The sequence below is a fragment of the Oleomonas cavernae genome, from assembly GCF_003590945.1.
Taxonomy (GTDB): domain Bacteria; phylum Pseudomonadota; class Alphaproteobacteria; order Zavarziniales; family Zavarziniaceae; genus Zavarzinia; species Zavarzinia cavernae.
In genome coordinates, this window is sequence record NZ_QYUK01000008.1 from 55,786 (window position 1) to 164,097 (window position 108,312).

Here is a 108,312-nt window from a genome sequence, read left to right on the forward strand (position 1 = left end):
CCCCGCCTGCTCCTGCGCGGCAGGCTGGACGAAGGCGGCATAGATTTCGCTGAAGTCCTGCACCCGGGCGCCAGCCTCCCGCTTGGGCGGGGTCTTCTGCTCGACCGACACGAACTTCAGCATCTTGTTCTCAGCCATGGCCTACTCCATCACGGCCGGTAGCACGCAGGGACAGGTCATCCCTTTCCTGTCGCGGCGCGTCAGGTTGATTTTTTAGATACGCGCAATTTTTCTGATCGCAAAGCAAAAAAACGCCGATAGGGCAATTTTACTGACCTAATTTAACAGGCAAATCAGGCGCGGCGCCTCAAGCGCTTAATATTTAGGCAAAAATAGGTCCGGTTTGATATGCATCTCGCAGCGCGAAGGCTGGGATGCGGCACCGCAAGACGGGTCGAGGCAATTGATTTGAAACGATTTTCGCAGGTCCGTCGAGGTGGATTCCGCCAAAAGCCTTCGCAACCGCACATTTGCGGCGCCATCAGGCTTCTACCGGCAGGCCTTCCTGCTCGATCAGGGCGATCAACCCGGGAAAGCGCTGCTCCAGTTCAGCCCGGCGCAGGCGATTGGTCCGGCTGTTGCCCCGGTCGGTCTGATGGATCAGGCCGGCTTCGCGCAGCACCTTGAAGTGATGGGTGCGGGTCGCCTTGGTGACCGGCAGGCCGAAGGAGCCGCAAGGCCGCTCGCCCCCCTCGGGCTCGGCCGCCAGCAGAACGACGATCCGCCGCCGCAAGGGATCGGCCAGCGCCGCCAGCACGCGGCCCAGGTCCATTTCCGCCAGGGTGGGATGTCCTTCAGCATCTGCCATGATCGATTTCTATCATACCTATGGATTTGATCATACCTAGGGTGTAAGACGGCCAAGGTAAGATTAATGTCATACCTTCACGGAAGGAAGCCGCCATGACGCAAGCCCGAGCCATCCGCCTCGCCGAATTCGGCGCGCCCACGGTGATGAAGCTGGAAACCGTCTCGCTGCCCGATCCCGGCCCGGGCGAGGTGCGCCTGCGCCAGACTGCCATCGGCTTCAACTATATCGACGTCTATCAGCGCAGCGGCGTCTATCCCCTGCCCCTGCCCACCGGCCTGGGCCACGAGGCGGCCGGCGTGGTCGAGGCGGTCGGCCCCGGCGTTACCGACTTCAAGGCGGGTGACCGGGCCGCCTATATGCATGCCGGCATCGGCGCCTATGCCGACCGGCGCAATGTCGCCGCCGATCGCCTGGTGCCCCTGCCGGTCGAGGTCGGCGACGAGCAGGCCGCCGCCGTGCTGTTCAAGGGCTTGACCGCACAGTACCTGATCAAGAAGACCTATGCGGTCCAGCCGGGCGACATCGTGCTGGTCCATGCCGCGGCGGGCGGCGTCGGCCAGATCCTGTGCCGCTGGGCCAAGGGCCTGGGCGCCACGGTCATCGGCACGGCCTCGCGGCCCAAGCTGGACGTCGCCCTGGCCGCCGGCTGCGACGCCGCGATCGATTATACAAAGGCCGACTGGCCCGATGCCGTCATCAAGGCGACCGGTGGCCGCAAGGCCCGCGTGGTCTATGATTCCGTGGGCGCCGACACCCTGCTCAAATCGATGGACTGCACCGCCCCGTTCGGTTTCGTCGTCAGCTACGGCGCGGCCTCCGGCCCGGCCCCGGCGGTCTCACCCGATCTGTTGAACAAGAAGGGCTGCCTCTACCTGACCCGCCCCTCGGTCTTCCCGCACAATGCCGATGCCAGAAGCTTCCGCGCCAACGCCGCCGACCTCTTCGCCGCGCTCGAGGCCGGCATCGTCAGCCTCGACATCGGCCTGCGCGTACCCCTCGAAGAGGCACCAAAGGCCCACGAGGCAGCCGAGGCGCGCGCCACGACAGGGGCGATCCTGCTGATCCCCTAATTTGCAAGGCTTGTTACCGCCCCTTCCGTCATGACCGGGCTTGTCCCGGTCATCCACGTCGAGACGAGCCACATCTGTTGACGGCATAGGCAGCTTGGCGACGTGGATGGCCGGGACAAGCCCGGCCATGACGATTGAGGATAGGATGACGGCAGAGGTTGGGGCCTTGCCGTCACCGGGACCCGGATTCAGCTCTCGGCCTGGCTCGCCGTGCTGAACTGGCCGCGCTTGCGGAAGCGCTGGAGATAGGCGGGGACGACCGCCTCGACCGAGGTCGGGGTGATGCCGAAGGCGGCGAGGCCCGGGGCGCCGTCGCCGACCACATTGTCATGGGCCAGCATCTTGACCTGGTCGGCGGTGATCGGCGCCCCGGGCAGCCAGCCGATGGCGGCGGCCTGCAGCCTGGCAATCGCCCAGGGAATCGGCAGCAGGACCGCCTTGCGCCCGGTCGTGGCCAGCACGAATGCCATCAATTCCTTGAAGCTGTAGACCTTGGGGCCGCCCAGTTCGAACGGGGCATCGGCGGCCAGGGTCGCATCGCCGGTCGCGGCGACGATCGCGTCCGCGACATCGCCAACATAGACGGGCTGGAACCGGGTCTCGCCGCCGCCGATCAGGGGCAGCACCGGCGAGAGGCGCGCCATGGCGGCGAAGCGGTTGAAGAACTGGTCCTCGGGCCCGAAGACGATCGAGGGGCGCAGGATCACCGCGCCGGGGAAGGCCGCCTTCACCGCCACCTCGCCCGCCGCCTTGCTGCGGGCATAGTCGGCCGCCGACTCGGCGCTGGCGCCGATCGCGGAAAGCTGGACGAACCGGCCAACCCCGGCCGCCTTGGCCGCGGTCGCCACCCGGCGGGCGCCCTCGGCCTGCACGGCGTGAAATTTCTGCTGGCCGCCCTCGGCCAGGATGCCGACCAGGTTGATCACCGCATCGGCGCCGGCAACGGCCTGGGTGACCGACGGGGTATGGCGGACGTTCGCCTGGACGATGGCGACTTGGCCGACATCGCCCATGGGCCGCAGAAAGCCCGCTTCCTGCGGGCGACGCACGGCGACGCGCACGCGCCAGCCCTGCTTGGCCAGCCGCTTGACGACATAGCGCCCGATGAAGCCCGAACCACCGAATACCGTGACCAGCCGATCGGCCATGAAAACCCCCGATACCAAGGCAGCGCCGCCCTGCGGCAGAAACCCGCCCTCGATCCAAAAACAATAGCCGCACCTTATTCAATCGGCGCCGCCGCGCCAACTGCTGCGCGGCGAAAAGCGCCGACTGTGACGCCATACCACCGGCGGAAGGCGTGCTGAAAGGCCGCCGGCTCGGAATAGCCCATCATATAGGCCGCCTGGGTGGCGGACATGCCCTGCCCGATCAACTCGCCCGCCAGGTCGCGGCGCACGCCGTCGGCAAAAGCGCGCCAGGTGGTGTCCTGGGCGGCCAGGAAGGCGCGCACGTCGGCCGGGGTCATCACCGCGGCGGCGGCCACCTCGTCGAGGCCCAGCAGGTCGCCGCGCAGAATGCCGGCGCGCAGCGCCGCGGCCAGGCCGTGGGCTGGGCTGCGATCGGCGGCCACCGCCTTCAGCCGCGCTTCGCCGGCCAATTCCAGGAAGCCGCGCAGATAGGGATCGGGGCTGCGCAGGCGCCGGCCGATATCGGCGGCCGGGAAGATCAGCGCGTTGCGCGCCGCGCCATAGCGCACCGGGGCGGGAAACAGCGCTGCGCAGACCGCCGCATAGGGCGGGGTTTCATGCTCGAACGCGACGGCATCAAGGCTCAGCGGTCCCTCGGCATGCTCGATGGCGAAGGCGCAGGCCATGGTGAAGTAGTGCTCGACCATGAAGCGGGCCGCCTGGGGCGCCAGGGGATTGCGATAGGTCAGCACCGCCTGCGCGCCTTCGAAGGTCAGGGCGACCGAATCGCCGTCGCACAGCAAGGGCGCAAAGCGGGCCCACAGTTCGAAGCCGGCCCGCAGGGTGTCGGCGTGCGCGTTCAGGTGGTTGATGAAGTGGACGTCCGCCGGCCCGAAGCGGCGGTGCAGCAGCAGGCCGATCGCCGGCTCGACGCTCGCCGCCGCCTGCCACAAGGCGGTCAACTGGCCAACCGTCATCCGCGCATCGACCGAGGCGAAATCGTGATCGGCAAGCTTGATCCGGGCCAGCAGGCCCTCGACCTGCGCCGGTGGCCAGTGCTCGCGCAGGAAGCGCAGCAACACCGCCCCGGCCCGCGATCCTGTGGTTATCCGCCCCGCCCCATCAGCCATTTGCGATCACGATTTTGCCGATTGCGATCATAGCGACAGCCTCACTGCCGCGGGCATGGTGTCAAGACCAAGCATCGGGAGAGAGCCTTCATGGAAGAACTTGCGCAGATCGCCGCCATCCTTGGCGTCTACGCCGCCTTTGTCGTGGTCGAGTACCTGGCCGGCCGCTTCACCCAGCCCAAGGCGCGGCCGGGCGACGGCTTGATCGAACTGATCTCGACCCTGACCATCCTGCTCGTCACCATCCCGGCCATCTATGTCGCCGGTGCAGCGCTGACCGAATATCTGGCGCCAGGCTCCCACGACGCCCTGGCGGCACTCAACCCGCTGCTGATGTTCGCGATCCTGCTGGTCGCCGACGACATGAGCCAGTACTGGTGGCACCGCACGGCCCATCGCGTGCCCTGGCTCTACCAGTTCCACCGCGCCCATCACGAGGCGCAGTACATGAGCATCCGCATCACTTACCGCAACAACCTGCTCTATTACCTGTTCATGCCGGGCCTGTGGGCCTCGGCCGTGCTGGTCTACCTGGGTTTCGGCGAGGTCTATGCGATCTATGGCGGGCTCAAGATGCTGGTCATCTTCGGCGCCCATTCCAGCGTGCGCTGGGACGAGCCCCTGTATCGCCATCGCTGGCTGCACCCGGTCGCCTGGGTCGTGGAGCGGGTGATCTCGACGCCGGCGACCCACGCCGCCCATCACGGCCTGACCACGGCGGATGGGGTTACCAACTACAAGGGCAACTACGGCAACCTGCTGTTCTTCTGGGATGTGCTGTTTCGCACGGCCAAGATCACCCGCCGCTATCCGACGGCCTATGGAATCGAGAATCTGGCGCCGGTCGATCCCTGGCAGCAGATCTTCTATCCCTTCGTCCGGCGCAAGGCATCGCACCCCGCACAGGCGATCCAGCCGGCGGAATGAGAGGACCTGAGGGCGCGCGGCGGGTACCGAATTTTCGTGCGACGGGCGTTGACAACCGTCGCACGCAGCGGTATCAACCGCGCCTCGCACCTGCCCAGGTGGCGGAATTGGTAGACGCGCTAGTTTCAGGTACTAGTGCCCGTAAGGGCGTGAAAGTTCGAGTCTTTTCCTGGGCACCACCGCGAGCCTTCCCACTGATCGAGGCCGCGCCATGACCGTGACGCTCCACAAGGGCGATCTGCCGGCAGATCTCGATCTCGGCCCCGTGGTCGCGATCGATACCGAGACCATGGGTCTCAACCCCCAGCGCGACCGGCTTTGCCTGGTGCAGCTCTCCTCGGGCGACGGCAATGCCCACCTGGTGCAGATCGGGCTGGGCCAGACGAGCGCGCCGAACCTGGCGGCCATGCTGATCGACCCCAAGGTCGAGAAACTGTTCCATTTCGCCCGCTTCGACATCGCCGCCCTGTACCAGGGCCTGGGCGCGCTGACGGCCCCGGTCTATTGCACCAAGATCGCCTCGCGGCTGGTGCGGACCTTCACCGACCGCCATGGCCTGAAGGATCTGTGCCGCGACCTGCTGGGCGTGGAAATCTCCAAGCAGCAGCAATCCTCGGACTGGGGCGCTGCCGACCTGACCGAGGCCCAGATGGCCTACGCCGCCTCGGACGTGCTGTATCTGCACGGCCTGAAGGCGAAGTTCGACGTGCTGCTGGCCCGTGAAGGGCGCACTGGCCTCGCCCGCGCCTGCTTCGACTTCCTGCCCGCCCGCGCCCAGCTCGACCTGGCCGGCTGGCCCGAGATCGATATCTTCGCACACGCCTGAAGGCGCGCCGGAACCGATCGGGCGGGCAGCCGTTTCGATTGCGCGGGGGCGTTGCCGCTCCCATATTGCCCTCACCCAGGCCTTGCGCCGGATCGCCGGACCGATGGTCGCGGCGCCCAGGCGCCGCCCCACCAGCAAGCGATGATCGTGACCGAACAACCGACTGATCTTACCGAAGCCCGCCGCGTGCTCAGCCTGGAAGCGCGCGGCCTCGACGTCCTGGCGGAGTCGCTGAACGGCGATTTCACCGCGGCCGTCGGCCGAATCGCCCAGGCCAAGGGCCGGGTCATCGTTTCGGGCATGGGCAAGTCGGGGCTGGTCGGGCGCAAGATCACCGCTACCCTGGCCTCGACCGGCACCCCCGCCCTGTTCGTACACCCGGCGGAAGCCAGTCACGGCGACCTGGGCATGATCACCAAGGACGATGTCGTCCTGTGCCTGTCCAATTCGGGCGAGACCGGCGAACTGGTCGACATCATCGACTATACGCGGCGCCACGGCATCGCCCTGCTGGCCATCACCGCCGGCGCCGCCAGCACCCTGGCCGAGGCGGCCGACATCGTCCTGGTCCTGCCGGCCGCGGCCGAGGCCTGCCCGCTCGGCCTGGCGCCTACCACCTCGACCACCATGCAACTGGCCCTGGGCGATGCCATCGCGGTCGCCTTGATGGCGCGGCGCGGCTTCACCGCCGACCAGTTCAAATCCTTCCACCCGGGCGGCAAGCTGGGCCGCCACCTGGTGCGCGTCAGCGACCTCATGCACACCGGCGGCGAAATCCCCCTGGCCGGCCCCGGCGAGCGCATGGACAAGGTGCTGCTGACCATCACCTCCGGCCGCTTTGGCTGCGTCGGGGTGGTCGATTCGGCCCGGCACCTGGTCGGGGTCATCACCGACGGCGACTTGCGGCGTCACATGGGGCCGGACCTGCTGCGCCTGGCCGCCGGCGACGTCATGACGCGCACGCCGCGCACCATCCCGTCGCGGGCCCTGGCCTCCGAGGCGCTGCTGATCATGAACGAGCTGTCGATCACCACCCTGTTCGTGATGGACGATGCCCACCGCCCGGTCGGCATCCTGCACATCCACGATCTGCTGCGCGCCGGGGTCGTGTGACATGGCATCGCCGCCCAAATCAAGCAGCAGCAGCGTGAGCGCCCCGCGCTCCGGCGGTCTCTACAGCCGTTTCGTCGGATTGATGAAGATCGTGCTGCCGCTGGTTGCCGTCGGCCTGCTGGCCGCTGTTCTGGTCTGGCCCTCAATCGAAGGCAAGCGGGACTTTGCCCTGTCCTACAGCGACGTGGAAGTGCGGGCCGATGGCCTGGAGATGATCGCCCCGGTGCTGACCGGCGCCGACGACCAGGGCCGGCCCTATGTGATCAACGCCAAGCGCGCCACGGCCGACGGCCTGGAGCCGACCGCCGTCACGCTCTACGAGATTACCGCCGACCTGGCGCTGGAAGACGGCCGTCCGGTCAAGATCGTCGCCGCCACCGGGCTATATCGCCCGGCCGATAAAATCCTTACGCTCGACGGCGGTGTTACAGTGACTTTGGCCGACGGACACGTGGTGAAGCTGGAGACGGTCGCACTCGACCTTGCCAAAGGCACCGCTTCGAGCGACAAGCGGGTGGAAGGGGCAGGCCCGACCGGGCGCATCGAGGCCGATCGGCTGCGGGCGAGCGACAACGGCCACCTGCTTCGCTTCGAGGGTGACGTCAAGGCGGTGATCGTGCCGTCGCAAGGGCAAACCGGGGACGGGAAATGACGACAGCAATGAGGCCGGGCCGCGTATCAGTTCTGGGCTTTGCCGCGGCGCTTGCGTTGGGCTTGGCGGCGGCCGGAACGGCCTGGGCGCAAGGCAACGGCGGCGGCCCCACGGGCGGCCCGCCGCGCCTGAGCTTCGACTCCAAGGCGCCGATCGAGATCTCGGCGGATGCGCTCGAGGTGCAGGACCAGACCTCGCAGGCGGTGTTCACCGGCAATGTCAACGTGAAGCAGGCCGACATGCTGCTGCGGGCCGACCGGCTCGAAGTCTTCTATGCCGGCGGCAGCGTCACCGACGTGACCGGCGGCCCCTCGGGGATCAAGAAGATCGAGGCCAAGGGCAATGTCTTCGTCACCTCGAAGGAAGACAGCGCCCAGGGCGACAGCGCGGTCTACGAGCCCGAGAAGGGCATCGTGACCATGCGCGGCAACGTCATCCTGACCCGCGGCGAGAATGTCCTCAAAGGCACCGAGCTGGTGGTCAACCTCAATACCGGCCGCAGCGTCATGACGGCGGGCGGCGACGGTGGCCGGGTCAAGGGCCTGATCGTGCCCGAACAGCGTCCCGCCGCGCCTCCCGCACAGTGAACGCCTTGACCGCCATAGCCTCCCTCGCCGAGCCCCACCCGGCCGAGTCGACGGCCGAGGACGACAGCCCTTCGCCCGCCCCGGCCCTGGCGGGGCTGGTCGCGCGGTCGATCGGCAAGATCTATAACAAGCGCCCGGTCGTCCGCGGCGTCAGCCTGCAATTGCAGCGGGGCGAAGTTGTCGGTCTGCTAGGCCCCAACGGCGCCGGCAAGACCACCTGCTTCTACATGATCTCCGGCCTGGTCGCGCCCGATTACGGCACCATCCTGCTCGACGGGCGCGATGTCACCGCGCTGCCGATGTATCGCCGGGCACGCTTGGGGATCGGCTACCTGCCGCAGGAAGCCTCGATCTTCCGCGGCCTGACGGTCGAGGACAATATCCGCGCCGTGCTCGAGATCGTCGAGGCCGAGCGTGACCGCCGCGATGCCATCCTCGACGACCTGCTGGCCGAATTCTCGATCGCCCATCTGCGCAATACCTCGTCGGTCGCCCTGTCGGGCGGCGAACGGCGGCGCGTGGAAATCGCCCGGGCGCTGGCCACCGGCCCCAGCTTCATCCTGCTGGACGAGCCGCTGGCCGGCATCGACCCCATCGCCGTCGACGACATCCGCCATCTCATCGGGCACCTGAAGGATCGCGGCATCGGCGTGCTGATCACCGATCACAATGTCCGCGAAACGCTGGACATGATCGACCGGGCCTACATCATCCACGAGGGCCAGGTGCTGATGGAAGGCTCGCCCGACGAGGTCGTCGCTCACGAAGGTGTTCGCCGTGTGTATCTCGGCGATCGCTTCAGTCTCTGACGGATAGGACCGATGGCGATCACGCAACGGCTGGAGCTGAGACAAGGCCAGTCGCTGGTGATGACGCCGCAATTGCAGCAGGCGATCAAGCTGCTGCAATTGAGCCAGATCGAACTGGCCTCGTATATCGAGCAGGAGTTGGAACGCAACCCGCTCCTGTCGCGTGACGAGGGGGCCGGCGATACCGCCCCCGTCGAGGGCGAGTGGAACGAGGGCAGCGACAATGCCGATCCCGCCGCCGGCCGCATCGAGGCGGGTCCCGTCGGGCTGGACCGCGATATCCAGGACCAGAGCGGCCTGGGCGAACGCGCCGCGAGCCTCGAGGAGGCCTATGACAACGTCTTCGGCGACGATGCCACGATCGACAAGGCGGCGCACGAGTCGGCCGGTCCCGACGACCTGACGGCGACGAACTGGAGCGCGCTCGGCCCCGGCGGGCGCAGCGACTTCGACGATGGCGAGACCTCCGGCGATGCACGGCTGGCCTCGGTCACCTCGCTGCGCGACCACCTGATGGGGCAGATGGCCGAACTGGTGCTGGCCCCGGCCGAGCAACTGATTGCGGTCAGCCTGGTCGACAGCCTGGACGAGTCGGGTTACCTGACCGAGAGCGTCGAGGATATCGCCCAGCGCCTGGGGACCGAGGAATCCGAGCTCGAAGCCCTGCTGCAGTATCTGCAGTCGATGCTGGACCCGCCCGGCGTCTTTGCCCGCTCCCTGCAGGAATGCCTGACCATCCAGTGCCGCGAGGCCGATCGCCTGGATCCGTCGATGGCGGCGGTGCTGGGGCGCCTCGACCTGGTGGCCCGGCGGGATCTCGGCGCGCTCGCCCGCATCGCCAATGTGGACGAGGAGGAAATCCTCGAGATCATCAAGGAAATCCGCACCTTAAACCCCAAGCCCGGCCTGGCCTTCGACACCGCGCCGATCCAGACCGTGGTGCCCGACGTCTATATCAGGCAGGGCCAGGGCGGCGACTGGCTGATCGAACTCAACGCCGACACCATGCCCCGGGTGCTGATCGATCGGCGCTATGCCGCACGGCTGGGCGCCGGCGGCGCCGACAAGTCGGACAAGGCCTATCTGTCCGATTGCCTGGCCTCGGCGAACTGGCTGGTGAAGGCCCTGGACCAGCGCGCACGGACAATCCTGAAGGTAGCCACGTCGCTGGCGCGCCAGCAGGACGGCTTTCTGCGCCACGGCATCAGCCATCTGCGGCCCATGAACCTGAAGGCGATCGCCGAAGAGATCGCCATGCACGAATCGACGGTCAGCCGCGTCACCGCCAACAAGTGGATCTGGACGCCGCGCGGCCTGTTCGAGATGAAATTCTTCTTCACCGCGGCGATCGGCTCGACCGATGGCTCGGACGCCCATTCCGCCGAAGCCGTGCGCCACCGCATCCGCCAATTGATCGACGGCGAGGCGCCCAAGGCGATCCTGTCGGACGACAAGCTGGTCGAGTTGCTGAAGCGTGAAGGCATCGATATCGCCCGCCGCACCGTGGCCAAATACCGCGAAGCCATGGGCATCGGCTCGTCGACCGATCGGCGGCGCCAGAAGGCCCTGGGCAAGCGCTGATCGCCGGAAAAGCGCGACCGGCACCGGTCCCCTCTGGAATCCCCGGCCGTTAGCTCGTAGATATGAAGGGACGGGCAAACTGTCCGGACGACCAAGGGATCAGAAGCGCCCGCCGGGGCGTGGTCGCAACCGGGCCGATACCCGTCCAAGCGCCCCTTTCCTCAAGCGCAGATGGCACACATGAAGCTGATCATTTCCGGAAAACACATCGATGTCGGCGACGCCCTTCGCAGCCACGTGACCGAGCGGTTGGGGCTGGTCGTCGGCAAGTATTATGACCGGCCGATCGACGCGACCGTGACGTTTTCCCGCCAGGCTCACCTCTTCCGCACCGATTGCACGGTGCATTTCGGGGCGGGCCTGCTGGTCAATGCCCACAGCGACGGCACCGAAATCTACGCGAGCTTCGATGGCGCCGCTGAGCGCATCGAAAAACGCCTGCGGCGCTACAAGCGCCGGCTGAAGGATCACCACAACGGCGCCAAGCGCGCGGTCGAGCCGGCCTTCAACTACACGCTGGCGCCGCACGATGACGACGAGGCCGAGGAGCCGCACGTGGACGGCGCCAACGGCACCCCGCTGGTGATCGCCGAAAGCGATTCCCAGATCGAGACCCTGACCGTGTCGGAGGCGGTGATGCGCCTGGACCTGGGCGAGCATCCGGCGATGATGTTCCGAAATAGCGCCAACGGCGGCCTGAACGTGGTATATCGCCGCCCGGACGGCAACATCGGCTGGATCGAGCCCAATCAGCGGGCCGTCAATGGCGCTCGGGCGTGAGGCTTATCCCTTGGATTTGAGTTCGATCATCGGCCCAGAGGGCGTCATTGCCGGCCTCAAGACGGCCACCAAGAAGCAGGCGCTTCAGGAATTGGCCGCCCGTGCCGCCGAAATCACCGGCGTGCACGAGCGGACCATTTTCGACATCCTGCTGGAGCGCGAGCGCCTGGGGACGACCGGGGTCGGCCAGGGCATCGCTATCCCCCATGGCAAGCTGGCCGAGATCGATCGCCTGTTCGGCCTGTTTGCCCGCCTGGACCAGCCGATCGATTTCGAATCGATCGACGAACAGCCGGTCGACCTGATTTTCCTGCTGCTGGCCCCCAGGGCGCCGGTGCCGATCACCTCAAGGCCCTGGCCAAGGTCTCGCGCCTGCTGCGCGACCGCGACACCTGCGAAAAACTGCGCCACGGCGACTCGGTCGAAGCGATCTACTCGCTGCTCACCGAACCCAGCCAGCCGCACGCAGCTTAAAACACCGAGGGTCCCTCCTCACCCAACCCTCTCCTCCCAGGAGGAGAGGGCTCGGCACCGTGCCCTTAAGGGCCATTGAGGCCCCGCGAAGCTTCAGCGAAGCGAGCCAAGGCGGCGAAGGCCGCCGCCCGGCGTTTGAGGGCCAACCATCAATGCACGCTGAGCGGCTGCATCTCGTATTGGACGGCGGCGGCGAAGGCCAGTTCGCGGTTGGCGACCAGGGCCAGGGGCGAGCCGTCGGCGCCGTGGACCGCGACGACCTGCTTGCCGTCGACCTCGACCGGCTTGATGTAGACCAGGGCGCCACCGCCCAGCGCTGCCAGCGCTTCGGGCGTGATGTGCCGGATATTGGCGTCGTTGTTCTCGATGTTCACTTTACACCTCCAGTACGGCGACCGGATAGTCCGACGCACGCTCAACGGGCCTGCTCGGCCCCGTTACGCGGCTCGATGACGCCGTCTTCCAGGGAGGCGTCCGAGTCGATCGGGATGGTGCGCACCACGCTGGCCGGCACGGGCCGGCGCAGATCGATGTGCAGGAGCCCGTTGTCGAGCCCTGCCCGCACGATCTCGATTCCTTCCGCCAGCACGAAGCTCTTCTGGAACTGCCGTGCGGCGATACCCCGATGCAGATAGGTCCGCTTGTTGTCTTCGGCCTGACGGCCCCGGACGATGAGTTGATTCTCTTCGACCGTGACGCTCAGGTCTTCGCGGGCAAAACCGGCCACCGCCAGCGTGATGCGCAGCGCATTGGCACCCGTCTGCTCGATATTGTAGGGCGGATAGCCATCCGTGGCCGATTTGGCCACGCGGTCGAGCACCCGCTCCATGTGATCGAAGCCCAGCAACAAGGGGCTGTTGAATACCGACATCCGCGTCATCGCCTTGCAACTCCTCGAACCGAGCGAGCCGCCCTTGACCTGAAATTATCGGACCTGACGGTCCCGGAAGCGACGTGGCCCTGACGGCACCACACGCCTAGAGATCATCTGGCGATGGCTGACGGAAAATCAAGGGCGCTACCGCCGCAGGGCGGCCCCGCCTAGCCGGGATGGCCGTCGCGAATCGGCGGCTGGAACGACAGGCCCAGGTCCCAGGGAAAATAGATCCAGGTGTCCTGGCTCACCTCGGTGACGAAGGTGTCCACCAGCGGCCGGCCCATGGGCTTGGCATAGACGGTGGCGAAATGGGCCTTGGGCAGCATGTCGCGCACGAGGCGGGCGGTCTTGCCGGTGTCGACCAGGTCGTCGATCAGCAGGATGCGGGTGCCGCCGTCGGCCGTCAGGGCCGCCACCTCGGGCCCGACGCCCTTGAGGATCTGGGCGGCGCCCTGTTCCTTGTAGTCGTGGTAGGAGGCGATGCAGACCGTGTCGATCAGCCGGATGCCCAGTTCGCGGGCGATGATCAGCGCCGGCACCAGGCCGCCCCGGGTGATGCAGACGATGGCCTCGAAGCCGCGGTCGCCGGACAGGCGCCAGGACAGGGCACGGGCATCCCGGTGAAACTGCTCCCAGGAAACGGGAAAGGCTTTCTGGCTGCTGGGCTCGGACATGCGGCGGGAAATCCTGCTGGGCTGATTCGATTCCGGTACCCGCGCCGAGGCGGGCGTCGGACAGATTATCGATCTGCCTGCGCGCCGCCCACGCCTGAATCGGCGGCCGTGCGGGCGGGCAGCAGCCCTGCGACCGCAGCCCGCGCGGCTTGCAGAACCTCGGTGCGCCCCTCGGCGCTTGCCATGGCCCGGGCGATGAGAATGGCACCCGCCGCCTGGGTGATGAGCGCCCAGGCCGAAGCAGCGTTCCCGGTGACGGCCATCAGGTTCTCCTGGATGCGGCGGATCGTGCGTTCGAAGGTCTCGCGGGTTTCCCGGCTCGCCCGGCCCACTTCTGCCGCCAGGGTGGGCATCGGGCACCCCAACTCGGGATGGTCGACATGGAAGTCGCTGAGGTAACCGCTGGCGAAGGCCCGGATCCTGTCCACGTCGGGTGTTTCCACGGCCGGCAGCAGCTTGAGGAGTTCATGCTCGACGATCGCCTGCAGCAGTTCCGTCTTGGACGTGAACTGCGAATAGAAGGCGCCGGTGGTGACGCCTGCCGCCGACACCAGCGCACTCAACCCCGTCGCGCCGAAGCCCTCCTTCTTGGCCAGCGCCCCCGCCTTTTCCAGGAGGCGCGCCCGGCTGGTGGGTTTGTGGTGGGGTCCATAACGCATAGGCGGACATTCCTTTTTTGTCGGTCGACAAATTTGTCAGTTGACAAAGCATAGTATAACGATCGGTATTATAACGATCATTATCCTATGCGTTCAACACTGATAATCTTGGGAGGCATGACATGGCGACAGCGGTTCAGGCATCGACCGCGACTTGGGAGATCCGCGCCCGGCGGGTGGCCTTCGATTGGACAAATCCGCCGCTGCGCTGGCTGCCGGAGGATCCCTTCGGCGCCCATTGGGTCAACCAGTTCAGTTTCACCCTGGTGAAGGGCGAGGGGTTCTTCTGCCGGACCTTCACCCAGGCCCTGCCGCGGATCGGGGATGCGAAATTGCGCCAGGACGTGGAGACCTTCATCCGGCAGGAGGCGATTCATGCCGGCGCCCACAAGGTGTCGATCGAGGAATATCTCTCCCGCTATGGCACCGACATCGCGGACAACTACCGCCGGTCCGCCCGCCTGTTCGAGCGGACCCTGGCCGAAAAGCCCCTGGGCATCCGGCTGCCGGCCTTCATGCAGCGGCGGTGGCTGCTCGTCCGCGTCGGCCTGGTGGCGGCAGCCGAGCATTTCACCTGCGCCCTGGGCCAGTTCGCACTGAAGCAGGCCAATTGGAAGGCCGGGGGCGACCCGGTCGTCACCGACCTGTTTACCTGGCACTGCGCCGAAGAGGTCGAGCACCGGACCGTCGCCTATGATCTGTATCGCCACCTGGGCGGCGGCTATCTTCTGCGGGCCGCCCTGATGGCGATCACCGGCCCGGTCCTCGTCTATCTGATGGCGGCGGGGACGGCGCGTTTCGCCCGCACCGACGAGGGCTTGCCCCGGTCGCAGAAAAGCCTGTTCCGCCGGGGCTTCTGGCAAGCTTGGCGGCGCTCGGCGCGGCTGGACAACATCCCGTCCGTGGGATGGTTCGCGACCACGGCGCTGCGCTTCTTCAAGCCGGGCTACCACCCGCTGCACGAAGGATCGACGGAACTGGCCCTGGCCTACATCAACCAGTCACCCGGTGTCGCCGCCTATGAGGCAGCGACGGCGAGGCGCGCATCATGAGCAGCCCCAATGCAACTCGAGCCATGCCCGAGCCGCGCTTCGTGCGCAACGACGACGTCGACCTCGCCACCTACCAATGGGGCGGGCGCGACGGGGACGAGACCATCGTCTTCCTGCACGGCTATCCCGATGCGGCGGCTGTCTGGGCCGACATCGCCGCCCTGCTGGCCGACCGCTTCCGGGTCGTCGCCTTCGACATGCGCGGCACCGGCCAGTCGACGACCCCGTCCGGGCGTAATGCCTATGGTTTCGACAGGCTGATCGGCGATCTCGAGGCGGTCCTCGATGCCGTCAGCCCCGATCGGCCGGTCCACATCGTCGGCCATGACTGGGGCGCGCTGCAGGGATGGGAGGCCGTGCTGGGCGAGCAACTCAAAGGGCGAATCGCCTCCTTTTCCACGGCAGCCCCCAGTCTCGATCACGTCGGCCACTGGTTTCACGGGCAATTGCGGGCCAAGACGCTGGCCGGCCTCGGCCGCTTCGTTCGCCGGGCGCTGGCCTCGTCCTATATGCTCATGCTTCAGATTCCCGTCATTCCCGAGATGACCTGGCGCCTTGGCCTGGGACGGCTGTGGCCCCGGCTGGTCTCGCGGCTGGAAAGGCTTCCCGTCGCCGGGCGGCACGGTCAGGTCCGGGATGCGATCAGCGGCCTTGGCCTCTACCGGACCAATCTCCTGCCGACACTGCGCCGCCCCAGCAGCCGTTCGACCGACCTGCCGGTGCAGTTGCTGGTCATGACCCGGGATCCCTTCGTGCCTGCCTTCCTGTTCGACGGGATGGAACAGTGGGCGCCTAACCTGCGCCGTACCGCGATCGACAGCGGTCATTGGGGTATACTGGCCCGGCCCGCCGACTTCGCCGGCCATGTCGCGGATTTCGTAACGCAGCAGCGCAACTGACGGCCCAAAACAAGAAAGGCGACCCTTTCGGATCGCCTTTCTTGTTCAGTGGACGGTTGGTGGAGCCAATCGGAATCGAACCGACGACCTCTTGAATGCCATTCAAGCGCTCTCCCAACTGAGCTATGGCCCCGTACCGTCCCTGCCCGCCTGTTTCGCTGCGCCGTGGCAGCGTCCCCTGCGGAGCGCGGAACTTAGTGAGATCCCGCCCCCCGATCAAGAGGATTTTTAGCGATCTTTCTCATCGTCGAGATCGAGATCGGCATCGACCACGTCCTCGAGATCCTCGTCGTCGAGATCTTCGTCCTCTTCGAGCAGGACGTCATCCTCCTCGACTTCCTCTTCCTCGACCGCATCGTCGACATCGACCAGGGGCTCGCCCTCTTCGTCGGTCGCATCGGCGTCGGCGATGATGTCCTCCTCGTCGCCGCCCAACTCCTCGATGCCGGGATCTTCCTCTTCGTCCTCGTCATCGACGACGGCGCGGGGCTCGGCATCCTCGTCGACTTCCTCATCGTCGAGTTCGTCGACCACGGCGCCGGCCTTCAGCGCAGCGGCGGCCTTCAGTTTGGCCTTGGGGTCGGGCCGCACGCGGCGGGCCTTCAACGCGGCTTCGGGTTCAAAGACGGTCTCGCACTTGGGGCACACGATCGGATCGCGGCCCATGTCATAAAAGCGCGTCGCGCAGGCGAGGCACTGCCGCTTTGCGCCCCATTCAGGTTTCGCCAAAGTCGTCTCCCACGGGAAAAATCAGGGGGTGGCTTTGCCACGAAGCGCGCGGTCTGTCAAAGCGAATGGCGCCGTGCTAGTAGCACCCCTCGTCGATTCGGACTTTGAGGCTCCAAAGTGCCCGCCCTGACCGCCCAAAGCTGCCCCGCCCTTGCCGGCACCGTCACGGTGCCCGGCGACAAGTCGATCTCCCACCGCGCCCTGATTCTCGGCGGCCTGGCGATCGGCCGGACCGAGGTCACCGGCCTGCTGGAAGGCGACGACGTGCTGCGCACCGCCGAAGCCATGCGGCGCCTGGGCGCCACCGTCACGCGCGTCGGCCCCGGCCACTGGCAGGTCGACGGTGTCGGCGTCGGCGCCTTGTCCGAGCCCGGCGACATCCTGGACCTGGGCAATTCGGGCACCGGCGCACGGCTGCTGATGGGCCTGGTCGCCGGCCATCCGATCACCGCCGTGTTCACCGGCGACGCCTCGCTGAACAAGCGCCCCATGGCCCGGGTGACCGAGCCCCTGTCGCGCATGGGCGCCGGCTTCGTCGGCCGGGCCGGCAACCGCCTGCCGCTGGCCGTGGTCGGCGCCCGCGCGCCCATGCCCATCGAATACCGCCTGCCCGTCGCCTCGGCCCAGGTGAAATCGGCGATCCTGCTGGCCGGCCTGAATGCGCCGGGCGAGACCATCGTGATCGAGCCCGAACCCACGCGCGACCATTCCGAACGGCTGCTGGGCCATTTCGGCGCGGTGGTGAAGATCGTGGACCTGGCCGACGGCAGCCGCCGCGTCACCCTGCGGGGCCAGCCGGAACTGATTGCCGCCCCGGTGGTGGTCCCCGGCGACCCCTCGTCCGCCGCCTTCCCGCTGGTGGCCGGCCTGATCGTGCCGGGGTCCGACATCACGATCACCAATGTGGGCCTCAATCCCTTGCGGATCGGCCTGTTCGACACGCTGATCGAGATGGGCGCGCAGATCGAGTTCCTGAACAAGCGCAACGCCGGCGGCGAACCCGTTGCCGACCTGCGGGTGCGTCATTCGGTGTTGAAGGGTGTCGACGTGCCGGCCAGCCGGGCGCCGTCCATGATCGACGAATACCCGATCCTTTCGGTCGCCGCCGCCTTTGCCACGGGCACCACGCGCATGAACGGCCTGGCCGAGTTGCGGGTGAAGGAAAGCGACCGGCTGGCGGCGATTGCCGCCGGCCTGGCCGCCAACGGGGTCGCCCACGAGGCCGGCGCCGACACGCTGGTCGTGGCCGGCAAGGGCACGGTGGCCGGCGGCGGCACGGTCGCCACCCACCTGGACCATCGCATCGCCATGTCCTTCCTGGTCATGGGCCTGGCCGCCGCCCGGCCGGTGACGGTGGACGACGATCACATGATCGACACCTCCTTCCCCGGCTTCGCCGCCTTGATGACCGCGCTGGGCGCGGGCTTCTCGAGGGCGGGGTGAGCGCTTTCGTCGTCGCGATCGACGGCCCTGCGGCCGCGGGCAAGGGCACCCTGGCGCGCCGCCTGGCCGAAGCCTTCGATTTCGCCTATCTCGATACCGGCTCGCTCTACCGGGCCGTGGCGCTGGCCCTGTTGCGCGCCGGCAATCCCCAACCGACCGAAGCCCAGGCGGCAACTGCCGCCGCCGCCCTGGACCTGGGCCTGACCGGCGATGCCGCCCTGCGGGACGAGGCGACCGGCAACCTGGCCAGCGTGGTCGCCGCCATGCCGCGGGTGCGCACCGCCCTGCTGGGCCTGCAGCGCGACGTGGCGGTCAATCCGCCCGGCGGCAAGGCCGGGGTGATCCTGGACGGCCGCGACATCGGCACCGTGATTTACCCGGAAGCGCCGGTGAAGCTGTTCCTGACCGCCAGCGTCGACGCCCGGGCGGCGCGGCGCTACCTCGAACTGGTGGACAAGGGCGTGCGCGCCGATCTGGACCAGATTCGGGCGGAAATCGCCGCCCGCGACGCCCGCGACGCCGGCCGGGCGACCGCGCCGCTGAAGGCGGCCGACGACGCCTACTTGCTGGATACCTCGAATTTGGGTATTGAAGACGTCTTCGCCAAGGCGAAGACCATCATCGAGAAGGCGCGGGGGACGCAAGCCTAGGGCTTGCTGTTGGCCGTGCCGTTCGCCGTTTGAACCGCCCCTGGGAGGATTAGGGGAAGACCGTCGGAGACAACCGGCAGGCCAGGAATAGAGACTATAGGAGTTTACTGACCAATGGCATCTGCATCGACCGCGCTGGATTTCGGCGCCAAAGAAAGTTTCGCGGACCTGCTCGACGAGAGCTTCGGTTCCGCCAATTCCCTTGAAGGCAGCGTCATCGAAGGTCGCGTCGTCGCGATCGAAAACGATTTCGCGGTGATCGACGTCGGCCTGAAGGCCGAGGGCCGCGTGCTGCTCAAGGAATTCGCTGCGCCCGGCCAAAAGGCCGAGCTGAAGCCCGGCGACATTGTCGAGGTCTACCTCGAGCGCATGGAAAATGCGATGGGCGAAGCGGTGATCAGCCGCGAGAAGGCCCGCCGCGAAGAAGCCTGGACCATCCTGGAGCGGGCGTTCGAGAAGGGCCAGCGCGTCGAAGGCGTGATCTTCGGCCGCGTCAAGGGTGGCTTCACGGTCGACCTGTCGGGCGCCGTCGCCTTCCTGCCCGGCAGCCAGGTCGACGTCCGCCCCGTGCGCGACATCACCCCGCTGATGGGCGTGCCCCAGCCCTTCCAGATCCTCAAGATGGATCGCCGCCGCGGCAACATCGTCGTGTCGCGTCGCGCCGTGCTTGAAGAGACTCGCGCCGAAGCCCGTACCGAGCTGGTCGCGAACCTCAAGGAAGGCCAGATCCTCGAAGGCGTGGTCAAGAACATCACCGACTACGGTGCGTTCGTCGACCTGGGCGGCGTCGACGGCCTGCTGCATGTCACCGACATTGCCTGGCGCCGCGTCAACCACCCCTCCGAGGCGCTGACGATCGGCCAGACCGTGAAGGTTCAGGTCATCCGCGTGAACCCGGAAACCCAGCGCATTTCGCTGGGCATGAAGCAGCTCCTCGCCGATCCGTGGGACGGTGTCTCGGTCAAGTATCCGGTGGGCGTGAAGTTCCTCGGCCGCGTGACCAACATCACCGACTACGGCGCCTTCGTGGAACTGGAGCCGGGCGTCGAAGGCCTGGTCCACGTCTCCGAAATGAGCTGGACCAAGAAGAACGTCCATCCGGGCAAGATCGTCTCCACCTCCCAGGAAGTGGAAGTGATGGTGCTCGAGGTCGACGCCAACAAGCGTCGCATCTCGCTGGGTCTCAAGCAGTGCCTCGAGAACCCGTGGTCGGCCTTTGCCGGCCAGCATCCGCAGAACACGGAAATCGAGGGTGAGGTCAAGAACATCACCGAATTCGGTCTGTTCATCGGTCTCGACGGCGGCGTGGACGGCATGGTCCACCTCTCCGACCTCGACTGGAACCGTCCTGGCGAACAGGCGATCCAGGACTACAAGAAGGGCGACATGGTGCGTGCCATCGTTCTCGACGTCGATGTCGAGAAGGAGCGCATCTCGCTCGGCGTCAAGCAGCTCGGCCGCGATCCCCTTGCCAACAACAACGAAGTCCGCAAGGGCCAGGTTGTGACCGGCACGGTGACCGAGGTCAACGAGGGTGGCGTTGAAGTGGCGATCGGCGACGATGGCGTGCGCGGCTTCATCCGCCGGGCCGACCTCGCCCGTGACCGGCAGGACCAGCGCCCCGAGCGCTTTGCCGTCGGCGACAAGATCGACGCCAAGATCACCAACGTCGACCGTGCCACCCGCAAGCTCCAGCTCTCGATCAAGGCACGCGAGATCGAGGAAGAGAAGGAAGCGGTTGCGCAGTTCGGCTCGTCCGACTCGGGCGCCTCGCTCGGCGACATCCTGGGTGCCGCCATGTCCAAGGCCCGCGCCCGCGCGGAAGCCGAGAACAGCGACGACGAGTAATCTCGTCCATCACGCTTGAAGAAGTCGGGGCGCGCTGGCAACAGCGCGCCCCGATGCTTTTGGGGGCAGAGATCAATCGTATTGCTTGCCGGTCCAGACGAAGACGTGACGGCTGTCATCGAAGCTCAGGTCGTGCATCCCCTTATGCACAGCGTCGCGCACAGTCACCCTCTCACCGAAATTCGGAAATTCGATGGGCTTGCTAGAAAAGCCCTGCGTCGTCGCGAGAATAGCAAAGGCGGCGCAACCCGAAGACCCGCACCACTCGATGCCTTGCATATGGATGATCAAATCAGGGCGACCGTCGTCGTTTAGCTCCACAGTTCCAACAAGGAAATCCTCAACACTCGGCATGTCGGTATCTAACGCCTGCTCAATCACCTTCTCGACAGCCTTTTTTTGGGCGGGCGTCGGGACCTTATCCGGGGCGACCACCGTCTCCGCCGCAGCCGGCAGACAAACCCAAACAGCCAGGAAGGCCGCAGCCATTCTAAAGGTCTTCATCGCTTCCCCATCCCGGCAGGCGGCACGCGCGGTGAAATACCGGGCATCGCACGCATTGATTGAATCCACAAATGCCCCTCACCGGGCAAGCCCCTTGCGCCGCCGCCTGGGCTGGTTACGCTGCCTGCGTCAACTCCAGGGCGGGCTGTTTCATGAGCATTTCGGGTGGCGGCGAGGATCTGTTGCTGGACCGGCGGCTGCTGCGGCGGCGGTTGACGCGCTGGCGGCTGCTGGCGCTGGCGGCGCTGGCCGTCGTCGGGGCGCTGGTCTTTCCCGGTGTGTTCGATGGCACCAGCCGGCCGCACATCGCGCGGCTGCCGGTCGAGGGCCTGATCGTCGCCAATGAGGAGCAGGTGGCCCTGATCGATGCCCTGGCCAAGGACGATGACGTCAAGGCGGTGATCCTGTCGATCGACAGCCCGGGCGGCACCACGGTCGGGGGCGAGGCGATCTATGACGCCTTGCGCCGGCTGGCCGACAAGAAACCGGTGGTGGCCTCGATCGGCACGCTGGGGACCTCGGCCGCCTATCTGATCGCCCTGGGCACCGACCGTATCTTTGCCTACGAGACCTCGCTGACCGGGTCGATCGGCGTGCTGATCCAGTCGCCGGAGTTCTCCAAGCTGATGGCCGAGGTGGGGATTTCGGTGAACGAGATCAAATCGGCGCCGCTGAAGGCCTCGCCCTCGCCCTTCGAGGCGATCTCGCCCGATGCCCGCGCCGCCCTGCAAGGGGTGATCGACGACAGCTTCGCCTGGTTCAAGGACATCGTGGCCGAACGGCGCAAGCTCTCGCCCGCGGAACTGGCCGCCGTCACCGACGGCCGCATCTTCACCGGCCGGCAGGCCCTGGCCGCCAAGCTGGTCGACGAACTGGGCGCCGAACGCCAGATCAGGGCCTGGCTCGAGTCCGAAAAAGGGCTCGAGCCGGACCTGCCCATCCTCAAGGCCGATCCCGAGGGCGAAGTTGATGTTTCAGACATCCTGAGCGGAAAAGCCTTTGTGCCAAAATGGCTTACCCTTGACGGTTTGACGGCCGTTTGGCACCCTCGCCTCGACTGAGGGGCTATGGGCGGGGAGCCAACGGGCCGATGATCAAGTCTGAGCTGATCCTGCGCCTGGCTGCCGCCAACCCCCATTTGTATCAACGCGACGTCGAACGCATCGTCTCCACCATCTTCCAGGAAGTGGCCGACGCCCTGGCGCGCGGCGACCGGGTCGAAATCCGCGGCTTCGGCGCCTTCTCGGTGAAGAGCCGGCCCGCCCGCACCGGCCGCAACCCGCGCACCGGCGAGGCGGTGGACGTCTCGGAGAAATTCGTGCCTTTCTTCAAGACCGGCAAGGAATTGCGCGAGCGCCTGAACCCAGGTGGCGGCGACGACTCCGAGGGCTGAGTCCCCAGGAACATCATCGATGAAGCTGCGCACCCTGCTGATCACCCTGCCCGTCGTCATCGTCCTGGTGGCCCTGGCGCTCGCCAATCGCAGCCCGGTGCGCCTGTCGGTGGATCCGTTCAACACCACGGCCCCCGCCTGGGCGATCGAACTGCCGCTGTTCGTCGTGCTGTTCCTAGCGATCTTCGTCGGCATCCTGATCGGCGGCGGCGTCGCCTGGGTCGCGGGGATGCGGCGCCGGGTCGTGCTCAAGCGCGACAACAAGGGCCTGCAACGCGACCTGGCGGCGGCCCAGCAGTCCGCCCCGGCGCCCACTGCCCCGGCGCCCACCACCCCCGTACCGCACGGTGCCGCCAACCTGCCCGTTCCCCGTTGAGTGCAGCGCCTGCCTTCACCCACGTCGGGGCCGAAGCCGCCAGCAGCGCCCTGACCTACCCGGCCCTGATCGATGCCTTGGGCGAGGCTTTCGCCGCCGGCCGGATCGAGGCGCCCCTGCGCGGCCACCATCCCATCCCCGATGGCCAGGGCCACACCAACACCTTCCTGGTCATGCCGGCCTGGGAGCCGGGCGCCTTCACCGGGGTGAAGCTGGTCACCGTGGCGCCGGGCAACAATGCCCGCGGCCTGGACTCGGTGATCGGCCTCTATGTCCTGTTCGACGCCGTCACGGGCGCCCCGCTGCTCTCGGCCGACGGCAGCGCGATCACCGTGCGGCGCACCGCCGCCGCCTCGGCCCTGGCCGCGCGCTATCTGGCCCGGGGCGATGCCCGCACCTTGCTCATGGTAGGTGCCGGCAACCTCAGCCCCCATCTGGTCGAGGCGCACCGCGCCGTCCGCCCCAACATCGAGCGGGTTCTGGTGTGGAACCGCAATCGCGACAAGGCCGCGGCCGTTGCGGCGGCGGTGGGCGGCACGGTGGCGGACGACCTCGAGGCGGCGGTCGCCGGGGCGGACATCGTCACCTGCGCCACCATGAGCACCGCGCCCCTGATCAAGGGCGCCTGGCTCAGGCCCGGCACCCATGTCGACCTGGTGGGCGGCTTTACGCCCGCCATGCGCGAGGTCGACGATACGGCGGTGACCCGGGCGCGGCTGTTCGTCGATACCCGCGCCGGCGCCCTGCACGAAGCCGGCGACCTGGCCGACCCGCTGGGCCGCGGCGTCATCGCGACGAGCGACGTGGTCGCCGACCTGGCCGAATTGGCGAGCGGCCGTGATCCCGGCCGCCGCTCGGCCTCCGAAATCACCCTGTTCAAGTCCGTGGGCACGGCGCTGGAAGACCTGGCGGCCGCGGCCCTGCTGTACCGGAGTTTGCGTGGATGAAACTGGTCGTGGTCGGGGCGGGCCTCTACGGCCTGTCCGTGGCGCGGGCGGCGATCGCCGCCGGCCATGAGGTCACCGTTGTCGAACAGGGGCCGGTGCCCAACCCGCTGGGCAGTTCGGTCGACCGCCACCGCCTGATCCGCTACCCCTACGGCGACCGCGACGGCTATGCCCTGATGGTGCGTGACGCCTTCCCTGCCTGGGAACGGGTATGGGCGGACCTGGGCACACGGCATTTCGTCGAGACCGGCACCCTGGCCCATTGCTTCCGGCCCGGCGACTGGGGCGCCCTCTCCGCCGCCTCGCTCGACCGCCTCGGCATCGCCTGCGAGCGCCTGTCGACGACGGAACTGGACCGGCGCTATCTCATGCTGACGTCCGTCGGGGTCGAGTCGGCGCTGTACCTGCCCAGCGGCGGTGCCCTGCTGGCCGACCGGATCATCGAAGGCCTGGCCGACCTGGTAAGACGCAGGGGCACGCTGATTGCGCAGATGGCGGTCACCGCGATCGATCCCGCCCGGGGGGCGGCGACCCTGGCCGACGGCCGCATCCTCGAAGGCGACGCCCTGGTGGTGACCGCCGGCCCCTGGACGACCCGGCTGGTGCCGGGCCTCGCCCCCGTGCTCACCCCCGCCCGCCAGGTTCTGATCTATACCGCCGTGCCTGCGCAATACCGGGCGGACTGGGCCAAGGCGCCGATGCTGCTGGAAATCGACCGCGACGAGGGCTTCTACGCCGTGCCGCCGGTCGACGGCTATCACCTGAAGATCGGCGACCACCGCATCGACGGCCCCGGTGCCGACCCGGACCTGAACCGGGTGCCCGGCGAGGACGAGTCCGTTCGCATCCTCGCGGCCGCCAAGCGCCGCTTCGCCGCCTTCGACGATTACCGCATCGTCGAGGCCAAGACCTGCTTCTACACCGTCACCACCGACGAACGCTTCCGCATCGAGGCCGAGGACAAGGCCCTGATCCTGTCCTGCTGCTCGGGCCACGGCTTCAAGTTCGGCCCCCTGGTCGGCGAGCGGGTGGTCGAATGCCTCGACGGCAAGGCGCCCGTGTCGAAGCTGCAAAGCTGGGCGGCGGGCCACTCGATTGCGTAATCCGGTCCATCACCACGGCAAGGCCCGGTAGAGCGCCTCGACCTTCTTGAAACAGGCATCGAAATCCGGCAGCTTCGGCAATTCGGCCGCCAGCGTTCCCCATTCCGCTCGCGCCCTTGCGACGACAAGCGGATCGTTGATCGAATGGACGCCGGGTGTAATCCCACGCGCCCGGCACTTCAGTCTGAAGGATTGAAGAATGCTGTGCATTTCCCTGTCGTCGAGGGGGAAATGCGTGACGAGGTAGGCGATGTCGTAGACATCCTGACGGCGGTAGCGCGGCTGATCACGTTCGGTCTGTTGCAGCAGGGCCCTGAATTTCTCGGCAATCAGATCGGTGAGGGCATAGGCGAACAACGTCGACCCGCGATCGTCCAGTCGAACCAACTCGGTTGCATTGATCGATTCATTGAAGCTGATATCCAGGCTTACCACCCTGGGCGATTGTCCGGCTTCGATCCGCCATTCGGACCGGTCGCCACGCCGGGCGTAGGCAACCGTTATTTTGAGGGCGGGAAACGACACGTTTGCCCCGCCAAATGGCCGGGGCTTCTCCTTGATCGACTGCACCGTCAGCACCAGATCGGGATAGCCGAGGCGGGCAGCAATCCGCGGCAGCAGGCGATCCAAATCCCCGCGCAGTTTCTCCCTCAGTCCAGGGACCGGCTCCAAGTCTGTTGAAAAGTCGATATCGGCGGTCCCGCGCAGGCTGCCGTAGACCACGGCCATCAACATGCCGCCCTTGAGGAAAATGCGGCTGCCATAGTCCGACAGCGCACCGATCGTGGTGAGAACGATCTCCGTAGCCTGCCGCTCGGCATAGGCCGCCGGGTCGGGCCTTGCCCGCTCCACCCATCGGCTGATATCGGCGATCCGCCCGTCAGACATTGATGGAAAGCATCCATTTTTCGGAATGGGCCGTCGCGAAATCCTTCGCCGGATCGAGAACACGGGAGCCCCCGCGCGCCGCGAAGCGAAGCCAGCCATCGGTTCGCGCGTCGCCCGCACCGATGACCTCGTCCAGCAGATAGCCGGCCCGCACCTTCACGATGGCGGCGTCGCTCTCGTCGATGGCGGCAACGATGTCGTCGAGGTAGGTCGGTGCATGTTCCCGCCAGATGTCGATGACATGGGCCATGCCGCCGCATCGTTGCGGCGTGTCCAGCATATCGAAAAAGGTCTGGCCGATCGTGGCCAGGCGCTCGTGCGTGCCGCGCACCGCAAGCCAACGCCCCAGCCGCGCCTTGCCAATCACATCGATCGGCCGGCCGCGCACCATCGCAGGGGGACGGATAAACATCAGCTTCACGGCTGACCCGGCGGGCATTTCCGGGAAGGGTTGACCGTAGTCGGCCATCATCCGCGCGTCGACATAGGCCCGTGCCGCGCTCGGCGTCGGCATGGTCAGGTGCAGGGCCTCCGGCCGCCGCTCGGTAAGACCCCACCGCTGCATGGCCGACAGATGGGAAACATAACCGAAGGGGTTGACCAGCGCGCAGACAGCCTCGGCACTGCCGCCGCCGACACTCGGCACCCGGTAGACACCCCGGCCATAGTCGGGGTCGACATCGAGCCCGAGCGTCCCGATCAGATTGTCGATGACGCGCCGCAATTGGTCGGCGGGCGGCGTCGCCGGGCGAATATAAAGCTTTCGCCCGCTTTCCTCGGCCATCAGCCCCCGCATGAGATGAAAAAGGGCATAGGCTGTTGTGACCGGCAGGACTTCAGCCTCCAGTTCCGCAAGTACAGCCGCCACCAAACGCGTTCGTTTGGCGGGCATGGGCACAACCGGGCCTGAGACAAATCTTGCCATCAACCTGCGTCGAGAAAATTCAACCCAGTATGCGTTACCAAGCGTCCTGAGGACGCTTGGTAACGCATACTGCTGATTATATTGCGAGGGACACTTCTGTCAAGGCTTGCGGCGCGCCGAATAACGATCTGCTATAAACCCGCCCCATGTCCATTCGTGCCAAGATTTGCGGCCTGAGCACCCCCGAGGCGGTCGATGCCGCCGTTGCCGGCGGCGCCAGCCACGCGGGCTTTGTGTTCTATCCACCCTCGCCCCGCAACCTGACGCCGGCCGCCGCCGCCGGCCTGATCGCGCGCCTGCCCGGCCATGTCACGCCGGTTGCCCTGGTGGTCGATGCCGACGATGCGGCGATTGAGGCGATCCTGGCAGCGGCGCCGGTGAAGATCATCCAGGCCCATGGCCGCGAGACGCCGGAACGGGTGGCGGCGATCGGCAGCCGCTTCGGCCTACCCGTGATGAAGGCGGTCGGGATCGCCGGCCCGGAGGATGTGGCGATCGCGCACGCCCACGAGGTGGTGGCCGACCTGTTGCTCCTCGACGCCAAACCGCCTAAGAAAGGCCTTCCCGGGGGGAATGGCCTGGTTTTCGACTGGCAGCTTATTGCCGGCGAGGCCTGGAAAAAGCCCTGGTTCCTGGCTGGCGGCCTGACGCCCGACAATGTCACCCTGGCGATCCGCACGGCGGGCGCCCCGGCGGTGGACGTGTCGAGCGGCGTCGAGCGTGCCCCGGGGGTGAAGGATCTCGACCTGATCGCGGCATTCCTGGCCGCGGTCGCGTCCGTTGAAGGATGATTTGATGGCCAAGGCGCCCCTGACGACGCCCAATTCCTACCGTGAAGGCCCCGACGAGCAGGGTCACTTCGGCATCTATGGCGGCCGTTATGTCGCCGAGACCTTGATGCCGCTGATCCTGGACCTGGAGAAGGCCTACGAGACCGCGCGCCACGATCCCGCCTTCCGCAGCGAACTCGACTATTTCCTGGAACATTACGTCGGCCGGCCCAGCCCGCTCTATTTCGCACAGCGCCTGACGGAGCACTTCGGCGGCGCCAAGATCTACCTGAAGCGCGAAGAGCTGAACCATACCGGCGCGCACAAGATCAACAATTGCATGGGCCAGATCCTGCTGGCCCGGCGCATGGGCAAGACGCGCATCATCGCCGAGACCGGGGCCGGCCAGCACGGCGTCGCCACCGCCACCGTGGCCGCCCGCTTCGGCCTGCCCTGTACCATCTACATGGGCAAGACCGACATCGAGCGGCAAAGCCCCAATGTCTTCCGCATGAAGCTGCTGGGCGCCGAGGTGATCCCGGTGACCAGCGGTTCGCAGACCCTGAAGGACGCCATGAACGAGGCGTTGCGCGACTGGGTCACCCGCGTCGACGAGACCTTCTACATCATCGGCACGGTCGCCGGCCCTCACCCCTACCCGGCCATGGTGCGCGATTTCCAGGCGGTGATCGGCACCGAGGCCAAGGCCCAGATGTTCAAGGCGGAAGGCCGCCTGCCCGATACCCTGGTCGCCTGTGTCGGCGGCGGTTCCAATGCCATCGGCCTGTTCTATCCCTTCCTGGACGACAAGACGGTGGCAATCGATGCCGTCGAGGCCGCCGGCCACGGTATCGAGACCGGCAAGCACGCCGCCTCGCTGGCCGCCGGGCGGCCGGGCGTGCTGCACGGCAACCGCACCTATCTGCTGCAGGACGACGACGGCCAGATCATCGAGGCGCATTCGATCTCGGCCGGGCTCGACTATCCCGGCATCGGCCCGGAACATTCCTGGTTGCACGACATCGGCCGGGTGAATTTCGTCTCGGCCACCGACATGGAGGCGCTGGACGCCTTCCAGCTCTGCGCCAAGCTCGAAGGCATCATCCCGGCGCTGGAATCGGCCCATGCCCTGGCCCATGTCGGCCGCATCGCGCCCAAGCTGCCCAAGGACCACATCATCCTGGTCAACCTGAGCGGCCGGGGCGACAAGGACATCTTCACCGTCGCCAGCGCGCTTGGAGCGAAATTGTGACCGTCGCCCGTATCGATGCCCGTTTCGCTGCCCTGAAGGACGAAGGCCGCCCCGGCCTGGTGGTGTTCGTGACCGCCGGCGACCCGGACCTGGAAACCTCGCTGGAGGTGATCAAGGCCCTGCCCGCGGCAGGGGCCGACGTGATCGAGATCGGCATGCCCTTCACCGATCCCATGGCCGACGGCCCGGCGATCCAGGCCAGCGGCCTGCGGGCCCTGGGCGGCGGGCAGACCCTGCGCAAGACGCTGGACCTGGTGCGGCGTTTCCGCGAGGGCGACAAGGCCACGCCGATCATCCTGATGGGCTACTACAACCCGATCTATTCCTATGGCGTGCCGAAGTTCCTGGCCGATGCCAACGCCGCCGGCATCGACGGGCTGATCGTGGTCGACCTGCCGGCCGAGGAAGACGACGAGTTGTGCCTGCCGGCGCTGGCGGCAGAGATCGCCTTCATCCGCCTGGCGACGCCCACCACCGACGACAAGCGCCTGCCCACGGTGCTGACCAATACCAGCGGCTTCGTCTACTACGTCTCGATCACCGGCATCACCGGCGCGGCCAGCCCCGATGCCACCAAGGTGGGGGCCGCGGTCGCGCGCATCCGCCGCCATACCGACCTGCCGATCGCGGTGGGCTTTGGTATCAATTCGCCCGAGCAGGCGGCAGCGATCGTCGAATATGCCGACGCGGCGGTGGTCGGCAGTGCCGTGGTCTCGCTGATCGGCAAGGCCGCGGCGGAAGGTGTTTCGGGCGCGCCGGTGGCGGCCCGGGTCAGTGAATTCGTGGCGCGTCTGGCCGCCGGCGTGCGCGGCGTGAAGCGCAACGCCGCCTAACAGTTCGAGGATCCAAGCATGGCGAATTGGCTGAACGACGTCGTCCGTCCCAAGATCCGGGCCGCCTTCGTCAAGCGCGACACGCCCGACAACCTGTGGACCAAGTGCCCCGGTTGCGGCCAGATGCTGTTCCACCGCGAACTGGCCGAGAACCTGAACGTCTGCCACCATTGCGGTCACCACATGCGCTTTGGCCTGAGCGAGCGCATCGAGCTGATCCTCGACCCCGGCTTCACCCTGGTGCCGATCCCCGAGGTCCAGCTCGACCCGCTGAAATTCCGCGATGAGAAGCGTTACACCGACCGCCTGAAGGACGCCCGGGCCAAGACCGGGCAGAACGATGCCATGGCGGTGGCCTATGGCACGGTCAACGGCCTGGGTGCCGTCCTGGCGGTACAGAATTTCGCCTTCATGGGCGGCTCCATGGGTCTGGCGGTGGGCGAGGCCCTGATCGCCGCGGCCGAACGGGCCGTCGATCACGGCGTGCCCCTGATCGTGGTTACCGCGGCCGGCGGCGCCCGCATGCAGGAAGGCATTCTCTCCCTGATGCAGATGCCGCGGTCAACCGTCGCGGTCGAAATGCTGCGCGATGCGAAGCTGCCCTATATCGTGGTGCTCACCGATCCGACCACCGGCGGCGTGACAGCGTCGTTCGCCATGCTGGGCGACATCCAGATGGCCGAGCCGGGTGCCCTGATCGGCTTTGCCGGCCAGCGCGTGATCGAGCAGACCATTCGCGAGAAACTGCCCGAAGGCTTCCAGCGTGCCGAATACCTGCTGGAACACGGCATCATCGACATGGTGGTGCCGCGCAAGGAAATGAAGGAACGGCTGACCAAGGTGGTCTCGCTCCTGATGAACCGGCGGCCGCCGCCAGCGGTGAAGCTGCCGGCGCGGGCCTGACCAAAAAAGCCCTCTCCGCCCTTCAGGGGGGAGAGGGTTGGGTGAGGTGGGTCGACGGCGTAGAGCTCACTCGTTCCACCCACCACCTCACCCTTCCCATCGCCTACCGGCGATGGGCCCCTTCCCTCTCCCCCGCAAGCGGCGGAGAGGGATTTTACGGGTTACCATGACCTCCGACCTCGTCCTTGAACGCCTGACCCGGCTGCATCCCAAGAAGATCGACCTGTCGCTGGGGCGGATGGAGCGGCTGCTGGCGCGCCTGGGGCATCCCGAGCGCGACCTGCCGCCGGTGATTCATGTCGCCGGGACCAACGGCAAGGGCTCGACCGTCGCCTATCTGCGCGCGATCGGGGAGGCGGCGGGCCTGCGGGTCCATGCCTATACCTCGCCCCACCTGGTGCGCTTCCACGAGCGCATCCGGCTGGCCGGGCAGTTGATCGACGAGGCGGCGCTGATCGCCCTGCTGGAGGAATGCGAGCGGGCCAATGGCGAGGCGCCGATCACCTTCTTCGAGGTGACCACCGCCGCGGCCTTCCTGGCTTTCGCGCGCAATCCCGCCGACCTGCTGCTGCTCGAGGTCGGCCTGGGCGGGCGGCTGGATGCGACCAATGTGGTGGCGCGGCCGCACTTGAGCGTGATCACACCGGTCGACCTCGACCATCGGGAGTTCCTGGGCGACGACATCAAGGCAATCGCCGCCGAGAAGGCCGGCATCCTGAAGCCCGACGTGCCCGCCGTGATCGGCCCGCAGCCGGCCGAGGCCCTGGGCGTGATCGCGGCGCAGGCGGACCTGCTGGACGCGCCGCTGATCATTGCCGGCATCGATTTCCAATATGCCGCGACCGACGAGGGCTTCCGCTTCGCGCGGCCGGGACAGCCGGCCTGGCACCTGCCACGGCCCAGCCTGGCCGGGCCGCACCAGATCGCCAATGCCGCGACCGCCGCCGCCGCTGCCCTGCTGCTGGACCTGCCGGCGCCGGCGATCGAGGCCGGGATTGCCGGTGCGCAGTGGCCGGCCCGGCTGCAACGCCTGAAAACCGGGCCGCTGGTCGCGCTGATGCCGGCGGGCGGCGAGCTGTGGCTGGACGGCGGGCACAATCCCCATGCCGCCCGCGCCCTGGCCGCGGCACTGGCGGCCATGGATGCGCGGCCGCTGGTCCTGGTCACCGGCCTGCTCTCGACCAAGGATGCAGCGGGCTATTTCGGCGCGTTCCGCGACCTGGCGCCGAAGGTGGTGACCGTCACCATTCCCGGCGAAGCGGCGGCGCGCCCAGCCGAGGAGATCGCCGCGGCGGCGATCGAGGCGGGCCTGTCGGCGACGGCGGCACCGGACCTTGCCAGTGCCGTCGCCCAGGCGGCCCGATTGGGTACCCGGGTGATGATCTGCGGCTCGCTCTATCTCGCCGGCCGGGTCCTGGCCGACAACGGCTGACAACACCCCAATTCGTCATTCCGGCGAAGGCCGGAATCCATTGCGCCGGCAGGCGAGACCTTCCAGAAGTAATCTCCCTTGGCAGGCCCATAGATCCCGGCCTTCGCCGGGATGACGACAGAGGTTATATAGATCCCAGTTCCCGACGCACCACGCCGATCAGGGCATCGAGGACATTCAGGGCCATGCGCTCGGTCTCTTCGAGGCTGATGCCGGGGGTGGCGAGCCACCATTCGGCGCCGGATTCGGCGGCCCCCATCAGGGCATAGGCATAGGGCGTAACCCGCGCCCGGGCCGTGGCTGCAGCAAGACCCGGAGGGCGGAAGTCGGCGAAGGTCATCGCCGTGATGTCCAGCACCGCCCGGCGAAATCCCATGATCTGCTGGGCCAGTTCGCTTTCCCCTTTCATGGCGGAAAAGGCAATCTGCCACCTTGCTGTATCACGGTAGAGGAAGCCGACCAGCATGGTCACGGTCCGCGCCAGCCTGGTGCGCGGGTCAGGCTCGGTGCTCACCGCCATCAAGGCATTGATCAGGAAGGTGCCGGTGCGCTCGACAATCGCCGCGCGCAGGCCCGGCTTGGAGCCGAAATAGCTGTAGAGCATGGGCTTGGTGACACCGCAGGCGGCGGCGATGTCGTCCATGCTGGTGGCGTGGAAGCCCCTTTCGGCGAACATTTCCGCCGCGACGTCCAGCATCTGGACCTCACGCTCGGCCCGGGGCCGGCGCTTGGCGCGCGCCACAGTCTGTACGGTCACGGCCCCTCCTTTTGTCACTTGACATAATATTACGCATTGGTAACTTACTGGCAAGTAACAAACATAAGTCCGCCTCTCCCGGGAGGATAGTGGGTTTCGCCATGGCCATATCCGTCGATATCAAGCGCCAGAATCGGGAAACCGTCCCCGCCGCCTTCGAGCGGGTGGTGGCGCTCCTGGAAGATGTCGAGGCGACCCTGGCGCATTTCCCCAGCCTGCGCTCGTTCGAGCCGCTGGGCGACAGTGTCTATCACTGGCGCCTGGCGCCCTTGGGCCCGGTCACCCACAAGACCCGCATCGATTTCGCCACCCGCTTCAGCATCGACAAGGTGGCCGGCGTGGTCGAGTTCAAGCCGGTCCCGAAGATCGGCAATGCCAGCATCGGCGGCCGGATCGAGATCAAGGCGAAAGCCGCCAGCCACAGCGACATCGCCATCAATGTCGCGGGCAAGGTCGAGGTGCCGGTGTCGTGGCTGCTGAAGGCCGTGGCGACGCCGATCGTGATGCGTGAGTTCAACGGCCTGGTCGACGGCTTCGTCGCCAACCTCAAGAACAACTACCTCTGAGAGGATTTGCCTCGCATGACCGGAACCTTCCGCATCCCCTCGGGCGAGGTCGAACTCGCCGCCCGCGTCCGGGGCGAGGCCGGCCGGCCGACGGTCGTGCTGCTGCACGGCTATCCCGACGACAGCACGGTGTGGGACGGGGTGGCACAGGATCTGGCGCAGGATCACCGGGTCGTGACCTATGACGTTCGCGGCGCCGGGGCTTCCACCGCCCCCGCCTCGGGCCGGGACTATCGCCTGGACCAGTTGATGGGCGACCTGGCCGCCGTGCTCGACGCCACGGTGCCGGGGGCCAAGGTGCATCTGGTCGGCCACGACTGGGGCTCGATCCAGGGCTGGGAGGCGCTGGTCGACCTGCGCCTGAAGAACCGGATCCTGTCCTATACCTCGATGTCCGGCCCGTCCCTGGACCTCGCCGGCCTGTGGCTGCGCGACCGCTTGAAGGCGGGCGCCCTGCTGCCCCTGCTGGGGCAGTTGGTGCGGTCCTGGTACGTCATGCTGTTCCACCTGCCCTTCCTGGCGCCCTTGCTGTGGCGGATGGGCCTGGCCAAGGCCTGGCCGCGCCTGCTGCGGCGAAGCGAGGGCGTGAAGGTCGCGCCACGGCCGACCCAGCTTGCCGACAGCATCAACGGCATCAACCTCTACCGGGCCAATTTCCACCGCCACGTGGGGAAACCCGGCCGGTTCCAGATCGACCTGCCGGTACAGGTGCTGGTCGCCCTGCGCGACCGCTTCGTCAGCCCGCGATTGTACGAGGGCCTGGTGAAGTACGTGCCCAAACTCGCACGCCACGATCTGGCCATCAGCCATTGGGTGCCGCTGTCGCAGCCCGCCCTGGTCGCCGGCCACGTCCGCCGCATGGTCGCCGAGGTCGACAGCGGCATCGAGAGCGCCGTGACCCGCCGCGCCCGCCAGCGCGCCACCAACACTGGCAAGCGGCCCTTCGCCGGCCAGCAGATCCTGGTCACCGGGGCCGGTGGCGGCATCGGCCGGGCCACGGCGCTGGCCTTTGCGCAGAAGGGCGCCGACGTCATCGCCGTCGACATCAACGAGGCGGCGGCGGAACACACCGCCGTGCTGGCCCGCCAGGAAGGCTTGCAGGCCCAGGCCCGGCGCGCCGATGTGACCGATGCCGCGGCCATGGAAGCCCTGGCCCAATGGGTCGACGAGGCCTGCGGCCCGGTCGACATCGTGGTCAACAATGCCGGCATCGGCATGGCCGGCGGCTTCCTCGAGACCTCGGTCGCCGACTGGCAGAAGATCCTGGGCGTGAACCTGTGGGGTGTCATCCACGGCGCCCGCCTGTTCGGCCAGCGCATGGCGCAGGACAGGCGCCAGGGCCACATCGTCAATGTCGCCTCGGCCGCGGCCTTCATGCCCTCGCGCAGCTTCGCCGCCTATGCCACCACCAAGTCGGCCGTGCTGATGATGACCAATTGCCTGCGGGCCGAACTGGCCGGCAGCGGCATCGGCGTCACTGCCGTGTGCCCCGGCTTCGTCGAGACCGGCATTGCCCAGGCCACCGTCTATGTCGGCGTCAGCGCCGACGAGCAGGCCCGCCGCCGCGACAAGGCCGCCGTGATGTACCATCGCCGGGGCTTCACGCCGGAACAGGTCGCCAAGTCGATCGTCAAGGCCGTGGCCAGGGACCGGGCAGTGGCCCTGGTCGGCGCCGAGGCGGTGATCGGTTCGGCTCTGTCGCGCCTCTCGCCCGGCCTCGTGCGCCGGATCGCCCGCATCGAACTCGCGCCGAAGTGAGGTTCGCCATGACCAGCCTGCCGCAAGAAACCCATACCATTACGCCCCGCCGCGTGAAATTCGACTGGCAGGACACGCCCATCCAGTGGGTCGCCGGCGATCCCTTCACCTCGCATTTCTACAACGCCCTGCACCTGATCTTCCCGCCGATCGAGGCGTGGTTCTGCCAGGTCTTCAAGCAGGCCCTGCCCCTGGTGACCGACGAGAAGCTGCGCCAGGACGTGATCGGCTTCATGCGCCAGGAAGCCATTCATGGCGGCGCACACGGCTTGGTGCTGGAGCATTTCCAGGCCCATGGCATCGACAGCAACCGCTACATGGCCTTCCTGCGGCGCCAGATCGACCGCGCGCTGGGCGACCGGATCTTCGGGATTCCGGCCCGGCGCCTGGGACTGGAACGCTGGTGGCTGAACACCCGCATCGGCATCATCGCGGCCGGCGAACACTTCACCTGCATGTGGGGCAAGTTCGCGCTGGAGGCCACCAACATCGAATCCTGGAATGCCGACCCGACCATGCTGGACCTGTTCCGCTGGCACGCGGCCGAGGAGGTCGAGCATCGCACGGTGGCCTTCGACCTCTATCGCCACATCGCCCCGGCCGGCTTCTTCCACCGCCTGTTCCTGATGACCGGGGTGGTGCCGATCCTGGTGCTGCATTGGACCATGGCCATGCGCTTCCTGATGAGGCACGACCCCAACCTGGCCCGGCGGCCAAGCCTGTTCCGGGAATGGCCGCGTGCCGTCCGCGCCGGCCGCCTGCTGTCGCTGCGCAAGATCGCCGGGGCCAGTTGGCGCTTCCTGCTGCGCGGCTATGACCCGCGGACGGAAGCCGATACCTCGCTGGCGCTGGACTACATCGCCCGCTCGCCCGCGGCCAGCACCGCCCGCTAGTCCTTGCGGGCGAAGGCCAGGCCCACGGCGCCCAGGCAGAAGGCGGCCCCGGTCAGGCGGTTGGCGATGACCGCGGCTTTCAGGCTGGGGGCGGCGCGGCGGAACCAGGCGGCGGCGCTGCCATAGATGAAGGCGGCGAACCATTCCAGCACCAGGAAGGTCGCGCCGATCACCCACATCTGGGCATCATAGTCGCGCGCCGGGTCGATGAACTGCGGAAAGGCCGCGGTGAAGATCAGGATCGCCTTGGGATTGCCGATCGCCACCATCGCCTCGCGCCGCATCATCGCCTTGAGGCCGACGGCGGTGACGACCGGCGCCTGGGCGGCGGCGGTCGGCTTGGCCATCCAGGTCTGGATGCCCAGCCAGGCGAGATAGACAACGCCCAGCCACTTGATCACGGCGAACGCCACTTCGGACGCCGCCAGGATGGCACCCAGGCCCAGCGCCGTGATCAGGATCATGCCGGCAAAGGTGACGATCCGCCCGGCCACCGCCAGCAGGGCCGGGGTCAGCCCGAAACGCACCGAATGGCTGGCCACCAGCACATTGCTGGGGCCGGGCGCGACCGCCATGAGGAAAGCGGCGGGCAGGAAGATGAGCCAGGCGTCCAGGGTCATGGCGGGGTCCTCAGCGAGTGCCTGATACTGAAATACAGGCACCGACGGCTGGCAATACCCCGGCCTGCATAGCCATCCTGCGTCCTTCGAGACGGCCCTGCGGGCCTCCTCAGGATGAGGAGATTTGTTCTGGCATGAAGATTCTCCTCATCCTGAGGAGCCACCGAAGGTGGCGTCTCGAAGGACGCACAATGCCAGTCCAACGCACCTCACAAATGATCGAGGTACCAGGCGTGGTCGAGGGGGTTCACCTCGGCTTCGTAGCGCTCGAATTCGGCGCGGCGCAGGCGGCCGTAATGCTGGTGGTAACGCTCGCCGAAATAGCGCGGCAGGATCAGGCCGTCGTCGTAGGTGTCGAGCGCGTTCGACCAGTGGCGCGGCAGGCTGGGTGCCACCGCGTCATAGGCATTGCCTTCGATCGGCGGGCCGGGGTCGATTTCCTTGGTCAGGCCGTAATGCATGGCGCCCAGGATCGCCGCCACCGCCAGGTAAGGGTTGGCATCGGCGCCGCAGACCCGGTGCTCGATGCGCCTGGCCTGGCCGTCGCCGCCCGGCACGCGCAGCGACACGGTGCGGTTCTCGAAACCCCAGGTGGGTGCCACCGGGGCATAGGAGCCGAGCTGGAAGCGGCGATAGGAATTGGCATTGGGCGCGAACACGGCGATCGATTCCGGCATCGCCGCCATCAGCCCGCCCACCGCATGGCGCAGGCGCTGGTCGGCATGCGGATGGCCGGTCGCCAGGACGTTGCGGCCCTTCTCGTCCACGAGGCTGATATGGACATGCAGGCCCGAGCCCGAAATGTTGCCATAGGGCTTGGCCATGAAGGTGGCATCGTGGCCGTGATGGCGGGCGACCGCGCGCACCGCCCGCTTGAACAGGATGGCATGGTCGCAGGCGGCCTGGGCATCGGCGACATGATGCAGGTTGATCTCGAACTGGCCCGGCGCGTACTCGCTCAAGGCACCCGTGGCGGGCACGCCCTGGGCCTCCAGCGCCTCGGCGATTTCGGTCAAGAGGGCACGGTGCGCGTCCATGTCTTCCAGCGACAGGACCTGGGTGGTCCAGTCGCGCCGCCCGGTGAAGGGGGACGGCACGGGTTGCGGGCCGCCCTTGGCGTCGCGCGCATTGTCGATCAGGTAGAATTCCAGTTCGCAGGCCACCACCGGGGTCAGGCCCAGGGCCTTGAACTTGGCCAGGACATCGCCCAGCACCTGCCTTGGATCGGCGAAGAAGGGCGAGCCGTCCTCGTCCAGCAGGGTCAGGTGCATCTGGGCGGCATCAGGCCCGGCCCACAGCATGGGCAGGATGCGGCCGTCGATGGGCACACCGATCTGGTCGCGGTCGCCGGTCGCCATGCCAAGGCCCGTCTCCTCGACATTGTCGCCGTGGATGTCGAGGCCGAAGACCGAGCCGACCAGTTTCAGCCCATGCTCGATCACCTCCAGCGCCTCGCCCCGGGTCGCCCGCTTGCCGCGGCAGACCCCGTTGGTATCGGCGATGAAGAGGTCGATGAAGCGGATCTCGGGCCGCGTCTCCAGGAAGTGGCGGGCCGCCGCGACGGGATCGTGCGGATCACCCCCTGGCCCGCCGGGGCATAGAAATCGCCGGGCGAGACGTGGTTGTTGGAGGCCTCGGCCAGGCGGCGCATGGCCTCGGGACGGGGGATCTGCTGACCGCTGATATAGCGGCTCATGGCCGCGACGGAAACGCCGGCACGCCGGGCAAATTCGGTCAGGGTGAGGTGTTCTCGGGCAAGGTAATCAATGATTTTCACGATGCCCCAAGCCTAGGGGGCATCGTGAAATCGGGCAAGGGGGGTGGTTCCCCTCCCCCTGAGCGTTATGCGGCGACCGGCTCGGGGCGGATAAGGCGCTGGGCCAGGAAGCCGGCGATGGCACCGGGGATGACCCAGGCCAGGAACTGGACGACCAGCGAGGCCCCGGCGAATTCCGCCGCGACTTCGGCCGGCACGCGGCTTTCGGGATCGGGCGGCACCGGCGCGCCGATGATGTGCGGCAGCACGATCAGCACCAGGGCGGCGACGATCCACAGCGGGTTGCGGCTGAAGGCGATCAAGGCGATGCCGACGGCGGTCGCCAGGGCCGTACCGGCCCACCACAGTTGCCTTGCATCGAGATCCGCCGCGGCCGAGCCCGGCAGTTCCGGCGCCAGGCCCAGGGACGGGGCCAGCCCGGTGGCGACGAAGGCCGCGATCGCCCAGGGCAGGATGCTGCGCGCGGTGATCGCCGCACCCTTCAGGTACATGGCCGACAGCAGGATCCAGCCATAACCGATGGCGCAGACCACCGTCATGATCGAGGTCATGAACAGGCGCGTGGTGTCATAGCCGTCGGCATGGGCAACCGCATCACTGGCCGTGCCATGGGCGTGCGCGAGGATGATACCGGCGGCGTCCGCGACCTCGTGTACCTCGAACAGTTCGGCGTGGAGGATAAGGGGGGTGGTGGTTACCGCCTGGATGGCCGCCACAAGGCAGCCGCCGAGGATCCCGCCGGCAAGGCCGCAGGCCGCAAGACGTCCGAACATGGCAACCTCAGTGGCAGGGGAACGAGAGACCGTGGCGGGTGTCGTGCGCGGCATCGTGCAGCGACTGCGGGTGCGAGAACCCCACCAGGAAGACGAAGCCGACGCCCATCGCAAACAGGCTGGCGGCAACGGCCAGGCGCGAGCGCGGAACGGCAACGGTTTGGGGTAGGGAGGCAGCCTTGGTCGTCATGATCTCTTACTCTTTCTGCCGCTCCACCGGCGGCGCAGTTGGTGTTCCGGTCGGATCGGCAGGTCTCCTGGCTCGCGCCCTGCTCCGCCCTCCCCCTTCCCGGCAGAGGCCAGTGGGACTCGGAAGGCAGCGTCGGCGCCTACAGTTGCGGGGACAGCCGCGGTATTCGACCGCGTTCCCTCTTAGCCCTTGCGGGACCAATCCAGCGGCGACGCTAACGCAATTGCCACAAACAATCGAGCGTCATTTGACCGAAAGCCGGGTCGACAGCGGCGTGCGCCCCTGCCAGCCGTGGCGTTCCAGCTCCGGATCCTCGTGCTCCTCGACCGGGTAGCCGACGCACAAATAGGCCACCAGATGCCAGCCGGGCGGACAGTCCAGCAGGGTGTTGATCTCGTCGGGATCGAGGATCGAGACCCAGCCGACGCCGACGCCGAAGGCCCGCGCCGCCAACCAGAAAGTGTGCACCGCCGTGGTCGCGGAATGCTCGATGGTTTCGGGCATGGTCTGGCGGCCCAGGCCGAAACCTTGCGCCGGGTTGAGGTCGGCGAAGACCGCCAGGTGCACCGGGGCATCGTCGAGGCCTGAGAGCTTCAGGCTGGCATAGAGCCGCGCCCGCTCGCCCTGGTAGTTGTCCAGGGCGGCGGCATTGGCAGCCTGGAAATTGGCCCGCACGGCGGCGCGGACGCCTGAATCCTCGACCACCACGAAGCGCCAGGGCTGGCAATTGCCGACCGAGGGCGCCAGGTCCGCCAGTTCCAGCAACTGGTGCAGCAGGCCCGGCGCCAGCGGCTCGCGGCGGAAGCGGCGGACGTCGCGGCGCCAGCGCAGCAATTCCTCGAAATGGCGGCGGAAGTCCGCATCGAAGACAGGCGGGGCCTGGCCGGTCATCGCAGGGCCTCCTCGAGGCGCGCCCAGGATGCCTTGTCGCCGGGAAGCCCCAGGCGCAGCCAATCGGGCTGGTAGTCGAAGGGGCGCACCAGAATGCCGGCCTTGCCCAGTCGCTCGAACCATGCGGCCGCCTCGTCGTGGCGATAGAGGCGGAACAGCCTGGTCCCGCCCAGGGCGTCAAAGCCGGCCCGGCCATGAGCCGGTCCAGGTCCAGGGCATCGGCAGAACAGCGCGCCGCCGACGCTTCGAGCCAAAGCCGGTCGGCCAGGGCCGCCGTCCCCACGGCGATGGCGGGGCCCGAGACCGCCCAGGGCCCCAGGGCGGCGCGAATCTCGGCCGCGATATCGGCCGGGGCCAGGGCGAAGCCCAAGCGCAGGCCGGCCAGGCCATAGGTCTTGCCGAAGGAGCGGAGCACCACGATGCCCGGCCGCGGCAGGCGCGAACCCAGGCTGAACGTGCCCGCCTCCAGGTCGGCAAAGGCCTCGTCCACCACCAGCAGGCCGCCCCGGGCGTCGAGCGCCGCGCCCAGGGCCAGCAGGTCGGCCGCCGCCAGGATGCGGCCATCGGGGTTGTTGGGATTGACCACCACGGCAACCTTGGCCTGCCGCAAGTCGTGCAGGTAGCGGGCGCTGCGCAGCCGGTGGCCGGCCCGCAGCCAGCCAGGCCCATGCTCGCCGTAGGTCGGCCCAGCACGGCGACATCGGCCGGCGGCAACAGCCGGGGCAGCAGGTCGATCAGGATCTGCGTGCCGGGTGCCGCCACCACCAGCGACGGATCGGCGACGCCATAGGCCCTGGCCGCCGCGGCCTCCAGTGCCGCCAGGGCGGCCGGGTCCGGCAGAGCGGTGAAGACCGCCGGGGACAGGGCCGGGAGGGGATAGGCAATGGGTTGATCCCGGTCGACAGGTCGAGCCAGGGTTGGGGGGCGCCTGGAAAGCGGGCCTGCGCGGCCGAGCGATGGCCGCCGTGCGTCGACAAGGGATCTGCCCTGCCTGGCGCTTTCGTGCTAGCTGTGGCGCCCTCCATGAGCATCGAGCCCCCCCTCCTGATCTTATTGGCCGCCCTGGGCTGGAGGCCGCTTTCGGCTATCCGCAACGCCTGATCCCGCTGATCGGCCACCCGGTCATCTGGATCGGCGCGCTGATCAGCCGACTCGACCGCAGCCTCAACCGCGCGACCATGCCGGACAGTGCCCGCCGGCTCAATGGGGTCGCGGCCTTGGGCGCCCTGCTGGCCTTGACCATGCTACCCGCCTGGGGCCTGCAATACCTGATCCTGCTTTACCTGCCCTGGGGTGCCGGCATCGTCGTGCTGGCGATCCTGGCCTCGACCCTGATCGCCCAGCGCAGCCTCGATGCCCATGTCGTCGCCGTAGCCACGGCGCTGGAAACCCAGGGCCTGGCGGGCGGCCGCCGGGCCGTCGCCATGATCGTGGGCCGCAACACCAGCACCCTGGACGAGGCCGGCGTCGCCCGGGCGGCGATCGAGAGCCTGGGCGAGAATTTCTCCGACGGCATCGTGGCGCCGGCCTTCTGGTGCGCCCTGCTGGGCCTGCCCGGCATCGTCGGCTACAAGGCGATCAACACCGCCGACAGCATGATCGGCCACAAGACGGCGCGCCACCAGGCCTTCGGCTGGGCCGCCGCGCGCACCGACGATGTCGTGAACCTGCCCGCCTCGCGCCTCAGCGCCCTGTGGCTGGCCGCCGCCGCCCTGATCGCGCCCGGCGCCGACGCGAGGGCCGCGTTGCGGGCGGCCTGGCGGGATGCGCGGCAGCACAAGTCGCCCAATGCCGGCTGGCCGGAAGCAGCCATGGCCGGCGCCCTGGACTTGGCGCTGAACGGCCCCAAGGTCTACGGTGACACACTCAGCAGCGATGCCTGGATGGGCACCGGCCGGCCACAAGCGACCGCCAGGGACATCCGCCGGGCACTGGCGCTCTACCGCCGGGCCTGCGCGATCGAGATCGGCGTCGTGGCGGTGCTCGCCGGCATAGGCTGGATGCTCTGAGGGCCGGGACTAGCCCGCGGCCCGCAATGCCGGCTTGGCCTGGTGGCCGAGGATCTGCTCGGCGAGAAAGCCCGCGTCGCGGGCGACGCCGGAGAAGCGGCCGGAGCCCCAGGTGTAGAGCCAGGGCAGCCCCAGGAAATACAAGCCCGGAACGCTGCTCACCCCGCGCTTGTGGGTGGGGTAGCCGCGGCCGTCGAAGGCGGGGATTTCGACCCAGGTGAAGTTGGAGCGAAAACCGGTGGACCAGATCACCGTGGTGATGTTTTCCGCGATCAGGTCGATGGCGGCCGGCTCGCTCGCCGGCGTCCACAGCGGGACATAGGGCGCCTCGACCGGCGCCTCGATCCCGTTGGCCGCGATATGGGCGTCGATGCCGGCCTTGATCCGTTCCGCCGTGGCATCGGCGCCGTCGAGGTTGCGGACAAGGTCGGGCGCGAAGCGCAACTCGCTGCCCTGCGCCGCGCCCAGGCGGCCATAGAGCTTCATGCCCTCCAGGGCGAACTTGCGCAGGTCGATGTCGCGGCCGCCGTCACGGCCGGTGACATAGTGATTGGCCTTGCCGCGCACCTTCTCCTTCAGGGGATGCTGGTCGATCGGCATGTCGTAATGGCCCATGTCGTGCAGCCATTCGACCACATCCTTGCCCCGGTAGCGGCGGGTGACGCGGGGCGCGCTGCCGACGCACAGATGGGTCTGGCGCCCGGCCAGGTGCAGGTCCTCGGCGATCTGGCAGCCCGACTGGCCGGAACCGACCACGAGGACGGCACCGGGGGGCAAAGCCTCGGCGTTGCGGTATTCCGACGAATGGAGCTGGCGGATCGGGGTCGGCAGGCGTTCCGCGATGCGCGGGATCGAGGGGATGTGATAGCCCCCACGGCCAGCACCACCTGGTCCGCCGTATAGGTGCCGGTCTGGGTCTCGAGTTCGAAGCCCGCACCCAGGCGGCGCAGGGCTTTCACCTCGACACCTTCCAGCAGGGGCGGCTGGACCAGGTCCACATAGGCATCGATATAGGCCAGGATCTCGTTTTTCTTCATGAAACCCAAGGGGTCGCTGCCGTTGTAGGGGAAGCCCGGCAACTGGCATTGCCAGTTGGGCGTGACCAGGCAGAAGCTGTCCCAGCGTTCGCTGGACCAGATATGACCGCGGCGATGCTTCTCGAACACCAAGTGGTCGATGCCCTGCTGCTTCAGGCAATAGCTCATGGACAGGCCGGCCTGGCCTCCCCCGATGACGAGGACGGGATAGTGGCGGCGGGCGGGATCGATCTTGGTCATGGGCGGGGTCCTATATCTCGAAGCCTTCGACGACCACGGTGGCGTCGGGCCGATGGGCGAAAGTGGCGGCGGTTGCCTCGATGCGGGCGAGCTGGCCCAGGGCGCGGGAACAGGGGAAGCCGTATTTCTGGCGCACCCGCTCGCTGGCGGCGGCGAGTGCCGTGCGGCTGATCTCCAGGAATTGCGCCAGGGGATAGGGCGTGCCGGGATCCAGATGGTCGGCGATCACCGAGGATGGCGAATAGCAGGACTCGGTCGCGCCATCGGGCCAGCGGACGCGGAAGCGCAGTTCAGGCATGGCGGGCGAACTCCTCGCGCGGCGGGCCGCAGCCGATCAGCGGCGAGGCCGCGAAATCCCACAGGGGAACCGCACCGGTTGCGTCGCTGAGGCGGACCAGGCCGCTGGCGTTGGTGGTGCCGAAGGCGGCGCAGGCGATGCCCGCCTGGGCGAAGCGCGCCTCTACGGCAGCAACCTTGTTCGGCGCCACGCTGAAGATATAGCCGAAGCTGGGGAAGGAGATCAGCCAGCGCTCCAGCGCCACGCCCTCGGGCCGGGGAATCCGGGCCGGGTCGAGATCGGCGCCCAGGCCGGAACATTCGAGCAGCATCAGGGCGGTGCCGACCGCGCCGGCCATGCTGATATCCTTGGCGGCGCGGGCGAGGCCCGCCTCGGCGATCGCCGGCAGCAGTTCGATGTCGGCGCGCAGGCGGGCGCCGGGGGCGCCGCTGCTGGCATCCCAATAGGGGTGCGGCTCGCGGTAGCGGCCGCGCAGGTCGATCGCCGCCAGCAGTACCTCGCCGGGCCTCGCATCGAAGCTGGTGAGGAGAGACTTGGCCCGGCCCAGGATCGCCACCGACAATTGCTCGCCCGTATTGCGGGTGTTGCTGTGGCCGCCGACGATGGGCACGCCGTAGGCGGCGGCCCCGGCCGCCAGGCCCTCCATCAAGGGGCGGGCATGGGCGGCATCCCGGCTCCACAGGGCATCGACCACGGCGGTGGGGCGGCCGCCCATGGCGGCAATGTCGCTGACATTGACCATGACGCCGCAGTAACCGGCGAACCACGGCTCCGCCGCCACGAAGTCGTTGATGAAGCCTTCGATCGCCAGCAGCAGGAAGCCGTCGCCATCGGGGATGGCGGCGCAATCGTCGCCCACCGCGATGGCGCCGGCACCAAGACCAAGGCCCGACACGACCGCGTCGATATCGCGCTTGTGGGCCAGGCCGCGGCTGTCCTGGATATGGCGGGCGAGGTCGACGAGGCTCATGCCGCCCGCCGGATCATGGTAACGAAGCCGGTCTCGCCCGCGCCGAAGGGCGGGTAATGGTCGAGGTCGGCTTCCATGAAATGATGGGGCAGGCCGTGGAGGGTGATCTCCTCCAGGGTGCGCCAGTGCAGGCGGTGAAACAGCTCGGCATTGCGCGCCTGGACCTGGGCCAGGAAGCGGTGGCAGCCGCGGGCATGGGCGGAGGACACTGCCAGCCGGATCAGGCCGGTGCCGATGGCGCCCATGCGGCGATAGCTGAGATCGACCGCCAGGCGCGAACCGGCCCAGACGCCGGGTGCGTCTTCGTGAATGCGCACGGTCCCCACCACATGGTCGGGCACGCCGAAGATCGGGGCCAGCGCCACCAGGGTGATGGCGCGGGCGTCGGTCGCGTCGCGGTCGTCCCCCTCGAAGATGCGCTGTTCGCGGCAGAACACTTGGGCCCGCAGGGCCATGGCCCCTGCCCGCTCCCAATCCGCGGTGGCGAATTTCACCGTGCATTCGCCGGCGAGGTAGGGCAGGACCGGCTCGAACAGCATGGCCCTAATCCTCGAAGCTGGAGAGGGCGGAACAGGCCCCGCACTTGCCGCAGCCGGCCTTGATGTCGGCCGAGCGCAGCGCGGCGGATTTCAGCATGGCGCCCAGGGGCGCCAGGATCTCGCGCATGAAGGCCGGCGACGGGGCGGGATGATCTTCCAGCGGCGTGCCCGAGATCGGCACGAAGGGCACCACGAAGGGATAGACGCCCAGGCCGATCAAGGTTTGCGAGATTTCCAGGATCGCTTCCCTGGTATCGCCCAGGCCGGCCAGGATATAGGTCGAGACCTGGCCCCGGCCGAAGACGGGCACCGCCACCTTGAAGGCGTCCAGGTAACGGGAAATCGGCACGCTGGCCTTGCCCGGCATGATGCGCGCCCGCACCTCCGGCGTTACCGCTTCCAGGTGCATGCCCAGCGCATCGACGCCGGCCGCCTTCAACCGCTGGAACCAGATGTCGTCGTCGGGCGGCTCGCACTGGGCCTGGATCGGCAGGTCGACGGCGGCCTTCACGGCAAAGGCGCTGTCGCACAGGATCTTGGCGCCGCGGTCGGTGGCATTGGGCGTGCCCGTGGTCATCACCATGTGCTTGACCCCGTCCAGCAACACGGCGGCACGGGCGACTTCCGCCAGTTGCTCCGGCGACTTGTGGGCGATCGTCCGGCCGGCCGCCAGCGACTGCCCGATCGAGCAGAACTGGCAGGTCTTCTTGCGGCTGCCGTAGCGGATGCAGGTTTGCAGCACCGTGGTGGCCAGTACGTCACGGCCGTGCAGGACCGCGATCTTGGAATAGGGAATGCCGTCGAAGGTCTGCAGGGCATAGAAGCGCGGGGACAACGGGAACGACACCCGGCCGACATCGACACCGTCGCGCGCGATCGTGCTGTAACCCTCCGCGTCCGGGCGGCTGGCGACGTAGGGCGAGGCGAAGGCGCCGGCGGTATGCACCGGCACCATCACGGTGCGGCCCTCGACCGTCATCGCCTTGTGATCCGACGGCCCCGCGCCGCCGCGCCGGCTGGCGGCGCCGGCGCTGGGATCAGCCAGCCGAACCCCGAAGGACTGCAATTCGGTGATCAGGGATTGGGTCGCTGTCGGTTTCATGGACACACTCCTTAAAACGAACGGCCTTGGGCCTTGACCTCGGCAGGGCGGACACGATCTTCCTGACCGTCATCCCGGCGAAGGCCGGGATCCACTGTCGTGGAGTACTGGGACGGACCCGTATCGCCCCCGCCGTGGATCCCGGCCTTCGCCGGGATGACGGTGTTGTGAGTGGTGACGACCGGGCTGGTGGCACGGTTGTCGTGGTTGAGGCTGAGCAGTTCGGGCCGGGCGTAGTGGCCGACCGAATCCATCATGCGTTTGCGCTTGGTGATCAGGCGCATGTCGAGGTCGGCGACCAGGATGCCCTCGCCTGAGGTCAGCGGCGGCACCAGGTGGCTGCCCTCGGGCGAGACAATGGCGGTGTGACAGCCGCCGCGCAGGCCCTTCTGCAATTTGGGATCGGGTGTGATCGCGTCGATCTGCGCCTCGCTCAGCCAGCCGGTGGCATTGACCACGAAGCAGCCCGATTCCAGCGCGTGATGGCGGATCGTCACCTCCATCTGTTCGCCGAAAATCGGCCCGACCATCGAGCCGGGGAACTGGCTGGCGTGAATTTCCTCGTGCTGGGCCATCAGCGTGTAGCGGGCCAGCGGGTTGTAATGCTCCCAGCAGGCGAGCGCGCCGACCCGGCCCACGGCGGTCTCGACCACGGCCAGGCCTGAACCGTCGCCCTGGCCCCAGATCATCCGTTCGTGGAAGGTCGGCGTGATCTTGCGGCGCTTGAGGGCCAGCGTGCCGTCGGCATCGAAGATGAGCTGGGCATTGTAGAGCGAGCCGTAATCGCGCTCGTTCACCCCCAGCACCACGACGATGCCGTGGGCGCGGGCCGCGGCCGCCACCGCCTGGGTCACGGGACCCGGGACGGTGACGGCATGCTCGTACAGGCGCAGATGGTCCTGGCCTGTCGAGACCGGCGGATGGACGAAGGAGAAATAAGGGTAGTAGGGCACGAAGGTCTCGGGGAAGACCACGAATTGGGCGCCCTTCCCCGCCGCCTCCGCGATGGCATTGCAGACCCGTTCGAGCGTGCGCGCGGGCTGCTCGATATCGGGGGCGATCTGAACCGCCGCTGCCCTGACGACCCGTGACATCTCAAAGCGTCCAGGTGTTCAGGATGAAGGCGCCATCGGCCCGGTGCAGCAGGATCAGGTCCAGCACGTCGAGCGGGCTGATCGGGGTGATGCCCGGGATCAGCGAGGGCTCGCCGTGGCCGTAGAGCGCCTGGAGCGCGAAGCGGCAGGCGAAGACCTTGCCGCCCTCGCCCATGAACTTGACCACCTGGTTGTTCATCGCCAGGTGGCCGGGGAAGGCCTCGTCGCCCAGGGTGGGGAAGCCGCGTTGCACGCCAAGGGTCACACCCGGGCCATAGAGCAGGACCGAGGTCTCGAAGCCCTTGCGCAGCAGGCGGGTGGCCTGGAGCAGGTTGACGAGGCCGATCGAGCCTTCGAAGGCCACGGTGTGGAAGGTGACCAGGGCCTTTTCGCCCGGCTTGGCCTTCACGTCCTCGAACAGCTTCTGCTCGTAGTCGACGAAGAAGTCGCCCTTCTGGTGGGCTGGCTTGGTAACGGCAGGCATTGCATCTCTCCCAGGTTGTCAGGCGAGCACCGTAAGGGTGGTCGTCGGAGAAATTGCAAACGCCGTGCCAGTCAAGTTTCTGCACAATCGATAGTCAGAATCGAAAAAATGCGATCAATTTTTCCAGTCAATGACCGGATTCCGCCCGAAAAGCGCCGGATCACTTTTTGGGCACTGCGACTCATTTAGGCGGGCCGCAGTTCATTTTCTGTGCAGCGCCCCTCCTCCCGCAGAACCGCGAGAAAGCCCCGGAAAGCCGCCGGAAGGCCCCGGGAAAGCCTTTCGGGCTCTGGCGCGGCCGCCATTCCAAGTTTTCTTGCGCAGCGCAGCAATCGGGTGTTTCATAAAGTCATCCAACGGCGGTAATGCGGCCAAGCCTGGGCCGAGACGCAGGGTGCGACCGAGATCAAGATGCAGTCAATTGAACCTGAAATGATCAAATTGACTGCATTCAAGTTTGGGCATTGATCGATGGGGCGCAAACTGGTCGGCTGGATCCCGCAGATCGGCAAGAGCATCGGGCCGCACTACCAGGCCATCGCCGACGCGATCGAGGCCGACATCCGCATCGGCCGCCTGGCCCCGGCCGACCGCCTGCCGCCGCAGCGGGTCCTGGCCCAGCAACTGGGCCTGAACTTCACCACCGTCGCCCGCGCCTATGTCGAGGCGCAGCGCCGGGGCCTGATCGAGTCCCGCGTCGGCGCCGGCAGCTTCGTGCGCGGCGAGGCGACCGCCAGCCCCAAGCCCGCCCGCCGCCGCGACCTGGTCGACCTGACCATGAACCTGCCGCCCGAGCCCGAAGACCCGGTGCTGCTGGAGCGCATGCGCCTGGGGCTGGAGGAGATCGGCACCAACCTGACCGCGCTGCTGCGCTACCAGGGTTTCGGCGGCGCGCCGGCGGACAAGGACGCGGCGGTGACCTGGCTTGCCCGGCATCATCGCCTGGAGGTGCCGCGCGACCGGGTGCTGGTCTGCCCCGGCGCCCACAGCGCCCTGCTGGCAACCTTAAGCGTGCTTGCCAAGGCGGGCGACGTGGTCTGCTGCGAGGACCTGACCTATCCCGGCATCCGCGCGCTCACCGCGCAACTGGGGCTGCAACTGGTGGGCCTGGCCCAGGACGGCGAGGGCATCAGCGCCGATGCCTTCGAGGAGGCGTGCCGGCGCCATGCCCCCAAGGCGCTCTATTGTAACCCCACCCTGCTCAACCCGACCACGGCGACGATCTCGGCGCGCCGGCGCGCGGCGCTGATCGCGGTGGCCCGCCGGCATGGCGTGAAGATCATCGAGGACGATGCCTATGGCAGCGTGCCGGTGGCCCCGCCCCCGCCGTTCGCTGCCCTGGCCCCCGATATCACCTATTACGTGGCGGGCCTCGCCAAGTGCCTGGGTGCGGGCCTGCGCGTCGCCTATCTGGCGGCACCGGACAATCGCAGCGTCTGGCCCCTGGCCGCGTCCCTGCGCGCCGCCACCGTCATGGCCTCGCCGATCACGGTGGCGATCGCCAGCCACTGGATCATCGAAGGGATAGCCGAGGATGTGCTGGCCGCGATCCGCCAGGAGTCGCGCGCCCGCCAGGGCCTGGTGCGCGAGATCCTGCCGGCCGGCAGCTACCTGACCGACCCGGAAGCCTTCCACCTCTGGGTTTCCCTGCCCACACCCTGGAGCCGCTCGAGCTTTGCCGATCACATGCGCTCATCCGGCATGGGCGTGGTGGTGAGCGACGCCTTCGCCGTCTCCCGCCCGCCGCCCGAAGCCGTGCGCGTCTGCCTGGGCGGCGTCGTCGGCCGCCAGGAGACGAGGCACGCGCTGGAATTCCTGGCCGACGCGCTCGCCCACCCCTCGCCCGCGGTGGCGTCGGGGATTATTTGAAGGCTACTGTCTCGACGCCCGGATCCCCTTTCGCCGGGATGACGAATGGTGGAAATCGGATGAGCAGCGACCAGACCCAAGCCGTCGTCGATTGGCTCAAAAGCCAGGGCACCAAGGCCGCGCGCGACGGCATGGCGCGCTTTGCCATCCCGTCCGACAGGGCCTTCGGGGTTTCCGTCGGGACCATGCGGAAAGAGGCCAGGCGGCTGGGGCGCGATCACGATCTTGCCCAGGCGCTGTGGGGAACAGGCTGGTACGAGGCGCGCATGATGGCGATCTTCCTCGCCGAGCCGGCATGGGTCACACCGGCGCAGATGGAGCGCTGGGCCGGCGATTTCGACAATTGGGCGGTCTGCGACACCGCCTGCTTTCACCTGTGGGACCATACGGCCCATGCCTGGGCCAAGGCCGAGCAATGGGCGGACCGGCCCGAGGAATTCGTCAGGCGCGCGGCTTTCGCCCTGATCTGGGCATTGAGCGTGCACGACAGGAAGGCTGCCGACGCGCCCTTCGTCCAGGGCCTGGCCCGCATCGAGGCCGCAGCGACCGACGAGCGCAATTTCGTCAAGAAAGCCGTCAACATGGCCCTGCGCGCCATCGGCAAGCGCAACCCGGCACTCAATGCCGCGGCGGTGGCGTCGGCACGGCGGCTGGCAGCGTCGACGGATACCACGGCACGCTGGGTGGGCAAGGATGCCCTGCGGGAGTTGACCGGTGCCGCCGTGACCAAGCGGCTGGCGGCGCGCTAGGAGCGACTGGCTCTGGTGATGACCAGGGCGATTTCGTCGCCGTTGCGCTGCAGGCGCTTGGTCGCCATGGCGGGCAGCGGAATGCTGCGGTTGATGCAGTAGAAAACCAGGGCGGCGGCCAGGGTCTCGCTGGTCAGGGTGAAGTCGACCGGCTCCGCCTCGTCGTCGGGGCGGATCGACAGCGTGGTCTGGATATTGGGCGCCTCGGTGAAGGAAATGCCCAGGACCTTGCCCTTGGGGATCGGCAACTTGCGCCGGGCATGAAAATCGCCGATCGCCGCGACGATCTCGTGCGGGCGAAAGCTGATATGGCGGGTTTCCGTGGGCATGGTGGCACCAGCATGCCGCCCGCGACCTTAATTTTCTGCAAACAGCGCGGCCACCCGCTCGGGATCGAGCGCCGGCACCACCCGGCCGTCGCGGCCGGTCATGGTTTGCGCCGCCAGCATGGCGTTGACCACCGCCTCCTCGACGCTTTCGACCACCGCCAGGTAGAGCGCGTCGAGATCGTCGTTGGTGACGGCCTCCAAGCGCAGCAGCGGTGGCTCGGGCAAGGGACCGGGATCATTGGCGGTCGAAAAGGCCAGGAAGATGTCGCCGGATGAATTGCCCGAGGGCGTGCCGTTGCGGCCGATGCCGATGGCGGCACGGCGGGCCAGGCGCTCGAGCTGCGAGGGCAGCAAGGGCGCATCGGTGGCCAGGATCACGATGATCGAGCCGGTCTCGCGGGTCCAGATCGGCCGGGGCGGCAGCTTCTCGCCCACCCGCACCCCGCAGATCTCCAGCCAGGGGCCGCGGCCGTGGTTGGCCTGGACCAGGGCCCCCACGGTAAAGGTGCCGGCGCGCACGCTGGCCCGGCGCGAGGCGGTGCCGGTGCCACCCTTGTATTCATAGGCGATCATGCCGGTGCCGCCGCCGACATTGCCCTCCGCCACCGGGCCGCCCCTGGCCGCCTCGAGGGCGGCGATGACATCGCCCTCGGTCACATGCAGGCCTTCGATGTCGTTCAGCCAGCCGTCATAGGTCTCCCCCACCACGGGCAGGAGCCAGAGCGAGCGGGTGATCTCGTCGCGGAACCGCGACAGCATCCAGCGGATGGTGGCGTGATGGGCGACGCCCACCGACAGGGTGTTGGTGATGGTGATCGGCCCGGTGAACCAGCCGCCGTCACGCACCCAGTGCGAGCCCGTCAGTTCGCCATTGCCGTTCATCGAAAAGACGCCCGCCCAGACCGGGTGCAGCAGGTCGCCGGCCGGGCGCGGCAGGATCGCGGTGACGCCGGTGCGGATGGGCGCGTTCTCGTCGATCAGGGTGGTGAAGCCCACGGTCACGCCGGGCACATCGGTGATGGCATTGTCCGGCCCGGGGGTGCCGCGGAAGGGGATATTCAGGCCCCGGCCACGCTTGCGCCCGTTGGGACTGGTCAGGTGGCTGTCGGCGGTCATGGGGCGACCTTAGATGTGGTACATCAGGTTGTCGACGGTGGAGCCGCCGGTGCCGTCGCGCAGATCGGCCAGGGTGGTTTTGTCCAGCACGCTGGCGATGGCATCGCGCACCTGCAGCATCAGGGCGCGCACGCCGCAGGTATAGACGTCGGGGCAATCGTCGCAGGCCTTGAAGGACGATTTGCTGGCGCAGGCGATGGGGGCCAGCGGCCCGTCCAGCGTGCGCACCACGTCGCCTAAGCGGATCTGGTAGGCGGGCTGGCCCAGGGAGTAGCCGCCGCGCGGGCCCTTCTTGCTGTTGACCAAGCCGGTCTTGCGCAGGTCGACCAGGATGCCGTCGAGGAATTTCTTGGGGATCTGGTTGGCCTGGGCGATATCCACCCCCTGCGCCGTTTCACCCGCGGGCAGGCGGGCCAGATGGACCAGGGCCTTGATGCCGTATTTGCCCTTGTTGCTCAACATCGACATGGATCAGCCTTGGGGTGGCAGGCGGCGTTGGAGACGGCGGTCCAGCCGCTCGAAGACAAGGTCGACCAGGATGGCGAACAGGCCGACCACGATCGCCCCTTGCAGGACATAGGCGGGGTTGGACCCGGCCAGCCCCTCGATGATCGGCGAGCCCAGGGTGAGCGCCCCCACCGTCGAGCCGATGGTGGCGGTGCCGATATTGATCACCACCGAGGTGCGCACCCCGGTCAGGATGATGGGCGCGGCCAGCGGCAATTCGACCTGGAGCAGGCGGCCCAGCGGGGTCAGCCCCAAGCCGTCCGCACTGTCCTTCACCCCGTCGGAGACGGAGCGCAGCCCGGCGATGGTGCTGTCCACCACCGGCAGCAGGCCGTAGAGGCTGAGCGCGATCAAGGTGGGCACGGCGCCATAGCCGGCGATGGGCACGCAGATCGCCAGCACCGCCGACGGCGGCAGGGTCTGCCCCACGGCGGTGACGGTGTCGACCACGCCGCGGAATTCCTGGCCGGCGGGCCGCGTGACGAAGGTGCCGATGGCGATGCCGGCGCCGACCACGACCAGGCTGGAGACGGCGACCAGGCCGGCATGGGACAGGGTCAGTTCCAGGAACGTCGCCCTTGTGTACATCGGCCGGTCCAGCTCGGGGAACCACCAGTGGAACACCGGCTCGGCCTGCTGCAGGCCGATGACCAGCACCAGGAAGGCCGTGCCCACCAGCAGCAGCGGCCAGGGCGATGCCGGCCGGGACACGGCGGCGATGCTCATGGCGCCCTGCCCTTCCGCCCTGCGTCCTTCGACAGGCTCAGGATGAGGAAAGTCTTTTTGGCATAAAGATTCTCCTCATGGTGAGCCTGTCGAACCACGCAGGATGCCTGTCCCGCCCTCATGCCGCCGCCCTCAGGACCAGGTCCTCGAGCCGGACGATGCCCAGCACGGCACCGTTGTCATCGGCCACCGCCAGGGCGGTGCGGCTTTGGGCGATCATCTGGGCCAGGGCATCGTCGAGCGCGGTGGAGGCTGGCACGGGGACGCCGTCGGGCACCGGCCCGGCCTGCACCAGGTCGCCGACGGCGGAGACCTTGAGCAGCCGCAGGCCGCGCCTGGTGCCGCCGACGAATTCGCGCACGAAGCCGTCGGCCGGGTTGGCGAGGAGGTCGCGCGGGCGGCCCTGCTGGACGATCCGGCCGAGATCCATCACCGCGATCTGGCTGGCGAGGCGGATCGCCTCGTCGATGTCGTGGGTGACCAGGACGATGGTCTTGGCGGTGGCGGCATGGATGCGCAGCAATTCGCTTTGCAGGCTGTCGCGGGTGACCGGATCGACGGCGCCGAAAGGCTCGTCCATCAGCAGCACGTCGGGATCGGCGGCGAGCGCCCGGGCAAAGCCCACCCGCTGCTGCTGCCCGCCCGAAAGCTGATGGGGCGAGCGATCGCGGTAGATCGCGGGATCGAGGCCGACCAGGGCCAGCAACTCATCCACCCTTGCGTTGGCTTTGGCCGCGGGCCAGCCCAGCAGGGCGGGCACGGTCGCGACATTGCGCGCCACGCTCCAGTGCGGGAACAGGCCGATCGACTGGATGACATAGCCGATGCGCCGGCGCAGTTCGACTACCGGCTGGCTGTCGACATCGACGCCGTCGATGCGGATGGTGCCCGCGTCCTTCTCGATCAGGCGGTTGATCATGCGCAGGGTGGTGGACTTGCCGCTGCCCGAGGTGCCGACCAGGGCGCAGATCTCGCCCCGGGCGACGTTGAGCGACACCTGGTCGACCGCGGCGCGGTCGCCGAAGTGCTTGGTCACGCCGGACAATTCGATCATCTCAAGCCCTCCTTACGCAAAGCCAAGGTCACCACCCGCAACACGATATCCGCGAACAGGGCCAGCGCGATGGTCGAGACCGCGCCCAGCAGCACCAGGTCGGTCGCCGTCTGGCCCAGGCCCTGGAACACGAAGGTGCCAAGCCCGCCGGCCCCGATCAGCGCGGCGACCACGGTCAGGCCAATCAATTGCACCAGCACGATACGCAAACCTGACAGCAGCACGGGCATGGCCAGCGGCAGCGAAACGCGCCGCAGCACCTGGCCCCCGGTCATGCCCATGCCCCGCGCGGCATCGATCACCGAGGGCGAGACCTGGCGGAAGGCGGCATGGGTACTGCGCGCCACCGGCAGCAGGGCATAGAGCACCAGGGCGACCAGGGCGGGGGCTGCACCGATGCCGCCTACGCCGATGCTGCGCAGGCCCGGCACCACATCGGCCGCCCAGGTCAGCGGCCCGATCAGCAGGCCGAACAGGGCGATCGAGGGAATCGTCTGGACCAGGTTCAGCCCGGCGAACAGCCCGGGCGCCACGCCCGGCCGGCGCAGCGCCAGCAGGCCCAGGGGCACGCCGGCCAGCACCGCCGGCACCAGGGCGCCAACCACCAGCACCAGGTGACGGCCCAGTTCGGCGGCATAGGCCTCGCGCCGGTTGGCCCATTCGCGCACCAGCGACAGGTGATCGAAGTGCCCGCCCAGCGCCAGGACAATCAGGAAGGCGAGCACCAGGCCCAGGGCGCCGAAGCGCCACCAATGGCCACGGGCAAGGCGGCCCAGGGCATCGCTGGCCGCCAGGGCCGCCGCCAGCAGCAGCACCCAAAAGGCGCCGCCCAGGGAGACCCGCGCCGCCGGGCTGGGTGCTGCCGCCGTCAAGCCGGTCGCGACGTCACCGGCCACCCATAGGGTTACGACCAGCAGGGCCACGGCGCCGACGCCCGAGACAATGTTGCGCAAGGGATGGGGCGGTGCCAGGGCCCCCGCCAGCAGCGTGAGGCCGGCCAGCGCAAAGCCGGCCGCCCCCGGCGTGTCCACCACCTCCCACAGGGCCAGGCTCTTGCCGGTCAGGATGCGGTTGGGCGAGAAGCCGACGAAGCCCAGCGCCAGGACACCGCCCAGGGCGGCAAGGGTCAGCGTCGCCTGCACCACGCCGGGGCGCCAGGCGAGTGCCGCCCGGTGCCCCAGAAAATGCGGATCGGCGACGCCGCTGGTCACTTCAGCAGGCCTGCCTTGGTCAGGTAATCCTTGGCCACCGTCTTGGCATCGATGCCGTCGAGCGCCACCGCGGCATTGAGCTTCTGCAAGGTTTCCAAGGTCAGGGTCTTGAACGCCGGCTCCAGCGCCGTGGCGATGGCCGGGAACTTCTCCAGGGTCGCCGCGCGCACCACCGGGGCCGGGGCATAGACCGGCTGCACGCCCTTGGGATCGGTCAGGGCGGTCAGCCCCAGGGCCGCCAGCGCGCCGTCGGTGCCATAGGCCATGGCGGCGTTGACGCCCGAGGTCTGCTCGGCTGCTGCCTTGATCGTCGCCGCGGTATCGCCGCCCGAAAGCACCAGGAGCTGGTCATTGGTCAGCTTGAAGCCATAGGCCTTCTGGAACGCCGGCAGGGCCGCCGGGCTTTCCACGAACTCGGCCGAGCCGGCCAGCTTCACCTTGGCGCCGCCGCTGACCCACTTGCCGAAATCCTCCAGGCTGACCAGCTTGGCCTCGGTGGCGATCTCGCTGCGCACCGCGATCACCCAGGTGTTGTTGGCGGGCGCCGGGGTCAGCCAGACCAGCTTGTTGGCGGCAAGGTCCAGTTCGGCAGCCTTCTTGTAGCCGGCATCGAAATTGCTCCAGGCCGGATCTTCGGGCACGCTGAAGAAGAAGCCGGCATTGCCGGTATATTCGGGATAGATATCGATCTCGCCGGCGATCAGCGCGCCGCGCACGATCTTGGTAACGCCCAGCGATACCTTGTTCTCGACCGGCACGCCCGCCTGCTCGAGCAGCAGGACGATGATATTGCCCAGCACCGCGCCTTCGGTGTCGATCTTGGAGGCGACCACCACCTTGTCGGCCGCCTGCGCGCCGGAGACCGCCAGGGCACCTGCCAGGGCAAGGCCTGCGACAATCCGCTTCAATCCACTGAATGCCATTTCCCTGCTCCTATGGTGTGATATAGGCCCAATATCCGAAGTGTGGCCTTTATCCTGCTTGAACCCAACCCGGATAATAGACTATAAAATCGGTAGACTAAATACACTATAGGACCATCATGGGCGCCACCGCGCCGTTGACCAAGGGCTCCGTTCCCGGGCTTCCCCGCAAAACCGAATGGCCGACCGTGGCCGTGGGGCTCCTGATTTATGGCGGCTTCCTGGGCGCGACCTGGTTCTGGCGCGAGATCCCGCTTTGGCTCCTGCCGGTCATCGGCGCCTGGCTGATCGCCTGGCACGGCTCCTTCCTGCACGAGATCATCCACGGCCATCCGACGCCCTGGCGGGCACTGAACCGTGCCCTGGCCTTGCCGCCGCTGGCCCTGTGGCTGCCCTTCGACATCTACCGCGCCGATCACATCAAGCATCATTACGAGCCGGACCTGACCGATCCGCGGGAAGATCCCGAAACCGCCTATGTAACGCCGGCGGCGTGGGCGCGGCTGGGCCGGGTCATGCGCTGGCTCCTGCGGGCCAACACGACGCTGGCCGGCCGCCTGACCGTCGGCCCGTTTCTGAGCATCAGCTATTTCCTGCGCAGCGAGGCCCGCCGGCTGTGGGCCGGACAAGCGGGGCGACGCGGCATCTGGGCTCGCCATGCCATCGCCGCCGCCCTGGTGATCGTGTGGGTGAGCGTGATCTGCGGCATGCCGCTGTGGCTGTACCTGGCAGCCTTCGTCTACACCGGTGCCGCGCTGACCAGCCTGCGCTCCTTCGCCGAACATCGCTTTGCCGAGGATGCCACCCACCGCACGGCAATCGTCGAACGGGCCGGCCTGTTCGGCCTCCTGTTCCTGCACAACAACCTGCATGTGCTGCACCATATGCGCCAGCACGAGCCCTGGTACCGCCTGCCGGCGCTTTATCGAGCCGAGCGGGGGGCCTTGCTCGAGCGCAACGGCGGGCTGGTCTATGCCGGTTACGGCGAGGTGGCGCGGCGCTTCCTGTGGCGTGCCCACGACAAGCCGGTCTATCCCAGTATCGGGTAACCCAGGCGCGCCGCCTCGGCCTCGAGGTCCAGGATCGCCTGGTAGCGCTCCGGCGGCACCTGCGCAAAGCCGACAAGCCCCAGGGCGGCACGCGCCGGCGCGAGTGTGGGTTCCGCGATCACGCCGTCCAGGGCGGCCCGCAGGGTTGCGACCAGATCGTCCGGGGCATCTGGCCGGGTGACCAGGGGCAGGCCGGGGACGGACGGGCTTTGCGTCAGGATCCGCAGGCCGGCCACCAGGTCGGGCCGGTGCCGGGCCGTCAGGGTGAAGGTAACCCCGTCGATCGCGGCCACGTCGGCCTCGCCCGCGGCGACCGCGGCCATGCTGGCGATATGGGCGCCGGTATAGCGGACGGTGCTGAAGAACCGCCCCCGGCGCGCCAAGGGGGCGACCACCGCGCGCAGGAAGTTCATGCCGCTGTTGCTGGTGGCCTCGTTCACCGCGGCGCGGGCGCCGCGCAGGCCGGCGAGCGAGATCGGACCGCCATCGGCCCGCACGACGATGACACTGCGATAGTCCGGCCCGTCGGTATAGGGCGTGTCATAGCAGGGCGTCGCCACCATGCGCACCCGGCCCGCCAGGAAAGTCACCAGCGGATAGCCGCAGGTCTGGCCCAGCAACAGGTCGGGATCGAGCCAGATCTCGCCCAGCGTGCGCGTGCGTTCCAAGCGGCCGGGCGCCGCCACGCCCAGAAGGCGCAATTGCCGCGCCAGCACGGCCCAGATCGCATCATTGGCTTGTTGCAGCCAGGGCTGGTCGTACATCCCCAAACTGGCCAGCAATCCCATCGCCTGATTTCCTCCCCCACCCTGTGCTGCGAACCCTAGGCGGCAAACCGGCCCCAGCCAAGGGGCCGTGACACCGCTCCCTGCCGGTGCCAGAGTGCGCAACCAGTCCGGCGACAGGCCGAGGAGGTTGTCATGGGCGAACCCGGCTTTGGCTATCGACCGCCGCGGATCCGGCTGTTCGATGCCCAGTTGAAGCTCGATCCGTCGATCGAGCAGATGATGCTGGAACTTCAGGCCAAGATGGCCGGCCCGCAGATGACGCAGCAATGGCTGCAACCCAATTTCCAGCTTCTCCTGCCGCATTGGGAGGCGATCCTGGGGCCCGGCCCCAATCCCGTCTTCCTGCCCGTGCCGCCCCCGGCCTATACCCCGACAGCCGGCCCCGGCTTCCAGCCGATCGGGCCGCCGGCGCCCGCCTACACGCGGGGCGACGGCCCGGCCACGGCCAAGCCGGGCGAACTGTCCGATGTGCTGAAGGCGATCTACAAGCTGCCGGCCGTCCAGGAACTCGCCAAGCAGGCCAAGGACCAGGGCGAGCGCCAGTTGAAGGAACTGCACAGCGAATGGCAGAGTGCCGGCACCGCCGACCGGGTGCTGATGATTTCGGTCACCGGTGTCGTGGTCGGCGGCATGGTGACCACCATCCTGGCCAACGAGCCGACGCGCAACCTCGCCTTCGGCTTCATCAAGAACAAGGATATTCCCATCCCCGGGGTAAAGGGCCTGTCCTTCAAGATCATGGACGGCGGCGCCGGGGCGACCGTGCCCCTGGGCGTGCCCGGCCTGTCGGCCAAGGGCTATTACACCGCGCCGGACGGCAAGGCGCCGGACTATGGCGCCACCGTCACCTTCGACGTGATCGAGTTCCTGAAGAAAAAATAGCGGCCGCAACTCGACCAAGGCAGGGGGTGGCAAGGGATTTTGCCGCGTGCCATGCTGCCGCTTTGCGATCGCGAGACTGGACAACAACAACAAATGGCGGAGAGCGGGCCGATCGTCGCCTTTCGGGGTGTGCGCAAGACCTATGATGGCCGGTCCCTGGTCGTCAAAGACCTGAACCTCGATGTGATCAAGGGCGAGTTCCTCACCCTGCTGGGGCCGTCCGGCTCGGGCAAGACCACGTCGCTGATGATGCTCGCGGGCTTCGAGACGCCGACGCAAGGCGACATCCTGCTGGCCGGGCAATCCATCGCCCGCACCCCGCCGCACAAGCGCAACATCGGCATGGTGTTCCAGAACTATGCCCTGTTTCCCCACATGACCGTGGCCGAGAATGTCGCCTTCCCCCTGTCGGTGCGGGGCGTGCCCAAGGCCGAACGGGAAACGCGCGTCACCCGCGCGCTGGACATGATCAAGCTGGGCAATCTGGGCGGACGCAAGCCGGCGCAACTCTCGGGCGGGCAGCAGCAACGTGTGGCGCTGGCCCGCGCCCTGGTGTTCGAGCCGGCGATCGTGCTGATGGACGAACCGCTGGGCGCACTCGACAAGCAGTTGCGCGAGCACATGCAGATCGAGATCAAGCACCTGCACGAGCGTTTGGGCGTGACCGTGGTCTATGTCACCCACGACCAGGACGAGGCCCTGACCATTTCCAATCGCATTGCCGTGTTCAACGACGGCGTCATCCAGCAGCTGGACACGCCGACCAGGCTCTACGAAGCGCCCCGGAACAGTTTCGTCGCCTCCTTCATCGGCGAGAACAACGCCATTCCGGCACGGATCGTCGCCCTCCAGGACGGCATCGCGCAGGTCTGCCTGCCCGACGGCAGCAGCATTGCGGCCCAGGCGGTGGCGGCACTCGAGCCCGGCGCGGCGACCTCGATCTCGATCAGGCCCGAGAAGATCCTGCTCGAAGGGGTGGCGCCGGGCGGCCCCAACACGGTCGAGGCGACCACGGTCGAGACCATCTATCACGGCGATCACATGCGGGTGCGGGCCGATACCGGTTACGCCGCCCTGACCATCAAGATGCGCTTCCGGGCCGGCCGGCCGGTGCCCCAGGCAGGGGAACGGCTGTGGCTTGAACTGCCGACTGCGGATTGCCGGGCCCTGGATGCGGCACCGGCGATGGCCAACTCCGGCCTATAAGAACCTGATATAACAGGAGAGGTTTCATGACGACGACAATGATGAAGAAACTGACCGGCCTTGCCGCCGGCCTGGCGGTGGCGGCCTTCTCGGCCCAAGCCATGGCCCGCGACCTGAGCATCGTGTCCTGGGGCGGCGCCTATCAGGACGCCCAGAAGAAGATCTATTTCGAGCCGTTGAAGGCCGCCGGCGTCGCCCTGACCGACGAATCCTGGGACGGCGGCATCGGCGTGCTGCGGGCCAAGATCGAAGGCGGCCAGACGCCGTGGGACGTGGTCCAGGTCGAGTCCGAGGAACTGGTGCTGGGCTGCGAGGAAGGCCTATTCGAGAAACTGGACTTCGCCAAGATCGGCGGCAAGGACGCCTATCTGCCGGCGGCCGTGCACGACTGCGGCGTCGGCGCGATCGTCTATAATTTCGTGCTGGGCTACGACAAGGACAAGCTGAAGGACAAGGCCCCGACCGGCTGGGCCGATTTCTTCGACACCAAGACCTTCCCGGGCAAGCGCGGCCTGCGCCAGGGGCCCAAGACCACCCTGGAAATCGCCCTGATGGCCGATGGCGTGGCCCCGGCCGATGTCTACAAGGTGCTGGCAACGCCTGAAGGCGTCGACCGCGCCTTCAAGAAGCTGGACGAGATCAAGGCCGAGATCGTGTGGTGGAAGGCCGGCGCCCAGCCGCCGCAACTGCTCGCCGCGGGCGAAGTGGTGATGACCTCGGTCTATAACGGCCGCATCGACGCCGCCAACAAGGAAGGCCGGCACTTCGGCATCGTCTGGAACGGCTCGCTTTACACGATCGACAGCTGGGTGATCATGAAGGGCAGCCCGAATGTCGACGCGGCCTACAAGTTCCTGGCCTTTGTCGGCAAACCGGAGAACCAGGCCAAGCTGCCGCTGGCCATTGCCTACGGTGTGACCAATCCGGCCGCCTCGCCCCTGATCCCGGCCGAGCGCCTGAAGGAACTGCCGACCGATCCGGCCAACCTGGGCGTCTCGATCGAACTGTCGACCGCGTTCTGGATCGAGAACGTCGACCGCCTGACCGAGCGGTTCAACAAATGGGCAGCGAAGTAACCGCCACCCCACAAACAACCGCATCGCGGGGCGACACCGTCGCCTCGCGGGCCCTGCTGCGCCAGTTGCGGCGGGCCGAGCGGCGGCGGCAATGGGGTGCCTTCGCCCTGGTGGCGCCCTTGGTGCTGTTCCTGATCGTGGCCATGGTCCTGCCCATCGGCGACATGCTGCGCCGCGCGGTCGACGACCCCGAAATCGCCGACGTCCTGCCCCAGGTGACAAGAGCCTTCGATGACTGGACCGATCACGGCCAGTTGCCGCCCGACTCGGTCTTTGCGGCGCTGGCCGCCGACATGGCGAGTGCGCGTGCCGCCGGCACCCTGCCGATCGCGGCCCGGCGCCTGAACTACGCGGTCGACGGCGGGCGCAGCCTGCTGGTCAATAGCGCCCGGCGCCTGCCCGAGACGGCGCCGAACTGGCGCGACACCCTGATCGCCGCCGACCCCCGCTGGGGCGAGCTGGATGTATGGGCGGCGCTGTACCAGGCGCGCGGCCCCCTGACCGATTTCTTCCTGCTGGCGGCGATCGACATGCAGCGCGACGCCCAGGGTGACCTGACTGCGACTCCGGCCGACCGGGCGATCTATCGCGATGTCCTGGCGCGCACCTTCGAGATCGCCGGGGCGGTCACCCTGCTGTGCCTGCTGCTGGGCTTTCCCGTCGCCTACCTGCTGGCCAACCTGCCGCCGCGCCGGTCGAACCTCCTGATGATCCTGGTGCTGCTGCCGTTCTGGACCTCGCTGCTGGTGCGCACCGCGGCCTGGGTGGTGCTGTTGCAGGAAAACGGCCTGGTCAACCAGGTGATGATGATGCTGGGCGTGACCGAGGCGCCGGTGCGCCTGGTCTACAACCGCATCGGCGTCTATATTGCCATGACCCATGTCCTGCTGCCGTTCATGATCCTGCCGATCTACAGCGTGATGCGCGGCATCTCGCCGGTCTATCGCAAGGCGGCACTCAGCTTGGGCGCCACGCCCACCACCGCCTTCCTGCGGGTCTACCTGCCGCAGACCCTGCCGGGCCTGGCCGCGGGCGTGCTGCTGGTCTTCATCATGGCGCTGGGCTACTACATCACGCCCGCCCTGATCGGCGGCGCGGGCGACCAGATGGTCAGCTATTTCATCGCCTTCTATACCACCGACACGGTGAACTGGGGCATGGCCGCGGCCCTGGGTGCCGTGCTGCTGTCGGCGACCCTGCTGCTCTACTGGGTCTACAATCGCCTGGTCGGCGGCGGCGTGAGGCTGGGTTGATGACCACCACCCGCACCTGGCCCGAACGGCTGTGGACCTGGGTCCTGTACCTGTCCTGCGGCCTCGTCTTCGTGTTTCTGCTGGGGCCGATCCTGGCGATCGTGCCCTTGTCGGTGAACGACAGCAATTTCCTGACCTACCCGCTCACCGGCTTTTCCACCCGCTGGTACGGCGAGTTCTTCACCAGCGAGAAATGGACGCGGGCGCTGATGAACACCGCGATCATCGGCATCGCCTCCACCATCCTGGCGACGACCTTGGGCACGCTCGCCTCATTCGGCCTGGCCAAGGCGCGGTTCCCGGGCCGCGGCCTGATCATGGCCCTGGTGATGAGCCCGATGATCGTGCCCGTGGTCATCGTCGGCGTCGGCTTCTACCTGTTCTTCGCGCCGCTGGGCCTCACCCAGAGCTACCTGGGCCTGATCATGGCCCACACCGCCCTGGCCGCCCCCTTCGTGGTGGTCACGGTTTCCGCAACGCTCGCAGGGCTCGACCCCAGCCTCGCCCGCGCCGCCGCCAGCCTGGGTGCGGGGCCGCTGACCACCTTCTTCCGGGTAACCCTGCCGGTTATTGCGCCGGGCATGGCCTCGGGCGCCCTGTTCGCCTTCGCCGCTTCGCTGGACGAGGTGGTCGTCGTGCTCATGGTGGCCGGCCCCGAGCAGCGCACCCTGCCGCGCGAGATGTTCTCCGGCATCCGCGAGAACATCAGCCCGACCATCACCGCGGCGGCGACCGTGATGATCGTCGCCGCGGTCGCCCTGCTGATCGCGCTCGAACTCCTGCGCCGCCGGGCGGAACGGATGCGCACCGGCGCCGAGGGGTGAGGTGCGGCCGGCTCAAGCTCCCGCGTCGTGGCGGGGCAGATCGTCCGCCACCTCGAACCAGGGAAGGCGATGAGCGGTGAAGATATGCCGGGCGGGCGGGATCGCGCCCGGCTCGTCGAGTGTCGCGATATTGATCGAGACGCTGGTCGGCGCCTCCCGGTCGCGATAGTCGATCTGGGCGCCGCAGGTGCCGCAGAAGCGCCGCTCGCCCCACGCGCTGGAGCGGTAGACCGAGGGCGTGCCGGCAACATAGGCGACCCCTTCGATCGGGATCGAGGCCCAGGCCAGAACCGGGGCGCCGGTGGTGCGCTGGCACAGCAGGCAGTGGCAATAGCCGGCGTCGATCACGGCCGCCCGCACCTGGTAGCGCAGCGCGCCGCAGGCGCAGCCCCCCGTCAAGATCTGCATTTCACCCAACCCTGCCCCCTCCTGCCGGCGGCACGCCGGCCTTGCCGGCGGCGATCAGACGCGATCACTATGGCGGAAACTTGTCGGAAGTTGTCCATGACCGCCTTGCCCATTGCCGACCGCTGGTTCGAGATCCAGCGCATCAGCGACGACATCACCCTGCTGTGGGAGCCCCATGTGGTGCCCCTCATGCGCTGCAATATCTGGCATGTGCGCGGGCGCGACCGCGACCTGTTCGTCGACACCGGCATGGGCGTGGCCAGCCTGCGCGAGGCGGCCAAACACTTGCTGGACAAGAAGGTAACGGCGGTGGCGACTCACACCCACAACGACCACATCGGCGGCCATTCGGAGTTCGAGTGCACCCTGGTGCACGAACTGGAAGCCGACTGCCTGTGCCACCCCAGGGACCGCGGCGCCCTGCTGGCCAAGGATTTCCCGCCCGGCGCCCTGGAGAAATATGCCAGTTGGGGTTACCCGATCGAGGAAGGGCTGATCACCGCCATTCCCTACGAAGGCTACAATCCGTCGTCCTACCGCGTGCATGATTCGGTTGCGACCGAGATTGTCACCGAGGGCGACATCGTCGACTTAGGGAACCGGCATTTCGAGGTCTTCCACCTGCCCGGCCATTCGCCCGGCAGCATCGGCCTGTGGGAAGCGGCGACCGGCACCCTGTTCTCGGGCGATGCGATCTATGACGGCCCCTTGCTGGACGAGATCGGCGGCGCCGACATCCCCACCTACGTCCGCACCATGAAGCGCCTGCGCGACCTGCCGGTCCAGGTCGTCCACGCCGGCCACGACCCCAGCTTCGGCCGCGAGCGGCTGATCGAGCTGGCGGATGCCTATCTGGCCAAGCGGGGGTAACCGCCCGCGCCACCCGGCCCCCTCGCCCCCACCGGGGGAGAGGGATGGGGTGAGGGGCATTGGAACATCTCGGACGGCCCCGGCCCCCCTCACCCTGCCCTCTCCCCCGGTGGGGGCGAGGGTACTTATCGCTTCAGTTCGTCTTGGGCGCGTCCAGCACGGTGAAGCCCTGGCCTTCATAGACCGGGCGGGCGGTGGCACTTTCCAGGAAGGCCAGCACCGCCGCGGCGTCCGGGTTGGTCGAGGCGTCGAGCAGGGCGATCGGGTAGACGATCGGGTCGTGGCTGTCGGCCGGGAAGGTGCCGACCACCTTGACGCCCGGGTCGGCCCGGGCATCGGTCGCGTAGACGATGCCCAAAGGCGCCTCGCCGCGGGACACCAGGGCCAGGGCGGCGCGGACGTTTTCGGCCTGGGCCAGCCTGTCCTTCACGCTGTCCCACACCCCGAGCGAGGTCAGCGAGGCCTTGCCGTAGACGCCGGCGGGGACCGAACTCACCTCGCCCATGGCCAGGCGGCCGTCGCCCAGCAGGGCGGCCAGGTCGAAACCCTTTTCGATCGTGGCGGTCACGGTCGAGTCCTTGGACGCCACCAGGACCAGTTCGTTGCCCAGCAAGGGCCGCTCGGTCTCCTTCTTCGTCAGGCCCTTGCCCGAGAGATAAGCCATCCATTTCAGGTCGGCGGAAATGAAGATGTCGGCCGGCGCGCCGCCCTCGATCTGCTTGGCCAGGGCCGAGGACGCGGCATAGGAGACCTGGATGGTCTTGCCGGTTTCCTTGGTATAGGCGGCGGCCAGCTCGTCGACCGCGTTCTTCAGGCTGGCCGCGGCGAAGACCAGCACCGGCTTGTCCTCGGCGCGGGCCGGGGCAAGGACGGCGGCGGCCAGCATGACGCCGGCGGTGAGAGACTGGAGCCAGCGGCGCCGGTTGATGAGCATGGGTCTTGTCCTTACTCGACGGCCAGGATGATGTGGGAAGCCTTGATCACCGCATAGGCGGGCTCGCCCGGCTCAAAACCCAGCTCTTCCGCGCTGACCTTGGTGATCACGGCGGTGATGGTCTTGCCGCCGCCGATATCGAGGTCGATCTCGCTGGAGACCGCGCCGGGATCGTGGGCGACGACCGTGCCTTTCAGCACATTGCGCGCCGAAGTCCGCCCCGGCTCGCCGACGCCGAGGATGACGAAGCTCGACTTGATCAGGGCGATCACCGGCCTGCCCGGCACCAGTTCCAGCGCCTCGACGCTGGGCCGGGTCACGGTTGCCGCCAGGTGCTGCCCCTGGCCGAGCGAAATGATCACTTCGGCGTTCACCGCCCCATCGGTCACCTTTTCGACGGTACCGCGCAAGGCATTGCGGGCGCTGGTCTTCATTGCATAACTCCAGAATAAGGGTGAGATGGCCCCGCTATCGCCAAGGCGACGTTCCAGTGTGCCGAGAAAGCCGGCCAGTTCGCTGCGGATCATCGAGAAGGCCTGGATGACCGCCTCGCCGGCCGGTGTGATCACCGTGCCGCCGCCACTTCGCCCGCCGGTCTGCGCCTCGACCAGCGGTTGGGCGAAAAGATTGTTGAGCGCCTTCACGCCGTCCCAGGCCGCCTTGTAGCTCAAGCCGACGGCACGGGCGGCGGCGGCGATCGAGCCGTGCTCGCGGATCGCCAGCATCAGCGCCAGGCGCTGATCCTCCACCGGCAGCGAACCGCCGCGGCGCAAGGAGAATCGGGCATCGAGATCGGTGGAAGGCATCGGACCGCCACAGCGTTATATAGATCGACTATATAACGCTGTGGCGGCGGCACGAAAGTGTCTATCCCTGCGTCGGCTTGCCCCAGGTCTGCTTCAGGGCCCGACTGTCGACGCCGCTGAGCTTGAGCCGGATCGCGGCGCGGGCATTGTCCAGGAGCGAGCCCACCATCTTGGCCGGCATCGGCTTTTCCGGCCGGGCGCGGAGTGCCCGCTCCGCCGGATCGCAATCCGGCAGGATACGGGGGAAAGCCGCGCCGCGCAGGGGGCCGCCGACAGCCGACTCATGGCGGAAATGAACCGGCATGCGCTTGGCCGAGGGCTGGTAGGTCACGTCGTCGCCGGTCCAGCGCAGGGCCAGGGCCCGGCGCCGGCGGGTGCGCGAGGCGTTGCCGTAGGAGCCGTGCAGGGTCAGCGGGTGGAACATCAGGATGTCGCCCGGCTCCATGTTCCAGTCGACCAGGTCGTATTTCTCCGGTGCCGCATTGATGTCAGGGATGTCGTCCATCTTCTCGTCGATGATGGCGGCGACATAGTCGGGCGAGATCGCCTTGAAGCGCTGGGGCCACTTGTGCGAGCCGCGGACATAGAGCAGGCCGCTGTTCTCTTTCGTCACGGGGTCGAGCGGGATCCAGAAGGAGCAGATCTGCTCGCCCCGGATCGGCCAGAAGCTCAAGTCCTGGTGCCAGGGGGTGGGCGCGTCGGTGCCCGGTTCCTTCACGAACATCTGGTCGTAGAAGAAGCGCACCTCCTTGGCACCCATCAATTGCTGGGCCCAGCGGGCGAAGGGCCCGTAGTAGATCGCATCGCGGATCTGGTCGATGCGCTTCCACAGGAAGATGTCCATCTGGTAGCCGCCGACCTTGCGGGACATGAAGCGGCCCAGCAGGGACATGTCGCCCCGCCCCTGCTCCAGCCCGGCCTCGATCAGGTCCAGCCAGTTCCGGTCGATCGCGCCCTTGATCATGATCACGCCGTCGTCGCGGTACTGCTGGATTTCGGCGTCCGTCAACTTGCGAGTGGGAAAGGCCGGGAAGCTCATGCCCGTTCCTCCACCACGCGGTTGCGCTGAAGCCCCAAATCGATCGTGCCGTCGGCGCTGGCGATGCGCGCCTCGACCACGTCACCGCCTTTGAGGTACTGCGGGCGACCCGCCTGCACCTTCATGAAGGCGCGCCATTTCACCGCCTCGGGCAGGAGGGCGCCGATCTTCTGCTTGGCGGGGGATGGAATGCTCAAGGCGCAGCCGGCGGGCGTGCCGGTGGCGATGAGGTCGCCGGTGTAGAGGTCCTGCACGCCCGAGAGTTCGGTCAGGGTTTCGGCCGGGCCATAGACCAGGTTGGCGGTGCTGTCCTGCTGGCGCACCTGGCCGTTCACGGTCAGCTTCAGGTCGAGCCGCTTCAGCAGCGAGAAATCCTTGGGTTCCAGCAGGCACAGGTAAGGGCCAACGGGGCCGAAGGTGCGATAGCTCTTGCCCTTGTAGAACTGCATCTGGGGGATCTGGATATCGCGGGCGGAGTAGTCGTTGACGATGACCAGGCCGGCGATGAAACCGGGCAGGTCGGCATCGGTTACCGCCACCTTGCCCGTCACGTCGCGCTTCATCACCAGGCCCAGCTCGATCTCATAATCCAGGAACCGCACATGGGCCGGCTTGACCAGGTCGCTGTCAGCCGGGCAGATGCAGCTCTGCGCCTTGGTGAAGATCATGTTGAAGGTCTTGGCATCCGGATCCATGCCGGATTCGACCATGTGCTGGCGATAGTTGGCACCCTGGCAGACGAACTGCTGGTTGGCCGTCACCGGCGACAGCCATTTGACCGCGGCCTCGGCGATCGTCTCGCCGGACAGGGCCGACAGGCTGGCCACGCTGTTGGCCCGGATGAAATCGGCCGTGGTCGAGAAATCGCCCGGCACCGGGGTGATGGCACCGTTGCGCACGACGCCCCAGCGGGTGAGGCCCTGATGCGAGAAACGCAGAATGTTGATCGCCATGACTGCTTCTTTCGTGAGGGGGGACGGTCAGCCGAACAGCTTGGCCAGGGTGATCAGCTTCGAGAGGCTGATATCCGGGCTGCGCCGCAGGTTGCGAATGATCGTCAGGATCATTGCCGGGGTAAGCTTGGGCTTGGTGAAACTGCGCGGCATAACCTGACCCCACTGCGCCATGGCCTCGCGCGAGACCGCATGGATGCCGGTCGGCCGGCTGCTGGTGAACAGGTCGCCGTCGCAATAGTGCTCGTGCTTGTCACCGAACGGGTCCTGCCAATAGTCGAAGATCTGGCTGCCTAAGATATGCCGGCCGATGCCCCAGGCGTGGCACCAGCCCTTCTCGCGCAGCACCCGCTGGCCCATGCCCACGGCATCGGCGTCCACCACCTCGAAGGCGCTGTGGCTGTAGAGCGGGGCAAAGCCCTGGGCCATGGCCAGGGTGTGGTGATCGGCCGGGGTATTCCCTAAGTCCAGGCGGAAGAAGGTAACCGCGGGCGAACCGTCGGGCAGCACCTGGACGTCGCTGGGAATCAGGCCGAAATGCCGCGTGTACCAGGCGGCGGTCGCCTGATAATCGGCGACCTCGATCACCACATGGCCCAGGCGGATCACCTCGGGCGGGGCCACCGGCGGGCGCTGGGTGTCGTTGATGCGAGGGTGCCGGTCGGCATTGTTGAGCGGCAGCGGGGCACGATGGGCCAGCCCTTCGGCCGCGGCCCGGCCGAACACGGCCTCGACCTCGAAGCCCGACGGATCGACCAGGCGGACCCGCTCGCCGCCGCCGGGCCAGGTCATCGCCTCGATGCCCGAGGCGCCGGGCAGGGCGGCGAGCTTGCGCAGGTCGTCCCGCGTCGCAACCTCCAAGCCGAAGCCGACGAAACGCGGCCGCGCCGCCTTTCGCGCGACATAGCAATAGGGGGCGGGGCCGGTGCCGCGCAGGAACAGGGCGCCGTCCTGCCGGGCCGCCACGCGCAGGCCGAAATCGGTCAGGAACTGCTCGGCCCGGGCCAGATCCGGCCGGTCGAAGATCAGATAGGCCAGGCCCGCGGCCTTCACCGTCGGATCGGGGTGGCGGGCCGGCTGCGACGTGCGGAGTTGCGACATGGTGGTTCCTTCAGGAAGCAAGGGCCGGGGCCGGGACGGCGACCGGGTCGCCGGGCCCCAAGACGCCCAGGCCTTCGTGGACAATGCGCTCGACCGCGGCGATGGGGCCGTCGTGCAGGATGGTACGGTCGGGCCGCACCAGGGCGACCCAGCCGAAGGGCACGGTGGGCAGGAAGGCATTGGCCAGATCCTCCCAGCCCGGCGCCGCCGCCGCGCGGTGCAGGCGCTGGCCGCGATGGCAGATCTGCACCACTTCCCCGCCCGCCGCCGCCAGGGCCTGCAAGGCGGCAGAGCTGAGATGGCTGCGGGGGTCAAGGCCGAAGCCGACCAGGGACAGGCCGGGGCCCAGGACATCGTCGCTGAGCCGGACCTCGCCGCTCACGCTCCGTAACCAGCCCTGTGGCAGCAGGCCGCCGCGGGTGAGGTGCGAGCGGCCGCGCACAAACAGGCCGCGGCCGAACCGGTTTTTCGGCTTGATGCCCAGGTCGTCGAAATGGCGGCGTAGCGGGGGCACGGCGCGCAGCAGCCGCATGGCGCCGTGAGTCAGGAAGGCCGCGACGGCATTGGTCGGCATCACCTGCCGGCCCATGAACTTGGCCAGGTTGATCATCGCCTTGGCATGGGGTCGCCGCTCGACGTCGTAGCTGGCCAGGATCGCCGGTGCGGCCCGGCCCTTCAGCACCCAGGCCAGTTTCCAGCACAGGTTGGCGGCATCGCGCAGCCCGGCCACCAGGCCCTGGCCGGCAAAGGGCGGGGTGATATGCGCCGCGTCCCCTGCCAGGAACACCCGACCCTTTTGGAAACAGTCGACCACCCGGGCATGGAAGCGATAGACCGCGCGCCGCTCCACCTGCATCTCGTCGGGCCGGCCCCAGGGCGCCAGCAGGGCGGCGATCTTGTCGTCCCGCTCCATCTCCTGGCGGGTCTCGCCCGGGTGCAGCATGAACTCCCAGCGCTCGCGCCCGCCGGGCGCCACCATGTGGGGGTGGGCCGGCGGTGATCGCAGATGAATTCGACATGGTCGATCGGGCGCGGCACGTTCAAGGCATCCACGATCAGCCAGTCTTCGGCGTAGCTTTGGCCGGCGAAGCCCTGGCCGATCAACTGCCGCACCGTCGAGCCGGCGCCGTCGGCACCGATCAGGTAGCGCGCCTGCACCGTCATCCCGCCGCCGTCGGCACGGGTGAGCGTGGCCTCGACCCCCTCGCCGGTCTCGTGGATGCCGGTCAACTCGGCGCCCAGCAGCGTCTGTACCCCGGCATGATGGGCCAGGCGGGCGCGCAGGGCGAGTTCCAGATCGGGCTGGAAAAAGGTCACCAGCTTGGGATGGCCGTCGATCGCGCCCAGGGTATTGAGACAGCCGAATTCGCCAAGGGAAGGCGAGCGCAGCCGCACCTGGGGAATGGCGATGGTCTCGAAGGCGCCCTCGCCCAAGCCGGCAAGCTGGAGGATGCGCAAGGCCTCGTTGTCGAGGGCGATCGCCCGCGGCGCCTGGAAGATCTCGGTGGCCTTGTCGACCACCAGGGTACGCACGCCATGGCGCCCCAGGAGGTTGGCAATGGTGGCGCCCACCGGCCCGAAGCCGACGACCAGGACATCGGTGACCATGCTGACCGCCCGTTCCATGCCCGTCATCTCTCCCAAACATCGGCACGCGCCGTTTCATTAGTGACAATAAAGTCAAAATTGATGATTTTGTCAAATATGATTTTCGTCTATAATCCCGCCATTGATCGAACGGAGTCGTGATGCCCAAACCCGCGGAGATGGCCCCGGCCGAACCGATGCGCGAGCCGCGCGGCGCCCGGCGCAAGCGCGAGACCCGCGCCCGCCTGCTGGAGGCGGCGCTGGAATTGATGGCGGAGAGGGGTGTGGAAGGTGTCGCGATCAACGAGATCACCGAGGCCGCCGATGTCGGCTTCGGCTCGTTCTACAACCACTTCAAATCCAAGGAAGCGATCTACGACGCCCTGATCGACACGGTGTTCGAGGAATTCGGCGACACCCTGGACCGCCTGGCCGAGGGGATCGGCGATCCGGCCGAATATATTTCGATCTGCATCCGCCACGCCATCCGGCGGGCCGGGCACGAGCCGGTCTGGGGCCGCTTCCTGGTCCGCCAGGGGCTTTCGGGCCAGATGCTCAGCCGCGGCCTAGGTCCGCGCCTGCAGCGCGACATCCGCCGGGGCCTGGACGCCGGGCGGTTCACGGCCGACGACCCGGTGCTGACCTTCATCGCCGTGGGCGGCACGGTACTCACCGCCATTTCCGCCCAGCTCCAGTCCGACAATGCCGCGGTCGCCGAACAGCTCGGCGCCGACGGCGCCCGGGGCAGCCTGGACGAACGCACCGTCGCCGTCGTCATGCGCCTGCTGGGCCTGCCGGCGGCGGAAGCCGAAACAGTCGCCCGCTGCCCCCTGCCCGCCGCGTAAGGCCGGCTGTCTACCTAAAAGCCCTCTCCGCCCTTTAGGGGGGAGAGGGAAACCCAACATCGTCATTCCGGCGAAGGCCGGAATCCATGGTGGGGTCGGGCGTGATCGCGGCGAGAACGCGCGCTGCATCGGCATGGATCCCGGCCTTCGCCGGGATGACGGTGGTGGACCCCTTGCCGCCCTCTCTGCCCTTCAGGTGTTACGTCACACGTGCCGGGTCACACCGCCATCCACCCGGAGACTCTGGCCGGTGATGTAGCCGGCGTCATCCGACAATAGGAAGGCGGCGGTCTTGGCGATTTCCTCGACCGTGCCCAGGCGCTGCATCGGGACCGTCTCCGCCGTGCCGGGTTTGTGGTCCAGGCTGTCGATGTAGCCGGGCAGCAGCGCGTTCATGCGGATGTTGTCGGCGGCATAGCGATCGGCATAGAGCTTGGTATAGGCGCTGACCGCGGCGCGGTAGGCGCAGGAGACGGGGAATTTCAGCGACGGCTCCAGGGCCGCGAAGGTGGTGATGTTGACGAAGGCACCCTTGCCGCTCGCCAGCATCAGCGGCGTCACCAGGCGGGCCATGCGCACCACGCTCAGCACCATCAGGTCGTTGCCGGTCGCCCAGTCCTCGTCACTGATGTCGATCAGGTCGCCCTTGGGCGGGTGGCCGGTGTGATTGACCACGGCATCGACCCGGCCATAGGCCTCGAGCGTCCTCGCAACCAGGTTTTCCAGGTCCTGCGCCTTGCCGGCCGAGCCGGTCACGGCGATGCAGCCCAAGGTATCGGCCAGGGTCTGCGCACTGCCCGATGGCGACATCAGGGCCAATTGATAGCCGCGCGACGACAGTTCGTGGGCGATCGCCGCGCCCATGCCGCGACCGCCGCCGGTCACGATCGCCACCGGCGCCTGGGTTGCCTGGGTCATTTCGGTATCCTCTTCCGCGCGGGGTTGATCTTCCCCTTCTGGCGCGGCGGGATGCCTGCGGTCAAGATGCTGGCCATCAACCGTCGAGTCCGAGGGAAGACGATGCCGACAGAAGCGTTCGATTTCACAGGATCGGAAGGCCAGGCCCTGTCGGGCAGGCTGGACCTGCCCGAGGGGCCGGCCCGGTCCTATGCGATCTTTGCCCATTGCTTTACCTGCACCAAGGATTCGGTCGCCGCGGTGCGCATTGCCCGCGCCCTGGCGGCGCGCGGCATCGGCGTGCTGCGCTTCGATTTCACCGGCCTGGGGCACAGCGAAGGGATCTTTTCCGAAGGCGGCTTCAGCGGCGACATGCGCGACCTGCTGGCCGCGGCCCGGGCGCTGGAGGCATCGGGCCGGCCCCCGCGCCTGCTGATCGGCCACAGCTTGGGCGGCGCCGCGGTGCTGGCCGCGGCGGGCGAACTGCCGCTGGTGCGCGCGGTCGCCACCATCGGCGCGCCGTTCGATGTCGGTCATGTCACTGGCCAGTTCGGCGACTCGCTCGGCGAGATCGTGGAAAAGGGCGAGGCCAAGGTGAACCTGGGCGGCCGCCCCTTCACGGTCCGGCGCAACTTCGTCGACGATTTGAAGAACCACGATCAGAAGGCCCGCATCCATGACCTGCATCGCGCGCTGCTGGTCATGCATGCCCCGCTGGACGACATCGTCGGCGCCAACAATGCGACCGCCATCTTCACCGCCGCGCGACACCCCAAGAGCTTCATCTCGCTCGACGATGCCGATCATCTGCTGACGCGCCAGCGCGACGCTGACTACGCCGCCGACGTGATCGCCGCCTGGGCCTCGCGCTATGTCGACCAGATGGCGGAAGCGGCACCGGCGAGCGAAGGTATCGTGGTCGAGGCGACGGGCAACGGCCGCTACCAGGTGCAGGTGAGCGCCGGCGGCAACCGTTTCCTGGCCGACGAGCCGGCGAAGGATGGCGGCCTGGGTTCCGGCCCCTCGCCCTACGACCTGCTGTGCGCGGCACTGGGCGCCTGCACCGTGATGACCTTGCGGATGTATGCGGATCAAAAGGGCTGGGCCCTGCCGCCGCTCAAAGTGACGGTCGGCCATACCAAGGACAAGGCCCGCACCCCGCCCGACCTGTTCTCGCGCGGGATCGCCTTCGAGGGCGCCTTGCCCGACGACATGAAGGCGCGCTTCCTGGAAATCGCCGACCGCTGCCCGGTGCATCGCACCCTGGAGCGCGGCGCCAAGGTCGAGACCATCGACAACAGCAAGCCGGCCGCACCATCGATCGATGATGCGGCCGACCAGCACATGCTGGATATGGCGGAGGCCTGCGCCGACTGTTAGGCGGCGTCGACCAGGACCACCTCGGAGTCCTCGAGCGCCTTCACGCTGAAGCGCTTGAGGTCCTTGATCGCGGCGCCGTCGCGGGCATTGACCCGCACGCCGTCCACCTCCACCGCCCCGGTGGCGGGCACCAGATAGGCGTGGCGCCTGGCGTCGATCTCGTATTCGACCGTCTCGCCGGCCTTCAGGGTGGCGCCGAGGACACGGGCATCGCTGCGGATCGGCAGGGCGTCGGTATCAGCCTCGAAACCGCTGGCGAGGGTCACGAACCGGCCCGAACGGTCATCCTTGGGGAACGGCTTGGCGCCCCAGGACGGCGCCTTGCCGCGGCTGGTGGGCAGGATCCAGATCTGGAAGATCTGGGTCGCCTCGGCTTCCCGGTTGTACTCGGAATGCACGATGCCGTTGCCCGCCGACATGACCTGCACGTCGCCTGCCTCGGTCCGGCCCTGGTTGCCCAGGTTGTCCTTGTGGGTGATGGCACCCTTGCGGACATAGGTGATGATTTCCATGTCCGAATGGGGATGCGGCGGAAAGCCGGTGTCGGGCTCGATGGTGTCGTCGTTCCACACCCGCAGGGAACCCCAGCTCATGCGCTTGGGGTCGTAGTGGCTGCCGAACGAGAAGTGATGCTTGGCGTCGAGCCAACCATGGTTGGCACCGCCGAGGCTGCTGAAGGGGCGAAGTTCGATCATTGCCGTGTCTCCCGATAGGGCCGCGTCGTGGCCCGTTGAGAGAAAGATAGGCATTTCCGTTTCGAACATTAACGGAGCAGATCGAAAGTTATTATTTACGAAATTGCACTCAATCTGACGAGTCCACCACGTCGGCCGCCTTGCTCAAGGCGGCGCGATGGCCGCTGATCTCGTCGCCGGCATCGAGCGGCAGGCGCACGAAGAACAGGGCCGAGATGCAGGACAGCAGGCCCACCGTGAGGAAGGCCGGCAGGAAATCGCCCGCCGTCAACGCGCCCTTGGAGGCGAAGAGCTGGGTCAGGTGCAGCACCATGGCCCCCACCGCCACGCCGGCGCTGAGCGAGAGCTGCTGCATCACGCTGGACAGGGTGTTGGCGCGGCTGGTCTCGGCTTGCGAGATTTCGGCATAGGCCAGGGTGTTCAGCCCTGAGAACTGGAGCGAGCGGAACAGCCCGCCCACCAGCAGGGTCGCCATGATGAACCAATGGGCCGTCTCGGGCCGGAAGAAGCCATAGCTGATCAGGACGGCGCCGCTGAGCAGGGCATTGCCCAGCAGCACGGGGCGGAAACCGAAGCGCCGGAAAATCGGCGCGGTCATCGGTTTCATCATGAGGGCGCCGACCGCGGCGATGAAGGTCAGCGAGCCGGATTCGAAGGCCGACAGGCCAAAGCCGATCTGCAGCATGACCGGCACCAGGAACGGCACCGCGCCCACCCCGATGCGGAACAGCGAACCGCCGATCACCGCCGCCAGATAGCTTTTGTGGCGAAACAGCGTGGGATCCAGCACCGGGCGCGCCACCCGCCGGGCCCGGCGCAGGTAGAGCCAGCCGAAAGCGAGCCCGACGGCGATCGTGCCGACCACGGCGGCCGGCGCCATCTCGCCCCGCCCGATGTGCTCCAGCCCGAACATCAGGCTGGCGAGCGCTACCGCGCTCAAGGCAAAGCCGGTCAGGTCGAAGGGATCCGGCTTCTCCTCCTTCAGGTTGGGGATCAGGCGCAGGACAAAGAACAGGCCGATCAGCCCGATCGGCACGTTGATGAAGAAGATCCATTGCCACGAGGCATAGGTGGCGATGAAGCCGCCCAGCAGCGGCCCGATGGCCGGGCCGACCAGGGCCGGCAGGGTCATCCGCGCCATGGCATTGACCAGCTGGCCGCGCGGCACGGTGCGCACCAGGATCAGGCGCCCGACCGGCACCATCATGGACCCGCCCACGCCCTGGACGATGCGGGCGCCGACCAGTTCCAGAAGGGTGCCGGAGAAGCCGCACAGGACGGAGCCCAGGGTGAACACCCCGATCGCCCCGGCGAACACGGTGCGGGCGCCGAACCGGTCGGCCGCCCAGCCGCTGACCGGCAGGAACACCGCCAGCGCCAACATGTAGGAGGTGATGGCCAAGCTCAGCCGCAGCGGATCCTCCCCCAGCGACTGCGCGATCTGCGGCAGGGCCGTGGCGATGACCGTGGAGTCGAGATTCTCCATGAACAAGGCACAGGCGACGAGCCAGGGGATGAGGCGAACCATGATGTCTGAGGCATAACACCCGGGAATACCGGGCGGCAACGGCGCCCGCGCCGCGCATCACTGCCGTGCAGCGGCCGCATCTTTACACGGGATCGGCATAGTGCGTCCTTCGAGACGCCGCGTGCCGCGGCTCCTCAGGATGAGGTAAGTCTTTATGCCATAAAGATTTTCCTCATCCTGAGGAGGCCCGAAGGGCCGTCTCGAAGGACGCACCATGGCGATGCCAGATGGCCTACCCCACAACGAAATCCACCACCGTCTCGATCACCGTGGGATCGCGCAGGATGCGGCGGTGGCCCAGGCCCTTGACCTCGATCATCCGGCTGCCGGCCCAGTTGGCGGCGATCTTTCGGGTGGTCTCGACCGAGGTGACCCGGTCTTCGGCCGAGTGGATCAGCAGGGCCTGCTGGCGCAGCCGTGGCGCCATGGTCGAGACATCCAGGCGGTCGATATCGATGCCTAAATCACGCAGGGCTTCGACCACGCCGTCCGGATCGACGCCCACCTGGTGGGCGGTGGCGCGGGCGAAATCGGTGTAGCGCATGGGGGGCGAGATCAGCGCCACCCGCTGGCAGGCAAGGCCGTCGTCCAGGGCCAGCACGGTGACCGGGCTGCCGATCGAATGGGCGATCACGGCCTCGACCGGCCCGATCGCATCGGCCACGGCACGCACGCCGGCGGCCAGGTCGGGGATCGAGCCCCGGGTGCCGGCCGAGACGCCATGGGCCGGCAGGTCGAGGCTGACCACCCGGCGCCCGGCCGCCACCAGCGGTTCGACGAAGGCGCCCAGATCCAGGTGATTGCCCTCCCAGCCGTGGACCAGCAGCACGGCCGGGCCGCTGCCCGCCGTCCACACGCCAAGGTCGCCCTGAGGGCCTGCCACATGAAGGTCGGGGACCGGCGAGGCCGCCGGCGCCTTGGCCTTGAACAGGTGGGGCGTGATGAAGGCATGCGCGGCTTGAGCGGGGGTCGGTGAAATTTTCATGGGTGTCGGGGCTGTCCTTTGGCTGTCACCCATAATATTATGATCATCATATAAAGACAACCGCGCCGAACAGGAGCTGTCTCATGACCCTTGCCGATCCCGTCGTCATCGCCAGCGCGGTCCGCACCCCGCTGGGCCGTTTCCAGGGGGAATTGTCGTCGCTGCCCGCGCCGGTGCTGGGTTCGACCGTGGTCAAGGCGGCGGTCGAACGGGCCGGTGTCGCCACCGACCGCATCGACGAGGTGTTCCTGGGCTGCGTCCTGCCCGCCGGCCAGGGCCAGGCCCCGGCCCGCCAGGCGGCGCGCGGTGCCGGCCTGCCCGATGCGACCGGCGCCACCACGGTGAACAAGGTCTGCGGCTCGGGCATGAAGGCGACCATGATTGCCCACGACCTGATCGCCGCAGGCTCGGCCGATATCATCGTCGCCGGCGGCATGGAGAGCATGTCGGGCGCGCCCTACCTCTTGAAGCGGGCGCGCGGCGGCTATCGCTTCGGCCATGACCAGATCTTCGACCATGCCGCCCTCGACGGGCTGGAAGACGCCTATGACAAGGGCCGCTCCATGGGCACCTTCGGCGAGGACACGGCCGAACGCTACCAGTTCACCCGCCAGATGCAGGACGACTATGCCCGCAGCTCGCTGATCCGCGCCCGCAAGGCGATCGAGGATGGCGCCTTCGTGTCCGAGATCGTGCCCGTCACCATTGCCGGCAAGACCGGCGACATCGTGGTCTCGATCGACGAGAACCCGGGCAAGGTCTCGCCCGACAAGATCGCCGGCCTGAAGCCCGCCTTCCGCGCCAACGGCACCATCACGGCGGCGGCCTCCAGCGCCAATGCCGACGGCGCCGCCGCCCTGGTGCTGACCCGCCGCTCGCTGGCCGAGCGTGATGGCCTGCCGATCCTCGCCACCATTCGCGGCCATGCCGGCCACGCCCAGGAACCCGCCTGGTTCACCACGGCGCCGATCGGGGCCATTTCCAAGCTGCTGGACAAGGTGGGCTGGACGGCCGGCGACGTCGACCTGTTCGAAATCAACGAGGCCTTCGCCTGCGTGGTGATGGCGGCGATGCACGACCTGCATCTCGATCATGAAAAGGTCAACATCAACGGCGGCGCCTGTGCCCTGGGCCATCCCATCGGCGCCACCGGCGCCCGCCTGATCGTCACCCTATTGGGCGCGCTACAGCGCCATGATCTCAAGCGCGGCATCGCCTCGCTGTGCATCGGCGGCGGCGAAGCGACCGCCATCGCCATCGAAAGGGCTTGAACATCATGAATAGCTTCGACCTGACCGGCCGCACCGCGCTGGTGACCGGCGGCACCAAGGGCATGGGCCTCGCCATCGCCAGGCGTCTGGCGGAGGCTGGCGCCCGCGTCGCCGTCAGCGGCCGCAGCCAGGAAAGCTCGGACGCCGCCGCCGCGACCCTGCCGGGCGGCGCCATCGGCATCCCCGCCGACATCGGCGACGAGGCCTCGGTCGCGGCGCTGGGTGAACGGGCGCTGCGCGCGCTAGGCCACGTCGACATCCTGATCGCCAATGCCGCCACCGAACCCCATGTCGGCCCGGTGACCAGCGCCAGCGGCGCCGCCTTCGACCAGACGATTGCCGGCGTGCGCAACACCCTGCTGCTCATCGAGCAACTGGTCCCCGGCATGGCCGGCCACGGCCATGGCTCGATCGTCGTCACCTCCAGCATCGCGGCGACCAGGGCCAACGGCATCCTCGGCGTCTACGGCACCTCCAAGGCGACCCTGGGGCAACTGGTGCGCAACCTGGCACTCGAACTCGGGCCCAAGCAGATCCGCGTGAACGCGATCGCCCCCGGCCCGGTGCGCACCGACTTCTCCCGCATGCTGTGGGAAAAGCCGGAAGTGGAGGCCCAGGCCGCCGCCCGCATCCCGCTGGGCCGCATTGCCGAGGCCGACGACGTCTCGGGCCTCGCCCTGCTGCTCGCCTCGCCCGCCGGGGCCTATATCACCGGCCAGTCGATCGGCGTCGACGGCGGCGCCAGCGTCGTCTAGGCCCCAACCGACACGGAAGAGCTCATCATGACCCAAGCGGCCCACGCCATCGCCGCCCCGGCCCGCCCGGCCGATCTGTCCGAGCGGCGCCTGACCGGCCCGCTGCTGGCCGTGCTGGGCGGATTGTCGGCACTGGCATCGCTGGCGACCAACATCATGCTGCCGTCGCTGCCGGGCATTGCCGGCAGTTTCGGCGTGACGACCCGGCGCTGGGCGTCATCGTGAGCATCTTCCTCATCGTCTTCGCCGTCGGGCAATTGTTCGTCGGGCCGCTCTCCGACCGCTTCGGGCGGCGCTCGCTGATCCTGGGTGGGCTGGTCGTCTTCGCCGCCGGCAGCCTGCTGTGCGCCCTGGCCGACAGCCTGCCGGTGATGATCGCCGGGCGCGTCGTCCAGGCCCTGGGCGTCTGTGCCGCCTCGGTCCTGGCCCGTGCCATTGCCCGCGATTTGTTCGTGGGCGATGCCCTGGCACGGGTGCTGTCGCTGACCATGGTCGCCATGGCGGCGGCACCCGGCTTCTCGCCCCTGCTGGGCGGGGCGCTGGATCACGCCTTTGGCTGGCGCGCCGCCTTCGTGGTCGTGGCCATCCTGGGCGGCGTCGTCGGGATCGCCTATGCCACGGTGCTGGGCGAAACCCACCCGGCCAGCCGGCGGGCGCCGCTGGCACCGCTGGCAATCGCCCGCGGATACGGCGGGCTGGCGGCCGATCGACGGTTCATTGTCCCGGCCGGGGCGGTGATGCTGGTGATGGGCGGCCTGTTTGCCCTGTTCACCGCCTCGCCCGCGATCCTGATGGACGGGTTTGGCTTCAGCGCGATCGAGATGGGCCTGTTCTTTGCCGCGACCGTGTTCCTGGTGTTCGGCGCCGGCCTTGCCGCACCGCGCCTGGCCAAGCGCTTTGGCCCCGGCCGTGTCGCCCTGGCGGGGCTTGCCATCGCCCTGGTCGGCGGCGGCGCCATGCTGGCCCTGGCCGGAACGAGCCTTGCCGCCTATGTCGTGCCCTGCTCGGCCTTCCTGTTCGGCATGGGCCTCGCCAACCCGCTGGGCACGGCGCTTGCCCTGTCGCCCTTTGGCGAGCGGGCCGGCCTTGCCTCCGCCCTGCTCGGCTTCATGCAGATGGCCGGGGCGGCGGCAGGGGCCACCCTGGCCACCACCCTGCCCTTTGCCGCCGTCGCCAACCTCGGGCTGGTCCTGTCGTTGTTCCTGGGCGCCGCGATCCCGATCTTCCTGGCCCGGCGCTAGAATCGCCTGGACGGCGGGCGGCGGAGCAACAAGACTGCCCGGCAACATGCCATAACAGCCGTCAGGAAGCGCCCCGTGACCGATATTGCTTCGCCGCTTACCCTGCCCTGCGGCCAGGTCTTCAAGAACCGGCTGGCCAAATCGGCGATGACGGAGGGCCTGGCGGACCATGCCAACCGGGCGACGCCGCAGCTTTCCGCCCTCTACCGCCGCTTTGCCGAAGGCGGTGCCGGCTTCCTGCTGACCGGCAATATCCAGGTCGATGCCGATCATCTGGAGCGGCCCGGCAATGTCGTGGTCGACCGGCGCATGGACGATCAGGCGCGCACCGCCCTGGCCGCGATGGCGGCCGCCGGCTCGCTGAACGGGGCCAGGATCTGGGCCCAGCTCAGCCATGCCGGGCGCCAGACGCCGATCATGGTCAACAAGACGCCGCAGGCCCCCTCGCCCATCGCCCTGCCCCTGCCGGGCAAGCAGTTCGGCGATCCCCGCGCCATGACGGCGGAGGAGATCGCCGCCCTGGTCGAGCGTTTCGCCTTCGCCGCCCGGGCCTGCCAGGTTGCCGGCTTCCACGGCGTGCAGATCCACGCCGCCCACGGCTATCTGCTCAGCGAATTCTTGAGTCCCCGTTCCAACCAGCGCACCGACCAGTGGGGCGGCAGCCTGGAGAACCGGGCGCGCGCCCTGCTTGACGTTGTGCGGGCGGTGCGCGCCGCGGTCGGTCCGGCCTTCGGTGTCGGGGTGAAGCTGAACTCAGCCGATTTCATGAAGGGCGGCTTCGGCGATGACGAGGCGGTGACGGTCGCGACCTGGCTGGAGGCCGAGGGCGTCGACCTGCTGGAAATCTCCGGCGGCTCCTACGAGCGGCCAATGATGATGGGCAACGAGTCGATGGCGAGCGACACCAGGCAGACCGAGACCCGACGCGCCTCGACGGTGGCGCGCGAGGCCTATTTCCTCGACTACGCCGCGAAAATCCGGGCGGCCGTGAAGACGCCGCTGATGGTCACCGGCGGCTTCCGCAGTCGGGCCGGCATGGATGCGGCGATCGCCAGCGGCGCCTGCGACGTGGTCGGTCTCGCCCGCCCCCTGTGCGTCGACCCGGATGCGCCAGGCAAGCTGCTGGCCGGATCGCTGGCCCGCCTGGAGGACTGGGAAAACCGCCTGCGCGTCGGCCCCGGCCGCTACCTGGGCCCTCATTCGCCCATCGACATGATCAAGATCGTCAACGGCTTCGGCATCCAGAGCTGGTTCTGCCTGCAACTGATGGCGATCGCCCGGGGCGAGAAGCCCGATGTCGGCCTGGGCGTGCTGAAGGCCTTCGTCCGCTACCAGATGAACGAACGCAGGGCGGCGAAGGCCTTGCTGCGCGCGGCGTGAGTCTTCTCTCCACGTCATGCCCGGCACAAGGCCGGGCATGGCGTTTCGGAAACCCAATCCGTTACACGGCGTCGCTGTAGACCACTTCGGTCATCATGCCGGTCGCCATGTGCAGCAGGTTGTGGCAGTGGAACAGCCAGCGTCCGCTGTTGTCGGCATCAAAGGCGATGGTGACCGTGCCGTCGATGGGCACCAGCACCGTGTCGCGCACGGCGCCGGCGACCGCCTTGCCGTTCAGGCCGACGACCTGGAAATGATGGCCATGCAGGTGCATCGGGTGCGCCATCATGCCCTTGTTCACCATCTCGATCGCCACCCGCTGGCCGGGGGTTACCTTCAACGGCAGCCGGTTGGCCCAGTCGCGATCGTCGATGGTCCAGCGATAGGGCGACATCGAGCCGGTCAGGGCGATGCGATGGGTCACCTCGGCCAGTTTCTGTGGCAAGGGTGCCGCCGCCTCGAGGCGCTGCTCCAGCGACAGGTCGACGGGCGGCACGGCGGCCTCGGCCAGGTCGGCGAGCTTGACGACCGCAGCCCCCGGCGTCGCCAGGATGATGCCGGTGCGCTGGCGCTCGCCCTCGCGCTGGGCGAGGATCGGGAAGGCGCCGCCGTCGCCGGCCGGCAAGCTCAGCAGGATATCCAGCCGCTGGCCCTGCGCCATGGGAAAGCGGCGCCCGGCCACGGGCTGGACCGGGTTGCCGTCGGCGGCGATCACCGTGCCGTCGAGGGCGCCCAGGTCGATCCAGAACGCCGTGCCCGACGCACCGTTGATCAGGCGCAGGCGGACCTGCCCGCCACGCTCCACCTTGACCACCTGGGGATCGTCGAGGCCGCGGTCGTTGGCGAGGTAGGCATCGTACTCGACATCGTTGAGGTCCATGGCCATCCCGGGCATGTCCATGGTGCCGTGGCCCATGGCGCTGTGATCCATGCCGGCCATGTCGCCATGGTTCATCCCGCCGCCCAGGCCCGCCAGCAGTTCCGCCGGCTCCTTGAAGCTGAAGTCGTGGAGCAGCACCACGACCTCTTGCGCGTCGTGGCGAAGGTCCTCGGCCGTGCGCACGATCAGGGGCGCGGCCAGCAATTGCAGTTCCTGAAGCCCGTGGTGCGAATGCAGCCAATGGGTGCCCGGGCGGGCGGCGAAGTCGTAGTCCTGCATCGCGCCATTGGCGACGACACGGGCATAGCCGGTATCGACCACGCCGTCCTGGTCGGGCGGCGGCGTCTGGCCATGCCAGTGCAGGATCGTGTCCTCGCCGCTACGATTATCGACGCGGACGGCAAAGCGCTGTCCGGGATCGAGGAACAGGCCCGAAGTCCCGTCGGCCTGGTGGGCCCCGAAAACCGAGGCGGCGCGGCCTTTCACCTCGATGGTCCGGCGCGCCACGGCAAGGGTGGTGGCCGGGGCGGCGGTCGCCGCGTGGAGCAGGCGAGGCGCCAGCAGGCCGGCACCGGCGATAAAGCTCGACGCCAGGAAGCGGCGCCGTGAAAGAAAAGTCATCATGACCATGCTCATCCGAAGAGGAACGTTCGCCGGCTGGTGCGCCGGCCACACTTACGCTCGATCGTTCAGACGGTGGGCCGGGGCGGCCGATAAAGGCCCGCGATATCGATGCCCTCGGCCCGGCCCACATGGGAGCCCGCATAGGCAACGGGGGCTGCTGCCCCCAGGAGTTGGGCGACGGGCGACGGCCCGGGCAGGGCCGTACACAGCATCACGCAGAGATTGCCCAGGCAGCACGACAGATCCGCCGGGGCACCGTGCTCATCGCAAGGCGCGCCCGCGGGCTGATCGAGCACGGCATGAGCCGTGGGAGGGACAGGGGCTGGCAGCGCGCGTGCCGGCATCGGCACCGCCGCCAGCACCAGCATGGCCAGGAGCAAGAGCGCCTTGACCAGCCCCATCCGCTGTCCTGCCAGACCCGTCATGACTCACCCAAACACCTTGAAGCTCTCAAGATGGTCGCCCCAACATAGCCTGGCAAGGGCCCGGGGGACTTGATCTGGCTCAATGCGGGACGGTGCGAAGGCGCCGATCGTGATGATGGCCCGCATCACTGCCGGGCGCTCTAACCAGGAGGGAAACCGTCAAGCTGTCTCGTTGTCCGAGCCGCGATCCCCGGTTTGGACCTCCCGCGCCGCCTGATCGACGAGGGCCCTGTTATACTGTCGAAAGGCGCCCCCTGGACGGTTCCGTGTCCCCCGAACCGTCCCGGTTGGGCGCTTTCGCCCTGCCGAAAAATCTGCCAGATGGCCTGTAAGCCGGGTTCTGTGACCGCGGTTGCCCGCGGCCGATGGCCATTCGTCTAGGACGATCGTTACCGACCGCCTCAAGCAACCGACCCGGGCGACGGACCGGAAACAGATCCCGCCGGCTTGCACCGGCATGTCGCCCCTATTTGGTTTTGCTCCCGGTGGGGTTTACCTTGCCACGACCGTTACCGGCCGCGCGGTGCGCTCTTACCGCACCCTTTCACCCTTACCGCCCGACCGCTTTGCAGCGATGGAGCGGCGGTCTGCTCTCTGTGGCACTGTCCCTGGGGTCGCCCCCGCCGGCCATTAACCGGCACCGTATTTCCGTGGAGCCCGGACTTTCCTCCCCCGCTTTTGCAAGCGGCGGCGGCCATCCGGCCATCTGGCGGGGATAGGCCTAACGGGTTAGACGCGCTCGCGCAAGAGCCGGGCGAGCCGGCCGCGCGTCTCCAGGTCGGCAATGCCGTCGACCCGGGCCTGGCGCCAATGGCGCTGGAAGGCGCCGACCACGGCCCGGGTCTCGTCGTCATAGCGGCCATGGACACGCAGGCCATAGCCGAAGGCGGCGAGATCGGCCTGGAGGTCTTCGACCAGCCGGCCGGATTCGCCGGGGCCCAGGCGGCCGCCGGCCACGGCATCCACCCCCCGGTCCAGGCGCCCACGCCCTGGGCCGAGAGCCAGGCCCAGTCGAACAACTCGCCGGGGTCGGTCTTGCGGGCCGGCGCCGAGTCCGAATGGCCGATCACGTCGAACGGGGCAATCATGTGACGCGCCACGATGCCGCGGCCCAGGTCGGCCAGCGCCGCCATCTGCCCGGGCGGAAACGGGCGGTAACCCCATTCGTGGCCAGGATTGGCCAGCTCGATGCCGATCGAGCGGGCATTGACGTTGTCGATGCCGCGCCACGAGCCCTGGCCGGCATGCCAGGCGCGACGAGCCTCGTCGACCAGGCGAAAGACGGTGCCGTCCTCCTCGATCAGGTAATGGGACGAGACCTTGGCCTGCGGGTCGCACAGCCTCTCGAGCGCCCCCGATGTCATGCCGGTGTAATGAATCATCAGGATCGAAACGGCCTGGCCGCCGCGATCGTCATGGTTGGGAGAGGGGCAGTCCCGAATCGCCATCAAGGAGCATCGCCGAGGATTTTCTTCTCGCGCAGCATGATGATCCCAACGCCGGCCAATGTCATCGCACTGCCGATGATCATGCGCGTGGTGAAGGCGTCGCCCAGCATGGTGACGCCGAAGAAGATGCCCAGCACCGGCGCCAGCAGCATCATCGGCGCGGTCAAGGTCACCGGATAGCGCTGCAACAGGCGGAAATTGCCGGCGTGGCCGATCAGGGACGAGCCGAAAATGGTGAAGGCCAGCCCACCCCAACCGATCCAGGTGGCATGCTCGATTGCCGTCACCTGCCCTGTCTCGAACAGCAGGGAAATCAGGATCATGGCAGGGCCGGTGACCAGGCCCATCCAGGCCTGCAGGGTGAACACCCCTACCCCCTTCATCCGGCGCATGATGATCATGGCGATGGCCATGGCGAAAGCCGCGCTGACGCACAGCAGCAGCCCGTCGACATAACTGAAAACCCGCGGATCGAAGCCGATCACGAAAACGCCGGCAAAGGCCAGAACGATGCCGAGGATGCGGCGCCAGCGGATCGTCTCCTTCAGGATGACGACACTGAGAATGGTCACGAAGGGGATGTTGAGCTGGATCGCGACCGCGGCCGAGGAGACGTCGTCGACCAGGCCCAAGCCGATGAACAGCAGCCCGAAGTGCAGGATCCCGGCGAATACGGTGACCAGCAGGACCGCCTTGATCTGGTCGCGCGGCACCCTGGGGATCAGCGGCGCCAGCATCAGGCCCAGGAGGCAGAAGCGCAGGCCGGTGAGGAGCATCGGCGGCAGCTCGTTCACCGCGACCTTCGCGGCGACGAAATTGAAGCCCCAGGCGAGATTCACCAACAGGACGAGAGCGATATCGATCGGGGCCATAATGATCAATTATCAGCCGTGGATAAGACAAACCATTGCGCCTCTTGCATGGCCCGTGTCGCGGAAAGCGCAATGGCGGCTTGACCGGACGCGCTGCGCCGCGTCAAAGATGGTGCCGCGCCATCGACGGAGATCCCGCCATGACCCGTACCTGCCTGGCCCTGCGCCACGTCGCCTTCGAGGACCTCGGCCTGATCGAGCAGGTTCTGGCCGATCACAGCATCACCTGCCGCTATCTCGACATCGGCATCGACGATCTCAGCGCCGTCGATCCCACCGCGGACGACTACATGGTCGTGCTGGGCGGGCCGATCGGGGCCTATGAGGACGACCTCTACCCCTATCTCAAGGACGAGATCGCCTTCATCAAGCGCCGCCTGGAGGCGGACCTGCCGCTGGTGGGCATCTGCCTGGGCGCCCAGTTGATCGCCGCCGCGGCCGGCGCCGCGGTCTATCCCGGCCGTGAGAAGGAGATCGGCTGGGGGCCGGTCACCCTGACCACCGCCGGCCACGCCTCGCCGCTCGAAGCCCTCGACGGCGTGCCGGTGCTGCATTGGCACGGCGACACCTTCGACCTGCCCGACGGCGCGGTACGGCTGGCCTCCACCGGGCCGACCCTGAACCAGGCCTTTGCCCTGGGCGACAAGGTGCTGGCCATTCAGTTCCATGTCGAAGTCGACGCGGCGATGGTCGAGCGCTGGCTGATCGGCCACCGGGTCGAACTTGGTGCCACCAAGGGCGTGTCGATCCCGGCGCTGCGGGCGGAGACCCTGCGGGTCGGGGCGGCGGCGCAGGCGGCCGGGCACAAGGTGATCACCGCGGCCCTGGCCTATGCCCGCCTGACCTGAGCCTTTGGTCGGGCTCGACACTGTAAGGCACCGGACCTAAAGCAGGCCGACATCGCGCGAGGCAATCATGGCATCAGCAATTCCGGCAACCTTGATCCCCGGCGACGGCATCGGCCCCGAAATCGTCGAGTCCGTCGTCGCCATCCTCGACGCGCTGGGCGCGCCCTTCACCTGGGACCGGCAGGCCGCCGGCATGGCCGGGATCGAGGCGGCGGGCGATCCCCTGCCCCAGGCCACGCTCGACAGCATCAAGCAGACCGGCCTCGCCCTGAAAGGCCCGCTGACCACGCCGTCGGGGGGCGGTTTCCGTTCGGTCAATGTCCGGCTGCGTGAAGCGTTCCAGCTCTATGCCAATGTCCGCCCGGCCCAGACGCTGATCCCCGGCGGCCGCTACGACAAGATCGACATGGTGCTGATCCGCGAGAATCTCGAGGGCTACTACGTTGCCCACGAGCACTTCGTGCAGGTCGGCGACGACCCCCATGCGGTGGCGCTGAGCCAGGGCGTCACCACTCGGGCCGGCTGCCGCCGGATCCTGGAATATGCCTTCGACTATGCGCTGAAGAACGGCCGCAAGACCGTGACCGTGGTCCACAAGGCCAATATCCTGAAGGCGATTTCAGGCCTGATGCTGGAGACCGCGCGCGAGGTTGCCAAGACCTACGAGGGTCGCATCGCGATGAACGAGCGCATCGTCGATGCCTGCGCCATGCAACTGGTGCTGAACCCCTGGCAGTTCGACGTCATCGTCACCACCAACCTGTTCGGCGATATCCTGTCGGACCAGATCGCCGGCCTGATCGGCGGGCTGGGCATGGCGCCGGGCGCCAATATCGGCACGGGGGCCGCGATCTTCGAGGCGGTCCACGGCTCCGCCCCGATATCGCCGGCAAGGGCATCGCCAACCCGCTGGCCCTGCTGCTCGCCGCCGGCCTGATGCTGGATCACGTCGGCCGCGGCGACCTCGCCGCCCGCCTGCCCCCGGCCATCGACGCCACCTTGAACGCCGACGGGGTGCGCACCGGCGACCTGGGCGGCAAGGCCTCGACCAAGGATTTCACCCAGGCCCTGATCGCGCGCCTCAAGTAACCGTATCCGGCCCATTCTCGCGCAGGGCGGCCCAGGTCAGCAAGGCATCGAGGGCCGGGCACAGCGCCTGGCCCCAGTCAGTCAGGCCATACTCGACCCTGGGCGGCACCTGATGGTGGACGATCCGCCGGACGACGCCATCGCCCTCCATCTGGCGAAGCTGCTGGATCAGCATTTTCTGCGAAATGGCCGGAATCGCCCGCTCCAGCTCGGAGAAGCGCAGCAGCTTGCCGCCGAACAGATGGAACAGGATCAGTAGCTTCCACCGGCCTTCGAGAATCCTGAACGCCTGCTCGACCCCTTCGGCAGCCGTCACAGGTGTATAGGCGCTACCCTTACCTTCAGGTGAGTACCTTACTTTTTCGTCGGTTCTTGTCATTTTCGGAGCTTAGCGCCAGCTTGCCCGTCAGGCAATCCGGGTCGCGGCGCAGACGGTCCGGTGTCGTCGACAACAGGGAGGAATCGCCATGCCCCTTCAACTCGCGCCCGCCATCGAACGCTACTTTGCCGCCGAGCACACTGATGACCCGGCGGCGCTGGCGCGTTGCTTCGCGCCGGATGCGACCATCCGGGACGAGGGCCATATCATCGAGGGCCTGGCCGCCATCGCGGCATGGAAAGCCGCGACAAAGGCCAAGTACCAGCACACCACCGAGCCGCTCGATGCCGCCGAGCAGGACGGCCGGACCATCGTGACGGCCAAGGTCACCGGCAATTTCCCCGGCAGCCCGGTCAACCTCGCTTTCGCCTTCGGCTTGCTGGGTGGCAAGATCGTCTCGCTGGAGATCGGCTGACAGTCGACTGCCTGAAGCCGGAAGTAACTCAAGCGATCTCTTGCCCCAGTTCGAGGAAAGCCGCCAGCGCCCTACAAAGCCCTCTCCTCCGCGGGAGGAGAGGGTTGGGTGAGGAGGTCGAGGGGGCAAAACCCGGCATATCGAGACGGCCCGACCCACCTCCCCAACCCCTCCCCCCGCAAGCGGGCGGAGGGGAGTCCTATGGTCACGAGGTCTCCATGCCTCACAGGCTGTCGTCTTCCGCCACCAGATCGTCAAAGGCCGCGTCGAGTTCGCGCAGCACCTGCGCTTCGTCGCTCGCCGGGTCGGCGGCGGCAGCGGCGAGTAGCAGGGATTGGCGCTGCGCCTCCGCCTTCTGGTGCCTGGATTGCCATGCCATTCGCAATGATGCCTTGTATGCACAACGCAATTACATTTAATTCACAAATTTAAACCTGATCAACTCGCAACGTAGCGCTCTCCCCGGATACCGTTGAGCATGTACCAGCCGGTGAAGCGCATGCCGATGTTGCGGGCGACGCCGATCGAGGCGTGATTGCGGGCGTCGATCTCGGCGACGATCTCGGGCAGGCCCAGGATCTGCAGGCCATAGTCGAGGATCGGGCGGGCCGCTTCCGAGGCATAGCCCTTGCCCCAGGACGAGCGGACGAAGCGCCAGCCGATCTCGATCTCGGGCCCGACCGCCTTGTTGGGAATAAGCAGGACCCAGCCGATGAAGGTATCGGGATCCTCCCGCGGAAAGACCGACCAGTAGCCGAGCCCGGTGGGATAGGCGCGGGTCGTCCGGTCCAGCACGAAGGCGCGGTGGCTTTGCGGATCGCTCCAGGGCACGGCCACGTACTGCACCACCAGGGGGTCCTGGTCCATGGCGATCGACGCCTCGAGGTCGTCGAGGGTCCGCTGGCGCAGCAGCAGCCGCTTGGTCTCGAAGCGGGGTAGCGCACTCATTTGATGCCCCGTTCCTTGGTGATCCGGTCCCAGGCGGCATTGATGGCGGCCAGGCGTTGTGTAGCCATGGCGACGAATTCCTCGGGCATGCCCTTGGCGATCAGGGCGTCGGGATGGTGCTCGCGCACCAGCTTGCGATAGGCGGCCTTGAGGTCATCATCGCTCATCTCGCGGGTCACCCCCAGGACGGTGAAGGGGTCCGACCGGTCGGGACCCAGGTGGGTGGCCCGCAGGGCGGCGAATTCCGCCGCCGTGAAGCCGAAGATGCCGGCCACCGACTGGAGGAATTCGATCTCGGCGGCATGAATTTTGGCATCCGCCTTGGCGATATGGAACAGGCCGTCGAGCAATTCCTCGAGCACGGCCTTGTCTTCGCCCAGCACGGCCTTGACCTGGGCGGCATAGACCTCGAACCCCGCCGCGTCCGCCTTGGCCCGGTTGAAGATCCGCGCGACATGGTCGACCTCGTCGGCGGGCACGTGGAAGACCTGCCGGAAGGCGGCAATCTCGTCCTTGGTCACCACGCCGTCCGCCTTGGCCATCTTGGCCCCCAGGACGATGACCCCCACGGTAAAGGCCACCCGCCGCGTCTGCTCGCGGCTTGGCGCCTCCTGCCGGACGACGGCGGCGGTGTCGGCGATCCGGTCGACCGCGTGGCCGGCCAGGCCGCCGATCAGGGCGCCCAGCGGGCCGCCCAGGGCAAAACCTGCCGCACTGCCGATGATCTTGCCCCAGATGGTCATGCCTGCCCTGTCCGCCCCAATCATTGACTCGTGAACCGCTGGCATGGTGTTGAATCTCGGGGCCCCGGCACAAGAGGACATATGCGCACCTGGGACTTCTGGATCGACCGTGGCGGTACCTTCACGGATATTGTGGCCCGCCGGCCCGACGGCGCCATCGTAACGGCCAAGCTGCTGTCGGAAAATCCCGAACAGTACGGGGATGCCGCGGTCGAAGGCGTGCGCCGCCTGCTGGGCCTCGATACCGGGGCCCCGGTCCCGCCGGACGCGGTCGATGCCGTCAAGATGGGCACCACGGTCGCGACCAATGCCCTGCTCGAGCGCAAGGGCGAACGGGTGCTGCTGGTCACCACCAGGGGCTTCAAAGACGCGCTGCGTATCGCCTACCAGAACCGGCCCAGGATCTTTGCCCGTCACATCGAATTGCCGGAACTGCTGCACGAATGCGTGGTCGAAGTCGACGAGCGCCTGTCGGCCGGCGGCGAGATCCTGGCGCCCCTCGACATCGAATCGGCGCGCCCGGGCTTGCAAGCCGCTTATGGAGGAGGCATTCGCGCCGTGGCCGTCGTCTTCATGCACGGCTATCGCTATCCCGATCACGAGCAGAAAATCGCGGCCCTGGCGCGCGAGATCGGCTTTACCCAGGTTTCGACCAGCCACCAGACCAGCCCCCTGATGAAACTGGTCGGGCGCGGCGATACCACCGTGGTCGACGCCTATCTGTCGCCGATCCTGCGGCGTTACGTCGACCAGGTGGCCGGTGCCCTCGGCGGCACCCGCCTGATGTTCATGCAATCGTCGGGCGGCCTGACCGATGCCCGCCTGTTCCAGGGCAAGGACGCGATCCTCTCGGGCCCTGCCGGCGGCGTGGTCGGCTGCGTGCGCACGGCCGCGGCGGTGGGCGAGGCCAAGATCATCGGCTTCGACATGGGCGGCACCTCGACCGATGTCTGCCACTACGCCGGCAGCTTCGAGCGCGCCTTCGAGACCCAGGTGGCCGGCGTGCGCCTGCGCGCGCCGATGATGGCGATTCACACGGTGGCGGCCGGCGGCGGCTCGATCCTGGGCTTTGACGGCAACCGCCTGCGCGTCGGCCCGGATTCGGCCGGCGCCAACCCCGGCCCCACCGCCTATCGCCGCGGCGGGCCGCTGGCGGTGACCGATGCCAATGTCCTGGTCGGCAAGGTGGTGCCGCAATATTTCCCGGCCGTGTTCGGCGCCCGGGCCGACCAGCCGCTGGACCGCGACGCGGTGGTTGCCGGGTTCGCCGACCTGGCGGCCCGGATCGCGGCGGCGACCGGCGTCGTCAAGTCGCCGGAATCGATTGCCGACGGTTACCTCGCCATCGCGGTCGAGAACATGGCCAATGCGATCAAGAAGATCTCGGTCCAGCGCGGCTATGACGTCACCGGCTATACCTTGCAGTGTTTCGGCGGCGCCGGCGGCCAGCATGCCTGCCTGGCGGCAGAGGCCTTGGGCATGAGCCGCGTCATGTTGCACCCGCTGGCCGGGCTGCTGTCGGCCTACGGCATGGGCCTGGCCGACATCGCGGCGACGCGCGAGGAGGCGGTCGAGGCGATTCTCGAAGACGATACCATCGCCCGCATCACCACCCGCTTTTCGGCCCTGGGTGCCAGCGCCGTGGCCGAGGTCGAGGCCCAGGGCGTCGCCTCGGCCGAGGTCGCCCTGGCACGGCGCACGCACCTGCGCTACGAGGGCACCGACACCGCCCTGATCGTCCCCCACGGGCCGATTCCGTCCCTGCGGGCGGATTTCGAAGCCGCGCACCGGGCGCGCTTCGGCTTCATCTCGGGCGAGCGGCGCCTGATCGTCGAGGCGATCTCGGTCGAGGCCACCGGCGGCGGTGCCCCGATCGAGGAGCCGCACCTGGGCACGCGCCCGCCGGGCGAGGCGGTACCGTTGCGCGATCGCTCGCGTTTCTTCTCCAAAGGCGCCTGGCACGATGCCACCGTGGTCGAGCGCAGTGCCCTGCTGGCGGGCGATGTCGTCGCCGGCCCGGCGATCCTGATCGAGGCGCACTCGACCGTGGTGGTCGAAGCCGGCTGGCAGGCCCGCATGGGCGAGACCGGCGTGCTGTTCCTGGACCGTACCGGCCGCGCCGAAGGCCGCCGGGCGGTGGGCACGGGGCGCGACCCGATCATGCTGGAGGTGTTCAACAACCTGTTCATGTCGATCGCCGAGCAGATGGGCCTGACCCTGGAGAAGACCGCCCATTCGGTGAATATCAAGGAACGGCTGGACTTCTCCTGCGCCGTGTTCGACGGCAAGGGCGGCCTGGTCGCCAATGCCCCGCACATGCCGGTGCACCTGGGCAGCATGTCGGAATCGGTCGAGACCGTGATCCGCGGCCATGGCCAGGCGATGAAGCCGGGCGACGCCTACATGCTGAACGCGCCCTACAACGGCGGCACCCACCTGCCCGACGTGACGGTGATCGCGCCCGTGTTCGATGCCGCGGGCCGCGAGGTAATCTTCTATGTCGCCGCGCGCGGCCACCAGGCCGATATCGGCGGCCTGACCCCGGGCTCGATGCCGCCCCATTCGTGCAATGTCCACGAGGAAGGCGTGCTGATCGACAATGTGCCGCTGGTCGCGGCCGGCCGCTTCCTCGAGGCGGAGGTTACCGCCCTGCTGTCCTCGGGCGCCTATCCCGCCCGCAACCCGGCCCAGAACGTGGCCGACCTGAAGGCCCAGATCGCCGCCTGCGAAAAGGGCGCGCAGGAATTGCTGGCCATGGTGAAGCAGTACGGGCTGGATGTCGTCCACGCCTATATGCGCCACGTCCAGGACAATGCGGCCGAGGCGGTGCGCCGGGTCATCGACCGGCTGCACGACGGCAGCTTCGCCTATGAGATGGACGACGGCGCGGTGATCAAGGTCGCGGTCACGGTCGACCGTGCCGCGCGCCGCGCCAAGGTCGATTTCGCCGGCACCTCGGCCCAACTGCCCAGCAACTTCAACGCCCCCTTCGCCGTGGTGAAGGCGGCGGTGCTCTATGTCTTCCGCACCCTGGTGGACGACGACATTCCGCTGAACCAGGGCTGCCTGGAACCGCTCGACATCGTCGCCCCGAGGGTTCGCTGCTGCGGCCCAATTTCCCCGCCGCGGTGGTGGCCGGCAATGTCGAGACCAGCCAGGTGATCACCGACGCGCTGTACGGCGCCCTGGGGGTCATGGCCGGCGCGCAGGGCACCATGAACAACCTGACCTTCGGCAACGACCGCCACCAGTATTACGAGACGATCTGCGGCGGGGCCGGGGCCGGGCCGGATTTCGACGGCTGCGACGCCGTCCACACCCACATGACCAATTCGCGCCTGACCGACCCTGAAATCCTGGAGTGGCGTTTCCCGGTCCTGGTCGAACGCTTCGAGATCCGCCGCGGCTCGGGCGGGCCTGGCCTGCATCGCGGCGGCGACGGGGCGATCCGCAGTTTGCGCTTCCGCGAGGACATGACCGCGGCCATCCTGTCGAACCGCCGGCGGGTGCCGCCCTTCGGGCTCGCCGGCGGGGCGCCGGGCAGCCTGGGCATCAACCGCCTGATCCGGGCCGACGGCACCGTCGAGTTGCTTGGGGCCTGTGCGCAGGTCAAGGTGGCGCCTGGCGACATATTCGAGATCGAGACGCCGGGCGGCGGCGGTTTCGGCGCGAGGGAGGCACCATGAGCAAGACCGTCCTGATCACCGGGGCCAGCCGCGGCCTGGGCCGCGCCCTGGTCGAGGCTTACGCCGCCGAGGGCTGGGCCGTGCATGCCGTGAGCCGCCGCGTGGGCGACCTCGAGGCAATCCCGAGCGTTACGGCGCACGAGATGGAGGTGACCGACCGGCGCTGCATCGCCACCCTGCGCACGCGCTTTGCCGAGAGCAAGCTGGACCTGTTGATCAATAACGCCGGCAATTGGGGTCCCACGGCACAAGATCTGGGGCCGATCGATCCGCAAGTCTGGCTGGAGACGCTGCGCATCAACACGTTGAGCCCCTACTACGTCAGCGAGGCGCTGCTCGACCCGCTGGCCCGCGCACGCGGCCTGATCGTGACGATCACCAGCAAGATGGGCTCGATCGGCGACAATGGCGTGGGCGGTGACTACATCTATCGCTCGTCCAAGGCGGCGGCGAACATGGTGGTGCGTTCGCTCGCGCGGGATGTGGCCTTGCGCGGCATTTCAGCGATCGCCCTGCACCCGGGTTGGGTACAAACGGACATGGGTGGCGCCCAGGCCCCGCTGACCATTGAAGAAAGTGTGAATGCGATGCGCCGCACCATTGGCCATGTCACTTCAAGAGACAGCGGCAAGTTCCTGAATTACGACGGCAATGAGCTTCCCTGGTAGGCCAAAGGCCTGTCGCGCCGCAGCAACGATTTGGGGTTTTCAAGCGAGGCGATTGGCGGAATCATTCCCCACCTCACCGAATAAGGGAAAAGGATGCGATGACAGCAAACCATCTCCTGACCGGTGTCGTCTTCACCTTTCTGATGGCGCTGGTCGTCGGACTCGTCTGAGCTCACGCTCACAGACTTCAGTCACACAGGCGCGAATGGTGAACACGGGGCGACCCCAATAAGGTCGCCCCGTTCCATTTCAGCGCCTTTGCCCCAACCACGCGCGCAAACGAAATCCGCAGGCCATTGGAATAGCGCGCCGTCGCCGGCGTCTCTCCTCGTGCATTCCGTAGCACAGAGGGAGAGTCCCAATGCCCAAGTCCATCATGCGTGCAATCGTCCTGGCCGCCGCCACCGTCATGGCCGGCGGCGTCGCCTATGCCGTCGAACCGGTGAAAGTGGCCCAGACCGACAAGGGCGACGCCCTGGTCGACGGCAAGGGCATGACCCTTTACATCTTCGACAAGGACAGCGACGGCAAGTCGGCCTGCTATGACAAATGCGCGACCAACTGGCCGCCGCTGGCAGCAGGCGACGATGCCGCCGGCGCGGGCGATTACACGATCGTCGTTCGCGATGGCGGCGCCAAACAGTGGGCCTACAAGGGCAAACCCCTCTACACTTGGGTGAAGGATGCCAAGCCGGGCGATACGACCGGCGATGGCGTCATGGGTGTCTGGCACATCGCCAAGCCCTGAGCGGCCCGGCGCGGCGCCGGCCCCGGGTCGGTGCCGCGCTTCCCCCGTCCGATGCAGCAGGATCAGGGCAGATGACGCAGGACGAGTTGGGCGCGCAGTTGGAGCAGCAGATCCCTGCGCTGCGCCGCTATGCCTTTGCCTTGGCGCGCGACCACAGGGCGGCCGACGACCTGGTGCAGGACTGCCTCGAGAAGGCCCTGTCGCGCTGGTATCTGCGGCGACCCGACGGCGATCTCAGGGCATGGCTCTTCACCATCCTGCGCAATCTCTACATCAATGCCTACCGGGCCAACCGGCGGCGCGGGGCCCATGTCTCGATCGACCACGTGCCGGCGCGGGCGACCCCGCCGGCCCAGGAAACGGGCCTCGAGGTCCGCGACGTTCTCGCCGCACTCGACCAGCTCCCGGAAGAGCAGAAGTCGCTGCTGCTGCTGATCGGCGTCGAGGACTTTTCCTATGACCAGGCGGCGAGCATGCTCGGCCTGCCGATCGGCACCGTCATGTCGCGACTGTCGAGAGCAAGGCAACGGCTTCGCACCATCATCGAGTCGGGGCGCCTCACGCTGCGGAGGGTGAAATGAACGACCAGCAGGCCCCCATTGGCGAGGACGATCTCCAGGCCTTCGTCGACGACCGCCTCGACGGGCCCCGCCTGGCGCTGGTGGAGGCCTATCTGCGCGATCACCGGGAGATCGCCGAACGCATCGCGGTCGAGCGTCAACAGCGCGCCGCCCTGCGCGAGCAGTTGCAGGCGAAATTTTCCGAGCCGATCCCCGCCCGGCTGCGCCTATCGAACCTTCGGGCGGCACGGCGCGATCGCTGGCGGGGCCGGGCGCGGGCCGCGGCGGCGGCCCTCGTCATCTTCTTTGCCGGGGCCGGCAGCGGCTGGCTCTCCCACCCCGGCCAACCCGTGGCCCCGGCCCTGCCGACGATGGCCATCGCGCAAGATGCCGCCGCCGCCTATCGGACCTTCGTCATGGAGGTTGCCCACCCGGTCGAGGTCAGGGCCTCAGACGAGGCGCACCTGCTGCAGTGGCTGTCGAAACGCCTGGGCCGGCCGCTGACCGCGCCGGACCTGAGCGCCCATGGTTACAGGCTGATGGGCGGACGCCTGCTGCCGGGCGGCAGTGGTGCGGCGGCGCAGCTCATGTATGACGATGCCAGCGGCAATCGGCTGACCCTCTACGTGGAAGCGGTCCAGGAAGGCGAAACCGCCTTCAGGTTCGCCCAGATGGGTGACGCGGCGACCTTTGCCTGGATCGATCAGGGCCTGGGCTTTGCCGTAACCTCCCGAGTGCAACGCGAAAGCCTGCTGCCGATCGCGGAGGCGATCTACCAGCAATTCGGCAGTGCCGGCGTACGCCACGGCTGAGCGGGAGGAATTTTCGGCGGGCGGGAATAGTCGAGCCTCCAAGGCGTCAATGATGCCAGCGGGTCCGGTCACCGGCGGCCGGGCCCGAGGTATCGTCAGAAGGAACGCCAAAGATGGTCGAGCACACACCCAAGGCTTCGCGCCGCGAGATACTGAAGGCGGGGGCCGCGGTTCTGGCCGCCGCATCGCTGCCGGCCGGCCGCCCCCTGGCACAGGCCGCCGCCGAGGACGGCGATGCCGAACAGGACCGGGTCTTCATCTGCAACGAGGATTCGAACACCCTCTCGGTCATCAATCCGCACGACAACACGGTCGAACCTTCGGTCAACCTGACCAGTTTCGACGAGGATCACCGCCCGCCGTTCAGGCTGGTGACCGGGGGTATCGTCGCAACCCACGCCGCGATGATCCAGAAGCCGCTTTATCGGGGTGCGATTTCCATCCACGGCGCGGTCCCCTCGCCCGACTCCCGCCTCATCGTCTCGACCGGCCGGGGCTCCAGCAACATCTACCTGACCGATACCGCGACCCGCACCCCGATCGGCAATGTGCCCAATCCCAACACCCGCGACGACGTGGTCCGTGACCGCCTGACCGACGGCGTCTTCGTCGGACGGGAGCCCCACGAGCCCACCTTCACCCGCACGGCCAAGGAAATCTGGGTGACCTTGCGCGGCAGCGACCACATCGCCGTGGTCGATGTCGAGAAGGCCGTGCTCGAGAGCCAGGGCGGGGCGCCGGGCAGCGCGATCCTCAGCCGCATTCCGACCCTGCCCGGCCCCGCGCACACCTGGTTCTCCAAGGACGGGACGACGGCGATCCTGTTGTCCCAGAAGGTGCCGATGATCCAGGTCTTCCGCGTCGGCTATGATGCAGGCGGTCACAGTTCCGCCGAGCTGGTCAGGAAGATCGACATCTCGGCGACCGACCCCTTCGGCTTCAGCCCGTTCCTGAAACTGTCGCCCGCGGGCGATGAAATGTGGCTCTCGCACAAGCTGGCCGACCGGGTCGCGGCGATCGCCCCGACCGGCGAGGCCGGCTACATCGACGTCGTCGACATGGGCAAGATGGCGCGGCCCAACCATGTCGAATTCGTCGAAAACGCCAACGGCAAGGTGCTCTACGCCAGCCAGGGCCGGGTCGACGACGGCGGCCCCGACGGCATCGCCGGCAGCCGCATCTCGATCATCGACCGCGCCGCCGCCCCGGGCCGGCGCAAGGTGGTCGCCAGCTTCTTCAGCGGCGGCCGCGAGGCCCACGGCCTGTGGACCGATCCGGCCAATGCCCGGCTCTATGTCGCGCACGAACAGGATGAACTGCCCGGCACCCCGCACGGCGGCCAGACCGTGTGCGCGGTGTTCGACGTGCGCGATCCCTTCGCGCCGAAACTGCTCGCCCGCATCCCGCTCGGCGAGCTGGCCCTGCCCTCGGGCGGCCTGCGCAACAAGAAGAGCATCAACCTGGTCTATGTCCGGCCCGGCGCACGGAGCGTCACGGCGTGACCGGCGATGCCGCCCCGGCGGCCTTCTACCCGGCCAACGACGCCGCCATGGCGCGCATGCACGCCGACATGCACCAGGGCCCACGCAGCGGCGACATCGACCGCGATTTCCTGGCGATGATGGTGCCGCACCACCAGGGCGCGGTCGACATGGCCGAACTGCTGCTGCGCTATGGCCGCGACCCCCTGGTCAGGCGCCTGGCCGAGGACATCATCGCCGGCCAGCGCGTCGAAATCGCGGCGATGCGAAACCGCCTGGCCTTCCTCTCGTCGGGCGGCGACGCCGGCGCCGAGTTTCCTGCCTTGACCGGCACGCGCGGGTGATATTGGGGCTGTTTCAAGAACGGCGCCTCGCACAGACGCCCTGCGTCCTTCGACAGGCTTGAGGCATGAGGGGACTCTTTTTGGCACAAAGATTTTCCTCATGGTGAGCCTGTCGAACCACGCAATACAGTGGTCCCAGCCCTACATCGGTTCGGGGCTGCCGGCCTCGGCCTTCTTTTCCAGCGCCTTGCGGTGGTAGTCGGCCATGTGCTGGTGGACCAGGGCGCCGAACCACTGGCGGAACTTGGCGCGATCGTCGGGCGTGTTGGGCAGGTGCGGGCCCTGGCGCAGGGCCTGGCCCATGATGCCCTCGCCGAAGGCGACCATGGCGACCAGGAAGACGATGTTCGCGGTATCGTCCTCGCCCGGCGCCTCGATGCCCTCGTCGGCATGGCGCCGCGCGCGGATGTGGTGGATCACCGCGATGATGTCGTTGATCATGCCGGGCGAGACGCCCTGCGTCTCCTCCCCCTGGGCCAGGGTGAGCCAGGCGGCCAGGCGGGCATAGCCGCGTTCGGCCAGCACCTCGAAGACCTTCTCCATCACCACCACCGGCTCGGGCACGATGCCGGCTTGGGTGTCGAGGGCGACCAGCAGGTCGAGGCGCAACTGTTCGGTGGCGCGCTCGGTCAGCGCCCGCACCAGGCCCTCGCGGCTTTCGAAGTGATGCAGGATCGCCGAATGGGACAGGCCGACATCGCGGCCGATGTCCTGCAGCCGGATCCCCTCCGGCCCCAGGCGCGACAGGCGCGACTCCGCCGCGTCGAGGATCTGGCGACGGGCCTCCTCGGATGTGCGCCGCACCCGCTTACCCCCGATCGACGAGACCGCCATCTATCACTTCTCCCATTGACAGGCCGCTACAGTGGATTATCTTATGAACAGTGTTGTTAGTAAGCCGTCTATCAGAATCCGGCAATGACAAAATTATGGAGGAATCCGATGGCTACGTCGCGTGTTGATACGAAACGCCGATATCGCCCGCTCGTCGCCCTCAAGGCGCTGCGCACCCTGCTGCGCGACAAGGAAGACACCAAGCAAGTGTTCACGATCGTCGACGCCCTGGGCGGCCCGGCCTTCGAGAAGATGTACAGGCGCTTCCGGACCCAGGCCAACGCCCTGGAAATCCTCGAACGGCCGCGGATGCTGTGCGACGTGCTGGGCGACCGCGCCTATCTCGGCAGCTTGCCCGAGGGCAGTCTGGGCCGCGACTACCTGGCCTTTGTCGAGCGCGAGCAGATCACCGCCGACGGCCTGGTGGCGGCCAGCGATGAGGGCTACCAGTCCGACCGTCAAACCCTCGATCCGCTGATGCGCCGCCTGGGCGAGCGGCTGCGCGACAGCCACGACCTCTATCACGTGCTGGGCCAATACGGCCGTGACGGCATGGGCGAGCTCAACGTGCTCGCATTCACCCATGGCGTGTCCGGCAACCCCGGCATCCTGCTCGTCGTCCTGGGCGGCATCCACAAGCTGCGCCAGGAATACCCCGAGCAGCGGACCCTGGCCATGGTCTATCAGTCGTGGCAACTGGGCCGCGCGGCCACCTTCCTGCCGGGTGCCGACTGGGAAGCGCTGCTGCCGGTCCAGACCGGCGAAGTCCGCCGCATGCTGGGCATCGGCACGCCGACGCTGTACCACGCCTCGGGCCTGAAGGATTCGGAAACGCCGCAAGGGGTGATGCCGGTCGCGGCCTGACCCAAAAAAAGCGGCCCGGCGCGGAGTATCTCGCCGGACCGCCCAAACCTGGGTCCTGTTCGATCGAAGCACCCTCCCCAGCGCGCTGTCGACCTATAAAGCTGTCAGCCTGTTTTTATTGTTGGCCTTCAGCTCATCCTCGGTGGCCGGTTTTTTTGGTCCACCAAGCTTCCTCCCGGTAGCGGCCTGCTCGCATTGTGATGCAGGCCTCTTTTCTTTTTGTTGTTGGAAGGCATCATGCCCTGATGTCGTCGCTTAATGCAACACTGGAAGTTACCGCACCTGCGTCTCGCACCCGCAGCATGGATCGCCTTGCCATGTTCGGCTCGGCGCTGCTGCATTTGCTGATCCTGCTGTTGCTGCTGCTGCAACTGCCCGACACCATGGAAGACGGCGCCGGCGGCATGGCCGTCGACATCGTCTTCGACATCCCCGGCGACGCCAGCAAGGGCGACGGCCACGACGCTGCGGTGGCGGCGGCCGCCGCGTCGGCCGAGCCGGCGCCGGCCGAACAGGCCCCGGTGGAGCCCGAGGTCGCGGCGGCACCGCCGCCCCCGCCGCCCGATCCCGTACCGGCCCCCGAACCGGTGGTGGAGAAGCCACCGCCACCCAAGCCGGTAACCCCGCCGAAACCCAAGCCGGCGCGGGCCAAGCCCGCACCGCAAAAACCCCCGACCCCGGCCAAGCCGGTCGAAGCGGCCACCGCCACGACGGGCACCGGCCAGGTCGCCGCCCCGGTCAGCACCGGCGAAGGCCGCGGCACCGCCGCCGGCGCCGAAGACCCCAATGCCGCCGCGGGCGATGTGGCCGGCGCCGGTGGCCCGGTGGGCAATGGCGTGCCCCGCGTCGCGTCGGGTACCGACCTGGGCGACGCCCAGGTGCGCGAGCGCCTGATCGGCAACACCCTGTCGGGCATGACGGGCAGCCGCGACGGCGCCCAGGGTCGCTATGATATTCCCTGGCAGGCCTATATCCGGCCGGACGGCACCCTGGTGGCCCGGATCACCCAGCCCCGTTCGGGCAACAAGGGCGAGGTTGTCCAGGCTACCGTTACCGAAGAAGGCACCTGGACGCTGGAGAACGGCATCATGTGCATCAAGTTCAAGAAGGAACTCAACGGTGCCAAGGACTGCTTCCGGGTGCAGGACGTCGCCAGTAAGATGGCCTTCTACTATCGCGATTGCCCCTACAGCGCCTCCGATCGGTGCAAGACCGGGCGCCTTGGCCAGTTCGGCGAAGTGAAGCGCGGCAACGCTTTCGGCCTGTAACCTGGCCCCTCTCAAGGGTAGAGTGGCGTGCGATTTGCGGAGGGGCTCATGAGCAAGGTTCCAGGCTTTGTAACCACCAGCTTCAGCCATGACGGTGCCAGTCGCGAGGTGTTCCGGGCCGGCAGCGGCCCGGCCGTCATCGTGATGTCCGAGATCCCGGGATCACGCCGCAGGTGGCGGGCTTTGCCCGGCGCCTGGTCGATGCCGGCTTCGCCGTCTACATGCCGCAATTGTTCGGCACGCCGATGAAGCGGATCACGCCCGGCTATGTGCTGAACTCCCTCGCCCGGGTCTGCGTCAGCCGGCAGTTCCGTGCCCTGGCGGCCAACGAGTCGAGCCCGATCCTCGACTGGCTGCGGGCCCTGGCGCGCCAGGCCCACCAGGACTGCGGCGGCAGGGGCGTGGGCGCCATCGGCATGTGCTTCACCGGCAATTTCGCCTTGGGGCTGATGCTGGATGCCCCGATCCTGGCCCCGGTCCTCTCGCAGCCCTCCCTGCCCTTCCCGATCGGCAAGGCGCGCAAGGGCGGCCTGCATGCCTCGCCTCGCGAGATCGCCGCCGCCCATGACAAGATCGAGCGCGAGGGCGCCCGCATCCTGGGCCTGCGCTTCAAGGGCGACCCGATGTGCCCGGGCGAGCGCTTTACCCGCCTGCGCGAGGAGTTCGGCGATGCCTTCGAAGGCATCGAGATCGCCGCCAAGCACGCCAACCCCAAGGCGCCCAAGCCGGCCCACAGCGTGCTGACCAACCACCTGATCGACGAGGCCGGCCAGCCCACCCGCGCCGCCCTGGACCGCACCATCGCCTTCCTCAACCAGCAGCTGAGGGTTGCGGCCTGAGGCCGGCGCCCGCCCGATTGACGCCGCCGGCCGTCACCCCTAAAAGAGGGCCGTGTCTCCGTAGCTCAGCAGGATAGAGCACAGGATTCCTAATCCTGGGGCCGTGGGTTCGAATCCCGCCGGGGACACCACACCGCCAAAAGCTGCCGTTGCCGCCGCCGGAACGGGTAGGGACGGGATTTTTCGGCCTGCTTCGCGGCTGCGCGATTGCGGCTCTCGCCTTCCGCCACGGCCTCTGTTCTATTCGCGGTTGGCCGATTTCCATTTATCATGTTGGAAACTTCCAATTATCATGCTGGATAATTCCAATCGGCGGGGATTCGGAGGCGGCATGTACGAACGGTTCGTGGAGCGGCGGGCGGCGGAGGCCCTTTCGGACACCCCGGTGGTCCTGGTCGTGGGGCCGCGCCGGGCCGGCAAGACCACACTTGTCCGGAAGATGGGAGGGCCAGGCCGGACCTATGTCACGCTCGACGACCAGACGGCACTCGATGCCGCACGGTCCGATCCAGTCGGCTTCATTCGAGGCCTCGACCGGGCCATCATCGACGAGATCCAGCGCGTTCCCGACCTGCTGCTGGCGATCAAGAAGACGGTCGATGAGGACTACCGCCCCGGCCGCTTCCTGCTGACTGGTTCCGCCAATGTGCTCACCCTGCCCCGCGTCGCCGACAGCTTGGCGGGCCGAATGGAAACCATCCAGATGCTGCCGCTGGCCCGGGCGGAAGTGGAAGGAACGACAACGACCTTCCTGGAGCGCTTATTCGCGGGCAAGCTGCGGGGTGATCCGGGAGCGATCACTGGGGATGATCTGGTCAAACTCGTACTCCTCGGGGCTTTCCCGAGGCCATCAGCCGGGAAAGCGAGCGGCGGCGCCAGGATTGGGCACGCTCGTACCTGACGTCGATTCTGACCCGCGACCTGAGAGACATCGCCGAGATCGAGAAACTGACGGAGTTGCCGAAATTCGTCCGCCTTCTGGCCGAGCATTCGGGCCAGTTGGTCAACTATTCACAGTTCGGCTCCAGCATAAACGTCAGCCACAAGACGGGGCAGCGCTATGTCGGGCTGCTGGAGCAGGTGTTCCTGATCGCGACGGTGCAGCCCTGGTTCACCAATGCGCTGAAGCGGATCGCCAAGACGCCGAAGCTGCATTTTCTCGATTCCGGCATACTGGCCACGGCACGAGGACTGACCCTCGACCGGGTGAGGGGCGACCGCAGTACCTTCGGATCGCTCCTGGAAAGCTTCGTGTTCTCCGAGGTATCCAAACTTATGACGGGCGCCGATTCACGGCTGAGGCTTTATCATTTCCGCGATCAGCAACTGAACGAGGTTGACCTTTTGTTGGAGCGCGACGACGGGATGATCGCGGGGATCGAGGTGAAGGCGAGCGCCACCGTGAGATCCAGCGACTTCGCTGGGCTCAGGACGTTGGCCGGCGCTTGCGGCAATCGCTTTGCCTTTGGCGCCGTCCTCTATGACGGCCCGGACCTTGTCCCCTTTGGCGACAAACTTGCGGCGGCCCCAATATCAACTTTATGGAGCTGACGAAAATTTGCGCTCATCGAGCGGCAAAGCACCGGTTCTCGCCTTTACCCATTTTGGCGAACCATGCCACCGAAACGCTCAGTTCCACCGCCGCCCGTCCAGGCGATAGAGGTGCTTCACCGGTTGCCGCGTCGCGCGCAGGACGATCGCCTTGAGCAGGGCGAGGGTGATTGCCGCCGCGGCGAAGATCAGAAGAAACTTTGTCATCATCGTCACTCCCTTGCCGAGGGTGGCCAGGGCGCGGGCGCCACGGCCGTCATGAGAGCATTGTCGGCCGGAATTACTGACGATTGATGAAGAACAGACCGCGGCAAGCGGGATTGAATTTGCCCGTGGTTGGGCCAACGTAGAAGGCATCGGCAGAACGAAATCCGGGTGCCATCATGGGCGTCGCGCTCAACCACACCATCGTCTGGTGCAACGACCAGCAAAAATCGGCCGATTTCCTGACCGGGATCCTGGGCCTGCCGCCGGCCCGGCGCTTCTTTCATTTCCTGGTGGTCGACCTCGACAACGGGGTTTCCCTCGATTTCTACCAGATCGAGGGCGAGATCCGCCTCCAGCACTATGCCTTCCTCATCGGCGAAGACGATTTCGATGCCATCTACGCGCGGGTTCTCGCCCGCGGCCTCGACTATTGGGCCGACCCGATGCGCCAGCGGCCCAAGGAAATCAGCCACAATGACGGCGGCCGGGGCTTCTACTTCGACGATCCCGACGGCCACTTCCTCGAAGTCCTCACCCGGCCCTACGGCAGCGGGGGCTGACGGTAAGCTGGGTCGGACTGGCGCCAGAATGGCGCTAGTGATCGACCTCGAACCTCGACGAGCGGGGGAAGCCTCGGGCATGCTTTGGCCATGAACCGTGGTTTCGTGGCAGTACTGGGCATTGTGACGGCGCTGTCGGCAACCGCGGCGGCGCAGGATGCCGTGCCCGGCGCGCCGCAGATCCTGTCGCCCCAGCCCCCCGCCCCGCAACTCCAGGCACCACCGATGCCGGCAACGCCGGTGCCGCCGCCGACCACGCCGGATGCGGCGGTCGCTATCAAGCCGCCGTTGGAAACGCTGCAGGGCGACGCCATCGCCATCGACGGCTTCACCATCGACATGGGCGAGATCGCGGGCGCGCGCCGGCGCTTGCGCCTGATCTCGATCGATGCGCCCGAACTGGTGACCCCGGCGGGGATCAATGCCCGCCGCGTGCTCGACGATCTCCTGGCCAAGGGACCGGTCGAGTGCACTTTGACCGGCGACCGCCTGTATCAGCGCGAGATCGCCCGCTGCAACGGCGCCGACGGCAAGGACCTGGGCGAGGCGCTGCTGCGCACCGGGGTGGTGACCACCGCCCGCCATTCCATGGTCGGCCAGCCCTGGGCCGCGGCCTATATCGCGGCCGAGCACGCGGGCCTGGATGCCCGCCGGGCAGCAGCCGCTGCCGTGCCGGCCGCCGCCGCGGCGGCCGCCTCGGCGGCAGCGCGTGAGACCCCCGTTTCGGTGGTCGTGACCGCGCCGCAGGCGCCGCCGCTGTCGTTCTGGGACCGCAACACCCGGAGCGAGGTACTGGCCGCCTGGGCGCAGGCGATCGGCACCATCGCCGCCGTTTTCGGCATCGGCTTCGTCGCCGCGCGCCAGCGCCGCTAGCTCAGGACATGCTGGATCTGCGCCCGCAGCCAGCGGTTGGCGGGATCGTTTTCGACATTGGCGTGCCAATAGAGATAGGCGTCCAGCCCTGGTGACTCCAAGGGGAACGGCAGGATCTGGTTGCCGAACTGCTCGTTGGCGATGCGGGCATAGTGCTCGGCCATGGTCAGGGCCATATCGGTCTGACTGACCGCCCGGCAGCCGGCGAAGAAGTGCTGGCAGCGCAGCCTGATGTGCCGGCTGAGGCCCAGCCTGGCCAGTTCGATATCCTCCATCCCCGGCCCCGTGGTGCGCGCGCTGACCTGGATATGGTCGAGCGCCAGATAGCTGTCCAGATCGATGCTGCCCTGGATCGCCGGATGGTCCTGGCGCACCAGGACGACGAAGTCGTCGTCGATCACCCGCACCCGCTGAATGTAGTCGGGCGGCGCCAGCCAGATGTCGAGTGCGGCATCGAGCCGGCCGGAAGCCAGTTCCCCCTCCAGCACCCGGCGCTCGACGTGGATCGCGGCGATGTCGATGGCCGGCGCCAGTTCGCTGAGCCGCTTCATCAGCGGCGGCAGGGCGCGGGCCTCGAGAAAATCACGCACGCCGATGACGAAGCGGCGCCGCGAGGTGGCGGGATCGAAATGCTCGACCTCCGCCAGGGCGATCTCGATCCCGCGCAGGGATTGCCGCACCGGGCCGATCAGGTTGCGGGCAAAAGGCGTGGGGGTAAGGTTGCGGCCGTCGCGCACGAACAGCGGGTCGCCAAAGACATCGCGCAGGCGGCCCAGGGCATGGCTGACCGCCGGCTGGGTCAGGTTCAGCTTGTGGCTGGCCTTGGTGATGCCGCCCTCGGCAAAGATCGCGTCGAGCACCACCAGCAGATTCAGGTCGATCCGGCTTATATGCATGATGCTTATGTATCCCGCACTCGAACATTCATTAGACGCAAGATACGGCGCGCTTAGTCTGTCGGCAACAAAAGGGAGGTTGCCGGCATGGGAGAGGTCTATCTGGTTCGGCATGGCCAGGCGTCGTTCGGCGCCGCGGACTACGACCAGCTGTCCGACCTCGGCCATGCCCAGGCCCGGCACCTCGGCGCCTGGTTCGGCGATTGCGGCCTGCACTTCGGCCGGGTGGTCACCGGCAGCCTGCGCCGCCACAAGGAAACCGCCGCCGGCGTGCTGGAGACCCTGCCCGCCCCGCTGGCGCCGCCGCAGCCCGAAATCGACGTGGGCTTCAATGAATACGACCACACCGAAATCCTGACCCGCCACTGTCCGGCCCTGGCCGACCCGGCGGAGACCAAGCTCATCCTGGCCAAGGCCAGCAGCCCGGGCCGCGCCGTGCAGCGGATCTTCACCGAGGCCATGCAGCGCTGGCTGAGCAGCCGCCACGATGATGATTACACCGAGAGCTGGAACGCGTTCCGTGGCCGCTGCCTGAAGGCCTTGTGGCGCCTGGCGGAGAATGCGGGCGAGGCCCGCCGCATCGTCGTCTTCACCTCAGGCGGGCCGATCGCGGCGATCTGCCAGTCGCTGCTGGACCTGCCCGACCACCGCATGATCGAGCTCAACCAGTCGATCGTGAACAGCGCGGTGACCAAGCTCCTGTGCCAGCCCGGCCGGGTCAGCCTCAGCTATCTCAACAATTTCGCCCATCTCGAACGCGCCGGCTCGCCCGACGCCATCAGCTATCGCTAAGGCCAGGAGAACGACGTGCAGGAACTGGCGGGCAAGGTTGCGGTCATCACGGGGGCGGCCAGCGGTTTCGGCCGCGAATTGGCGATTTTATGCGCGGAAGCCGACATGAAGCTGGTGCTGGCCGATCGCAACGAGGCCGGCATGGCCACGACCGTCGAGATGCTGCCCAGCCCCCACGTGCCGGTGCTCGCCGTGACGTGCGACGTCTCCCGCCCGCAGGACCTGGAAAACCTGGCCGAGCGGACCTGGGAGAAATTCGGCGCCGCCCACCTTCTGTTCAACAACGCCGGCATCGCCGTGGCCGGGCCGACCTGGACCACCACGCTGGACGAATGGAAATGGGTGCTGGACGTCAACCTGATGGGCGTCGTCCACG

At 67.7% G+C, this 108,312-nt stretch carries 119 protein-coding genes, 3 tRNA genes, 1 other RNA gene, 6 pseudogenes and 1 riboswitch (2 of these 130 cut by a window edge); of the genes and pseudogenes, 66 read left to right on the top strand and 63 right to left on the bottom strand.

Going from position 1 to position 108,312, the window contains the following annotated elements:
* Both D3874_RS00435 and D3874_RS00440 read right to left on the bottom strand, forming a co-directional pair.
* Positions 1-138, bottom strand: the 5' portion of a protein-coding gene (locus D3874_RS00435) for an NAD(P)-dependent oxidoreductase (RefSeq protein ID WP_119775271.1). The gene continues 1,305 nt to the left of window position 1, outside the view; the window shows 138 of its 1,443 coding nt (coding positions 1-138); it begins with the start codon at positions 136-138; the stop codon falls past the left edge of the window.
* A gap of 343 nt (positions 139-481) precedes the next feature.
* On the bottom strand, positions 482-808 hold the full coding sequence (locus D3874_RS00440) for an ArsR/SmtB family transcription factor (protein ID WP_119775274.1): 327 nt from the start codon (positions 806-808) through the stop codon (positions 482-484).
* Positions 809-903: 95 nt separating this feature from the next.
* On the opposite strand from D3874_RS00440, the gene D3874_RS00445 reads away from it, so the two are divergent.
* Positions 904-1,881, top strand: coding sequence for a quinone oxidoreductase family protein (locus tag D3874_RS00445; protein WP_119775276.1), 978 nt, complete (start codon positions 904-906; stop codon positions 1,879-1,881).
* Between the two features lie 188 nt (positions 1,882-2,069).
* Here D3874_RS00445 and D3874_RS00450 read toward each other — a convergent pair whose 3' ends face one another.
* Together D3874_RS00450 and D3874_RS00455 are read right to left on the bottom strand one after the other, a co-directional pair.
* Positions 2,070-3,029: a complex I NDUFA9 subunit family protein gene (locus D3874_RS00450; protein ID WP_119775279.1), complete on the bottom strand. Its 960-nt coding sequence runs from the start codon at positions 3,027-3,029 to the stop codon at positions 2,070-2,072.
* Between the two features lie 74 nt (positions 3,030-3,103).
* Positions 3,104-4,141, bottom strand: a complete 1,038-nt coding sequence (locus D3874_RS00455) for an AraC family transcriptional regulator (RefSeq protein ID WP_119775282.1) — start codon at positions 4,139-4,141, stop codon at positions 3,104-3,106.
* Between the two features lie 90 nt (positions 4,142-4,231).
* Between D3874_RS00455 and D3874_RS00460 the strand changes: the two genes are divergently transcribed.
* The 10 genes from D3874_RS00460 to D3874_RS00505 all read left to right on the top strand — a co-directional run bounded on the left by D3874_RS00460 (position 4,232) and on the right by D3874_RS00505 (position 11,969).
* Positions 4,232-5,068: a sterol desaturase family protein gene (locus D3874_RS00460; RefSeq protein ID WP_119775284.1), complete on the top strand. Its 837-nt coding sequence runs from the start codon at positions 4,232-4,234 to the stop codon at positions 5,066-5,068.
* Between the two features lie 92 nt (positions 5,069-5,160).
* Positions 5,161-5,247: transfer RNA gene (locus tag D3874_RS00465), tRNA-Leu, on the top strand.
* Between the two features lie 32 nt (positions 5,248-5,279).
* Complete coding sequence (locus tag D3874_RS00470; RefSeq protein WP_119775287.1) at positions 5,280-5,894, top strand: ribonuclease D; 615 nt, start codon at positions 5,280-5,282, stop codon at positions 5,892-5,894.
* Between the two features lie 141 nt (positions 5,895-6,035).
* Positions 6,036-7,007, top strand: coding sequence for a KpsF/GutQ family sugar-phosphate isomerase (locus D3874_RS00475; RefSeq protein WP_119775289.1), 972 nt, complete (start codon positions 6,036-6,038; stop codon positions 7,005-7,007).
* A gap of 34 nt (positions 7,008-7,041) precedes the next feature.
* Complete coding sequence (gene lptC, locus D3874_RS00480; protein ID WP_147385469.1) at positions 7,042-7,659, top strand: LPS export ABC transporter periplasmic protein LptC; 618 nt, start codon at positions 7,042-7,044, stop codon at positions 7,657-7,659.
* A complete protein-coding gene (gene lptA / locus D3874_RS00485; RefSeq protein WP_119775294.1) occupies positions 7,656-8,246 on the top strand; it encodes a lipopolysaccharide transport periplasmic protein LptA in 591 nt (196 codons plus the stop codon). The genes lptC and lptA overlap by 4 nt, the downstream gene beginning before the upstream one ends.
* Positions 8,247-8,332: 86 nt before the next feature.
* Positions 8,333-9,055, top strand: a complete 723-nt coding sequence (gene lptB, locus D3874_RS00490) for an LPS export ABC transporter ATP-binding protein (protein ID WP_233559815.1) — start codon at positions 8,333-8,335, stop codon at positions 9,053-9,055.
* Positions 9,056-9,067: 12 nt separating this feature from the next.
* Entirely contained in the window at positions 9,068-10,636 is a 1,569-nt protein-coding gene (gene rpoN, locus D3874_RS00495; protein ID WP_119775297.1) for an RNA polymerase factor sigma-54, read from the top strand.
* Positions 10,637-10,816: 180 nt separating this feature from the next.
* Positions 10,817-11,416, top strand: a complete 600-nt coding sequence (gene hpf, locus D3874_RS00500) for a ribosome hibernation-promoting factor, HPF/YfiA family (protein ID WP_119775300.1) — start codon at positions 10,817-10,819, stop codon at positions 11,414-11,416.
* A gap of 10 nt (positions 11,417-11,426) precedes the next feature.
* On the top strand, positions 11,427-11,969 hold the full coding sequence (locus D3874_RS00505) for a PTS sugar transporter subunit IIA (RefSeq protein WP_456306386.1): 543 nt from the start codon (positions 11,427-11,429) through the stop codon (positions 11,967-11,969).
* A 70-nt stretch (positions 11,970-12,039) separates the two neighbouring features.
* Here the strand turns inward: D3874_RS00505 and D3874_RS00510 are convergent, their stop codons facing one another.
* The 4 genes from D3874_RS00510 to D3874_RS00525 all read right to left on the bottom strand — a co-directional run bounded on the left by D3874_RS00510 (position 12,040) and on the right by D3874_RS00525 (position 14,100).
* Positions 12,040-12,264: a DUF1150 family protein gene (locus D3874_RS00510; protein WP_199698860.1), complete on the bottom strand. Its 225-nt coding sequence runs from the start codon at positions 12,262-12,264 to the stop codon at positions 12,040-12,042.
* Between the two features lie 41 nt (positions 12,265-12,305).
* A complete protein-coding gene (locus tag D3874_RS00515; RefSeq protein ID WP_119775303.1) occupies positions 12,306-12,770 on the bottom strand; it encodes an Hsp20 family protein in 465 nt (154 codons plus the stop codon).
* A 161-nt stretch (positions 12,771-12,931) separates the two neighbouring features.
* A complete protein-coding gene (gene gpt / locus D3874_RS00520; RefSeq protein ID WP_119775306.1) occupies positions 12,932-13,441 on the bottom strand; it encodes a xanthine phosphoribosyltransferase in 510 nt (169 codons plus the stop codon).
* Between the two features lie 65 nt (positions 13,442-13,506).
* Entirely contained in the window at positions 13,507-14,100 is a 594-nt protein-coding gene (locus tag D3874_RS00525) for a TetR/AcrR family transcriptional regulator (RefSeq protein ID WP_119775309.1), read from the bottom strand.
* A gap of 122 nt (positions 14,101-14,222) precedes the next feature.
* Here D3874_RS00525 and D3874_RS00530 point away from each other — a divergent pair, with 122 nt between their 5' ends.
* Complete coding sequence (locus tag D3874_RS00530) at positions 14,223-15,152, top strand: metal-dependent hydrolase (protein ID WP_119775312.1); 930 nt, start codon at positions 14,223-14,225, stop codon at positions 15,150-15,152.
* Positions 15,149-16,051 (top strand): alpha/beta fold hydrolase, encoded by a 903-nt coding sequence (locus D3874_RS00535; protein ID WP_119775315.1) that lies wholly within the window; start codon positions 15,149-15,151, stop codon positions 16,049-16,051. The genes D3874_RS00530 and D3874_RS00535 overlap by 4 nt, the downstream gene beginning before the upstream one ends.
* A gap of 57 nt (positions 16,052-16,108) precedes the next feature.
* Here D3874_RS00535 and D3874_RS00540 read toward each other — a convergent pair.
* Together D3874_RS00540 and D3874_RS00545 are read right to left on the bottom strand one after the other, a co-directional pair.
* A tRNA-Ala gene (locus D3874_RS00540) sits at positions 16,109-16,184 on the bottom strand.
* Between the two features lie 95 nt (positions 16,185-16,279).
* The gene (locus tag D3874_RS00545; RefSeq protein ID WP_119775318.1) at positions 16,280-16,780 is read right to left on the bottom strand and encodes a TIGR02300 family protein; all 501 of its coding nucleotides are present in this window, start codon (positions 16,778-16,780) and stop codon (positions 16,280-16,282) included.
* Positions 16,781-16,897: 117 nt separating this feature from the next.
* On the opposite strand from D3874_RS00545, the gene aroA reads away from it, so the two are divergent.
* The 3 genes from aroA (at position 16,898) to rpsA (ending at position 20,721) form a co-directional block, all read left to right on the top strand.
* Positions 16,898-18,223, top strand: a complete 1,326-nt coding sequence (aroA, locus tag D3874_RS00550) for a 3-phosphoshikimate 1-carboxyvinyltransferase (RefSeq protein ID WP_119775321.1) — start codon at positions 16,898-16,900, stop codon at positions 18,221-18,223.
* On the top strand, positions 18,220-18,873 hold the full coding sequence (cmk, locus tag D3874_RS00555) for a (d)CMP kinase (RefSeq protein WP_119775324.1): 654 nt from the start codon (positions 18,220-18,222) through the stop codon (positions 18,871-18,873). Before aroA ends, cmk begins: the two co-directional genes overlap by 4 nt.
* Before the next feature lie 114 nt (positions 18,874-18,987).
* Positions 18,988-20,721 carry a 30S ribosomal protein S1 gene (gene rpsA / locus D3874_RS00560; RefSeq protein WP_119775326.1) on the top strand — a complete coding sequence of 578 codons (1,734 nt, stop codon included), beginning with the start codon at positions 18,988-18,990 and terminating at the stop codon, positions 20,719-20,721.
* 72 nt (positions 20,722-20,793) lie between these two features.
* On the opposite strand, the gene D3874_RS00565 is transcribed toward rpsA, so the two are convergent.
* A complete protein-coding gene (locus D3874_RS00565; RefSeq protein WP_147385470.1) occupies positions 20,794-21,210 on the bottom strand; it encodes a hypothetical protein in 417 nt (138 codons plus the stop codon).
* A gap of 167 nt (positions 21,211-21,377) precedes the next feature.
* Between D3874_RS00565 and sppA the strand changes: the two genes are divergently transcribed.
* From sppA to D3874_RS00590, 5 genes are read left to right on the top strand one after another with little or no spacing between them, the layout of a single operon-like run.
* Positions 21,378-22,286, top strand: coding sequence for a signal peptide peptidase SppA (sppA, locus tag D3874_RS00570; RefSeq protein WP_119775332.1), 909 nt, complete (start codon positions 21,378-21,380; stop codon positions 22,284-22,286).
* Between the two features lie 29 nt (positions 22,287-22,315).
* On the top strand, positions 22,316-22,618 hold the full coding sequence (ihfB, locus tag D3874_RS00575; RefSeq protein ID WP_119775335.1) for an integration host factor subunit beta: 303 nt from the start codon (positions 22,316-22,318) through the stop codon (positions 22,616-22,618).
* 19 nt (positions 22,619-22,637) lie between these two features.
* Positions 22,638-22,994, top strand: coding sequence for a LapA family protein (locus D3874_RS00580; RefSeq protein ID WP_119775338.1), 357 nt, complete (start codon positions 22,638-22,640; stop codon positions 22,992-22,994).
* A complete protein-coding gene (gene lhpI / locus D3874_RS00585; protein WP_119775340.1) occupies positions 22,991-23,941 on the top strand; it encodes a bifunctional Delta(1)-pyrroline-2-carboxylate/Delta(1)-piperideine-2-carboxylate reductase in 951 nt (316 codons plus the stop codon). The genes D3874_RS00580 and lhpI overlap by 4 nt, the downstream gene beginning before the upstream one ends.
* A complete protein-coding gene (locus D3874_RS00590) occupies positions 23,938-25,044 on the top strand; it encodes an NAD(P)/FAD-dependent oxidoreductase (protein ID WP_119775343.1) in 1,107 nt (368 codons plus the stop codon). The genes lhpI and D3874_RS00590 overlap by 4 nt, the downstream gene beginning before the upstream one ends.
* A 9-nt stretch (positions 25,045-25,053) precedes the next feature.
* On the opposite strand, the gene D3874_RS00595 is transcribed toward D3874_RS00590, so the two are convergent.
* Positions 25,054-25,932: a nucleotidyl transferase AbiEii/AbiGii toxin family protein gene (locus tag D3874_RS00595; protein WP_119775346.1), complete on the bottom strand. Its 879-nt coding sequence runs from the start codon at positions 25,930-25,932 to the stop codon at positions 25,054-25,056.
* Positions 25,925-26,824, bottom strand: coding sequence for a type IV toxin-antitoxin system AbiEi family antitoxin domain-containing protein (locus tag D3874_RS00600; protein WP_147385471.1), 900 nt, complete (start codon positions 26,822-26,824; stop codon positions 25,925-25,927). The genes D3874_RS00595 and D3874_RS00600 overlap by 8 nt, the downstream gene beginning before the upstream one ends.
* A gap of 179 nt (positions 26,825-27,003) precedes the next feature.
* On the opposite strand from D3874_RS00600, the gene D3874_RS00605 reads away from it, so the two are divergent.
* From D3874_RS00605 to D3874_RS00625, 5 genes are all read left to right on the top strand, one after another.
* Positions 27,004-27,648, top strand: coding sequence for a phosphoribosylanthranilate isomerase (locus tag D3874_RS00605; RefSeq protein WP_119775351.1), 645 nt, complete (start codon positions 27,004-27,006; stop codon positions 27,646-27,648).
* A 4-nt stretch (positions 27,649-27,652) separates the two neighbouring features.
* Positions 27,653-28,879, top strand: coding sequence for a tryptophan synthase subunit beta (gene trpB, locus D3874_RS00610; protein WP_119776618.1), 1,227 nt, complete (start codon positions 27,653-27,655; stop codon positions 28,877-28,879).
* Positions 28,876-29,712, top strand: a complete 837-nt coding sequence (gene trpA, locus D3874_RS00615; RefSeq protein WP_119775354.1) for a tryptophan synthase subunit alpha — start codon at positions 28,876-28,878, stop codon at positions 29,710-29,712. Before trpB ends, trpA begins: the two co-directional genes overlap by 4 nt.
* A gap of 18 nt (positions 29,713-29,730) precedes the next feature.
* Positions 29,731-30,615, top strand: a complete 885-nt coding sequence (gene accD / locus D3874_RS00620) for an acetyl-CoA carboxylase, carboxyltransferase subunit beta (protein ID WP_119775356.1) — start codon at positions 29,731-29,733, stop codon at positions 30,613-30,615.
* Positions 30,616-30,781: 166 nt separating this feature from the next.
* Positions 30,782-32,047, top strand: coding sequence for a bifunctional folylpolyglutamate synthase/dihydrofolate synthase (locus D3874_RS00625; protein WP_119775358.1), 1,266 nt, complete (start codon positions 30,782-30,784; stop codon positions 32,045-32,047).
* A gap of 124 nt (positions 32,048-32,171) precedes the next feature.
* On the opposite strand, the gene D3874_RS00630 is transcribed toward D3874_RS00625, so the two are convergent.
* Positions 32,172-32,804, bottom strand: coding sequence for a TetR/AcrR family transcriptional regulator (locus D3874_RS00630; protein ID WP_199698861.1), 633 nt, complete (start codon positions 32,802-32,804; stop codon positions 32,172-32,174).
* A 101-nt stretch (positions 32,805-32,905) separates the two neighbouring features.
* Between D3874_RS00630 and D3874_RS00635 the strand changes: the two genes are divergently transcribed.
* Genes D3874_RS00635 through D3874_RS00645 form a run of 3 tightly spaced genes read left to right on the top strand, consistent with a single transcriptional unit; the run spans position 32,906 to position 36,021 of the window.
* Positions 32,906-33,370, top strand: a complete 465-nt coding sequence (locus D3874_RS00635; protein ID WP_119775361.1) for an SRPBCC family protein — start codon at positions 32,906-32,908, stop codon at positions 33,368-33,370.
* A gap of 15 nt (positions 33,371-33,385) precedes the next feature.
* Positions 33,386-35,128, top strand: a complete 1,743-nt coding sequence (locus D3874_RS00640) for an SDR family oxidoreductase (RefSeq protein WP_119775363.1) — start codon at positions 33,386-33,388, stop codon at positions 35,126-35,128.
* A gap of 8 nt (positions 35,129-35,136) precedes the next feature.
* The gene (locus D3874_RS00645) at positions 35,137-36,021 is read left to right on the top strand and encodes a metal-dependent hydrolase (RefSeq protein WP_119775366.1); all 885 of its coding nucleotides are present in this window, start codon (positions 35,137-35,139) and stop codon (positions 36,019-36,021) included.
* Here the strand turns inward: D3874_RS00645 and D3874_RS00650 are convergent.
* The 8 genes and pseudogenes from D3874_RS00650 to D3874_RS29830 all read right to left on the bottom strand — a co-directional run.
* Positions 36,018-36,641, bottom strand: coding sequence for a LysE family translocator (locus tag D3874_RS00650; RefSeq protein WP_119775368.1), 624 nt, complete (start codon positions 36,639-36,641; stop codon positions 36,018-36,020). The genes D3874_RS00645 and D3874_RS00650 overlap by 4 nt on opposite strands.
* A gap of 209 nt (positions 36,642-36,850) precedes the next feature.
* Positions 36,851-38,083 carry a glutamine synthetase family protein gene (locus tag D3874_RS00655; protein WP_119775371.1) on the bottom strand — a complete coding sequence of 411 codons (1,233 nt, stop codon included), beginning with the start codon at positions 38,081-38,083 and terminating at the stop codon, positions 36,851-36,853.
* Complete coding sequence (locus D3874_RS31790) at positions 38,080-38,418, bottom strand: helix-turn-helix domain-containing protein (protein WP_158595754.1); 339 nt, start codon at positions 38,416-38,418, stop codon at positions 38,080-38,082. The genes D3874_RS00655 and D3874_RS31790 overlap by 4 nt, the downstream gene beginning before the upstream one ends.
* Before the next feature lie 65 nt (positions 38,419-38,483).
* On the bottom strand, positions 38,484-39,191 hold the full coding sequence (locus D3874_RS00665; protein WP_119775375.1) for a CbtA family protein: 708 nt from the start codon (positions 39,189-39,191) through the stop codon (positions 38,484-38,486).
* A gap of 7 nt (positions 39,192-39,198) precedes the next feature.
* The gene (locus D3874_RS00670) at positions 39,199-39,381 is read right to left on the bottom strand and encodes a CbtB domain-containing protein (protein WP_119775378.1); all 183 of its coding nucleotides are present in this window, start codon (positions 39,379-39,381) and stop codon (positions 39,199-39,201) included.
* A gap of 40 nt (positions 39,382-39,421) precedes the next feature.
* A riboswitch (cobalamin riboswitch) is annotated at positions 39,422-39,598 on the bottom strand.
* Positions 39,599-39,624: 26 nt separating this feature from the next.
* A complete protein-coding gene (gene bluB / locus D3874_RS00675) occupies positions 39,625-40,272 on the bottom strand; it encodes a 5,6-dimethylbenzimidazole synthase (protein WP_119775380.1) in 648 nt (215 codons plus the stop codon).
* Positions 40,269-40,526 (bottom strand): hypothetical protein, encoded by a 258-nt coding sequence (locus D3874_RS29825; RefSeq protein ID WP_233559773.1) that lies wholly within the window; start codon positions 40,524-40,526, stop codon positions 40,269-40,271. The genes bluB and D3874_RS29825 overlap by 4 nt, the downstream gene beginning before the upstream one ends.
* Positions 40,527-40,558: 32 nt before the next feature.
* Positions 40,559-40,861: pseudogene (locus D3874_RS29830) on the bottom strand (aminotransferase class I/II-fold pyridoxal phosphate-dependent enzyme); the annotation flags it as partial.
* 367 nt (positions 40,862-41,228) lie between these two features.
* Between D3874_RS29830 and cbiB the strand changes: the two are divergent.
* On the top strand, positions 41,229-42,281 hold the full coding sequence (gene cbiB, locus D3874_RS00685) for an adenosylcobinamide-phosphate synthase CbiB (RefSeq protein ID WP_119775383.1): 1,053 nt from the start codon (positions 41,229-41,231) through the stop codon (positions 42,279-42,281).
* 9 nt (positions 42,282-42,290) lie between these two features.
* Here cbiB and D3874_RS00690 read toward each other — a convergent pair whose 3' ends face one another.
* The 8 genes and pseudogenes from D3874_RS00690 to D3874_RS00720 all read right to left on the bottom strand — a co-directional run bounded on the left by D3874_RS00690 (position 42,291) and on the right by D3874_RS00720 (position 48,045).
* Entirely contained in the window at positions 42,291-43,142 is an 852-nt protein-coding gene (locus D3874_RS00690) for a SidA/IucD/PvdA family monooxygenase (RefSeq protein ID WP_233559817.1), read from the bottom strand.
* A 50-nt stretch (positions 43,143-43,192) separates the two neighbouring features.
* Positions 43,193-43,558 (bottom strand): annotated as a pseudogene (locus tag D3874_RS32350) (FAD-dependent monooxygenase); the annotation flags it as partial.
* A gap of 10 nt (positions 43,559-43,568) precedes the next feature.
* Entirely contained in the window at positions 43,569-43,856 is a 288-nt protein-coding gene (locus tag D3874_RS00695) for an MSMEG_0570 family nitrogen starvation response protein (protein WP_119775385.1), read from the bottom strand.
* Positions 43,849-44,826 (bottom strand): sll0787 family AIR synthase-like protein, encoded by a 978-nt coding sequence (locus tag D3874_RS00700; RefSeq protein ID WP_119775388.1) that lies wholly within the window; start codon positions 44,824-44,826, stop codon positions 43,849-43,851. The genes D3874_RS00695 and D3874_RS00700 overlap by 8 nt, the downstream gene beginning before the upstream one ends.
* The gene (locus tag D3874_RS00705) at positions 44,823-45,365 is read right to left on the bottom strand and encodes an MSMEG_0567/Sll0786 family nitrogen starvation N-acetyltransferase (protein ID WP_119775390.1); all 543 of its coding nucleotides are present in this window, start codon (positions 45,363-45,365) and stop codon (positions 44,823-44,825) included. Before D3874_RS00705 ends, D3874_RS00700 begins: the two co-directional genes overlap by 4 nt.
* Positions 45,366-45,369: 4 nt before the next feature.
* Positions 45,370-46,467 (bottom strand): MSMEG_0568 family radical SAM protein, encoded by a 1,098-nt coding sequence (locus tag D3874_RS00710; protein ID WP_119775393.1) that lies wholly within the window; start codon positions 46,465-46,467, stop codon positions 45,370-45,372.
* An 11-nt stretch (positions 46,468-46,478) separates the two neighbouring features.
* On the bottom strand, positions 46,479-47,561 hold the full coding sequence (locus D3874_RS00715; RefSeq protein ID WP_119775395.1) for a Nit6803 family nitrilase: 1,083 nt from the start codon (positions 47,559-47,561) through the stop codon (positions 46,479-46,481).
* Between the two features lies 1 nt (position 47,562).
* The gene (locus D3874_RS00720; protein ID WP_119775398.1) at positions 47,563-48,045 is read right to left on the bottom strand and encodes an MSMEG_0572/Sll0783 family nitrogen starvation response protein; all 483 of its coding nucleotides are present in this window, start codon (positions 48,043-48,045) and stop codon (positions 47,563-47,565) included.
* A 471-nt stretch (positions 48,046-48,516) separates the two neighbouring features.
* Here D3874_RS00720 and D3874_RS00725 point away from each other — a divergent pair, with 471 nt between their 5' ends.
* Both D3874_RS00725 and D3874_RS00730 read left to right on the top strand, forming a co-directional pair.
* Complete coding sequence (locus D3874_RS00725; protein WP_199698862.1) at positions 48,517-49,914, top strand: aminotransferase-like domain-containing protein; 1,398 nt, start codon at positions 48,517-48,519, stop codon at positions 49,912-49,914.
* 59 nt (positions 49,915-49,973) lie between these two features.
* Positions 49,974-50,663 (top strand): DNA alkylation repair protein, encoded by a 690-nt coding sequence (locus D3874_RS00730; protein WP_199698863.1) that lies wholly within the window; start codon positions 49,974-49,976, stop codon positions 50,661-50,663.
* Here the strand turns inward: D3874_RS00730 and D3874_RS00735 are convergent.
* From D3874_RS00735 to osmF, 7 genes are all read right to left on the bottom strand, one after another.
* Positions 50,660-50,992 carry a hypothetical protein gene (locus D3874_RS00735; RefSeq protein ID WP_119775402.1) on the bottom strand — a complete coding sequence of 111 codons (333 nt, stop codon included), beginning with the start codon at positions 50,990-50,992 and terminating at the stop codon, positions 50,660-50,662. The two genes, D3874_RS00730 and D3874_RS00735, sit on opposite strands and share 4 nt — an antisense overlap.
* Before the next feature lie 27 nt (positions 50,993-51,019).
* The gene (locus D3874_RS00740; protein ID WP_119775405.1) at positions 51,020-52,108 is read right to left on the bottom strand and encodes a DmpA family aminopeptidase; all 1,089 of its coding nucleotides are present in this window, start codon (positions 52,106-52,108) and stop codon (positions 51,020-51,022) included.
* A gap of 9 nt (positions 52,109-52,117) precedes the next feature.
* On the bottom strand, positions 52,118-52,576 hold the full coding sequence (locus D3874_RS00745; RefSeq protein WP_338016675.1) for an RrF2 family transcriptional regulator: 459 nt from the start codon (positions 52,574-52,576) through the stop codon (positions 52,118-52,120).
* Between the two features lie 3 nt (positions 52,577-52,579).
* Complete coding sequence (locus tag D3874_RS00750; RefSeq protein WP_119775410.1) at positions 52,580-53,341, bottom strand: ABC transporter permease; 762 nt, start codon at positions 53,339-53,341, stop codon at positions 52,580-52,582.
* Between the two features lie 118 nt (positions 53,342-53,459).
* Positions 53,460-54,395 carry an ABC transporter ATP-binding protein gene (locus tag D3874_RS00755; RefSeq protein WP_119775411.1) on the bottom strand — a complete coding sequence of 312 codons (936 nt, stop codon included), beginning with the start codon at positions 54,393-54,395 and terminating at the stop codon, positions 53,460-53,462.
* Entirely contained in the window at positions 54,392-55,606 is a 1,215-nt protein-coding gene (locus D3874_RS00760; protein WP_119775413.1) for an ABC transporter permease, read from the bottom strand. The genes D3874_RS00755 and D3874_RS00760 overlap by 4 nt, the downstream gene beginning before the upstream one ends.
* Entirely contained in the window at positions 55,603-56,529 is a 927-nt protein-coding gene (osmF, locus tag D3874_RS00765) for a glycine betaine ABC transporter substrate-binding protein OsmF (RefSeq protein WP_119775415.1), read from the bottom strand. Before osmF ends, D3874_RS00760 begins: the two co-directional genes overlap by 4 nt.
* 194 nt (positions 56,530-56,723) lie before the next feature.
* On the opposite strand from osmF, the gene D3874_RS00770 reads away from it, so the two are divergent.
* Positions 56,724-57,578, top strand: coding sequence for a fatty acid desaturase (locus D3874_RS00770; protein ID WP_233559774.1), 855 nt, complete (start codon positions 56,724-56,726; stop codon positions 57,576-57,578).
* Here the strand turns inward: D3874_RS00770 and D3874_RS00775 are convergent.
* Positions 57,560-58,366, bottom strand: a complete 807-nt coding sequence (locus tag D3874_RS00775; RefSeq protein WP_199698864.1) for a phosphate/phosphite/phosphonate ABC transporter substrate-binding protein — start codon at positions 58,364-58,366, stop codon at positions 57,560-57,562. The two genes, D3874_RS00770 and D3874_RS00775, sit on opposite strands and share 19 nt — an antisense overlap.
* A gap of 132 nt (positions 58,367-58,498) precedes the next feature.
* On the opposite strand from D3874_RS00775, the gene D3874_RS00780 reads away from it, so the two are divergent.
* The 5 genes from D3874_RS00780 (at position 58,499) to D3874_RS00800 (ending at position 63,607) form a co-directional block, all read left to right on the top strand.
* Positions 58,499-59,248: a hypothetical protein gene (locus tag D3874_RS00780; protein WP_119775420.1), complete on the top strand. Its 750-nt coding sequence runs from the start codon at positions 58,499-58,501 to the stop codon at positions 59,246-59,248.
* A gap of 93 nt (positions 59,249-59,341) precedes the next feature.
* A complete protein-coding gene (locus D3874_RS00785) occupies positions 59,342-60,454 on the top strand; it encodes an ABC transporter ATP-binding protein (protein WP_119775423.1) in 1,113 nt (370 codons plus the stop codon).
* A 26-nt stretch (positions 60,455-60,480) separates the two neighbouring features.
* Positions 60,481-61,530: an ABC transporter substrate-binding protein gene (locus D3874_RS00790; RefSeq protein WP_233559775.1), complete on the top strand. Its 1,050-nt coding sequence runs from the start codon at positions 60,481-60,483 to the stop codon at positions 61,528-61,530.
* Positions 61,515-62,783 (top strand): ABC transporter permease, encoded by a 1,269-nt coding sequence (locus D3874_RS00795; RefSeq protein WP_119775428.1) that lies wholly within the window; start codon positions 61,515-61,517, stop codon positions 62,781-62,783. Before D3874_RS00790 ends, D3874_RS00795 begins: the two co-directional genes overlap by 16 nt.
* Complete coding sequence (locus D3874_RS00800; RefSeq protein WP_119775431.1) at positions 62,783-63,607, top strand: ABC transporter permease; 825 nt, start codon at positions 62,783-62,785, stop codon at positions 63,605-63,607. The genes D3874_RS00795 and D3874_RS00800 overlap by 1 nt, the downstream gene beginning before the upstream one ends.
* A 12-nt stretch (positions 63,608-63,619) precedes the next feature.
* Here the strand turns inward: D3874_RS00800 and D3874_RS00805 are convergent, their stop codons facing one another.
* On the bottom strand, positions 63,620-64,015 hold the full coding sequence (locus D3874_RS00805) for a GFA family protein (RefSeq protein ID WP_119775433.1): 396 nt from the start codon (positions 64,013-64,015) through the stop codon (positions 63,620-63,622).
* 96 nt (positions 64,016-64,111) lie between these two features.
* Between D3874_RS00805 and D3874_RS00810 the strand changes: the two genes are divergently transcribed.
* Positions 64,112-64,885, top strand: coding sequence for an MBL fold metallo-hydrolase (locus D3874_RS00810; RefSeq protein WP_119775436.1), 774 nt, complete (start codon positions 64,112-64,114; stop codon positions 64,883-64,885).
* A gap of 133 nt (positions 64,886-65,018) precedes the next feature.
* Here D3874_RS00810 and modA read toward each other — a convergent pair whose 3' ends face one another.
* The 7 genes and pseudogenes from modA to D3874_RS31795 form a co-directional block, all read right to left on the bottom strand.
* Positions 65,019-65,819: a molybdate ABC transporter substrate-binding protein gene (gene modA / locus D3874_RS00815; protein ID WP_119775438.1), complete on the bottom strand. Its 801-nt coding sequence runs from the start codon at positions 65,817-65,819 to the stop codon at positions 65,019-65,021.
* Positions 65,820-65,830: 11 nt separating this feature from the next.
* A complete protein-coding gene (locus D3874_RS00820; protein WP_119775441.1) occupies positions 65,831-66,625 on the bottom strand; it encodes a TOBE domain-containing protein in 795 nt (264 codons plus the stop codon).
* 61 nt (positions 66,626-66,686) lie between these two features.
* On the bottom strand, positions 66,687-67,664 hold the full coding sequence (locus tag D3874_RS00825) for a phytanoyl-CoA dioxygenase family protein (protein WP_119775443.1): 978 nt from the start codon (positions 67,662-67,664) through the stop codon (positions 66,687-66,689).
* Positions 67,661-68,617: a fumarylacetoacetate hydrolase family protein gene (locus D3874_RS00830; RefSeq protein WP_119775446.1), complete on the bottom strand. Its 957-nt coding sequence runs from the start codon at positions 68,615-68,617 to the stop codon at positions 67,661-67,663. Before D3874_RS00830 ends, D3874_RS00825 begins: the two co-directional genes overlap by 4 nt.
* 27 nt (positions 68,618-68,644) lie before the next feature.
* Positions 68,645-69,718, bottom strand: a complete 1,074-nt coding sequence (locus D3874_RS00835; protein WP_119775448.1) for a VOC family protein — start codon at positions 69,716-69,718, stop codon at positions 68,645-68,647.
* A 10-nt stretch (positions 69,719-69,728) separates the two neighbouring features.
* Complete coding sequence (locus D3874_RS31020) at positions 69,729-70,697, bottom strand: FAD-dependent monooxygenase (RefSeq protein ID WP_274380548.1); 969 nt, start codon at positions 70,695-70,697, stop codon at positions 69,729-69,731.
* 98 nt (positions 70,698-70,795) lie between these two features.
* Positions 70,796-71,353, bottom strand: a pseudogene (locus tag D3874_RS31795) (FAD-dependent monooxygenase); the annotation flags it as partial.
* Positions 71,354-71,466: 113 nt separating this feature from the next.
* On the opposite strand from D3874_RS31795, the gene D3874_RS00845 reads away from it, so the two are divergent.
* The gene (locus D3874_RS00845) at positions 71,467-72,150 is read left to right on the top strand and encodes a TetR/AcrR family transcriptional regulator (protein ID WP_119775450.1); all 684 of its coding nucleotides are present in this window, start codon (positions 71,467-71,469) and stop codon (positions 72,148-72,150) included.
* Positions 72,151-72,354: 204 nt separating this feature from the next.
* Here the strand turns inward: D3874_RS00845 and D3874_RS00850 are convergent, their stop codons facing one another.
* Positions 72,355-73,068, bottom strand: a complete 714-nt coding sequence (locus D3874_RS00850; RefSeq protein WP_119775453.1) for an SDR family oxidoreductase — start codon at positions 73,066-73,068, stop codon at positions 72,355-72,357.
* 102 nt (positions 73,069-73,170) lie between these two features.
* Here D3874_RS00850 and D3874_RS00855 point away from each other — a divergent pair, with 102 nt between their 5' ends.
* A complete protein-coding gene (locus D3874_RS00855; protein ID WP_119776628.1) occupies positions 73,171-74,427 on the top strand; it encodes a bifunctional alpha/beta hydrolase/OsmC family protein in 1,257 nt (418 codons plus the stop codon).
* On the opposite strand, the gene D3874_RS00860 is transcribed toward D3874_RS00855, so the two are convergent.
* From D3874_RS00860 to D3874_RS00870, 3 genes are all read right to left on the bottom strand, one after another.
* Entirely contained in the window at positions 74,424-75,122 is a 699-nt protein-coding gene (locus D3874_RS00860; protein WP_119775456.1) for a pirin family protein, read from the bottom strand. The two genes, D3874_RS00855 and D3874_RS00860, sit on opposite strands and share 4 nt — an antisense overlap.
* A 109-nt stretch (positions 75,123-75,231) precedes the next feature.
* Positions 75,232-76,650, bottom strand: coding sequence for a DHA2 family efflux MFS transporter permease subunit (locus tag D3874_RS00865; RefSeq protein ID WP_119775459.1), 1,419 nt, complete (start codon positions 76,648-76,650; stop codon positions 75,232-75,234).
* Between the two features lie 232 nt (positions 76,651-76,882).
* The gene (locus tag D3874_RS00870; RefSeq protein WP_158595755.1) at positions 76,883-77,635 is read right to left on the bottom strand and encodes an alpha/beta fold hydrolase; all 753 of its coding nucleotides are present in this window, start codon (positions 77,633-77,635) and stop codon (positions 76,883-76,885) included.
* Positions 77,636-77,718: 83 nt separating this feature from the next.
* Here D3874_RS00870 and D3874_RS00875 point away from each other — a divergent pair, with 83 nt between their 5' ends.
* The 5 genes from D3874_RS00875 (at position 77,719) to D3874_RS00890 (ending at position 82,282) form a co-directional block, all read left to right on the top strand.
* The gene (locus tag D3874_RS00875) at positions 77,719-78,906 is read left to right on the top strand and encodes an acetyl-CoA C-acyltransferase (RefSeq protein WP_119775464.1); all 1,188 of its coding nucleotides are present in this window, start codon (positions 77,719-77,721) and stop codon (positions 78,904-78,906) included.
* 5 nt (positions 78,907-78,911) lie between these two features.
* On the top strand, positions 78,912-79,661 hold the full coding sequence (locus tag D3874_RS00880; RefSeq protein WP_199698866.1) for an SDR family NAD(P)-dependent oxidoreductase: 750 nt from the start codon (positions 78,912-78,914) through the stop codon (positions 79,659-79,661).
* A gap of 27 nt (positions 79,662-79,688) precedes the next feature.
* On the top strand, positions 79,689-79,886 hold the full coding sequence (locus D3874_RS29850) for a hypothetical protein (RefSeq protein ID WP_233559776.1): 198 nt from the start codon (positions 79,689-79,691) through the stop codon (positions 79,884-79,886).
* Positions 79,883-80,902 carry an MFS transporter gene (locus D3874_RS00885; RefSeq protein WP_233559777.1) on the top strand — a complete coding sequence of 340 codons (1,020 nt, stop codon included), beginning with the start codon at positions 79,883-79,885 and terminating at the stop codon, positions 80,900-80,902. Before D3874_RS29850 ends, D3874_RS00885 begins: the two co-directional genes overlap by 4 nt.
* Positions 80,903-80,977: 75 nt before the next feature.
* Positions 80,978-82,282: an NADH:flavin oxidoreductase/NADH oxidase family protein gene (locus tag D3874_RS00890; RefSeq protein ID WP_119775466.1), complete on the top strand. Its 1,305-nt coding sequence runs from the start codon at positions 80,978-80,980 to the stop codon at positions 82,280-82,282.
* A gap of 61 nt (positions 82,283-82,343) precedes the next feature.
* Here D3874_RS00890 and D3874_RS00895 read toward each other — a convergent pair whose 3' ends face one another.
* The 6 genes and pseudogenes from D3874_RS00895 to D3874_RS00915 form a co-directional block, all read right to left on the bottom strand.
* Positions 82,344-83,786 carry a multicopper oxidase family protein gene (locus tag D3874_RS00895; protein WP_119776634.1) on the bottom strand — a complete coding sequence of 481 codons (1,443 nt, stop codon included), beginning with the start codon at positions 83,784-83,786 and terminating at the stop codon, positions 82,344-82,346.
* A 65-nt stretch (positions 83,787-83,851) separates the two neighbouring features.
* Positions 83,852-84,211: a hypothetical protein gene (locus tag D3874_RS00900; protein ID WP_147385472.1), complete on the bottom strand. Its 360-nt coding sequence runs from the start codon at positions 84,209-84,211 to the stop codon at positions 83,852-83,854.
* Positions 84,212-84,524: 313 nt separating this feature from the next.
* Positions 84,525-84,921, bottom strand: an RNA gene (gene rnpB, locus D3874_RS00905) — RNase P RNA component class A.
* Between the two features lie 19 nt (positions 84,922-84,940).
* Positions 84,941-85,177, bottom strand: coding sequence for a peptidoglycan-binding domain-containing protein (locus tag D3874_RS31800; RefSeq protein ID WP_233559778.1), 237 nt, complete (start codon positions 85,175-85,177; stop codon positions 84,941-84,943).
* 113 nt (positions 85,178-85,290) lie between these two features.
* Positions 85,291-85,659: pseudogene (locus D3874_RS31805) on the bottom strand (N-acetylmuramoyl-L-alanine amidase); the annotation flags it as partial.
* Positions 85,659-86,531 (bottom strand): DMT family transporter, encoded by an 873-nt coding sequence (locus tag D3874_RS00915; protein ID WP_119775472.1) that lies wholly within the window; start codon positions 86,529-86,531, stop codon positions 85,659-85,661. The gene D3874_RS00915 and the pseudogene D3874_RS31805, both read right to left, overlap by 1 nt.
* Positions 86,532-86,671: 140 nt before the next feature.
* Between D3874_RS00915 and D3874_RS00920 the strand changes: the two genes are divergently transcribed.
* Together D3874_RS00920 and D3874_RS00925 are read left to right on the top strand one after the other, a co-directional pair.
* A complete protein-coding gene (locus D3874_RS00920) occupies positions 86,672-87,379 on the top strand; it encodes a glutamine amidotransferase (protein WP_119775474.1) in 708 nt (235 codons plus the stop codon).
* A 67-nt stretch (positions 87,380-87,446) separates the two neighbouring features.
* Positions 87,447-88,468: pseudogene (locus D3874_RS00925) on the top strand (isocitrate/isopropylmalate dehydrogenase family protein).
* On the opposite strand, the gene D3874_RS00930 reads toward D3874_RS00925, so the two are convergent.
* Positions 88,461-88,784, bottom strand: a complete 324-nt coding sequence (locus tag D3874_RS00930; protein WP_233559779.1) for a winged helix-turn-helix transcriptional regulator — start codon at positions 88,782-88,784, stop codon at positions 88,461-88,463. The pseudogene D3874_RS00925 and the gene D3874_RS00930 overlap by 8 nt on opposite strands.
* Before the next feature lie 151 nt (positions 88,785-88,935).
* Between D3874_RS00930 and D3874_RS00935 the strand changes: the two genes are divergently transcribed.
* The gene (locus D3874_RS00935; protein ID WP_119775479.1) at positions 88,936-89,262 is read left to right on the top strand and encodes a nuclear transport factor 2 family protein; all 327 of its coding nucleotides are present in this window, start codon (positions 88,936-88,938) and stop codon (positions 89,260-89,262) included.
* A gap of 223 nt (positions 89,263-89,485) precedes the next feature.
* Here D3874_RS00935 and D3874_RS28285 read toward each other — a convergent pair whose 3' ends face one another.
* Genes D3874_RS28285 through D3874_RS00945 form a run of 3 tightly spaced genes read right to left on the bottom strand, consistent with a single transcriptional unit; the run spans position 89,486 to position 90,953 of the window.
* Positions 89,486-89,641 carry a hypothetical protein gene (locus tag D3874_RS28285; protein WP_158595756.1) on the bottom strand — a complete coding sequence of 52 codons (156 nt, stop codon included), beginning with the start codon at positions 89,639-89,641 and terminating at the stop codon, positions 89,486-89,488.
* Between the two features lie 59 nt (positions 89,642-89,700).
* On the bottom strand, positions 89,701-90,210 hold the full coding sequence (locus D3874_RS00940) for a GNAT family N-acetyltransferase (protein ID WP_119775481.1): 510 nt from the start codon (positions 90,208-90,210) through the stop codon (positions 89,701-89,703).
* A complete protein-coding gene (locus D3874_RS00945) occupies positions 90,207-90,953 on the bottom strand; it encodes a TerB family tellurite resistance protein (RefSeq protein ID WP_119775483.1) in 747 nt (248 codons plus the stop codon). The genes D3874_RS00940 and D3874_RS00945 overlap by 4 nt, the downstream gene beginning before the upstream one ends.
* A gap of 81 nt (positions 90,954-91,034) precedes the next feature.
* Between D3874_RS00945 and D3874_RS00950 the strand changes: the two are divergent.
* The 7 genes and pseudogenes from D3874_RS00950 (at position 91,035) to copM (ending at position 99,252) form a co-directional block, all read left to right on the top strand.
* Positions 91,035-94,639: pseudogene (locus tag D3874_RS00950) on the top strand (hydantoinase B/oxoprolinase family protein).
* Positions 94,636-95,307: an SDR family oxidoreductase gene (locus tag D3874_RS00955; protein ID WP_119775486.1), complete on the top strand. Its 672-nt coding sequence runs from the start codon at positions 94,636-94,638 to the stop codon at positions 95,305-95,307. Before D3874_RS00950 ends, D3874_RS00955 begins: the two are co-directional and overlap by 4 nt.
* A 361-nt stretch (positions 95,308-95,668) precedes the next feature.
* Positions 95,669-96,055 carry a COG4315 family predicted lipoprotein gene (locus D3874_RS00960; RefSeq protein WP_119775488.1) on the top strand — a complete coding sequence of 129 codons (387 nt, stop codon included), beginning with the start codon at positions 95,669-95,671 and terminating at the stop codon, positions 96,053-96,055.
* Positions 96,056-96,126: 71 nt separating this feature from the next.
* Positions 96,127-96,636: a sigma-70 family RNA polymerase sigma factor gene (locus tag D3874_RS00965; protein ID WP_119775490.1), complete on the top strand. Its 510-nt coding sequence runs from the start codon at positions 96,127-96,129 to the stop codon at positions 96,634-96,636.
* Positions 96,633-97,427, top strand: a complete 795-nt coding sequence (locus D3874_RS00970) for an anti-sigma factor family protein (protein WP_119775492.1) — start codon at positions 96,633-96,635, stop codon at positions 97,425-97,427. Before D3874_RS00965 ends, D3874_RS00970 begins: the two co-directional genes overlap by 4 nt.
* 113 nt (positions 97,428-97,540) lie before the next feature.
* Positions 97,541-98,929 carry a YncE family protein gene (locus D3874_RS00975; protein ID WP_119775495.1) on the top strand — a complete coding sequence of 463 codons (1,389 nt, stop codon included), beginning with the start codon at positions 97,541-97,543 and terminating at the stop codon, positions 98,927-98,929.
* On the top strand, positions 98,926-99,252 hold the full coding sequence (gene copM / locus D3874_RS00980; RefSeq protein ID WP_233559780.1) for a CopM family metallochaperone: 327 nt from the start codon (positions 98,926-98,928) through the stop codon (positions 99,250-99,252). Before D3874_RS00975 ends, copM begins: the two co-directional genes overlap by 4 nt.
* Positions 99,253-99,393: 141 nt before the next feature.
* On the opposite strand, the gene D3874_RS00985 is transcribed toward copM, so the two are convergent.
* Positions 99,394-100,086 carry a TetR/AcrR family transcriptional regulator gene (locus D3874_RS00985; protein ID WP_119775497.1) on the bottom strand — a complete coding sequence of 231 codons (693 nt, stop codon included), beginning with the start codon at positions 100,084-100,086 and terminating at the stop codon, positions 99,394-99,396.
* Positions 100,087-100,194: 108 nt separating this feature from the next.
* Between D3874_RS00985 and D3874_RS00990 the strand changes: the two genes are divergently transcribed.
* From D3874_RS00990 to D3874_RS28990, 6 genes are all read left to right on the top strand, one after another.
* Positions 100,195-100,950: a Coq4 family protein gene (locus D3874_RS00990; RefSeq protein ID WP_158595757.1), complete on the top strand. Its 756-nt coding sequence runs from the start codon at positions 100,195-100,197 to the stop codon at positions 100,948-100,950.
* A gap of 302 nt (positions 100,951-101,252) precedes the next feature.
* The gene (locus D3874_RS00995) at positions 101,253-102,218 is read left to right on the top strand and encodes a hypothetical protein (protein WP_147385473.1); all 966 of its coding nucleotides are present in this window, start codon (positions 101,253-101,255) and stop codon (positions 102,216-102,218) included.
* Between the two features lie 173 nt (positions 102,219-102,391).
* Positions 102,392-103,057, top strand: a complete 666-nt coding sequence (locus D3874_RS01000; protein ID WP_199698867.1) for a dienelactone hydrolase family protein — start codon at positions 102,392-102,394, stop codon at positions 103,055-103,057.
* A 54-nt stretch (positions 103,058-103,111) separates the two neighbouring features.
* A tRNA-Arg gene (locus tag D3874_RS01005) sits at positions 103,112-103,188 on the top strand.
* 200 nt (positions 103,189-103,388) lie between these two features.
* Positions 103,389-103,958 carry an ATP-binding protein gene (locus D3874_RS28985; protein ID WP_199698868.1) on the top strand — a complete coding sequence of 190 codons (570 nt, stop codon included), beginning with the start codon at positions 103,389-103,391 and terminating at the stop codon, positions 103,956-103,958.
* 56 nt (positions 103,959-104,014) lie between these two features.
* Positions 104,015-104,608, top strand: a complete 594-nt coding sequence (locus D3874_RS28990; RefSeq protein WP_233559781.1) for a DUF4143 domain-containing protein — start codon at positions 104,015-104,017, stop codon at positions 104,606-104,608.
* 78 nt (positions 104,609-104,686) lie between these two features.
* On the opposite strand, the gene D3874_RS31030 is transcribed toward D3874_RS28990, so the two are convergent.
* On the bottom strand, positions 104,687-104,815 hold the full coding sequence (locus D3874_RS31030; protein WP_274380550.1) for a hypothetical protein: 129 nt from the start codon (positions 104,813-104,815) through the stop codon (positions 104,687-104,689).
* Between the two features lie 176 nt (positions 104,816-104,991).
* On the opposite strand from D3874_RS31030, the gene D3874_RS01015 reads away from it, so the two are divergent.
* Together D3874_RS01015 and D3874_RS28995 are read left to right on the top strand one after the other, a co-directional pair.
* Complete coding sequence (locus D3874_RS01015; RefSeq protein ID WP_119775505.1) at positions 104,992-105,375, top strand: VOC family protein; 384 nt, start codon at positions 104,992-104,994, stop codon at positions 105,373-105,375.
* Positions 105,376-105,465: 90 nt separating this feature from the next.
* The gene (locus D3874_RS28995; protein ID WP_199698869.1) at positions 105,466-106,248 is read left to right on the top strand and encodes a thermonuclease family protein; all 783 of its coding nucleotides are present in this window, start codon (positions 105,466-105,468) and stop codon (positions 106,246-106,248) included.
* Here the strand turns inward: D3874_RS28995 and D3874_RS01020 are convergent.
* On the bottom strand, positions 106,245-107,144 hold the full coding sequence (locus D3874_RS01020; RefSeq protein WP_233559782.1) for a LysR family transcriptional regulator: 900 nt from the start codon (positions 107,142-107,144) through the stop codon (positions 106,245-106,247). The genes D3874_RS28995 and D3874_RS01020 overlap by 4 nt on opposite strands.
* A gap of 87 nt (positions 107,145-107,231) precedes the next feature.
* On the opposite strand from D3874_RS01020, the gene D3874_RS01025 reads away from it, so the two are divergent.
* Both D3874_RS01025 and D3874_RS01030 read left to right on the top strand, forming a co-directional pair.
* Complete coding sequence (locus D3874_RS01025) at positions 107,232-107,936, top strand: histidine phosphatase family protein (RefSeq protein WP_119775507.1); 705 nt, start codon at positions 107,232-107,234, stop codon at positions 107,934-107,936.
* Between the two features lie 15 nt (positions 107,937-107,951).
* Positions 107,952-108,312, top strand: partial view of an SDR family NAD(P)-dependent oxidoreductase gene (locus D3874_RS01030; protein WP_119775510.1) — the beginning only. The gene runs 476 nt beyond the window's last position; the window shows 361 of its 837 coding nt (coding positions 1-361); it begins with the start codon at positions 107,952-107,954; its stop codon lies off the right edge, out of view.

What these genes read in the sequence shown, in the direction of transcription:
- D3874_RS00440 (WP_119775274.1), bottom strand. Translation starts at nt 808, where the DNA reads ATGGCAGATGCTGAAGGACATCCCACCCTGGCGGAAATGGACCTGGGC.
- D3874_RS00445 (WP_119775276.1), top strand. Translation starts at nt 904, where the DNA reads ATGACGCAAGCCCGAGCCATCCGCCTCGCCGAATTCGGCGCGCCCACG.
- D3874_RS00450 (WP_119775279.1), bottom strand. Translation starts at nt 3,029, where the DNA reads ATGGCCGATCGGCTGGTCACGGTATTCGGTGGTTCGGGCTTCATCGGG.
- D3874_RS00455 (WP_119775282.1), bottom strand. Translation starts at nt 4,141, where the DNA reads ATGGCTGATGGGGCGGGGCGGATAACCACAGGATCGCGGGCCGGGGCG.
- D3874_RS00460 (WP_119775284.1), top strand. Translation starts at nt 4,232, where the DNA reads ATGGAAGAACTTGCGCAGATCGCCGCCATCCTTGGCGTCTACGCCGCC.
- D3874_RS00470 (WP_119775287.1), top strand. Translation starts at nt 5,280, where the DNA reads ATGACCGTGACGCTCCACAAGGGCGATCTGCCGGCAGATCTCGATCTC.
- D3874_RS00475 (WP_119775289.1), top strand. Translation starts at nt 6,036, where the DNA reads ATGATCGTGACCGAACAACCGACTGATCTTACCGAAGCCCGCCGCGTG.
- lptA (WP_119775294.1), top strand. Translation starts at nt 7,656, where the DNA reads ATGACGACAGCAATGAGGCCGGGCCGCGTATCAGTTCTGGGCTTTGCC.
- rpoN (WP_119775297.1), top strand. Translation starts at nt 9,068, where the DNA reads ATGGCGATCACGCAACGGCTGGAGCTGAGACAAGGCCAGTCGCTGGTG.
- hpf (WP_119775300.1), top strand. Translation starts at nt 10,817, where the DNA reads ATGAAGCTGATCATTTCCGGAAAACACATCGATGTCGGCGACGCCCTT.
- D3874_RS00515 (WP_119775303.1), bottom strand. Translation starts at nt 12,770, where the DNA reads ATGACGCGGATGTCGGTATTCAACAGCCCCTTGTTGCTGGGCTTCGAT.
- gpt (WP_119775306.1), bottom strand. Translation starts at nt 13,441, where the DNA reads ATGTCCGAGCCCAGCAGCCAGAAAGCCTTTCCCGTTTCCTGGGAGCAG.
- D3874_RS00525 (WP_119775309.1), bottom strand. Translation starts at nt 14,100, where the DNA reads ATGCGTTATGGACCCCACCACAAACCCACCAGCCGGGCGCGCCTCCTG.
- D3874_RS00530 (WP_119775312.1), top strand. Translation starts at nt 14,223, where the DNA reads ATGGCGACAGCGGTTCAGGCATCGACCGCGACTTGGGAGATCCGCGCC.
- D3874_RS00535 (WP_119775315.1), top strand. Translation starts at nt 15,149, where the DNA reads ATGAGCAGCCCCAATGCAACTCGAGCCATGCCCGAGCCGCGCTTCGTG.
- rpsA (WP_119775326.1), top strand. Translation starts at nt 18,988, where the DNA reads ATGGCATCTGCATCGACCGCGCTGGATTTCGGCGCCAAAGAAAGTTTC.
- D3874_RS00565 (WP_147385470.1), bottom strand. Translation starts at nt 21,210, where the DNA reads ATGGCTGCGGCCTTCCTGGCTGTTTGGGTTTGTCTGCCGGCTGCGGCG.
- sppA (WP_119775332.1), top strand. Translation starts at nt 21,378, where the DNA reads ATGAGCATTTCGGGTGGCGGCGAGGATCTGTTGCTGGACCGGCGGCTG.
- ihfB (WP_119775335.1), top strand. Translation starts at nt 22,316, where the DNA reads ATGATCAAGTCTGAGCTGATCCTGCGCCTGGCTGCCGCCAACCCCCAT.
- D3874_RS00580 (WP_119775338.1), top strand. Translation starts at nt 22,638, where the DNA reads ATGAAGCTGCGCACCCTGCTGATCACCCTGCCCGTCGTCATCGTCCTG.
- D3874_RS00590 (WP_119775343.1), top strand. Translation starts at nt 23,938, where the DNA reads ATGAAACTGGTCGTGGTCGGGGCGGGCCTCTACGGCCTGTCCGTGGCG.
- D3874_RS00595 (WP_119775346.1), bottom strand. Translation starts at nt 25,932, where the DNA reads ATGTCTGACGGGCGGATCGCCGATATCAGCCGATGGGTGGAGCGGGCA.
- D3874_RS00600 (WP_147385471.1), bottom strand. Translation starts at nt 26,824, where the DNA reads ATGCCCGCCAAACGAACGCGTTTGGTGGCGGCTGTACTTGCGGAACTG.
- D3874_RS00605 (WP_119775351.1), top strand. Translation starts at nt 27,004, where the DNA reads ATGTCCATTCGTGCCAAGATTTGCGGCCTGAGCACCCCCGAGGCGGTC.
- trpB (WP_119776618.1), top strand. Translation starts at nt 27,653, where the DNA reads ATGGCCAAGGCGCCCCTGACGACGCCCAATTCCTACCGTGAAGGCCCC.
- accD (WP_119775356.1), top strand. Translation starts at nt 29,731, where the DNA reads ATGGCGAATTGGCTGAACGACGTCGTCCGTCCCAAGATCCGGGCCGCC.
- D3874_RS00625 (WP_119775358.1), top strand. Translation starts at nt 30,782, where the DNA reads ATGACCTCCGACCTCGTCCTTGAACGCCTGACCCGGCTGCATCCCAAG.
- D3874_RS00635 (WP_119775361.1), top strand. Translation starts at nt 32,906, where the DNA reads ATGGCCATATCCGTCGATATCAAGCGCCAGAATCGGGAAACCGTCCCC.
- D3874_RS00640 (WP_119775363.1), top strand. Translation starts at nt 33,386, where the DNA reads ATGACCGGAACCTTCCGCATCCCCTCGGGCGAGGTCGAACTCGCCGCC.
- D3874_RS00645 (WP_119775366.1), top strand. Translation starts at nt 35,137, where the DNA reads ATGACCAGCCTGCCGCAAGAAACCCATACCATTACGCCCCGCCGCGTG.
- D3874_RS00650 (WP_119775368.1), bottom strand. Translation starts at nt 36,641, where the DNA reads ATGACCCTGGACGCCTGGCTCATCTTCCTGCCCGCCGCTTTCCTCATG.
- D3874_RS00665 (WP_119775375.1), bottom strand. Translation starts at nt 39,191, where the DNA reads ATGTTCGGACGTCTTGCGGCCTGCGGCCTTGCCGGCGGGATCCTCGGC.
- D3874_RS00670 (WP_119775378.1), bottom strand. Translation starts at nt 39,381, where the DNA reads ATGACGACCAAGGCTGCCTCCCTACCCCAAACCGTTGCCGTTCCGCGC.
- bluB (WP_119775380.1), bottom strand. Translation starts at nt 40,272, where the DNA reads ATGACCGGCCAGGCCCCGCCTGTCTTCGATGCGGACTTCCGCCGCCAT.
- cbiB (WP_119775383.1), top strand. Translation starts at nt 41,229, where the DNA reads ATGGCCGCCGTGCGTCGACAAGGGATCTGCCCTGCCTGGCGCTTTCGT.
- D3874_RS00695 (WP_119775385.1), bottom strand. Translation starts at nt 43,856, where the DNA reads ATGCCTGAACTGCGCTTCCGCGTCCGCTGGCCCGATGGCGCGACCGAG.
- D3874_RS00700 (WP_119775388.1), bottom strand. Translation starts at nt 44,826, where the DNA reads ATGAGCCTCGTCGACCTCGCCCGCCATATCCAGGACAGCCGCGGCCTG.
- D3874_RS00705 (WP_119775390.1), bottom strand. Translation starts at nt 45,365, where the DNA reads ATGCTGTTCGAGCCGGTCCTGCCCTACCTCGCCGGCGAATGCACGGTG.
- D3874_RS00710 (WP_119775393.1), bottom strand. Translation starts at nt 46,467, where the DNA reads ATGAAACCGACAGCGACCCAATCCCTGATCACCGAATTGCAGTCCTTC.
- D3874_RS00715 (WP_119775395.1), bottom strand. Translation starts at nt 47,561, where the DNA reads ATGTCACGGGTCGTCAGGGCAGCGGCGGTTCAGATCGCCCCCGATATC.
- D3874_RS00720 (WP_119775398.1), bottom strand. Translation starts at nt 48,045, where the DNA reads ATGCCTGCCGTTACCAAGCCAGCCCACCAGAAGGGCGACTTCTTCGTC.
- D3874_RS00725 (WP_199698862.1), top strand. Translation starts at nt 48,517, where the DNA reads ATGGGGCGCAAACTGGTCGGCTGGATCCCGCAGATCGGCAAGAGCATC.
- D3874_RS00730 (WP_199698863.1), top strand. Translation starts at nt 49,974, where the DNA reads ATGAGCAGCGACCAGACCCAAGCCGTCGTCGATTGGCTCAAAAGCCAG.
- D3874_RS00735 (WP_119775402.1), bottom strand. Translation starts at nt 50,992, where the DNA reads ATGCCCACGGAAACCCGCCATATCAGCTTTCGCCCGCACGAGATCGTC.
- D3874_RS00740 (WP_119775405.1), bottom strand. Translation starts at nt 52,108, where the DNA reads ATGACCGCCGACAGCCACCTGACCAGTCCCAACGGGCGCAAGCGTGGC.
- D3874_RS00745 (WP_338016675.1), bottom strand. Translation starts at nt 52,576, where the DNA reads ATGTCGATGTTGAGCAACAAGGGCAAATACGGCATCAAGGCCCTGGTC.
- D3874_RS00750 (WP_119775410.1), bottom strand. Translation starts at nt 53,341, where the DNA reads ATGAGCATCGCCGCCGTGTCCCGGCCGGCATCGCCCTGGCCGCTGCTG.
- D3874_RS00755 (WP_119775411.1), bottom strand. Translation starts at nt 54,395, where the DNA reads ATGATCGAATTGTCCGGCGTGACCAAGCACTTCGGCGACCGCGCCGCG.
- osmF (WP_119775415.1), bottom strand. Translation starts at nt 56,529, where the DNA reads ATGGCATTCAGTGGATTGAAGCGGATTGTCGCAGGCCTTGCCCTGGCA.
- D3874_RS00775 (WP_199698864.1), bottom strand. Translation starts at nt 58,366, where the DNA reads ATGGGATTGCTGGCCAGTTTGGGGATGTACGACCAGCCCTGGCTGCAA.
- D3874_RS00780 (WP_119775420.1), top strand. Translation starts at nt 58,499, where the DNA reads ATGGGCGAACCCGGCTTTGGCTATCGACCGCCGCGGATCCGGCTGTTC.
- D3874_RS00785 (WP_119775423.1), top strand. Translation starts at nt 59,342, where the DNA reads ATGGCGGAGAGCGGGCCGATCGTCGCCTTTCGGGGTGTGCGCAAGACC.
- D3874_RS00790 (WP_233559775.1), top strand. Translation starts at nt 60,481, where the DNA reads ATGACGACGACAATGATGAAGAAACTGACCGGCCTTGCCGCCGGCCTG.
- D3874_RS00795 (WP_119775428.1), top strand. Translation starts at nt 61,515, where the DNA reads ATGGGCAGCGAAGTAACCGCCACCCCACAAACAACCGCATCGCGGGGC.
- D3874_RS00800 (WP_119775431.1), top strand. Translation starts at nt 62,783, where the DNA reads ATGACCACCACCCGCACCTGGCCCGAACGGCTGTGGACCTGGGTCCTG.
- D3874_RS00805 (WP_119775433.1), bottom strand. Translation starts at nt 64,015, where the DNA reads ATGCAGATCTTGACGGGGGGCTGCGCCTGCGGCGCGCTGCGCTACCAG.
- D3874_RS00810 (WP_119775436.1), top strand. Translation starts at nt 64,112, where the DNA reads ATGACCGCCTTGCCCATTGCCGACCGCTGGTTCGAGATCCAGCGCATC.
- modA (WP_119775438.1), bottom strand. Translation starts at nt 65,819, where the DNA reads ATGCTCATCAACCGGCGCCGCTGGCTCCAGTCTCTCACCGCCGGCGTC.
- D3874_RS00820 (WP_119775441.1), bottom strand. Translation starts at nt 66,625, where the DNA reads ATGCCTTCCACCGATCTCGATGCCCGATTCTCCTTGCGCCGCGGCGGT.
- D3874_RS00825 (WP_119775443.1), bottom strand. Translation starts at nt 67,664, where the DNA reads ATGAGCTTCCCGGCCTTTCCCACTCGCAAGTTGACGGACGCCGAAATC.
- D3874_RS00830 (WP_119775446.1), bottom strand. Translation starts at nt 68,617, where the DNA reads ATGGCGATCAACATTCTGCGTTTCTCGCATCAGGGCCTCACCCGCTGG.
- D3874_RS00835 (WP_119775448.1), bottom strand. Translation starts at nt 69,718, where the DNA reads ATGTCGCAACTCCGCACGTCGCAGCCGGCCCGCCACCCCGATCCGACG.
- D3874_RS31020 (WP_274380548.1), bottom strand. Translation starts at nt 70,697, where the DNA reads ATGGTGGCGCCCGGCGGGCGCGAGCGCTGGGAGTTCATGCTGCACCCG.
- D3874_RS00845 (WP_119775450.1), top strand. Translation starts at nt 71,467, where the DNA reads ATGCCCAAACCCGCGGAGATGGCCCCGGCCGAACCGATGCGCGAGCCG.
- D3874_RS00850 (WP_119775453.1), bottom strand. Translation starts at nt 73,068, where the DNA reads ATGACCCAGGCAACCCAGGCGCCGGTGGCGATCGTGACCGGCGGCGGT.
- D3874_RS00855 (WP_119776628.1), top strand. Translation starts at nt 73,171, where the DNA reads ATGCCGACAGAAGCGTTCGATTTCACAGGATCGGAAGGCCAGGCCCTG.
- D3874_RS00860 (WP_119775456.1), bottom strand. Translation starts at nt 75,122, where the DNA reads ATGATCGAACTTCGCCCCTTCAGCAGCCTCGGCGGTGCCAACCATGGT.
- D3874_RS00865 (WP_119775459.1), bottom strand. Translation starts at nt 76,650, where the DNA reads ATGGTTCGCCTCATCCCCTGGCTCGTCGCCTGTGCCTTGTTCATGGAG.
- D3874_RS00870 (WP_158595755.1), bottom strand. Translation starts at nt 77,635, where the DNA reads ATGAAAATTTCACCGACCCCCGCTCAAGCCGCGCATGCCTTCATCACG.
- D3874_RS00875 (WP_119775464.1), top strand. Translation starts at nt 77,719, where the DNA reads ATGACCCTTGCCGATCCCGTCGTCATCGCCAGCGCGGTCCGCACCCCG.
- D3874_RS00880 (WP_199698866.1), top strand. Translation starts at nt 78,912, where the DNA reads ATGAATAGCTTCGACCTGACCGGCCGCACCGCGCTGGTGACCGGCGGC.
- D3874_RS29850 (WP_233559776.1), top strand. Translation starts at nt 79,689, where the DNA reads ATGACCCAAGCGGCCCACGCCATCGCCGCCCCGGCCCGCCCGGCCGAT.
- D3874_RS00895 (WP_119776634.1), bottom strand. Translation starts at nt 83,786, where the DNA reads ATGATGACTTTTCTTTCACGGCGCCGCTTCCTGGCGTCGAGCTTTATC.
- D3874_RS00900 (WP_147385472.1), bottom strand. Translation starts at nt 84,211, where the DNA reads ATGACGGGTCTGGCAGGACAGCGGATGGGGCTGGTCAAGGCGCTCTTG.
- D3874_RS00915 (WP_119775472.1), bottom strand. Translation starts at nt 86,531, where the DNA reads ATGGCCCCGATCGATATCGCTCTCGTCCTGTTGGTGAATCTCGCCTGG.
- D3874_RS00920 (WP_119775474.1), top strand. Translation starts at nt 86,672, where the DNA reads ATGACCCGTACCTGCCTGGCCCTGCGCCACGTCGCCTTCGAGGACCTC.
- D3874_RS00935 (WP_119775479.1), top strand. Translation starts at nt 88,936, where the DNA reads ATGCCCCTTCAACTCGCGCCCGCCATCGAACGCTACTTTGCCGCCGAG.
- D3874_RS28285 (WP_158595756.1), bottom strand. Translation starts at nt 89,641, where the DNA reads ATGGCATGGCAATCCAGGCACCAGAAGGCGGAGGCGCAGCGCCAATCC.
- D3874_RS00940 (WP_119775481.1), bottom strand. Translation starts at nt 90,210, where the DNA reads ATGAGTGCGCTACCCCGCTTCGAGACCAAGCGGCTGCTGCTGCGCCAG.
- D3874_RS00945 (WP_119775483.1), bottom strand. Translation starts at nt 90,953, where the DNA reads ATGACCATCTGGGGCAAGATCATCGGCAGTGCGGCAGGTTTTGCCCTG.
- D3874_RS00955 (WP_119775486.1), top strand. Translation starts at nt 94,636, where the DNA reads ATGAGCAAGACCGTCCTGATCACCGGGGCCAGCCGCGGCCTGGGCCGC.
- D3874_RS00960 (WP_119775488.1), top strand. Translation starts at nt 95,669, where the DNA reads ATGCCCAAGTCCATCATGCGTGCAATCGTCCTGGCCGCCGCCACCGTC.
- D3874_RS00965 (WP_119775490.1), top strand. Translation starts at nt 96,127, where the DNA reads ATGACGCAGGACGAGTTGGGCGCGCAGTTGGAGCAGCAGATCCCTGCG.
- D3874_RS00970 (WP_119775492.1), top strand. Translation starts at nt 96,633, where the DNA reads ATGAACGACCAGCAGGCCCCCATTGGCGAGGACGATCTCCAGGCCTTC.
- D3874_RS00975 (WP_119775495.1), top strand. Translation starts at nt 97,541, where the DNA reads ATGGTCGAGCACACACCCAAGGCTTCGCGCCGCGAGATACTGAAGGCG.
- D3874_RS00985 (WP_119775497.1), bottom strand. Translation starts at nt 100,086, where the DNA reads ATGGCGGTCTCGTCGATCGGGGGTAAGCGGGTGCGGCGCACATCCGAG.
- D3874_RS00990 (WP_158595757.1), top strand. Translation starts at nt 100,195, where the DNA reads ATGGCTACGTCGCGTGTTGATACGAAACGCCGATATCGCCCGCTCGTC.
- D3874_RS00995 (WP_147385473.1), top strand. Translation starts at nt 101,253, where the DNA reads ATGGATCGCCTTGCCATGTTCGGCTCGGCGCTGCTGCATTTGCTGATC.
- D3874_RS28985 (WP_199698868.1), top strand. Translation starts at nt 103,389, where the DNA reads ATGTACGAACGGTTCGTGGAGCGGCGGGCGGCGGAGGCCCTTTCGGAC.
- D3874_RS31030 (WP_274380550.1), bottom strand. Translation starts at nt 104,815, where the DNA reads ATGACAAAGTTTCTTCTGATCTTCGCCGCGGCGGCAATCACCCTCGCC.
- D3874_RS01015 (WP_119775505.1), top strand. Translation starts at nt 104,992, where the DNA reads ATGGGCGTCGCGCTCAACCACACCATCGTCTGGTGCAACGACCAGCAA.
- D3874_RS28995 (WP_199698869.1), top strand. Translation starts at nt 105,466, where the DNA reads ATGAACCGTGGTTTCGTGGCAGTACTGGGCATTGTGACGGCGCTGTCG.
- D3874_RS01020 (WP_233559782.1), bottom strand. Translation starts at nt 107,144, where the DNA reads ATGCATATAAGCCGGATCGACCTGAATCTGCTGGTGGTGCTCGACGCG.
- D3874_RS01025 (WP_119775507.1), top strand. Translation starts at nt 107,232, where the DNA reads ATGGGAGAGGTCTATCTGGTTCGGCATGGCCAGGCGTCGTTCGGCGCC.